The following is a 91,841-nucleotide window of genomic DNA, read 5'->3' on the forward strand; positions in this document are numbered from 1 at the left end:
TTGCTGATGATGGAATGGATCAGGTGCAGGCCTTCGCGCTTGCGGTCGGCCGGGACATAGGCGAGGCCAAGCGCGTTGGCTTTCGGCACACCGCCGGGCAGACCCGAAGCGCCGTTGACGGTCGCGCATGTCGTCCTGGCCGGAATGGCGCCGTAGAGGCCGAGCAGCAGATCTTCCTGCCCTTGCCCGACCAGGCCTCCAATGCCGAGCACCTCGCCCGTCCTGATGTCGAGATCGACGTCGCGCATCAGGCCGGCCGAAAAATTGCGAACCGAGATGGCGTTGGAAGTCGATACCGAAGCCTGCCACTGTGGAAAAAGATCGCCGGGGTCGCGGCCGACCATCAGCCGAACCAGCCCGCTGGCGTCGGTTCCTTCCAAGCTGCGATCCGCCGTGCAGGCGCCGTCCTTCAGGACGGTGACATGCTGGCACAGTGCCATGACTTCGTTCAGCCGGTGCGAAATGTAGAGAATAGCGATGCCCTCGCCGCGCAGCCTCTCCAACAATTCCGTCAGGACTTTCGTTTCGGTTGCCGAAAGCGACGAAGTGGGTTCGTCGAGAATGAGAACGCGCGGCCGGCGGTAAAGCGCCTTGGCTATCTCCACCATCTGCCGGCGGCCAAGCGACAAATGTCCGACCGGCATCGAGAGCGGTTCGTGAAGCCCGACAAGATCGCATGCTGCCCTGGCCCGCACGGCGAGTTCGGGATAGTCGAGCAAACCGAACCGGCGCGGATAGGCGCCAAGGCCGATGTTCTCGGCGATGGAGAGGCTGGCCGTCAGGCTGAGTTCCTGCTGGACGACGGCAATCCCGGCTTGTTGGGCATAGGCGGGGGTCATGCGCGACACTGGGCGCCCATCGACCTCGATCGCTCCGCCATCCGGGCGCAAGGCACCGGACAAGAGGTTGATCAGCGTCGACTTTCCGGCACCGTTCTCGCCGAGCAGCGCATGCACGCGGCCCGGCTGGAGAGCGATGGAAACGGCGCGCAGGACGGGGTTGCCGAAGAAGGACTTCGACACTCCCCGCGCGGCAAGAAGCGGAGCCGTGGCCACCAAGTTCTGCGACCTTTCAGGCTTATTGTTCAGCCAGCAGCTTCTTGAACAGTTCCTCGTCGTAGGGCGAATAGATATAGCCGTCAGCCGGAAAATCGGCCGCCCGGGCGAGGTACTGATCGATGTTGGAATTGTCGATCACCGGCAGCGGAATCTTGACGAAAGCCGGCACATCCTTGCCCTCCAGCGCTTGGACGGCGGTGTAGGCGGCGAAAGCGCCGAGCCAGTTCGGCTGCATGGTCGCCCAGCTCTTGAGGCCCTTTTCCTTCCAGAGTTCGAGGAACTGACGGGCGTTCTCGCCGGTGATCGGCACTTGTTCGCGGCCCTGCTTGTCGAGGGCGAGTACCGCGCCCGCAGACAGGGCGCCGCCGAGCGACAGAATTCCGTCGATCTCGGAATTGGCGAACAGCAGGCTGGTGACGGCTTCCTGTGCAGGCGCGACATTGTAGGGGGTGTTGGTCTCGGCAAGGACCGTCACCTCAGGATGGGCCTTGAGCGCCGCGTCGGCGCCTTTGCGCCGATCGTCGCTGACCGAAACGCCGGCCGGGCCGTTGAGGATGAGAATCTTGCCCTTGCCGCCAATGGCGTCGATCAGGAACTTGGCCGCCTGGTCGCCCCACTGAGCGGAATCGGTGTTCACCTTAGCTGTGACCTGGTCGGTGTCGACGAGGCTGTCGAAGTTGATGATTGCGATGCCCTTGTCGCAGGCGTCCGCCAGCACACGCGCCGGCGCGGTCGACGAGCCGGCAATCAGGATGATGGCGTCGACGTCGGAATCGATCATCGACTGGATCTGCTGGATCTGGACGTTGGCGTCGCCCTGAGCGTCGGTCACGACAAGCTTGTCGACAAGCCCCTGCTTCTTCAGGGTCTCGACTTCGGCTTCGATCGTGCCTTGTGTCTGCTTCATCCAGGTCGGCACGGAATAGATGTTGGCCCAGCCGATCGTGTACGGCGCCTTGCGGTCGCCCTTGATGCATTTGGCGGCCGCATTGGCCTGCGAACCGGCGCCGAGGCTCAGCAGGAGACCGAGGCAAAGGGCGCTGGCTGATGCGAAAAACGATGATTTCGTCATGATTGTTCCCTTCTGAGGTTATGCCTGGACGTGCGGGATCGGGACAAGAAGACCCGCCGGTTGCCGCATCCGGAAACCGCCCGTTTTCTCATCAGAACTTTCTGCGCCTGGCTTGTTATTGTCTGATATTTCAGACAACGTGTCTCTATATCGGACAAATGGGATGCTAGACTGAGCCTTGACATCTTTCAAGCGCCTTGAGACGAGGGCCGAATTGATTTTTGCGGAGATGCGGCCGACATGAGCGATGGCGCCACTGGTCTGATCGAAACGGAAGCCGGCGCCGGGCCGCGAAATGGCGAACGACGCCGCGGCATCGACCGCGTCATCGTGCTGCTGGAAGCGCTTTTGCGGCACCGCGCGCCGATGCGCGTCGGCGACATCGCCAGGATGATCGGCGCACCGCGTTCGACCACCTACGAAATCGTCAACAGCCTGCTCGAAGCCGAAATGCTCGAAAACGTCGGGACGGAAGGCTGCGTCTATTTCGGTCGGGCTATGCATCTGTTCGGCTGGGCCTATTCGCATCACAACGCCCACTATCGACGCATCATAGAGACGCTGGACAGGATGGCCGCGGAGACAGGCGAGACCGTGCAGTTGTGCGGCCTGCGCGGGAACAAATACATCGTTCTCGATTGCCGTGATTCTTCCGGCCCGTTCCGGATTTCAAGCGATGTCGGGGTCGAGGTGCCGATCCCGTGGACGGCGTCCGGGCGGCTCCTGCTCGGCCATATGAGCGAGCAAGAAGTGAAGGACTTCATCCCGCCTGGCGACTACAAGCTTCCAGACGGCCGCATCATTGCGCCGGCCGAATTCTTCAGCGATGTCGCTCTGGCCCGCCAGCAAGGTTTCAGCGAGACCACCGCCCTCGCCGACCGCTTCACGTGGTGCATGGCGGCGCCCATCCGCGATGGCCACGGCGCCGTCAGCAAGACCCTTTGCTTCGTATTGCCAGTCGACACACCGGAAGCGCGGCGCAGCGAATTGCTTGCCTTGCTGTGCGAACGCGCCCGCGGATTGTCGTTGGCGGGAAGCTAGGGTCAGGAATCGGCTCAGACGCCCTCGCCAAGGGAGCGCGCAAAAAATGGCCCGGCTCGAATACGGCCCGGCCAAAAAGAAGGTTTCAACCTTCAGAGGGGAACGCCGTTCAGCGGAATGGGAGGAAACCGTCGAACGGTGTTGCCTGTTTGCGCTTGTTTGGGCGGGTTGGCGACGAACAAAATTCCAAAAGCCGGCGGGATTACGAAATTCCCGTTCTGTTTGCTCTGACCTCTTCAGCCGGGTGACGCCGTTGTCTCAACCTCGTCTCACGAAGATCGGCGTAGTGCCGGCGCGCCACGTCGGGAGGCGAGCGCAGGCGACGCTTAGATCACACGACACGGCACGACGCGCCAAAGCTGCTTTCCAGCCATCCACGCGTCTTGACAAAATAATTTGTCAAGACGAAAATGAGGTATGCTTGAGCTTTGGCGGGCGGTCGCATCGGCTCGGAGTGGCGTCGTACCGCACCTGGCCCGACCCTGTGACGCCAAACCTTGAAAGGAGTCCCCATGCCAATCAAGAAAGACGAAACCGGAAAGCGTTGGGTGGAGATGGAGTTCATCACGCCCGGCACACCCGAGCAGGTATGGCGGGCAATTGCTACGGGTCCCGGCAACACTGCCTGGTTCACAAAAACCATGATCGACGAGCATGTCGGCGGCAGGCTTCATTTCGACTTTGGTCCCAATGGCGCCTCCACCGGCCAAGTGACGATTTGGGAGCCGCCGTTCCGTTTCGGCTATGTCGAACGCGAGTGGAGCGAAGGCGCGCCGCCTGTCGCAACGGAAATCACTGTGACCAGCCGGTCGGGTGATCGTTGCGTTGTTCGCATGGTCCACTCGCTGTTTGCCTCGACCGACGACTGGGACGATCAGCTGGAAGGGTTCGAGAGCGGCTGGCCTGGCTTTTTCGAGGTGCTGCGGGTTTACCTGTCGCACTTCGCCGGTAAAAAGGCCGCCAGCTTCCTCATGGCCAGCTCTGAGGCCGACCAGCTCTCGACTTGGCGGCGGCTCACCGAGGCGCTCGGTCTGGCCGGCGCAAATGTCGGCGAGGAACGGAATGGCCCGCAGCAGCCGGAGAGACTATCCGGCATAGTCGAACGCGTGCGGCAGGACGACAAGCAGCGTTTCCTCGTGCTGCGCCTGAATGCGCCTGCTCCCGGCATCGCCCTGATCGGAACCTATGCTGCCGACGGCAACACAAATGCCAGCATGGCCCTGTATCTTTACGGCGACGACGCCGAGCAGCGCGCCGCCGACGGCGAGCCCAAGTGGCGGAACTGGTTTGGCGAAACCTTCAAGCACCCGGGCTGACGGGTGCTTCTGGAACCGCCGGCCAGAAGGTCGGCCGCCTGCGCAGGCGCTCAACCATGGCGCATTCCGATTTCAAGGTCGATCGGGATGAGGCGAACGCCCGATCGCTTCTTCGGCCGCACATTTCGGCTGTCGGAACGATACTGCTGTGAAGCGGCGCCCCGATCCGCTGACAGGACGCGTCAGTCGTGGAGTTCCCTCGAGATCGCCGGGCCGACTGAAAAATCGCTGAATGTGACTTCGAAACCTTCACGTTGCGGCGAACAGCACATCATGCCGACATCGACTGTTTTCGAGGGCGGGAAGTAGGCGAGCCGCACCGGCTTCCAGCGATGGTCGGAGGCATCGAGATACTGAACGCGGATTGTCTCGGCGTGGCGGGTCAGCCGGATCCTGACGCCGTCCGGACCGGCCGGGATGCTGACCAACGACCAGTCGGAGGCATCATTGGTGACGACGACGGAAAAATAGGCGAGCCCGTCGGTGAACTCGATGCCGGCCTTGACCCAATGCGTCTCGCTCAGCCGGACCATCAAACCGGCCTGATCATAGAGCACCTTGTAGTCGCCCTTGACGGTGACCTCGGCGCTGAAATTGCCCTCGACCTGCCGGTAGAGGAAGTGGCCATTGTCACGCCAGAAGTCATAAAAAGTCTCGCGCCAGAAATCGGTTTCCTTGCCGGTCCGCACATGCACGGTGCTGTCGCCGAAAGCATGATGCGGTGGCGGGTTGAGCCAGGTCAGTTCTGCAGACAGGGATGTCATCGACTTGTTCGCCTCGCCAGTTCATGTTGCGTCATCCGCCGCTCATGCGACGAAGCGGATTTGTCTCTTGTACCCGGCTTCAACCGTTTCATTTCGGCGCTTGGTAAAGCTCGGACGCAGCCTCTCTCAGCGCGCGCCGGCTCTCCGGCCTGAAATACATCATGTGGCCGCCTTCCAGAAGCTCGACGCGGATGGGCTTTGCGCCGGGAAGCGAAGGGACCTGGCCGACAAGGTAGCGTGACGCCAGATAGGGTGTCACCAGGTCGGTGTAGCCGTTGACGATCAAAACACCGAGGCCGGGATTTAGCGCGCGCGCCTGTTGAAGGTCATCCATCACGCCGGCATAGCCCTGACGCGTCGGGCTCGTCCCGTAATCCCAATTGCCGCTGATTTCACGATTGAGAAGCCGATAGCTCAGATCGGTGCGGAATTTCAGTTCCTCCCTGACATAGCTGACAAAGGCGGAAGTGAGCGCCGGCACGCTTCGGTCGAGCACCGGATCAGGACCGCTGGGTCTTGGACTTTCCGGGGCAACGTCTGCCGTTTCGATCGTGCCGTCATAGACGCTGAGAACATTGCCCCTTGCCCGCGCAAACTCCTTGGCGAAGAGTGCGGTGGAAACGCGTGCAAAGTTTCGTTTGACGAGTTCGAGCGGCAGGCCGGTGATTTCGGCAACGCGCGGGCTCGCCAGACGCCCGCCCTGTTCGAGTCCGCTGGCAAGCGCGACGAGATAGTCGCCAAGCGCAAAGCGTTCGACATCGGCCAACCGCTCCTGCAGTTCGGAACCGGTGACGCTTTGGCTGCGCAGGCGCACCGCCGCCAGCGACGGCAGCTCAAGCGCCCAGTGAAGCGGCTGGAACTCGTCGGGCCGCACGAGCGTGAATTCGAGCGCCGGCGAGATGAGCACGATGCCGCGAGGGCTGATGCCGATATCATCCTGGAGCGTCTTGGCAAGCAGTGCCGCCCGAAACCCGCCATAGCTTTCGCCGGCAAGAAACACCGGCGACGCTGTGCGGCCCGCTTGGGCCAGATAGAGCCGGATGAAGGCGCCCATCGCGGCGGCGTCCTGGTTGACGCCCCAGAAGCTGCGTGCTTCGGTGCCGGGTGCTTCGCGGCTGTAACCGGTTCCGACGGGATCGACAAAGACCAGATCGGTCATGTCGAGCCAGGTGTTCGAGTTGTCCAAAAGCCGCTGCGGCGGTGGGAGAAAACTTCCATCGGCCGCTGTCGCCATCACGCGTGGACCGAGTGCGCCAAGATGCAGATAGGCGGAGGCTGCTCCGGGACCACCGTTGAATACGAAAGTGATCGGGCGCCGGGGATCAGGTTCCCGGCTTGGCTCGGGACGCTGCGTGTAGGCGACATGAAAGATTTCCGCGGTGACGTCGCCCTTGCCGGATAGCAACGACAGCGTGCCGGCCCTTGCCTGATAGTTGAGTGTGCGCCCCGCGATCACGATCGAATGATCGGAGACCTGGGGCGGCGGGAGCAGCGACAGAACGCCGCCCGAAGGCGACGTCCGCTCGGCCACTTGCGCGTGGCCGGCTGAAGGGCCGCTAACCAGCAGCAGCATAGCAAGGGTGATTTCTAGCAGCTTGGTACGCATGACGACTCCGCAGCGGAACGACTGGAAGCTACCACGCTGATGGCTCAGCCGAAATCACAGGACCGTGCACGCCCTCGCTGCTGGAAGAAGACCAGGGCTTTCAACGCACGATCTTCACGCACATCGGCGTGCCGATATCGATAAACCGCCCGGTGTCGGTTAGCCGGCCCGTGGCCGCGTCGCGTGCAAGAATCGAGATGCGGTCGGCGTTCTGGTTGGCCGAGAAGAGATGGCGACCTGAGGGCGTCAGCGCCAGATTGCGCGGCGTAGCGCCCCCGCACGGCGCATGGTCGACCAGCGCAAGCGTGCCAGTCTGCTGGTCGACGGAAAACACCGCGACACTGTCATGGCCGCGGTTGGAGCCGTAGAGAAAGCGGCCGTCGGGCGAGATCTGGATGTCGGCGCAATGATTGCCGTCGCGCGCCGCGGCCGGTACGGCCGGCTTCGTGTCGATCTCGGTGAGCCTGCCTGACGCTTCGTCCAGTGCAAGCGAGACGACCGTCGAATCCAGTTCGTTCATGACGAATACGAAGCGCCCGCCCGGATGCAGCGCCACGTGACGTGGCCCGGCGCCGGGCGCAAGCGCCGACTCTGCCAGTCTGGTCAGGCCGCCGTCGGGGCCGATGCGGTACGAGACAAGCCGATCGATGCCGAGATCGGCGACCATCGCCACGCCACCGGCAATCGTCTCGGTGACGCTGTGGGCATGGGGACGTTCCTGACGAGTTGCGTCGGGACCAGTTCCGCTATGAGCGACGCTCGACAACGGCGCGGTCAAGCCGCCATCGTCGCGCAGTCCGTAGACGACGAGCGAGCGATCGGGACCGCCTTCGCCCATGCCGTAATTGGCGACCAGCAGCTTCGTTCCGTCGCGCGTGACGGTGTTGTGCGCCGTGATGCTGCCAAGCGTCGGCTGCTTGTTGATGTAGGAAAGGGTGCCGGTTTGCCTGTCGAAATGGTAGGCCGAGACCACACCTTCGCGCCAGGTGAACACTTCGGAGTTGGCATAGACATGGCAGCCGTCCGGCGTCACCGACAGGAAGGTCGGATTGTCGACGTCTGCCGTCTCGGCCAGTTTCCTCGTCTCCAGCGTCTCTTCGTCGAAACTGTAGACGCTGAGCCCGACGCCGCGCGCGCCCTGAAAATAAGGCGCCTCGCGGTTGAGACTGCCGACAAAGACCAGACAGGCATTCCGCATAAATCCTCCCGCCGGCGTTGGCCGCGCTGATTCGCGCGAAATTTCGCCTGTTCACGCTTGCACCGCAATCCCATATGTGAAAAGTCTATTCACAAAAGAAGATTGTCGAGAGGTGTGACATGCAATTCGCTGTTCCACGGTTCGTCGGCACCGGTGATCGCGAAGGAGAGCTCGTGCTTTATTGCGAGCACCTGCAGACGGTGAAGTACCGCAATCCGGCCGATTTCGCCGGCAAGACGGAGAAATAGGCAATGACCGCCATTGCCGATTTGCCGCTGACCGGGCTCGTCGTCATCGACATGAGCCAGTTCCTGTCCGGGCCCTACTGCTCGCTGCGGCTGCTCGACCTCGGCGCCCGCGTCATCAAGATCGAGCGGCCGGGTGGCGGTGACCTGTCGCGCCGGCTTTATCTCAGCGACACCGAGATCGGCGGCGACTCTACAATCTTCCACGCCATCAACCGCGCCAAGGAAAGCTTTGCCATCGACCTCAAGGACGCGGCCGATCTGGCGGCGCTGCGCGGCCTGCTGGCCAAGGCCGACGTGCTGATCCAGAATTTCCGGCCCGGCGTCATCGAGCGCCTGGGCCTTGATCACGAGGCGGTGCGCAAGATCAATCCGCGCCTAGTCTATGCCTCGATCAGCGGCTATGGCGAGGAAGGCCCCTGGGTCAAGCGGCCCGGGCAGGACCTGCTGGCGCAGGCGCGTTCCGGCGTGATGTGGCTGAACGGCGACGAGGACCAGGGACCGGTGCCGTTCGGCCTGGCGATTGCCGACATGCTGGCCGGCGCTGCCGCCGCGCAAGGCATCCTTGCCGCGCTGGTGCGGCGCGGCGTGACCGGCACCGGCAGCCATGTCGAGACCAGCCTGCTCGAAGCACTGGTTGATTTTCAGTTCGAGGTGCTGACCACGCATCTCAATGACGGACGCCGCCTACCGCGACGATCGGCCTTCCGCAGCGCCCATGCCTATCTGTCGGCGCCTTACGGCGTCTATCCGGCCAAGGACGGCTATCTGGCGATCGCGATGACGCCGATCCCGAAGCTGGCCGACCTTTTGGAACTCGAACAGCTTGCGCCCTATCGCGATCAGCCGTCGACCTGGTTCACCGCCCGCGACGAGATCAAGGCGATCATTGCGCAAAAAATCGCGACGAAAACCGTCGACCAATGGCTTGCCATCCTCGAGCCCGCCGACATCTGGTGCGCCAGGGTGCTGACCTGGCCGGAAATGATGGCCAGCGAAGGCTTTCAGGTGCTCGACATGCTGCAGACAGTGACGCGCGAGGATGACGTCTCGATCCTCACCACGCGTTCGCCGCTGAGGGTCGATGGCGTCCGCGCCAAGGTCGAGCGGGCGGCACCGCGCATCGGCGAGCACAGCGCAAAGATCCGCGAGGAGTTCGGGCTGTGAGCGACGTGACGCTCAAAGGCATGACCTGGAGTCATCCGCGCGGCTACGACCCGATGGTCGCCTGTTCGGGACTGTGGAAGCAGCAGACCGGCGTCACTATTGAATGGGACAAGCGCTCGCTGCAGGATTTCGAATCGTTTCCGGTCGAGGACCTGGCCCGTGCCTACGATTTGATCGTCATCGATCATCCGCATGTCGGCCAGATCACCGCCGAGACTTGCCTGGCGCCGCTCGACGTTCCGGGCCGCGAAGCGGAACGTGCAGCACTGGCGGCGGGCAGCGTCGGCCAGTCCTATCCGAGCTACAACTGGCAAGGCCGGCAGTGGGCGTTTCCGATCGACACCGCCAGCCAGGTGCAGGCGTGGCGGCCTGATATGCTTTCCGCCGCGCCGGCGAACTGGGCCGAGGTGCTCGATCTGGCGCGGCAAGGCCGCGTGCTGCTGCCGCTTAGGCCGCCGCATTCGCTGATGGTGTTCTACACGCTTGCCGGCAATCTCGGCCGGCCCGCCGTCGAAGAGCCTGGCGACCACGTAGACCCTGACATGGGCGGCTGCGTATTCGAGATGATACGCGAGATCGCGGCGCTCATCGATCCGGCCTGCCTCGGCATGGACCCGATCGATGTCCTGGAGGAGATGGCCATCTCCGGCACGCGGATCGCCTGCGCGCCGCTGATCTACGGCTACGTTTCCTATGCCATCGCCGGATTCCGCAGCAGCCGCCTTGCCTTCGCCGACATTCCGCCTGCCGGCGACACCGGTGTAGTCGGGTCGGCGCTCGGCGGAACCGGCGTTGCCGTGTCGGCCTTTTCGAAGGCCACGCAAGAGGCCATCGACTTTGCCTACTGGATCGCCAGCGGCGAGGTGCAGCGCGGCCCCTATGCGTCGGCCGGCGGCCAGCCCGGCCATGCCGCAGCCTGGGACGATGCCGCCGTCAACGCAGCCGCCGGCAATTTCTACAAGGACACTCGCGCCACGCTCGAGCGGGCCTGGGTCAGGCCACGCCACGATGGCTACATGACCTTTCAGCAGGCGGCCTCCGATCGCATCAATCTCGGCCTGACCGAAAAGCACGATGCCGGTCGCGTCGTTGCCGATCTCAATCGCCTGTTTGTGAAGAGTTTCCGGCACCCGGCGCTGAGCTGAGGCGGAGTTCGCTAACTTCTCTACAAATTCCACAGCCGCTTCGCATTGGTGGCGAGCAGCTTTTGCCGTTCATCGATGCTGGCTCCGCCAAGCAGCGCATGCGTCGCCGCAATCCAGGTCGCAAGCCCGCCGCCAAGCGTGCAGACCGGCCAGTCGCTGCCCCACACGACGCGGTCCCAGCCAAAGCATTGGATGGTGTGCTCGACATAGGAACGCAGCGTTTCGACCGTCCAGGATCCAGCGTCGGCATAGGCGACCACACCGGAAATTTTGCCGACGACGTTCGGGCGCCGCGCGATCTCCGCCATATGCTCGCGCCAGGGATGCGCACTGCTGCCCTTGATGTCGGGCACGCCGCAATGGTCGAGCACGAACTGCACGTCCGGCGCGAGGTCGGCAAGCGCAATCGCCTTGGGGATCTGATGCGGCAGGACGACGAGGTCGAAGGTCAGTTTGGTGCCGGCAAGCCGCTTGATGTTTTCGCGAAACAGCGCGCCTTCCGAAAGTTCGTCCGGCACGACGTGGAGCACACGGCGAAAACCCTTGACGAAAGGATCGGCACGCTGGCGTTCGAGATAGGCGGCAAAGCCCGGCTCTTCCGGACGGCAGGAGGCTATTGCCCCGCGCAGCAAGCTGTCCTTCTGGTGTGACAGCGCCTTTACGTGACTGGTCTCAGCCTCGATATCAGCCGGATCGACATCGACCTCCATGTGCAACGCGCCCTCTATGCCGGCGCGGCGAGCCTGGACTGCATATTCGTCGTAGAGGAAATCGCGGTTTAGTGCCGGCACGCCTGAGAGCCAGGGATAGCGCAGCGCCGACTGGTCGATCAGGTGCAGATGGGTATCGAAGATCATCACGGCGCGCTCCTCCTTCGGCGTTTCAAAGTCATCTCACGCAGAAATTGTTCATTCAGATAATTACTTCGCCTGCTTGGCCGATGCGCCCGCAAGTTGCGACAGCTTTTCGGTCGCTGCCAGCAACAGTTCTATCGTCCTCGTAATGTCGGGCGCCTCGGGTGCGTTGACCAGAGTTACGTAGGGGATCGACAGCGCGGCGATCGCCCTGCCGTCCGAGCCAAGCACAGGTGTCGACAGGTTGAATACACCGGCGGTCTGCATCGACGCCATCATTTCATAGCCGCGTTGCCGGATCTGCTCGAGACGGGCAAAGAATTCCGGCGATTGAGGCGGCTTGTGGGTGCTGCGTAGATGTTCGGAGATCATCATCTGCCGCTCTTCCAGCGAGCGGAACGCCAGCAGCACATGGCCGGAGCCAGTGTCGAACAGGCTGACATGCGCGCCAACGCGAATCGAGATGCCCCAATAGTTCGGCGCCTCCTGCTGAGCGATCACCACCGCAGAACCGCGGTCAAAGACGACAAGCTGGTTTGCCTGCTGCGAGGTTTCGGCAAGCTCGCGCATCAGCGGCGTCGCATAGGAAACCAGCCGCCGCACCGGCGCGTGCAGATGCGCCAGGCCAAACAGCTTGAGCGTCAGCGAATAACGGTCGCCATCCGGCCGCGTGACGTAGCCGCGCCGCACCAGCCGATCCAGCATGCGGTAGAACTCGTTGGGGCTGCGGTCGAGCTTCTTGGCGATTTCCGCCTGCGTCAGGCCGCCGTCGACGCCGGCCAGCAGCTCGAGGATGTCGAGCCCCTTGTCGAGCGCCGGCGCGCGATAACGGTCCTCGTCCTCGTCCTCCGCCATAGCACTCCTCGTGGTCAGCATCCGAAAGGACACCGGCTTGGCGATTGTGTAAATTATTTGTTTGTATGTAAATAGCGGGCAAAGATCACCGCAACGCGAAGCATCGCGGAATGCACAACGACCATAGCGAAACGGGAGCCCGACATGCAGCGGATGGCAATGGTGCTCGGCCTCAAGCCGGAAAAGGTCGCCGAATATGTGCGGCTTCACGCAGCCGTCTGGCCGGAAGTGCTGGCGACGATTTCCGCCTGCAACATCAGGAACTATTCGATCTATCTCAAGGAGCCGGAGCACCTCTTGTTCAGCACTTTCGAGTACCACGGCACCGATTATGCCGCCGACATGGCCAAGATGGCCGCCGATCCCAAGACGCAGGAATGGTGGGCGCTGTGCATGCCTTGCCAGGAGCCGCTGCCGACCCGCAAGGAGGGCGAATGGTGGGCATCGATGGACGAAGTCTTCCATCATGACTGATGGCGTTTTCGACCCAGCCTCGCTCTCCCAGTCCTGGGCGAAGCCATCGAAGCCGCGGCCGATCGTAATTTTCGGCGCCGGCTCGATCGTCGGCGACGCACATTTCCCGGCCTATCGGAAAGCCGGCTTTCCGGTCGCCGGGCTTTTTGATCCCGACCACGCCAAGGCGGAAAAACTCGCGGCCGAATGGGGCGTCACCGCTTACCGGTCGATCGAGGAGGCTGCCTCAATCGACGGCGTCATCTTCGATCTGGCGACGCCGCCGGCTCATCATGCCGGCGTGCTCAGGGCGCTGCCAGACGGCGTCGTAGCGCTGATCCAGAAGCCGATGGGCAGCGATCTCACCGAGGCCACCGAGATCCTCGAAATCTGCCGCGCCAAGAAGCTGAAGGCGGCGGTGAATTTCCAGCTTCGCTTCGCGCCGATGATGCTGGCGCTGAAGGATGCGATCGCCAGGAGCTGGCTCGGCGACGTGGTCGATTTCGACGCATGGCTGGCGCTGGCAACACCCTGGCAACTGTGGGAATTCCTGCTGAAGGCGCCGCGCGTCGAGATCGCCATGCACTCGATCCATTACCTCGATCTGATCCGGCAATTGCTCGGCGATCCCAGGGGCGTTCACGCCAGGACGCTCGGTCATCCCGGCCACAAGGTTGCGCAAACCCGCACCAGCGCGATCCTCGACTATGGCGATACCCTGCGCTGTGCGCTGTCGATCAATCATGATCATAAATTTGGCCGAAAACACCAGGCCTGCGAGTTCCGCATCTGCGGCACCGAGGGCGCCGCCTACCTCAAACTCGGCCTCAATCTCGACTATCCGCGCGGCGAGCCTGACATTCTTGAAATCTATCCGAAGGGCGGCTCAGACTGGGTCACGGTGCCGCTCGTCGGCGAATGGTTTCCGGACGCCTTCGTCGGCCGCATGGCCAATGTCCAACGCCACGCATCAGGCGAAGACGCCGAGCTTGTCAGTTCCGTCGAGGACGGCTGGAGCACAATGGCGCTGGTCGAAGCTGCCTACCAATCGAGCGCGGCGCCGGCAACACCGATCGCGGCGAGGCCCTGACATGGAGCAGACTGTCTATTTCGAGGATTACCAGATCGGCTCGTCGCGCATGACCAGCGGGCGCACCATCACCGAGACCGACTTCGTCGTGCATGCCGGCCATACCGGCGATTTCTTTCCCCACCACATGGACGCCGAGTTCATGAAGACGACGCCGTTCGGCCAGCGCATCGCCCATGGCACGCTGGTCTTCTCGGTCGGCGTCGGACTGACAGCAAGCGTCATCAACCCGGTCGCCTTCTCCTATGGCTATGACAGATTGCGCTTCATCAAGCCGGTGTTCATCGGCGATACGATCAAGACCCGCACCACCATCTCGGCCAAGGGAGACGATCCGAAGCGGCCGGAGTCAGGTCGCGTCATCGAGCGCTGCGAGGTGATCAACCAGCATGGCGATGTGGTCCTGGTGGCCGACCACATCTACATCGTCGAACGCCGCGCCAAGCCCAACAGCGCTTAAGGGCTCCCAGCGATCCGGTCCGCCGCATTGATGACCGCTCCCGGCGGACGGTTCGTCAAAGGGGAAAGCGCGCCCGCGAGGGCCGCTTCGGTTACTTGCCCGTCGGGTCGACCGGGGTTTCGGAGCCTCGCCTGGGTCGGCGGATGGCTCTCACTTTGCCGCTGTTTCCACCGCCGCAAAAGAACTGATCGCCACCATCGGACTCGAGCCCCGACACGCCTGTTCCAGGCGGCATATCAAGCTTCTCCAGGACCTTTCCGGTTTCAGGATCTATCCGCCTGACGTCGCTCTCGTCACCTTCCCAAGTGCCGTGCCAGAGTTCGCCGTCGATCCAGGTGACCCCTGTGACGATACGGTTGGAATCGATTGTGCGAAGAACTGCCCCTGTCTGGGGGTCGATCTGATGGATTTTGCGACCGCGATTCTGCCCCACCCAAAGTGAGCCTTCGGCCCAGGCGAGTCCGGAGTCGCCGCCGCCACCTGGCGCCGGAATCGTGGCGAGCACGCGGCCAGTGTTGGGATCGATCTTCTGAATGCGATCTTCGGCGATCTGGAACAGGTGCTGGCCGTCGAAGGCCGTTCCTGCGTGCGCGGCGACATCGATCGCGCGCACCACCTTGCCGCTCGCAGGATCCAGGGCGTTCAGTCTGTCTCCTGACGCAAACCAGACGTGCTGACCGTCGAACGTAACCCCAGCCACCTGGTCGATATCCGCAAAGGGTCCATATTCGCGGAGGACTTCGGCTGCAGATCGTTTCATGCTTCTCCTCCAGGCTCAGATCTGTTGAATTGTCCACGACACTAGTAACCCGACAGTGAGCCGGGGAGTAACAAGATTGTCGGGAATCCCGGCACCGGCGGGGTCATCCAACGACGCGCTCGCCCGCGGCCGAACGACTGCACCTTGCCTGCTGCCGCAAGCTGCTCGAGCGAGCGCTGCACGGTGCGCGAGCTGGCTCCGAGCGCAATTGCGAGCGCCGAGCTCGACCACGACTCGCCGTCGGCGAGGAAGGCGAGCACCGCTGCATGCGGCTCGTCGGCGGGCGGCGCCAGCACCACGACATCGTGTGGGCGGCGCGGCTTAAGCGCAAAGCCTCGCTTGGTCGCGCTCACATCCGCCAGTGACCGCAACTCCACCCGAAGCCGACCGACTTCGACCCGCAACCGGGCGCGATGCGATTCATCAGCGTGCTTGCCGCCGAAGGCGCGTGCAACGAGCGTGCTCCTCGGCACGTCTGCGGGCCAGGCTTCGCCCAGCGTGCGCGCAAGCGCGAACAAGACCGGGCGTGTCGCCAGCGAGACGATCATGCCGGCGTCCCGCACGACATTGCGGCAGGCGTCGACGACGAGCGCCCCCGACGCCAGCTGCGCTTCGACCTCCTCGAGCAGGAGCGGGCGCTCCACCCCGCGCGCGATCAGGCGCGCCGCGGGCGTGTTCATCACCAGGGATGCGCCTTCAACCTCGGCCGTCAGCGCTGGAATGTCCGCCTGGCGCGCGGCGTGCTCGGCCCGCCCGAGCGCAGCGCGCGCCGCCTTGGTGCGGAGGCGGCGTATCGCAATCCCCGCAATCACCAGCTCGTGGGCGGCCCTCGACGCGGGTGGGAGCGTTGTCGGGTCGAAGCCAGCCAGCCTGCCCTCCGCCTCATCGAGGCGTCCGATCAGGAGCAGGCGCCGCGCTTCGAGATTGCGCGCATGCGCGGCATTGACGTGGTCGCCGTGTTTTTCAAGCGTCGACCGCGCGGCGTCGAGTGCCTTCGCCGGCCAGCCGAGGTCGCGCGAGACGAGCGCGATCTCGGCTTCGGCGACGACGCACCTCGCGCGTGCCACCGCCTCTCTCGGACCGAAGGCGCGCGCAGCACTTTTGAGAAGAGCCTTTGCTCGGACGAGATCGCCGAGTTGCGCCATCGCGATGCCGCGCAGCGCAAGCGCAGGCGCATCCTCACGCAGCGCGACCCGCTTCAAAGCGCCAAGAGGGTCACCCGTCGCAAGGGCGCGCGCCGCAGCGGTGATCAGCGAGTCCATCGGAATCCCGTCACATTTGTCACTCTCACCTTTCGATGTCCGGTCCTAATCTATCTCAGCACCAACAACCAGCGCGCCGTGTCGAAAAGGGATGACGTCTCGATGACACTCCACCCCGACCAGAAGATGCCGCCCGAAGGCAGCGGATCTGCCGATTTCCCAAGCGACGAAGTCGCCGCCCGTGGGGGGGGGGGGGGGGGGGGGGGGGGGGGGGGCCCCGCCCCCCCCCCCCCCCCCCCCCCCCCCCCCCCCCCCCCCCCCCCCCCCCCGCCCCCCCAACCCCCCCCCCCCCCCCCCCCCCCCCCGGGGGGGGGCCCCGGGGGGGGGGGGGGGGGGCGGCGCCCACCTTCGCAATCATGGCGCTGCTGACGGCCGTTACCGGTGATGCCGACATGATCTGCGCGGCGCAAGATGCGTCGCCGCTGAACGAAATGGCGATGATGTACTTGCTGATGAGCGCCTTCCATTCGGCGCCTTGGCTGAAGCTGGTCGCCAGCCAACGAAGCGCTGTCCGCCGGTCGTGATCCGGCGTTCGCCGGATCAAACGGCAACTGGCGCGCGACGTAGCCCGACGTGGCGATGGCGTTCGATTTTGTGCAATGCCAGTTCTGAGCCCGGCAAAAGGGGTAATTACCTAGCTGACAAACCCAACGTGAAACAGGAATATTTATGTACCTGACGGGCCGGCAGTTTAGCACGTTCTACGCAGCGAGCGGATAAAGACAACAAGGGCGCCTAGGGCGAACCCGGGATTGGTGAAGGACCACCCTCCTGTACGCGCCAGGAACTCTGCCTCTAGTGGATCTTGCGGACCAAGTGGACCCCGTTCGATATGCTCCCTCTCCGGAGCAGCTCGCCTTGCAGCCTTAAGCTTTTCAAGGCGCGCGTCCAATCGCTTAAGCCGCGCTTGCAACTCGTTGTCGGTCAAGTGTTCCATGCATCTGTCATCGCACCAACTCTGGGTTGGAGCAACACCGCTACCCAGCTGTAGGGGAATGGCATTGGATTAGGTGGCCGCCCTTTTTAGGTCTTTCATCCGGGTGAATCCATCCCGCAGGTGGAGGGTTCAGAACATAAACTACAGAGTTCCACCGGACATGTGGACCTCGCCTGCATGACGCATCATGCGGCGAAAGCTCATCGAGATATGGGCTCGCCTGATGTGCCCGATCGACTCCCAGTCGCCGATCTCGGCGGCGGCAAGCACCTCTTCCATTTCGCGGCGGAACGCAGTGAACTCCTCGACCAGGCCCAACTGCGGCATCATCTTCAGGACGACGCGCGCGACCTGAAAATACAGGCGCTCGCTGATCTCGCGCAGCGGCTGGTTGCCGGTCATCGCGGTGAGCTCGTAGAAAAAATCCATGTTGAGGCGCAGGAAAGCGCGCTGGTCGGGATTGAGCACATCGGAATCGCAGCGCGCGATGAGTGCCCTTATCCGGTCGAGGTCGTCCGCCGTGCGCGGGATCGGCGAAAGCTTGCCGACGAGGAGCGCCAGCTCCAGGCGCAAGTGATAGACCTGCTGCAATTCCTCGATGTCGACGTCGGTGACGATCGTGCCGACGCCATGGACGGATTGAACCAGACCCTCGGATTCGAGGCGCGCCAGGACACGGCGAACCGGCGTGCGGCTGATCTGGAATTCCTGGGCAAGCTCTTCCTCGGAGAGATGGCTGCCGGGCGCATAGTCGAGCAGGCAGATGCGGTCGCGCAATATCCGGTAGATACGCTCGAACCGCTCCCGCGCCGAGAGCGGGCGCGGCGGTGCGGTGGTCGCGGCCAGGGGCGCGGCATCCGTCTCAAGCGTCATCCAGCCTCCAGGACAGCGTGCAGGAACTGCCGCGTCCGCTCGTTCTTGGGGGCGCCGAACAACTCGTTTGGCGGCCCCTGCTCGCAGATCTTGCCGGCATGGAAAAAGCAGACGCGATCGGAGAATTCCTTGGCAAATCCCATCTGGTGGGTGACCATCAGCATGGTGAGGTCATGTTCCCTGCCGAGTTTTCGGATGACTTCAAGCACCTCGCCGACGAGCTCGGGGTCGAGTGCCGAGGTCACCTCGTCGAACAGCATGATCTTGGGCCGCATGGCGCAAGCGCGGGCGATGGCGACACGCTGCTGCTGGCCGCCGGAAAGCTGCGAGGGATAGTGGTCCTTCTTCTCCGACAGGCCGACCATGTCGAGCAGCTCGGCCGCACGCGCCTCGGCATCGGCGCGCTTCATGCCGAGCACGGTTATCGGGGCCTCGATGCAGTTCTGCATCGCCGTCATGTGCGGGAACAGGTTGAACGACTGGAACACCATGCCGATCTTGGCGCGGATCTTGCGGATGTGCGCGAGATCGGCGGGAACAAGCTTGCCGTTCCTCTCCATGTGGGTGAGCGGCTCGCCTTCGACCCAGATGACGCCGTCATTGATCGTCTCCAGCGTCATCAGCATGCGCAGCACCGTGGTCTTGCCGGAGCCGGACGGCCCGATGATAGAAACCTTCTCGCCGCGTGCTATGTCCAGATTGAGCCCGTCGAGAACGGTCAGCGCGCCGTAGCGTTTCGAAACATTGTCGAAGCGGACCATCGGTTGTTCCGTCATCGCATGGTCCTCCGGTTGAGCAAGCCTTCGAGGGAGCGAATGAGCGCGGCAGAAACCAGGCTCATGGCAAGGAAGAACAGGCCGACCAGCGTCATCGGCTCAGTGTAGCGGAAGGTTTCGGAGCCGATGATCTTGGCGGTCTGCATCAGCTCCAGCACGGCGATTGCGGAAAGCAATGGCGTCTCCTTGAACAAGGCAACCAGATAGTTGCCGAGCGCCGGAACGATCGGCGGGATCGCCTGCGGAATGATGATGTCGCGGAACGTCGTCCAGGCTGACAGATTGAGGGCGACCGAGGCTTCCCACTGGCCGCGATGGATGTTGTCGAAACCGGCGCGATAGACCTCGGAACAATAGGCAGCGTAGTGGATACCGATGGCAAGCACCCCGGCGGTGAAGGCGTCGAGCACGACACCGAATTTCGGAAAGACGAAATAGAGAAAGAATATCTGGATCAGCAACGGGGTCGACCGGATCAGTTCGACCAGCACCGAAATCGTCCAGCCGGTCCACGGCACGGCGATGCGGACCACCGCCAGCACCAGGCCAAGCGAGGCGGCAAGCGCAAACCCGATCAGCGTCGCCTCGATGGAAACGACGGCAGCGCTGGCGAGCACCGGCAGGATTTCAAAAGCAAATGCCCAGTCCCAGATCATGCTACCTTCCCCCGCGCCAATCCGAGCGAAGCCCGCCTTTCGAGAAGCCGCATGCCGATGGTCACGACCAGCGACATTGCCAGGTACATCAGCAGGACGAGGGTGAAGATCGGAATGGTCTTGAACGTGTTCTGGTTCATTTGCTGCGCCTTGAAGGCGAGGTCCGAGAGCGTGATCAGCGAGACCAGCGCTGTCGATTTCAAAAGCTCGATGAACAGATTGCCCCAAGGCGGGATCATGGCGACGAAAGCCTGCGGCAGGATGATCCGGCGCAGCATCTGGGGGCGGCTCATGTTCAATGCGGTAGACGCCTCCCACTGTCCGCGGGCGACGGACTGGATCGCGCCGCGCACGACTTCCGATCCGTAAGCACCAACGTTCAGGCCGAGCGCCAGGACAGCAACCAGAAATGCGTTGAGCGTGACACCGAATTGCGGCAGCACGAAAAACAGCCAAAACAATTGCACCAGCGCCGAGGTGCCGCGGAAGATCTCGACATAGACCGTGGCCAGCCATTTGAGCGGCGCCGGGCCATACATCCTTGCCAGCGCCGCCAGCACGCCCATGACGATTGCCAGCAGGCTGCCGAGGATAGCGATCTCGATCGTCAGGACCGCGCCTTGCAGCAGCCCCGGCATAAACACTTTGTAAGATTCCTGCGTTGCCAAGGCACCGATCACGACAAGCGCGACGACCAGCATGGCAACGAGCGTACGGATTCCCATGCGGATTCCCCCAGGAAAAAGGGGCGGCGCTTTCGCGCCGCCAGCAGTTGGGAACCTATTTGCCCGCGCAAAGCTCCGCGGTGGTCTTGTTGGGCAGGTAGTCCTTGCCGAAGCCGAGCGGCTCGACCAGCGCGATGTGCTCCGGCGAACCGAGGAACGTCTTCAGCTCGGCGTTGAACGCCTCCTGCAGGTCGGTATCTTCCTTGCGGAAGCCGAAGCCGCCATGGCCTTTCACCGACTTGCCGGCAACCTCACCGAACGGCTTGGTCGATTCGACGCCGTCGGCCTTCTTGGCCATGTCGGCGATCGAAAGAGCGGTTAGCGCGGCAGCGTCGGCACGGCCCGACTGGACGGCGGCGACCAGACTGGACTGGTCGGGCAAGGCAACGATCTGCCCGGTGGCGACACCAGCGTCCTTGGCATAGCCGCCCTCGACGGCGCCGGCCATCACGGCGAGCTTGAGATCCGGGTTTTCCTTGATGCTGGAAAAGTCCTTCACGCCCTTCGGATTGCCTTTTGCCACCAGCATGGCCTGACCGATGCCGTAGGACGGCTCGGAGAAATTGATCTCGGCGCAGCGCTTCGGATTGATGAACATGCCGGCGGCGATGATATCGAAGCGGCCGGCCTTGAGACCTGGGATAAGCGAGCCGAACTCGGTCAGCACGCCGTCAACCTGCGCGATACCCATCTTGGCGAGTACCGCCTTGGCAACTTCCGGCGCTTCGCCGGTCAGCTTGCCGTCAGGCGTGGCGTAACCGAACGGCGCCTCGTTGGCAAAGCCGACGCGGATATAGCCGTCCTTCTTGGCCTGTTCGAGGGTGGTTTCCGCATAAGCGGGCAGCGCTGTGAATGATGTCGCGGCAAGCGCGAGGCAGGCGGCGGCTTTCACGACCATCCGGCGCGATATCGATGATTTGAACATGCTTTTCTCCCATTGAACAACTGACTGATATTCCCGGGCGCGGCCTTCTTCGAGGTCGACACCTGCCTCTCAAGACGTATACAACTGCCCTAGACATTGTGCAAGCTAAGATATAAAAACTACAGAAATCTGGTAATAAATCGTAATGAGACCACACATTATTGCCAGTTGTGCACAATTTAAGAAAAAACCAGCGTACTGGCAGGTGGGATTTCGGTGGCGAGCGCGAGCGGTTTCGGGACTTTCACGCAAGCGGAGTATGCGCAGCGCCTGGCCGGCGTGAAGTCACGCATGGAGAAGGCCGGCTTCGACCTCATCATCTGTCAGGACCCAGCTAATATGTGCTGGCTGACCGGCTATGACGGATGGTCGTTCTATGTTCCGCAATGCGTGCTCGTCCATCTAAGGGAAGACCGGCCGATCTGGTTCGGCAGGGCGCAGGACGCCAGGAGCGCACGCCTGACCACCGGCCTGCCGGAGAAGAACATCGTGCCGTTCTCGGAACGGCTGGTGCAGCAGCCCGTCGAACACCCCTATGACGAACTCGCCCAGCTGATCCGGCCGCGTGGCTGGGGAAACGCCCGCATCGGCGTCGAGATGGACGCGCATTATTACACCGCGCGCTGCCATGCCCATCTCGTCAGCGGGCTGCCTGACGCGCACTTCGCCAACAACCACGATCTCGTCAACTGGGCGCGGCTGGTCAAATCCGAAGCCGAGCTGGTGCTGATCCGCGAGGCCGGTGCGATCTGCACACACGCCATGAAACGCGCCATAGAAAAAATGCGGCCCGGCGTGCCGCAGAACCATGTCATTGCGGAAATCTATCACGCACAGATCACGGGCGTGCCCGGAGCGGGCGGCGACTATGCCGCGATCTGTCCGCTGATGCCCGTCGGCGAGGGCACCAGCACGCCGCATCTGACCTGGTCCGACGCGCCGCTGCCGGACAGCGGCCTCGCCATTCTGGAGATCGCCGGGGTGCGGCGGCGCTATCATGCGGCGCTGACGCGGACCGTGCATTTCGGCAAGCCGCCGCAAGTCCTCGTCCACATGGCCAAGGCGATCGTCGAGGGCGTCGACGCCGGCCTTGAGAAGGCCCGCCCCGGCTACACCGCCGAAGAGGTGGAAGCCGCCTGGCAGGCAGTGTTGAGGAAGAACGGGCTGAAGAAGGAGAGCCGCGTCGGCTATCCGGTCGGGCTCGCCTACCCGCCCGATTGGGGCGAACGCACCGCAAGTCTTCGTCCCGGCGACACCACCAAGATGCAGTCCGGGATGTGCTTCCATTTGATGGCCGGCGTTTGGCTCGACGATTTCGGCATCGCCATCTCGGAATCCTTCGTCGTCACGGATCGCGGCGGCGAACGCCTCTGCGACGTGGCGCGCGAACTCATCGTCATCGACTGACGATGACGGACGGGAAGCCGGTAACTGACGAAAGACCATGCCGGCAACGAAACCGTAACCAGCACGAGGACGCCTGATGGACCGTAATCCGTTTTCCGAAGCCGAAATCGCCGGCCGCCTTGTCAGGGTCCGCACGGCCCTGGCCGAGCGCGAGCTCGACGCAGCGGTCTTTGCTTCGCCGGAGAACGTCTTTTACCTCACCGGGCTCGATCACTGGGGATATTTTGCCCCACACCTGCTGATCGTGCCGCTCGAAGGGAAACCTGTTCTGGTCACCCGCTCAATGGAAAGAGTGACGATCGAGAAACAGGTGACGGCAGCGGAATTCCGCGGCCATTCCGACAGCGAAACGGCGGCCGACCTCGCCGCGCGGCTGCTTGCGGAACTCAGCCTGTCCGGCAAGCGGATCGGCCTCGAATACTGGACGGCTGGCCTCAGCCATGGGCTTGCCGTCGCACTCCAGACGCAGGCCGATGCCAGATGGAGCGATGTTTCCGGGCTGGTCGACAGGATGCGGCGAGTGAAGAGCGCCGAGGAACAGGCACTGATGCGTCAGGCGGCACAAGTGACCGACGCCGCCGCCGGCGCCGCGATCGCCGCGATCTCGGACGGTGTCTCCGAACAGGAGGTCGCAGCCCAGTGCGTTGCGGCGATGATCCGCGCCGGCGGTCATGCTCCGGGCTTCGGCCCGTTCATCCGCCCGGCCGCGCGCCTGGGCGAAGAGCATACGACCTGGGGCGACGGGATCTACCGCAAGGGCGAGCCGGTCTTCATCGAACTGTCCGGCTGCATCTCGCGTTATCACGCGCCGCTCGGCCGGCTCGTTCGCATCGGCCATATCAGCGACGAAGACGCCGCGATGGCGGAGGTGACCGCCAGGGCGTTCGATGCCGTCGTCGAGGCGCTGCGGCCCGGGGCCAAGGCGCGCGACGTCTACGCCGCCTGGCAGACCGTCGCCGACGAGGCCGGTCTTTCCCACTATCGCCGCCATCACTGCGGCTACCTCGTCGGCGCCGGCCAGCCGCCATCATGGACCGGCGGCAATTCGGTGACCGGCTTGAGGCACGATTCCGATCTCGAAATCGAGACCGGGATGAGCTTCCACATCCTGTCGTGGCTGATGGGCACCGGCCGCGGCGATGACTTCGTCTCCAACACCGTGCTTCTGACCGATGCGGGCGCCGAAGTGCTTACCCGCACGCCGGCCGGCCCGATCGTTCGATAGGCCGCAGGCATGGCGCGCTACTCGGCATTTTCGATTTTCCGCAACGCGCTGTCTGGCCAGAAGAACTGGCAGCGCGCCTGGCGGGCAGCGGAGCCAAAACCGTCCTACGACGTGATCGTCATCGGCGGCGGTGGACACGGCCTCGCTACCGCCTTCTACCTCGCCGAGAACCACGGCATCCGCAACGTCGCGGTGCTCGAAAAGGGCTATGTCGGCGGCGGCAATGTCGGCCGCAACACCACCGTCATCCGCTCCAACTACCTGCTCGACGGCAACACCCAGTTCTACGAATTCTCGATGAAACTCTGGGAGAACATGTCGCGGGCGCTGAATTTCAACGTCATGTTCTCGCAGCGCGGCCAGCTCGTCACCGCGCATTCCGCCGACCAGCTCGACGGCTTCAGCCACCGCGCCAACATCATGCGGCTGAACGGCATCGATGCCGATATCCTCAACCGCGACGCGGTGCGCCGTCTCGTGCCCTATCTCGATTTTTCCGATACGGCCCGCTTTCCGATACATGGCGCCATCTTCCAGGGCCGGGCGGGCACGGCGCGCCACGATGCGGTCGCCTGGGGCTATGCGCGCGCCGCCGACGGCCATGGCGTCGACATTATCCAGAACTGCGAGGTGACAGGCTTCCTCCGCGACGGCGACAGGATCGTCGGCGTCGAAACGACGAAAGGCCGGATCGGCGCCGGCAAGGTCGGCCTCGCTGTTGCCGGTCATACATCCGTGCTCGGCGCCAAGGCCGGCCTGGAACTGCCGATCGAAAGCCACGTCTTGCAGGCCTTTGTCACCGAACCGCTGAAGCCGTTGGTGGACCATGTTGTCGCCTATGGCGCCGATCATTTCTACGTCAGCCAGTCGGACAAGGGCGGGCTGGTCTTCGGCGGCAATCTCGACGGCTACAATTCCTACGCCCAGCGCGGCAATCTGGGCGTCGTGCGCGAAGTGGCGGAGGCGGCGATCGCTCTGATGCCGTGCATTTCGCGCATCCGACTGCTGCGCCATTGGGGCGGCGTCATGGACATGACGCCCGATGCCAGCCCGATCATCTGTCCGACGCCGATCGAGGGGCTCTATCTCAACGGCGGCTGGTGCTATGGCGGCTTCAAGGCGACGCCGGCTTCCGGCTGGTGCTTCGCCCACACGATCGCCACCGGCAAGCCGCACCCGTTGATCGCAGCCTACGGGCTCGATCGTTTCCGCACCGGCCACACGCTCGACGAGGCTGGCGCCGGCCCCTCAGCCTGGCTGCAATAGGAGGCGGTACAAAATGCTGCGCATCGAATGCCCCTGCTGCGGCCTGCGCGACCATGACGAGTTCCGCTACGGCGGCGACGCTTCCGTCACGCGTCCGGCGCACGACGATCCCGATCCCGGGGCCTGGTACCGTTACGTCTATATCAGGACAAATCCGGCTGGCCTGCACCGCGAGTTCTGGCAGCACGTGACCGGCTGCCGCCAATGGCTGGTGGTCGAACGCGACACGCGCAACCACGCCATCGCATCCGTCGATCTCGCCAGGCAATTGTCGGCCAGGAAATCACCCGCCAGGAAACCACCGGCATGAGTTCGAACCACAAGCGGTTGTCGATGGGCGGCCGTATCGACCGCGAGCAGCCGGTCGAGTTTACCTTCGACGGCCGGAGCCTGATCGGATATCGCGGCGATACGCTCGCCTCCGCGCTGCTCGCCAACGGCGTCACGCTGGTCGGGCGCAGCTTCAAATATCATCGTCCACGCGGCATTTTTTCCGCCGGGGCCGAGGAGCCGAATGCACTGGTCACGCTTGCAACCGCAGGCAGGCGCCAGCCGAACCTGCCGGCGACGACGCTGGAACTCCAAGACGGCCTAGTCGCGGAGAGCCAGAACCGCTGGCCTTCGCTTGCCTTTGACGTGCAAAGCGTCAACGGCCTGTTGGCGCCGTTCCTTTCGGCCGGCTTCTACTACAAGACCTTCATGGGTCCGACGCGCCGCGCCTGGATGTTCTACGAGCACTTTATCCGCAAGGCGGCCGGGCTGGGCAGAGCCGGCAGCGGCCCTGATCCCGACCGCTACAACATCAATCATGCCTTTGCCGATGTCGCAATCGTCGGCGGCGGCCCGGCTGGATTGTCGGCGGCGCGTGCTGCCGCAGCGGCCGGCGCGCGGGTCGCGCTGATCGAGCAGGATTTCCTGCTCGGTGGTCAGCTTCTGGCGGAGCCGTCCGACAGCGCAGCGGCCGCATGGTTGAGACAGGCCGAGGCCGAGCTGGAGAGCTCCGAAACCGTCACTCTGATGAAGCGGACGACCGCTTTCGGCATCTATGACGGCAATGTCATCGGACTGGTCGAGCAACGCGACCCAAGCAATCCGCAACTGGCCGGCGAAGTGCTGCAGACATTCACAATGCTTCGCGCCCGCTCGATCGTTTTTGCCACTGGCGCCATCGAGCAGCCAATGGTATTCTCCAACAACGACCGACCCGGCGTCATGCTTGCGTCGGCCGCCCGGACCTATCTCAACCGTTTCGCCATCCGGCCCGGCAAAAAAATCATCGTCGCCACCACCAATGACGGCGCCTGGCGCATCGCCTTCGACTATGCCGCAGGCGGAGCAGAGGTGACGGTTGCCGATCTGCGTGCAGCGCCGCCCGCCGCACTTGCCGCAGAAGCCGCACGGCTCGGCGTGATGGTGCGGGCCGCAACGCGCATCGTCGACCTTAACGGCGGCCATGCCGTCAGGCGGGCAACGCTCAACGGACCGGACGGCCAGTCCGAGGCCGCCTGCGACCTGGTCTGCGTATCCGGCGGCTGGTCGCCAACCGTGCATCTCACTTCGCACCTGGGCGTCAAACCTCAATATCGCAATGACATTGGCGGCTTCGTGCCGGGGGCGTTTCCGGCGGACCGGTTCGGCGCCGGCTCGATGATGGGAATTTATTCGACCGCCGATGCCGTCGAGGACGGTCATCGCGCCGGCACCGCGGCAGCATGCGGCAAGTCGGCGCCGGTGCCTGCTCCGTCGAAACTCGATCTCGGCGAGACCGCCGCGGCCCCGCTTCGCGAGGCCCTGGCCGCTGGCCGTGGAAAGGCCTTCGTCGACTTCCAGATGGACGTGACGACCGGGGATATCGAGCTCGCCCATCGCGAGGGCTATCAATCGGTCGAGCACCTGAAGCGCTACACCACGCTTGGCATGGGCACCGACCAGGGCAAGACCAGCAATTTTTCGGCGCTTGCCGCGATGGCGGCCCTGCGCAACACAACCATCCCCGAGACCGGCGCCACGACCTTTCGACCGCCCTATACGCCGGTCGCCATCGGTGCGCTTGCCGGGCGCGCCATCGGCCATCATTTCAAGCCGATCCGCCGCACGCCGATGCACGACTGGCACATGGCGAACGGCGCCGAGATGCTGGAGGTCGGGCTCTGGATGCGGCCCTATTTCTACAGGCAATCCGGGCTCGACGTGAACGAAGCGTATGTCGCCGAAATGCGGAGTGTGCGCCAGGCCGCTGGCCTGATGGACATCTCCACTCTCGGCAAGATCGACGTCCAGGGCCCGGACGCCGCGATTTTTCTCGATCGCATCTACGCCAACGGCTTTGCCAAACTGCCGGTTGGCCGTGCGCGCTACGGCGTCATGCTGCGCGACGACGGCATCGTCTTCGACGACGGCACCACGACGCGGCTGGCCGAGAACCGGTTCTTCATGACCACCTCGACCGCCAAGCCCGCCGACGTGCTGTCGCGTCTTGAATTCCTGCTCGATATGGCCTGGCCGGATTTGCGCGTAGCCGTGACCTCGGTGAGCGATGAATGGGCGGCGATGTCGGTTGCGGGACCGAAAAGCCGTGCAATTCTTGCTGCGGCATTTCCCGCTCTCGATGTTTCCGACGCGGCACTTGCGCATATGGGATTGCTCGAAAGCGAATGGCAGGGCCGTGCGCTCCGCATCCTGCGTCTCAGTTATTCCGGCGAGCGCGCCTACGAAATCTATGTCGGCGCAACTGCCGGTGAACAGCTTTGGAGCCGCCTGCTCGAAGCAGGCAGGCCGCTCGACTTGAAACCTTACGGCGTCGAGGCGCTCGGCGCGCTGCGCGTCGAAAAGGGCCATGTCGCCGGACCTGAAATCGATGGGCGCACGACGCTCGACGATCTTGGCCTCGGCCGCATGGCGGGCAAGCGTACCGGCTTCGTCGGCGACGTGCTGCGACGGCGCCCCGCCTTCCAGGCGCCCGACCGCCAGCGCCTGGTCGGACTGGAATGCATCGAAGAGGGGAAACGCCTTCGCGGTGGTGCCATCCTGTTCCTGCCGGGCGAGATGCCTTACGGCCACGGGCGCGGCCGCGTGACCTCCGTCACCTTCAGCCCTGAACGCGGCCACTATGTCGGGCTGGCCTTGCTTGCCGGCGATGTCGCCAGCGAAGGAAGCGAGGTCGTGGCCGTCTATCCGATGAAAGCCGAAACGGTCCGTGCCCGCGTCGTCTCGCCGATATTCCTCGATCCGCAGGGGGAGCGACTGCATGGCTAGCCCGGATTTCAGCCTGTCCGTGGTCGATTGCCCACTCATCCAGATCGAGGGCTGGGACGGCACGCTGGCGCAATTCGAATCGAACCTTTCGGCATCACTCGGCACGAAACTTCCTGCCTCGGTCGGAGAGACGGTCCGTCACAAAGGTTTTCTCGTCATCCGCGTCGCGCCTCGCCGCTTGTGGCTGGCTCTCGACGACGGCGCGCAAGCATCTCCGCTTGCCGTCGACCCGGATCTCGGCTGTTCGGTTTCTCTCGGCGAGGGTCGCGTGCGTTTCAGAATGGCCGGGGCGGACATCGCAGGAGTGCTCTCCAGATGCATCGCCGTCGACTGGTGCGCGCCGGCGGCCGCCCCGGGCCGCGCCGTGCTGACATCCTTGCACCATGTGCCCGTGCTGTTCCTGCGCACCGGCGATACCGCGTGCGAACTCATCGTGCCGCGAAGTTTTTCGCAAAGCCTCTCGGACTGGATTTCCGGACTGGATTGCTGACGCCGCGGGTAGGGGAAGGACCAGGGCGCGAGCGCTCGTCTCAGGCGGCGCTCCACGGTCTTGCCCCTTGGATGATCTCTTGAGCACGTGCGGCAAAGCGGCCGGCGAGCGGCGACTTGCTGGCGGCATCGGCCGACGCCGCGCTGCCTGCCCGCGCCCGGTCGGCGATGCCGACGAAGATCACCGCGAAACGGAACAGCGAAAAAACCAGGTGGAAGCGTTGCAGGGGCGCAGTGGGTACGGCATGCGCGAAATAATGGTCAAGGAATTCGCGCTGGCTGGGGATGCCGAGGGCGGCATGATCGAGGCCGAGGATGCCGCCATATTCGTCTGGCGTCGAATGCCAGGTCATCGAGCAAAAGCCGAGATCGGCGAGCGGATGGCCGATCGTCGACAGCTCCCAATCGAGAATGCCGATCACCTCCGGCTTGCCGGGATGGAACAGCAGATTTCCGAGGCGGAAGTCGCCATGGGCGATCGACACGCGTCCATCATTCGTGGGCAGATGCTGCGGCAACCAGTCGGCGACCGCTTCGAGTGCCGGAATTCTGTCGCTCGGCGATTCCCTGAGCTGCCGGGTCCAGCGGCCAATCTGGCGCTCGAAATAGTTGCCGGGCGGGCCGTAATCGCCGAGACCGACCGCGTCGGGACGGACAGCATGCAGTTTGGCCATCGCTTCGGCCATGCCGAAATAGATGCCGCGTCGCTCCGCGGGGACGAGGCCAGGCAGCGAACAGTCGTGGAAAACGCGACCATCCAGCCGCTCCATCAAGTAAAAGGACGTGCCGAGCGGCTCGACACCGTCGTGATAGAGCACCGGCCGCGGCACCGGGACGTTGGTCGCTGCGAGCGCTTCAAGCACGCGGAACTCGCGGTCGACGGCATGGGCCCCGCGCAGGATCGGCCCGGCCGGCTTCTTGCGCAGCACCATGCGATGCGGACCATAGTCGACGAAGTAGGTGGGGTTGGACTGCCCGCCGCCGATCCGCCCGAGCGCCATTGCGGCATCGCCGAAGCGGTTCGCGAGAAAGCCCTTCAATGCCGCAGGATCGAAATCAGCATTCAACGGCATCTTTTCCTCCTGAGATGCCACCCCGCGTCCGCTATGCCTCGCCTTCGACGGTCCAGCGCCAGAAGCCCTTCTCCTCCTCGTTGAGGAAACGGTTCAGCACCATCTTGTGGACCTCATCGGCGCCATCGACCAACCGCGCCTGGCGCGCATAGCGGTAGATCCATTCGAGCACCGTGTCCTTCGAATAGCCTCGCGCGCCATTGATCTGGATCGCCACATCGGCCGCGTCATGCAGCACATTGGCGACCTGGACCTTGGCCATCGATACTTCCTTGCGGGCAAAGCCGCCGCGGTCCAGCTCCCACGCAGCCTTCATCACCAGGATGCGGCCGATCTCGATGCGCATGGCGAGGTCGCCGAGCTTCAGCTGGACGCTTTCGCGGTCGGCGAGGCGCTGGCCGAAACCATAGCGCTCGGCAGCGTAGGCGCGCGCGATCTCGACGCAACGCTTGGACAATCCAAGCCAGCGCATGCAGTGGGTAAGCCGCGCCGGGCCGAGCCGCACCTGCGTCACCTTCATGCCCCTGCCCTCGCCAACCAACATGTCTTCGACAGGGATTTCGAGCCCATCGAATTCGAGCTCGCAATGCCCGCCATGCTCCTCCGGGCCCATGATCTCTATGCGGCGCATGATGCGCCAGCCCGGCTGGTCCTTGTGGAACATCAGAGCCGACAGACCATGGCGCGGATCGTCCGAGGTTCGCGCGATCAGAATGAAATGGCTGGCCTCCTCGGCGCCGGTGATGAACCATTTGCGGCCGGTCACCACATATTTGTCGCCGCGCCGTTCAGCACGCGTCATGATCATCGAAGGGTCCGAGCCGCCGCCGGGGTGCGGTTCGGTCATGGCAAAGGCCGAGCGCACCTTGCCCTCGACAATCGGCTTTAGCCATTTTTCCTGCTGCGCCGGCGTGCCGAGCGCCTCGAGCACCATCATGTTGCCATCATCGGGCGCTGCCGAATTGAACACCACGGGTCCGAAGATCGACCGGTTCATCTCCTCGTAGCAGACCGCCATGTCGATCTTGCCGAGACCGGCGCCGCCGGATGCGGGCTTGAGCTGCAGGCACCACAGGCCCGCCATCCGCGCCTTGGCGCGAAGCGTCTCCAGCAGCGGCAAGGCGATATTTCCATGTGCGTCATAGGACGTCTTGTCGGCCTCGAGCGGCAGGATGTCACGCTCGACGAAGTCGGCAATGCGGACGCGGTAATCTTCGGTGCGGGCTGGAATGTCGAAGTTCATGGACTAACTTTCAGCGAAGCGAGGTGGCCGCCATCGTCTAGAAATCGAGCGAGCGCTCGTTTTCTTTATTCGCCTCTATCCCCTTTTGCAGCCGCCGTCATCCGGCGAAGCGTGGTTCCGCAACGCCCTTGATGCCAAGGCCGCTTATTGCGAACAGGCTGCCGCGCAGGACGCCATCGCCGGGGAGGCGCGGTAACGACCACCACGACTCCGATCTTCATGCCGTCCTCCTCTGTTGGCACCGTGCGGCGATAGGCGAGCCGCCTCAGAACGCGACCTTGTCGCCGCCCTTCAGTGACAGGATCTCGCGCGCCTCGTCGGGCGTCGCCACTTCCATGCCGAGGCCTTCGATGATCTTGCGGGCAAGCACCACCTGCTCGGCGTTCGATTTGGCAAGCTTACCCTTGCCGGCCCACAGACTGTCTTCGAGCCCGACGCGGATGTTGCCGCCAAGGGCTGCCGACTGCGCGGCGATGCGCAACTGGCTGGCGCCGGCACCGAGCACCGACCAGCGGAACTGGTCGCCGAACAGCCGGTCGGCGGTGCGCTTCATATGGGCGACATCTTCGGGATGGGTGCCGATGCCGCCAAGCAGACCGAACACCGACTGCACGAAGAACGGCGGCTTGACCAGCCCGCGATCGGCGAAGTGCGAGAGATTGTAGAGATGGGCGATGTCGTAGCACTCGAACTCGAAGCGCGTGCCGTTGTCGTAGCAGGTCGCAAGGATGTATTCGATGTCCTTGAACGAGTTGCGGAAGACCAGGTCACGCGTCGCTTCCAGATGCGGCTTTTCCCAGTCGAACTTGAAAGTCTCGTATTTGTCGACGAGGTGATAGAGCCCGAAATTGATCGAGCCCATGTTGAGCGAGGCGACCTCTGGCTTGAACTCGGCGGCCGGGCGCACGCGTTCCTCGACCTTCATGTAGGGACTGCCGCCGGTGGTGATGTTGATGGCGGCATTGGTGGCCTGCTTGATGCGCGGCAGGAAGCGGGCGAAGGCCGCCGGCGTCTGGTCGGGCTTGCCGGTCTCGGGGTCGCGGGCATGCAGGTGCAGGATCGCCGCACCTGCCTCCGCCGCCGCGATCGCCTCGGACGCGATCTGGTCCGGTGTGATCGGCAGATAGGGCGACATGGTCGGTGTATGGATCGCCCCTGTCACCGCACAGGTGATGATAATTTTGCCCCTGGTCTGCGTAGCACCGGGCTTGCGGCTTGTTTCCGTCATCTTCCAAACTCCTGATCCGATTTTTTCTTGTGCGCGGCCAGCGCCATCAGCCGGCGGTCGCGCCAAACCTGCCGTTCGCCGAGTTCTCCCCGCGGCAGCCGCTTGCGGCGGTCGGCCTCCACCGTCTCGAGGACTTCGCCGGCCCAGTCGACGCGGCGCAGCATCTGCGGAAAAATGTTGGCATAGATCGATTGATAGCGCTCGATATAGTCGCGTACACCGCCCGGCGCATTAAGGTCGATCGTTTCGAACGGACCCATGAACGACCAGCGCAGCGCCAGCCCGTCGCGAATCCCGATATCGACATCCTCGACGCTGGCATAGCCGTCGGCGACAAGTCGAAAAGCCTCCTCCAGCAGCGCGCCCTGCAGGCGGTTCATGATGAAGCCGTCGAGCTCGTGCTTCATCACCAGCGGCGCGTGGCCCGCATCGACGAGGAAGGCGCGGGTCCTTTCGACCGTTTCGGAAGACGTCCATGGCGCCGGCACGACTTCCGCGGCCGGGATGAGGTAGGGCGGATTGATCGGATGCACGACCAGGCAGCGGTGCCGCCCTTGCAGATGGTCGGTGAATTTCGACGGCAGCAACGCTGAGGTGGAACTGGCGATCACCGCTTGCGGAGCGGCCATTGCATCGATCTGCGAGAACACCTCGCGCTTCACGTCGAGGTTTTCGGGCGTGTTCTCCTGGATATGGACCGCATCGGCCAGCGCTTCTTCGAGCTCCGCAACGACGGCAATGCGACCAAGCACGACGTCGATTGCCTGCCCCCGCAGCAGATCATTCGCAACGAGGTCGCCGAGCACGCCGGCGATGTAATCGTGCGCACCTTCGGTCGCGGCCGGCGACTGGTCCCACATCCGCACATCGTGGCCGGCGCGGGCAAAACTGATCGCCCAGGCCCGCCCGATGAACCCGCTGCCGACAATCGCTACTTTCATCATGGTCGGGCTCCTCAAAGGGTTTCGACATTACCGTCGACGCCGAGCGACTGGCCGGAGATGTTGATCGCCGCATCGGACAACAGGAAAGCGACCATCGCGGCGACGTCATAGGGGCTGGTCATGCGGCGCAGCGAGATGTTGTGGAGATAGCGTTCCGTCATCTCCTCGTTCGACACACCGAGCTGTCTGGCCCGGTCGGCGATAACCTTGTCGATGCGTGGTCCCTCGACGATGCCGGGCAGGATGGCGTTGACCCTTATGCCGTGCGGCCCGAGTTCCTTGGCAAGGCTTTGCGTGAATCCGATGACGCCGAACTTGGCCGCCGAATAGGGGGTGCGGAAAGCGTAGCCATGGCGGCCGGCGGCGGACGCCATCGAGACGATCGAGCCGCCGCCCGCCGCCTTGATCAGCGGCACGGCACGCCTGGCGCAGAGGAACTGGCCGGTCAGGCAGATGTCGATGCAGCGCCGCCACTCCGCCGGATCGATTTCGTCGACGCCGCCGGTCGGCCCGGCGATGCCGGCATTGTTGATCAGCGCATCGAGGCCGCCGAGCTTTTCCTTCACCGTCTCGAACAGCCTGTCGACGTCGTCGTCGCGCGAGACATCGGCCTTGATCGCGGCGACCAGGGCGATCTTGTCCGGAGCGGCAGCCAGCGCCTCGTCGGAGACGTCGCAAACGACAATGCGCGCGCCGAGCCGCGACAGCGCGTCGGCAATGGCCAGGCCGATGCCGCCGGCGCCCGCCGTCACCAGCACGCGCTGCCCCTTCAGCCCGGTCAGAAAATCATCCGCCGATGTCGGCGCCCCTTTGCTCATCGTGTATCCCTTCTCATTGCAGCCGCCGTTCGCGCAGCGCCATGACAGCGCCCAGAACGACCAAGCCGTACAATATTGCCCCTGAAATTGTGACGAAAGCACTGCCCTCTGCGAGGGCGACGGACGATTCCGTAATGTGAAATTTCTGCTTCAGCTGTTGCGAAGGGTCTGTTGCGCAATTCGCCAGGCCTGCTCCACATGCCGCCGGGCCGCGGCTTTGGCGGCATCGCCGTTGCGCGACTTGATCGCGTTCATAATGTCGGTCATTTCGGCAATTGCGGCATCGCGGCGGTCCACCGAAGCGATGGTCATGGAACGCAGCTGGTTGATGCGGACGTTCAGACCCTGGACGATCTCCCAGGCGATGCGCTTGTCGGCGGCATCGAAAAGCACTTCATAGAATTTTGTCGTCGCCCGCATCACCTCGATCGGATTGGCTGAGGCCCACGCCTTGAGCAGCACATCGAATGCGCGCTCAAGCGCAGCGATCTGGTCCTCAGTCGCTGTCAGCGCGCAGGCGCGCGCCGCGATGCCCTCCATCAAAGCGCGGAGTTCATAAATCTCATCGGTGCGGCTGAGGTCTGGCCTGGCCACCGCGGGTCCGTGGCCTGGTATCATCTGAACAAGGCCCTCAGTCTCCAACTGCCGCAGAACTTCGCGCACCACCGAGCGACTGACGCCGAGCTGGTCGCAAAGCGGCCGCTCGACCAGCCGTTCGCCGGGCTGGAAGTGAAACCCCATGATCGCGTCGCGCATGCGCTCCAGCGCCAGCGTTCTCAGCGTCTTGGTGGATCGTTCGATCCTCAGTGTGTCGTCGGCCAATTCATCTACTCCCAGCATCCGCAAACAAAACAGATTCGACGATCCGTTGACAAGGGATTTGGTCTTCAATAGTATGGTATACCATAAGATGACCGTGGCGGAAGGGAGCTTTTCCGGATGCCTCGGCGAACGACCACCGAGGAGTCTATGAAGCCGACCATCCGAAAGATCGTCACCTATGTCGAGAACACGCTGATTGAAGGCGGCAAGGTGGCCCCCCGGCCGCTGCGCCTGATCGGCGTGGCGGCAGTGCTCGACAATCCTTGGGCCGGGCGCGGTTTCACTGAGGACCTTTCTCCCGAGATCCGCGCCTATGCGCCGGTTCTGGGGGAGATGCTGACCCGTGAAATCCTCGCAGTTGCGGGATCCGGCGAAGCGATCGAAGGCTACGGCAAGGCCGCAATCTGCGGCACATCAGGCGAGATCGAGCATGCCTCCGCGCTCATCCACACGCTGCATTTCGGCAACCATTATCGGCGTGCCGTCGGCGCCAAGACCTATCTTGCCTTCACCAACCTGCGTGGCGGGCCGAACACGCCGATCATGATCCCGCTCATGGACAAGAACGACGAAGGCCGACGTTCGCACTACCTGACTGTGCACTTCCAGATCGGTGACGCGCCGGCGCCAGACGAATTGGTGGTGGCGCTTGGCGCCTCGATCGGCGGACGACCGCATCATCGCATCGGCGACCGCTACCAGGATCTCAAGGAGGTCGGCGACCTGCATGGCTGAGCTGATGAAGCCTGACTGGCATCGCGGAACGGCGCCTGACGGTACCGGCTTCATCCGTGCCGGATCCGGCGCGCCGGTCCTCCTCATCCACGGCGTCGGCATGAACGCGGAGATCTGGGTCCCCCAGATCGCGCTGATGAGGGACAGATGGGATGTGATCGCGATCGACATGCTGGGACACGGCCTGTCGCCACTACCACCTGAAGACGCGAGCCTTGCCGACTATGCCGGACAGGCAATCCGGCTTCTTGATCACTTTGGCCTGGATACCGTCTCGATCGTTGGCCATTCAATGGGGGCGCTGGTCGGGCAGGAAATCGCTCTCAACGCACCCGAACGGGTCCGCCGCATGGTGTCGCTCAACGCGGTCTTTCGCCGCCCGGCGGACCTTGCGCAGGCGGTGCGCGAACGCGCCGCCGAATTGAACGGCGCGGAAAACCCGTCAGGGACGGACGCAACGATCGCGCGCTGGTTCGGCAACCCCGTCCCCGACAGCCTGGCCGAGGCGGCAAGGACAACGCGCGCGGCACTGCAAAGCGTCAACCCGGAAGGCTATGCGCGCACATATCGACTTTTCGCCCATGCCGATGCGGCGCATGGCGATCGTCTTCCCGGTCTCGCGATGCCGGCCCTGTTCATGACCGGCTCGCAGGACAGGAATTCCTCGCCTGCGATGTCGGCGGCGATGGCGCGCCTCGCGCCGCGCGGTCGCTGCGTCGTTCTGGAGGGCGAACGACATATGATGGCCGTTGCCGCGCCTGACGTGGTCACACGGCGCATTGTCGATTTTCTCGAGAGCAACGACGGCGCAAGCGCATCGGCGCGACCGGCGATGGAGACAGCCTTCGACGCGGGCGAATTCAGGCGGGCGCTCGGTTCCTTCCTGACCGGCGTTACCATCGTCACCGCGATAGGGCCGGAAGGGGAGCCTCGAGGCTTCACCGCCAATTCGTTTACATCCGTTTCGCTCGATCCGCCGCTTGTGCTGGTCTGCATCGCCAAGAAGGCGCTGGGCCATCCGGTGTTTTCGACCTCGAAGTGCTTTGCCGTCAACGTGCTCTCGGAGGAACAGCGAGCCGCGTCCGGCGTCTTCGCTTCGAAATCGCAGGACAAGTTCTCGGCTGTCGAGTGGCGCTTCGGCCCGACCGGCAGTCCACTGCTCGCTGGATCGGTGGCTACGTTTGACTGTGACATGGAGCAGTTGGTCGACGCCGGCGACCATTCGATCCTCATCGGCCGCGTTCGCGAATTCTCCCACAATTCATCGCAGCCCCTCGGCTATTGCCGTGGCGCCTATGTCTCGCCCGGTCTTAGCCAGGAAGCGCTGGCGGCCGCGCCTCCCGACATGGAGGTCGGCGCCATCCTCGAAGATGAAGGCCGCGTGCTGTTTTTCGAAACCGCCGACGGCTTTTTCGAACTGCCGGCGGGCCGAGGGCTCGGGGCACCCGGCGACACGCGAAGCCTTAGGGGATGCCTCGCCGCGAAAGCCGTCAACGCTCATCTCGGATTCCTGTTTGCGGTCTGGGACGACGCAGCAAGCCCTTCGCGAACGCATGTCTACTACCGCGGCACCGTAGACGCGCCCCACTCCAGTGATCGCCAGATCCGGCTCGTCGACATCGACAGGATTGCCGGACTGAACATCGCCGACGCTGCTGTGCGCTCGATGCTCGCCCGCTATGTTCGCGAATGTCGGGAGGATGCGTTTGGCGTCTATGTCGGCAACGCGGTCGAAGGTGAAGTCCGTCCGCTCGCCAAGCCGGCAGCCATGAACACTCCCAGTCCGGGTCAACAGATATGAAGTTCTCGCTCTTCGTCCATATGGAACGCTCGGACCCGGCAAAGCCGCATGCCGACCTCATCGATGAGCTTGAGGAACTGGTCGTGATGGCCGAGGCGGCAGGCTTCGGGACGGCCTGGATCGGCGAACACCACGGCATGGAGTTCACCATCTCGCCAAACCCATTCATCAACATCGCCTATCTCGGCGCGAGGACGAAGCGCATCCGGCTCGGCACAGGAACCGTCATCGCGCCGTTCTGGCATCCGATCAAGCTCGCCGGCGAGGCAGCCATGACCGATGTCGTCACCGGCGGCCGGCTCGACATCGGCATCGCCCGCGGCGCCTACAGCTACGAGTACCAACGCCTGTTCCCTGGGCTCGACGCCTGGGGAGCGGGCCAGCGTATGCGCGAGATCATCCCGGCCATCAAGGGCCTCTGGGACGGCGATTTCGAGATGTCCGGCGAATTCTGGTCGTTTCCCTCGACCACCTCGTCGCCCAAGCCGGTGCAAAAGCCGCACCCGCCGATCTGGGTGGCGGCGCGCGATCCGAACTCGCACGACTTCGCCGTCTCCAACGGCTGCAACGTCCAGGTGACGCCGCTCGCCTCCGGCGACGACGAAGTAACCAGCCTGATGGAGCGCTTCAACGCGGCGTGCGCGGCGCATCCTGACATGGCCCGCCCCGAGATCATGCTGCTGATGCACACATTCGTTGCCGAAGACGCCGCCGATGCGGAGCAACTGACGAGGGACCTGTCGCTGTTCTACTGCCAGTTCGGCGCGTGGTTCCAGAACAAGAAGCCGGTTCGCCAAGGCATATTGGAAGCGCTCTCCGACGACGAGATCGCAGCCATGCCGCAATATGCGCCGGACAAAATCCGACAGAACCTGGTCATCGGCGAAGCCGAAGAGGTGATCACCCGGCTTAAGGCATATGAGGCGCTCGGCTATGACCAGTACTCGATCTGGATCGACAGCGGCCTGCCGCACGAGCGCAAGAAGAAGTCGCTGCAGCTGTTCGTCGACAAGGTGATGCCGGCCTTCGGGCATGGGAGGCCGCAATGACCCTTGTGGCCTTCAGCAACTTCATAGATGGGGCGTTCGATACGCCGACAGCCACCTTCGAAAGCATCGATCCATCCACGGGAGCGCCCTGGGCGACGATGCCCGCCGCAACCGAGGCCGATGTCGATCGCGCCGTCGAGGCGGCGCACCGGACGCTGCACTCGGCCGCGTGGGCCTCGCTGACGGCGACGGCACGCGGCAAGCTGCTGGTGCGCCTCGGCGACTTGGTCGTCGCCAATGCCGGCCGCCTGGCCGAACTGGAAACGCGCGACACCGGCAAGATCATCCGCGAGACCCGCGCCCAGATCGCCTATGTCGGCGACTATTATCGCTACTATGGCGGGCTTGCCGACAAGCATGAAGGCTCGCATGTGCCGATCGACAAGGCCGATATGGACGTCACCATCCGACGCGAGCCGATCGGCGTCGTCGCTGCCGTCGTGCCGTGGAATTCGCAGCTCTTCCTTTCGGCCGTCAAGCTCGGCCCGGCGCTGGCCGCCGGCTGCACGGTCGTCCTGAAAGCCTCGGAGGACGGTCCAGCGCCGCTGCTGGCCTTCGCCGAACTCATTCATGAGGCCGGATTTCCCGCCGGAAGCGTCAACATACTGACCGGGTTCGGACACGATTGCGGCCGGCGCCTGACAAGTCATCCGCTGGTTTCACGCGTCGCCTTCACCGGCGGACCTTCGACCGCTCGCGCTATCGTCCGCAACACGGCGGAAAATCTCGCCTACACGACGCTTGAGCTGGGCGGGAAAAGCCCGGTTGTCGTTTTCGCTGACGCAGACCTGGACAGCGCGGCCAACGCGGTCGTCGCCGGGATTTTCGCGGCGTCTGGACAAAGCTGTGTCGCCGGCTCGCGGCTGCTTGTCGAGCGTTCGATAAAAGCCGAGTTCCTGGACAGGCTGAAGCGCAAGGCCGAGGCCATCAAAATTGGTGATCCGCAGGATCCCGCCACCGAAATGGGACCGCTGGCAACGCCACGCCAGCGGGAATGGATCGAGAAGATCGTTGCCGAGAGCCTCGCCAGTGGCGGGACGCTGGTCACCGGCGGAAAAAGGCCCGACGAGCATCCGCGCGGCTTCTACTACGCACCGACCATCATCGACACCGAGGATACAGGGCTGCCGTGCGTGCGTGAGGAATTGTTCGGTCCGGTGCTCAGCGTTCTCACCTTCGACACGGAAGCCGAAGCCCTGGCGCTTGCCAACGACACGCCGTTCGGCCTCGCCTCGGGCGTGTTCACCACCAATCTCGCCAAGGCGCACCGCATGGCGCGCGACATCCATGCCGGCGTCGTCTGGGTCAACACATACCGCGCGGTTTCGCCGCTCGTGCCGTTCGGCGGCTACGGTCAGTCGGGGCTCGGCCGTGAGGGCGGGCTCGACGCCATCCGCGATTACACGCGCTCGAAATCCGTCTGGATACGGATATCCGACGAGCCGATCCCGGACCCGTTCGTCATGCGATGAGGGCAGTGCCAATCGCGCAATTTCATAAAAACAAGAAACCAGACAACCAACAGAGGAGAATGACATGAAACTGATTTTGACCGGCATTTTGGCCGGACTCCTGGCAGCCACTGCCGCACACGCCGATGAGATGGTGTTCACCAGCTGGGGCGGTACCACCCAGGAGGCGCAGACCAAATCCTGGGCTGCTCCGTTCGAAGCCAGTTCCGGCATCAAGGTCCTGCAGGACGGCCCGACCGACTACGGCAAGCTGAAGGCCATGGTGGAAGGCGGCAGCGTCGCCTGGGATGTCGTCGATGTCGAAATGGATTTCGCCATCAAAGCGGCCAAGGACGGCCTGCTCGAGCCGATCGATTTCAACGTCGTGCCGAAAGCCGATCTCGATCCTCGCTTCACCACCGAGCATGCGGTCGGCAGCTTCTACTACTCCTTCGTTCTTGCCTGGAACAAAGGGGCGGTGTCGGGCGAACCGGCGGGTTGGGCCGACATGTTCGACCTGACGAAATTTCCTGGCAAACGCACTTTTTACAAATGGTCGGCGCCGGGCGTCATCGAGATTGCGCTGCTGGCCGACGGCGTGCCGGCAGACAAGCTCTATCCGCTCGACCTCGACCGGGCGTTCAAGAAACTCGACACGATCAAGTCGGAAATCGTCTGGTGGGACAGCGGCGCGCAGTCGCAGCAGCTGATCGCCTCCGGTGAGGCGGCCTTCGGGCAGCTCTGGAATGGGCGTGTCTTCGCCCTCCAGCAGGACGGCGCCGATGTCGGCGCATCCTGGAAACAGAACATGACTGCCGCTGACGTACTCGTCATCCCCAAGGGTTCGAAGAACAAGGCGAGCGCGATGAAATTCCTGGCCGCTGCGACAAGCCCGAAAAGCCAGGCCATGTTTGCTGAAGCAAGCGGCTACGCCCCCATCAACACGGCAGCCAAGGCCGAAATGCCGGCCGATGTCGTCAAGTCGCTGCCGGACGCCTATGTCGACGGGCAGATCAACCTCGACATGAACTACTGGGCTGAAAACCGCGATAAGATCGCGGAGCGCTGGTACGCCTGGCAGGCCAAATAGAAGCCGACCTCACCCATGAACCAACGGGGCGTCGCTAGGCGTCCCGCCTGAGCTGCCGGGATCATCTCCATGTCGGGCAATTTGCTTCATCGACAGCCAATCCTCCGAAGGCCAGACGGCGTCGGCGGCGCCTTGCCGGCGCTGACCCTCATCACCCTGTTCTTCGTGGTGCCGGTCGTCGCGTTGCTGTTGCGCAGCGTAACCGAACCCGTACCGGGCCTGCAGAACTACGCCACCCTGTTTGGCGACGGCACCTATGTGCGGGTCTTCCTCAACACCTTTCTGGTCGCCACCGTCGTCACTGCCGTCACCGTCATCGTGGCGTTTCCAGTCGCCTGGATGCTGGCAATCATGCCGCCTGCCCTCGGCTCGATCGTCTTCGGCATCATCATCCTGTCGATGTGGACCAATCTGCTCACCCGCACCTATGCCTGGATGGTGCTGCTTCAACGCACCGGCGTCATCAACCGGACGCTGATGGATATTGGGCTGATCAGCGAGCCGCTGCCGCTGATCAACAACCTGACCGGCGTCACCATCGGCATGGTCTATATCATGCTGCCCTTCATGATACTGCCACTGGTCGGAACCTTGCGCGCCATCGATCCGATGACGCTGCGCGCCGCCGCTCTGTGCGGTGCGAGCCCCTTCGACGCCTTCCGCCGCATTCTGCTGCCCTTGTCGCTTCCCGGAATCGCTGCAGGCGGCCTCATGGTTTTCGTCATGTCGCTCGGCTATTTCGTGACGCCGACGCTGCTCGGCGGCACCTCCAACATGATGCTCGCCGCAATGATCGCCCAGATGATCCAGTCCTTGCTCAACTGGGGGCTCGGAAGCGCGGCGGCTTTCATCCTGCTTTTGGTCACCATGGCGCTCTACGCGCTGCAGCTGCGCCTCGTCGGCGCCAAGCGCATGACAGGAGGCATCTGAGATGCTGCTCGACTACGACCGGCTCGGCTGGCTGCGCGCAGCACTGCTGGGTTTCACCGGCCTGGTTGCCGCGTTTCTGCTGCTGCCGGTGGTTTTCATCGTGCTGCTGTCGTTCGGGTCGTCGCGGTGGCTGGCTTTTCCGCCACCAAGCTGGACGCTGAAATGGTATGAGGAGCTCTTCGCCGATCCGGCCTGGCTCGAAGCGGCGCTAACCAGCGCGCGCATTGCGACCATGGCCGCGATTCTTGCCGTCGTCATCGGGCTCCTGGCTTCTTTCGCCCTGGTCCGGGGACAGTTTCGCGGGCGCAACACGCTTCGCGGCCTGCTGCTGACGCCAATGGTGCTGCCGGTCGTGGTCTTCGCCATTGCCATCTATGCATTCTTCCTGCGGATCGGGCTCGGCGGAACCACGGCAGGCTTCGTCATCGCCCACACGGTCCTGGCACTGCCCTTCGCCATCATTCCGATCACTGCGGCACTCGAAGGTTTCGACAAATCCATCGAGGATGCGGCGATCGTCTGCGGCGCAAGCCCATTCGAAGCAAAACTCCGGGTGACCTTGCCGGCGATCAAGATCGGGATCTTCTCGGCGGCGATCTTCGCCTTTCTCGCCTCATGGGACGAGGTGGTGGTCGCGATCTTCATGGCCAGCCCGACCTTGCAGACCCTGCCGGTCAAGATCTGGGGCAGCCTGCGCCAGGATCTTAGCCCGGTCATCGCTGCGGCCTCCAGCCTTCTCGTTCTTCTGACGCTGAGCCTGATGATCGTAACCGCACTCATTCGGCGGAAATTGTCGAAATGACCGAACCGTTCCTCTCCATTCGCGACCTGCGCAAGGCGTTCGGCAGCTTCGTCGCCGTGCACGATGTCACCATCGATATACCCAAGGGCGAATTCCTGACCTTTCTCGGCCCTTCCGGCTCTGGCAAGTCGACGACGCTTTACGCGATTGCCGGCTTTCAGCATCCGACATCCGGCAACGTTCTTCTCGAAGGCAGGTCGCTGCTGTCGGTGCCGTCGCACAAGCGCAACATCGGCATGGTGTTCCAGCGCTACACGCTGTTCCAGCATCTCACCGTCGCCGAGAATGTTGCCTTTCCGTTGCGCGTGCGCCGCCGGCCGGACGCCGAGGTGAACCGAAAAGTCGCCGAGATGCTGTCGCTGGTCCGGCTCGAGAGTTTCGGCGGCCGATATCCTGGCGCACTTTCCGGCGGACAGCAGCAGCGCGTGGCGCTTGCCCGGGCGCTGGCCTACGATCCGCCGATCCTCCTGATGGACGAGCCGCTCTCGGCGCTCGACAAGAAGCTGCGCGAGGAAATCCAGGCCGAGATACGGCGCATCCATCGCGAAACCGGCGTAACGATCCTGTACGTCACCCACGATCAGGACGAGGCGCTGCATCTTTCGGATCGCATCGCCCTGTTTCGGGACGGGCGCATCGAGCAGATCGGCACCGGTGAGGACCTCTATCTGAGACCTGCGAGCGAATTCGTGGCCAGCTTCATCGGAAATTCCAATTTCCTGCCGGCCGAGCATCTTGAAACCGTCAACGGCTCCGCCACGATCCGCCTGGCCGATGGCTCGGTTGTCTCTGGCGTCAGGATCGATCAGGACTTCAGCCATGGCCAGAAGACCAGGCTGATGGTGCGGCCGGAAGCGTTCCGGCTGCAACCCGGCCCGGCCACTGCCGGGCTTGCGGTCGAATTCATCGACACCGCTTTCTTCGGCGAGCGGCGACGCGTCATCGCGCGCACGGCCGCCGGCCAGGAGATCGACGTCAGGCCGACATCCGACGTGGCGCAAGCACATGAAGGCATCGCCTCGCGCAGGCAGATTTTTTTCGATCCCGCCGCCGCATTTCTGTTTCCGGCCTGACGGGCGCGCTGGCGGTCTGGAACGAATCTCAGGCAGCCGGCGCCTCGATGGTGACGCCGTATTTGGCGGCGATGGCCACGACCTTTGCCATTTCCGGCATGCCGGCGGCGGTCGCGGCGTCCATTTCCGCGAACATCTGATCAAGGCCGCAACTCGGCGCGCAGAAGACGAGCACGCGAGCCGGCTTGTCGCCGACATTGCGGATGGCATGGCGCCGGCCGCGTGGGCCGAAGAAGAAGCCGCCGGGCGCAACGCGATGGGGCGCGGAGTCGCCCTCGAATTCGATGACGAGTTCGCCGCTCAGCACATAGAAGGCTTCATCCTCACGGGCATGGGTGTGCGGTGGCGTTCCCGCGCCCGGCGGAACCACGGACTCCCAAAGCGAGAAGGACCCGGCGGTCTCGGCGCCGGTGGCTTTGTGGATATGGGTGATGCCCAGAACGTTGAGCGTCGAGCCGGCCGCCGGCGGCGAACGAACGCTTCGGCTGCGGTAACTTTGGCATCCATCGTCGACCTCCTTTGTGGTTCAGTGGCTCACCAAGAGAGATAAGCCCGTTCTCGCCCGTCGATTAGCCGGAATTATGTGGACATGCTGTCCGGATTTCAGGACAATCCGACGATGGATCCGCTCGATGGAATCGCTGCGTTCGCTCGCGTCGTGGATAGCGGCAGCTTCTCAGCGGCGGCACGGCACCTCAAATTCTCCAAATCCGCTGTTAGCGCCCATGTGCAGCGGCTCGAGGAGCGCCTGGGCATTCGCCTGCTCAACCGCACCACGCGTCGACTCTCGATGACCGAAGCGGGCGCAGCCTACTACCGACACTGCACCCGGATTCTCGCCGAAGCTGAAGCGGCGGAACAAGAAGCGAGCGCGCTGCAGCGCGAACCGCGCGGCACCCTTCGCATATCGGCGCCCGACAGCTTTGGCTGGATGCATGTGGTGCCGGCCGTCCCGGAGTTCCTCAGGCGCTATCCGGACCTTTCCGTCGACATCGCCTTGAGCCCGGCGCATGTGAGCCTGGTCGATGAGAAGCTAGATCTGGCGATCCGCATCGGCGTGCTCGAGGATTCGCCGCTTGTCGTGCGCAAGCTCGCGCCATCCCGGCTCGTCGCCTGTGCTGCACCTGCTTATCTCAAGGAGCGTGGAGCGCCGAGCGACCCGGGCGACCTTTCCAAGCACAACTGCCTCTGCACCAGCGTCCTGCCTTGGGGCGATGAATGGCGCCTTGCCGGCAAACGAGACGAGGTGCGGGTGGCCGTAGGCGGCAGCTTCCGCAGCAACAATGCGGAGATGCTGCGCGTTGCGGCGCTCGATGGCATCGGCATCGCCCTACTGCCCACTTGGGCGGTAGCGGAACCGCTGCGTACTGGCGCGCTGCGACGCGTGCTTGATGCCTGGGAGCCTCCAGCCAGCACGATTTATGCCGTCTATCCCAGCAACAGGCTCATGTCGATGAAGGTCCGTGCCTTCGTCGACCACCTTGCGCGATGCATAGGGCGTACACCGTATTGGGACGAAGGCCTTTGAGAGGAGCGCCTGTTCTAGATCGTTTCGAGGTACGGCAATCCATTTGATCCGGCCGCGCAACTTTCTCCCTGAATGCCGTCAACGACCGTCTCCCAATCGGTCAGAAAACCTGCGATCTTAATCTCAACAGGGAATTTCGGCGGTGGCTTGAAATTTCCTTGGTTTCGACCAGGTACTGAGGTTACGCCGGCCGCCAGGTGAGTTTTTTGGCTGCAAAAGCGTCGCTTGCAGGGCCATCAAACCGGCAGCCTCGCAGCGTTCAGTGGCGACGACCGCCCGGTTGCGCCGGTTCTTACTCGCGATAGCTGGAGCATCTGATGCCGACCCGCCCCTATGCCATCCTTGAAGCGCCGTCCGCACTGGGTCTGGCGACCGACGGCGTGGAGGGCTTGCCCGGTCGGCTGCTGGAACTGGGCCTCGCCGAACGCATCCATGCGCGCCGCGCCGGGCGGCTGGCCGTCCCGACGAAAGACCCGAAGCCCGACCCTGCCACCCTGACGCTGAATGCCAACGCGATCGCGGCGTGGTCGCCCAAGCTCGCCGACGCCGTGGAGGAGGTGCTGGACGCAGGCGAATTCCCGGTGGTGCTGGGCGGCGACTGTACGATCTTGCTGGGTCCGATGCTCGCGCTGCGCCGGCGCGGTCGCTACGGCCTGTGCTTCATCGACGGCCACGCCGACTTCTTCCAGCCCGAGGCCGAGCCCAACAGCGAAGGCGCGTCGATGGACCTGGCCTTCGTCACCGGCTACGGGCCGGCGCTGCTGACCGACCTGGAGGGCCGCCGCCCGTTGGTTCGTTCCGAGGACGCTGTCGCCTTCGCGTTTCGCGACCACGAGGACCAGGCCGAATTCGGCAGCCAGCCTTTGCCAGCGGAGCTCAGGGCCTACGATCTGCACGCCATCCGCCGCCTGGGCGTCGAAGCCGCCGCCCGGGCGGCCGTTGGCCAGCTGACGCGGGCGGAACTCGACGGCTTCTTCATCCATCTCGACGCCGATTGTCTCGACGATGCGATCATGCCGGCGGTCGATTTCCGCCTACCGGGCGGGCTGTCGTGGGACGAGCTGTCGGCGGCGCTCCGGATCATCCTGGCGAGCGGAAAGGCGGTTGGACTCGAAGTAACCATCTACAATCCGCGCCTCGATGAGGACGGCAGCGCCGGCCGTGGCCTTGCTGATGTCCTGGCCGCAGCCCTCGGCACAGCCGCGCCCGCTTAGTATTGAAATCAATAACAAAAAATTTGCTGACGGCGGGCAAATCCGACACCGTGACCCATTCACCTGGACCGGCCCTTTTCCCTGTTGATGAAATCAAGGATCAGGTGAGCTGCCGTTTTCGCACGGGTTTCGAGCAGGAGATGACCGGCATCGAGGATATGGGCGTCCATCCGGGGAAGCGCCTCGATCCAACTCATGGTTTCGGCGAGTTCGAAGAAGGGGTCATGGCGACCCCACACCATCAGTGCAGGCGGCTGGTAGGCTTGCAGATAGCCCTGGATCTCTGCGAAGCGACGCACATAGTTTCCATAGTCCGCCAGAAGGGCACGTTGTGCCTCGAGCCGTCCCGGCAGGCTCATCACGCGCCAGTCCTCATCCCAGTTTTCGGCAGCAATGGACTTTGCGATATCGTCGGGCAGGCCCCCGACATACTGATACCGTGTCCCTTCCCAGGTCAGATGAGCAGTGGCGGCGGCCTCATTCTCCGCGGTGGGCTTCGACCAATAGGCGATGGTGTCTGCCCATTGGCGGCCGAATCCACTGGTATGAGCGTTGGCATTCTGGATGATCAGACCCCTCACCAGCGCGGGTGCATGCATCGCGACATGAAAGCCGACTGGCGCGCCGAAATCGTGAAGGTAGATGAAGCGAGGACCGACGGAGAAGTGGTCGAGGACTTCGAGGATTGCGTTCCCCATTGCTTCGAAGGACATCGAGGCGAGGACATCGGACTCCCCGAACCCCGGAAGATCGGGAGCGATGACGAACAGGTCGTCGAGGAGCATCGGGGCCAGACGCCGGAACGTGCGCGCTGAACTGGGAAAGCCGTGCAGCAGCAATAGGGCGGGACTGGAGGGATCCCCTCCGACATCCACCGCGAGACGGCTTCCGCCCATGACACGAAGATAGTGCCGGATCATCGCAGGCCTCCTTCTTTCGCGGAGCCATTGCTCGCTTCGCCCGCCGTTCTCTCGGATTTATTCTAAATCTATGGGTTACGTCGCGCTATAGCGTGCTTGCGCAGTACGCTCGGACGGGCAAAAATCACTCCCAGTCGATTGCTTTTGAGGGACAATCTGTTTCCTCAAACACAGGCGCAGTCGGACTCTTCGGGATCCCAGCTTTCCACCTGTCTCCCAGAATGATCCCGCGCCTTACCCGCCGCCTGGATGATGGCAAGCAACCAGGCGACCGTCTCCCGTGCTCTGCAGAAGCGGGCGCTCGTTGCGGCACGTGGAGGTAGCAGCCGGGCAACGGGTGTGAAACCGACACCCGGAGGGTGGGTTCATCGGGCTCGGCAAGTCACCTTTCAGGACGAGCCGCGCGCGCCGCGCCCGATCGACGCTAGGTGTCGGTACTGCGGAACGCAGTACCGCAGTGTAGTGGTGCCTGGGTGCCGCAAAGACCAGATCGGTCGGCCCGCTCTCCACGATCGATCCCAGATACATGACGGCCACTCGCGTCGAAATCTGACGCACTACGGACAGATCATGGGCGATGAATACGTAGGTCAGGTTGAACTCCTCGCGCAGATCGGCGAGCAGATTGACGATCTGAGCCTCGATCGAAACGTCGAGCGCCGAGACCGGCTCGTCGGCCACGATCAACCTTGGCCGGAGTGCCAGCGCGCGAGCAATGCCGATACGCTGGCGCTGGCCGCCCGAGAATTCGTGGGGATAGCGCGACGCGTGCTCGGGGGACAATTCAACCCGGCGCAGAAGCTCGGCGACGCGGTCCGCCATTTCCGATGCCGTGAGGCGCTCATGGATGCGGAACGGATCGGCCAAAAGATCGCCGACGCGCCGACGCGGATTGAGCGAGGCGCTCGGATCCTGAAAGACCATCTGCATCTGTCGCCGCAACGGACGGAGCTGGCGCTGGGACGCGTCGGTAATGTCGCGGCCCTCGGCGACGCGCAAGCTTGGCGCGCGAAACCGCTTCCACGCCATCGCGCTGGCTGCCCACTACCGGCTGCTCGAGCCGGAGCATTGAGGCTCTCCGCCTGAGGGCCACCGGCCCCCGCCAGGGCAAACCTATAAATAGTGCTAGCTGTAAATGCGCCGGGCCGCTTAGTACCGTCGGCCGCAAACAAGGCTTGGGAGGGTCCGTCACTATGGTTCCTGCCGCGCCATGACGCGGAGCTTGGAACTGTGACGGCACATGCGACCACCGAAGGATTTAGCGACTACCGGGATTACCGCACCTGGTATCGCGTAATCGGAGATCTCAACTCGGGCAAGCTGCCTTTGGTCGTCGCTCACGGCGGGCCGGGTTGCACCCATGACTATGTCGATTCGTTCAAGGAGTTGGCCGATACCGGGCGGGCCGTCATCCATTACGATCAGATCGGCAACGGCAAATCGACCCATCTCCCCGACAAGGGCGGCGACTTCTGGACCGTCGATTTCTTCCTGGGCGAACTCGATGCGCTGCTCACTCACATTGGCGTAGCCGACCGTTACGCCCTGCTCGGCCAATCCTGGGGCGGCATACTCTCCGCTGAACATGCCGTGCGACGCCCCGCCGGGCTCAAGGCATTGATCCTAGCAAACTCGCTGGCCTCAATGACGCTATGGGTGGAAGGCGCGCTGCAATTGCGCGCCGGGCTGCCGGCCGATGTGCAAAATGCGCTTGACCGGCACGAGGCAGCCGGGACCACCGATCACCCGGATTATGTTGCGGCAACCAAAGCCTTCTATGACCGCCACGTCTGCCGTGTCCTTCCGACGCCGCCGGAAGTAGCCCGGACATTCGCGGCAATCGAGGAGGATCCGACGGTTTATCACACCATGAACGGACCCAATGAATTCCACGTCATCGGCACCATGCGGAACTGGACCATCGTCGAGCGCCTGCATCTGATCGAGGCGCCAACCCTGGCGTTCCGCGGATTTTACGACGAAGCGACCGAGGCCTGCGTCCAGCCCTTTCTCGATCATATTCCCGATGTCGAAGGCATGGTCTTCGCGAATTCCAGCCATATGCCGCATGTCGAGGAGAAGGACGATTGCCTCGCCGCCGTCGGACGCTTTGTGGCCAAATACGATTGAGGTCCGCGCTCCACAGCAGCCTGTCTTTGCGCAAGCTTATCGTGCCGGGCTTGGCCTTGCATTTATCCTGATGCGTTCCGTCGTTCCTTGAGCGCCTGGGCCAGGAAATCCTTGACCGGATCGAGAACCGCGTCCCGTTCGTGGGCTACCCCGGGCAGCAAATCAAAGCGCACGCGCACACCTGCTTCCTCGAAAGATCGACACAACGTCCCGAGGCGTTCCGGCCTCGTTTGTCCTGCATCGTTGGCGCCCGGCATCCAATGGGTGCTGCCCTGGATATGGGTGATTTCCCAGGTCTCCAGGTCGGCATCGCCGACGATCATCTGGACAGGCACTTTTGCCAGCGCGGCGGCATCGAAGGTGATGCCGAACTTCTCCGGCAGGTCGCGAATGCCCACCCACCAATCCCGCGCGGGATCGAGCAAGGTCACTGAGCCCGGCGCGCCGATCGAAGCCGCCCATAGCCTGTCGGGATGGAGGATGGCTAAGCGGTGGGTGAATTGCCCGCCGCCGGAAAATCCGAACATGGCGAAGCGGGTCCAGTCCTGACGGTATTTGGCGCTGACCTCCTCGATTATGGCGAGCAGCACCTGATCGTAGCGGATGTCGCCCTCGATCATGTATTTGTATCCGCTGCGGGCATCGTCGCCGAGAACGCCGATTGGAAATAGCGGGCACACAATGGCGCAGTCGTTCCAACGTCCGAATTCGGCGAACGCGTCGCGGAAGCCCAGGAACGAGGTGCGGCCAGTACCGTGGATGGCGACCAGCAGATCGACTTTGGCGCCTTCCCCCACCGCAGGCGGCACATACAGACAATAATGGAAGCGTGGGTCTGATTTCGAAGCAAAGATGGCGGTCGCGCCAAGATCGTATGTAGCGCGGCCGCGATCCGCAACGGACTCTGTGGCGATGCTCGTCAAGTTCACAACTCCTCAGACAGGTCTCGGCATTCATGGCCAGCGTATACTGGTCGGCTCGCGTCGTGAACTAAGGTCCTTCCGGGCACCCACGACGAGGACCTCACGGTGCATCGGATCAGGGCAACGTCGTTGAAGACGATCTCGCTGAGTCCCGAGAGCATCTTTTCGCGCTTGGCATCATCCAGCGTCCGCTTAGCTCGCCGACAGCCAATGAGGTAGCGAGTTGAGCCAGAGCCAAACATCACACGACTTCCTCGGCAGATTGCGACGAGGGGTGTAGCTCCGGAACGGTGAAAACCGGCACCTCGCCCTTGAAGCCTTGGAGTTCAAAGGCGCCCGCCTGGACAACCGGCATCGATGCCCCTTGCGCAAATCCGGGACCAAGCACCAGGGGGATACTCAGCTTTTTGGTCGTTGACTCGAGCCGTGCCGTGCGGTTCACCGGCGAGCCGATCGCGGTGTAATCGAAGCGCCGTTCGGAGCCGAAATTGCCTACGGAGCAGATGCCAGTCTCGATGGCGACGCCGATTTCGATAGGGGGGTGCCCGCGCGCGGTGAACGCGGCGTTTTCGCGCTTCACCCGTTCGATCAGGGCGAGCCCCGCTTCGAGCGCGCGCTCGCGATGATCTGGCTGATCAAGCGGCGCGTTCCAGAAAGCTAGCACGGCATCGCCCATGAACTTATCGATGGTGCCTTCGCGCTTGAGTATCTCATCGGTCGCAAGGCCGAGGAAGTGGTTGACCACCTTTCCGATTTCCTGGGCATCGAGTTGTTCGCTCATCGTCGTGAAGCCGCGTATGTCACTCAGCAGGATTGTGATCTCGCGCTTCTCTCCGGACAGGATCGCTTCGGTGTCCGAATTTGCGAGGCGTTGCACCACGGAGGGCGACAGAAATTGCGAAAACTGCCGGGCCAGGGTGGACCGGCGCTGCTCGCTGCGCCTGTAAAGGGCATAGCCTTCGAAGCCAGCTACGAGGATCGTCGCAAGCGCCGGCTGTAGTGGGTCATAGAGCTTACCCTGCAGGCTGTATTCGAGAGCGCCGAACGCGAAGGGCGTGGCACCCAGGAGCGCCAGAGCGAGGGCGCCAAGGATGACTCGCTGGGCGAGAACTCCCGAAAGCCCGATGAAAACGATGCCACTGAGGACCAACCACAGCCGCTCCAGCGTACGCGCTTGCGTTGGCTCTACAAGATAGCGCGCGGCAAGCATCTGGCCGATTGCATCAGCGTGTATGTCCACGCCTGGTCGCGCCGGACGCGCCGGGGTGGGCAGATACTGCGTCAATCCCACGGCTGACAGATCAACAATGGCGATCGCGTTCCGCAGCAGCGGATCGCCGCGACCCGAAAGGATATTACTGGCAGATATGCGCGGCGTATTGGTGTCGGTTTCCCAGAGGCGGATGCTGCCCTGCGGCTCGAGTGGCACAATGGTGCCGGCCATCCTGAGCGCGTCAAACCCGGCGGCATTCATCCGGGCCACATAGCCGTTCTCTCCGGCGTAGAGGCGCAGGAGTTCGAGCGCGAAGGACGGCCAGAGCTGCACGCCTTGAGCCGTATTTCGGAGCCAGAGCAGCGGCACATGGCGTAGTACGCCGTCGGGATCGGGCAGAGTGCGAATTACGCCTAGGCCTGCAGCGGCGCTCGAGAAATCAGGAAGCGAGCCTGTCAGACCGGTGAAGCCAGGAAGCGTCTCGGGTACTTGCCCAACGATCGACCAGCCGGCTTTGGGCTCTGCTTCTGATACGGTCGCCTCATTGCCTAGGCTGACGGCGAGCGCCGTTCGATTTTTCGCCAGCGCGCTGGCGAGGCGCTTGTCTCCGGCGATGCCATCAGAAGAGATGTCAGCCTCGGGCAGCACCAGCGCAAGCCCGATCACCGCGGCACCGGACTCGGCGACACCATCGACCAGATCGGCCAAAAGGCCACGGTTCCAAGGCCATCGCCCGTATGCCTTAAGGCTCGCGTCGTCTATCGAGACTATGACAACTGGATTGCTCGTCGCCTCGCGCGGGGCGAGGAACTGGTAGAAGTCATACGTACGCTCGCGCAGGCGCGATAGCGGCCCGTCGAAAGCAAAATGGCAAGCGAGCAGCAAGAGTACGACCGCAAGACCAGGTATTTTCCGCCTGGCAGCCCGCCGCCAATCAAGCGAGGGGCTCATGCCGATCGGCCGGCCTTACCGGCAATCGGGAAAGCAGTCATCATTCTCATCATCCACCCCGCTGCCTACAGGGGGCGTTGGGCTGTCAGGGAATTCCATGGCCACGCCGGGCAATGCGCCGTCGGTGGACTTGCAGGCTTTGAGCGAATTGCCGAGTGCTGACGCACAAATCGCGCTTACGTTCAGCCCCGGACCCGGTTCGCCTGGCAGGCCGGTGCCGGCTATTCGATCGATGCTGTCCAAAATCGGGAACGCGTCGATACCGCCGTAGCCGGTCAGCAGTTTGTCATTGTCCGACGTGCAGGCGTGGCCCGGGTTTGTGATCACGAGCTTGCGACCATTCATCATGCAGGTCATGCGGCCGGCGCGCAGTATGCCGACGGTCTGACCAGCAATCACAAGCACCTCAATGATGCCACCTCTGGCTCCGAGCACCATGTGTGGCGTCGCAACTTGCATGTCGCCGCCTTTCGAAACCTGGCCCCCGTAGAAACGGGCCAGGCCGCTGTTCATCCTGATGTCGATCTTTCCTGATCGGGACCCCGGATTGTAGACGAATTCATCGATCGTCAGGCTGGTGTTCGGACCAATCTTGGCGCTCGACTCGTCCCGGAACACGAGCATTCCGAGACCGGTGATATTGCTGCGCAGCTGGTCGCCGAGTTCGACGCCAGCGCCGACGTTCATCGCCTCGCCGTCATTGCGGATGATGTCGGTCTGGTAGGCCGTCATGGACCCGACCGTTTCAGCGACAGATGGTGCCGCAAAGGCAAGGCAGGCGATACAAGTGGCTATCTGACGATACAGGGTCCTCATCGCGGCCTCTTTCAGTTGAGCGTCAACGTGTAGCTCACGAGCAATTCGAATGAATTACGGTCGCCGCTGGCGATCTCGAAGTCGGTTTCGCGATAGGCGAGGTCGACACTGACCTTCTGCCATTCAGTGAGCTGAAAATCGCTTTCCGAGGCAATGCGCCAGAAGTCGCTTTCTATGTTCGTGCCGATGCCGAAGGACAAGTCGGGAGTGTCGCTGTGGCCGGCCGAGACGGCGACCTGATGAGACCATACGAACAGGTCCGGTACTTCCATCAGCACGCCGCCGTAGCGGACCTCTCCCATATAGCTGCGGCCGATTTCGCCAGCGCCGGAGGCGAAATCAGTCGAGCCGACCAGGCGCAGTCCGAGCGCCTGGCCATTGCGGAAGCGGTAGCTGCCGCCTGCCTCATAGAAGACCCTGCTATCGGCGAAGATGCCTTTCGAGCCGCTTAGATCGATGTAGCCTGCACCTGCAAAAAGCGTCGTCTCGACGGTGGGGCGCACGAGGAAGCGCCCACTTAGACCGACGCCGGTCTCGTGGATATCGCTGTCGAAGCGATCTGTAACAGCGAACGCGGAAAGCAGCAGCCGTAGCGAATCGATCCCGCTGTTGGGCAGTCCCTTGTCCAAGGTAATCGCCGCGTCGCCGTGGATAAAAGTCTCCTCATCTCCGGGAACCGAGAGGTCTTCTGTGAAAAAGCGCTCTGTCGCTGCCAGCGAGCCCGAGAGGACAAGCGCGTCAGAACTTGGCGTGCCGAGGTCCCATCGGACAAAACCTTCCGCCCGCCCATAGGGCGAGACCAAGGTGCGGTCGTCTTCGGCCCCGCCCGGCTCAAAAACGGTGGATGCGCTGAACATGCCGCCAGTCAGAGCGATTTCCCAGGTGACGCCACGTAACGCGCGCTCGCTGCGGGCGAGCAGGCGAACGGCTTCCTGCTGCTCATCCGCGGACAGGTCCCCGACCTCGAGGCCGTACTGCGCCTGCCGCCGGGCCAATTCATAGGAGCCGACATAATAATACAACCGGCTGGCCGAGAGCCGGGCGCGCGCATCGCGAGGATGTTTGATGAGATACTGCTCGATCGACGAGATCGCCTGATCGTACTGCCCTGCGTTCACGGCAACTGTGACGAATTGAGCTAGCGCTCCGTTGTCGGTCGGATTGGCAATGCGGGCCGAAAACGCATCGTCATAGGCCGGATAGAGACCTTGTGCGCCGGCCGGCAATATGCCGGTACAAAGCAGCGCCGCGGCGAAGCCGAGGATCATTGAAAACGAGGAATGCATGCCGAGAACCCACCCCAACCCGACTAGTGCAGCGGATCTAGCACGCCTGCACGAAAAAAAGCGACAGAACTGTCAGGAAACCTCCGAGTCTTCAGCAGCTGTTGCAGCTGCGCAACAAACTATCGCGTTCATTCGCATTTCGCCTACGCTGGTCGGTCAAACATCTTCTCAGCGTTGCTTGGCTTCCAGCAAGTATTCTCTACAAACGGCAACTAATCCAAATCATAATCAGCGGTGGATGCGCAGCCGACAAGATCAATATCGTTTGCGCGATTCTCCACGTATCTGGTCGCCGCACGACGCATCAGGGTCACATGGAGCTCATCCGAAGGTCTTCCGCCGCGTTGCGCAAGCGCTCGGAGAGCTGGCGGTCGATGCTTCTCAGGACGGCCTGCGCGATGTGCGGCTTAGCCTTTGTTATCTTGTTGAACGCCGACGAGGTCACTTCATAGGCAACAACGTCCTCGTCCGCGATCACGTCCGTCGAGCGCGCCTACAGCACGAGCATGGTGGCCAGTCCCAGCATCAGGCCCATGCCTACAATATCGGTCACCGTCGTGAGGAAGATCGCGGAAGCCACGGCCGGATCGGCGCCGACCCGCCGCAGGCCCAACGGGATCAGCACGCCGGAGATCCCGGACATGAGGCACGATCCGGACATGGCGAGCAGGATCACAAGCGCCAGCATGGGCGCCTGGGATGCCGACTCCGGCTGCCGTGAAGCGTAGAACCACATGGCCGCAGCCGCGACCAGACCGACGAGCAAGCCGTTGGCGATCCCGAGCGCTCCCTCCCTCAGCACCAAGTGCAGCTTCGGTCGTTTGTCCACATCCCCTAAGGCGAGGCCACGCAGCGTAATAGCCAGCGCCTGACAGCCGGTGTTTCCGCTCTGTCCGGCCAACACCGGGAGGAACGCCGCCAACGCGACGATCTTCTCGATCGTGCCTGTGAACGAGCCGACCACGAAAGCGGCTATGAAGGCCGTCAGCAGGTTGAGCTGCAGCCACGGATGACGTTTCAAGAAGGCTGAAAACAGCGGAGTGAAAGAACGCTCCTCCTTCTGGACACCCACCATCTGGCCAGGCTGGGCAGAAATCTCGATGATTTGCTGCTCGAACAGCCGCCAGCCGCGAACCTGCCCGAGCAGCCGGTTCTCCGCGTCCACCACCGGATAGACAGGGTAGTGACGGCGTACCGCCGCCTTGCAGGCTTCGCTCAAAGGCATATCGACGTGAAGGGCGAAAGGACTTGCCAGCATAATTTGATCCACCGTCGCGTCGGCCTCGCTCAGCATCAGATCGCGCAAGACCACTAGGCCAACCAGTCTATCGCCCTCGTCCGTGATATAGAGGTAAGTCAACTCGGTCGGCACCTGCGCGCGCCTGACGGCCTCGACCGCGGCGGCTACCGTGGTCCCGACAGCAACGCTGGCGGGGATCGGATCCATCAGCTCAACGATGGCCTCGGGGATCGCGAGATCCTTGCCGTCGGTATGAGATTTGATGGGCCTCCTTTGCGAGGGAAAATGCTCCGCCACCTTCCGGGCGTGCTTATCCGGTAACAACTTTAGTGCGTCGCGGATGAACTCGGGAGACTCTCGGGCTAGCAATTCAGCCGCGTCGTCAGGGGCTCGAGCACGCAGCGTGCGCACCAACTTCTGAATGTCGTTCTCTTCCCTCATCTGTTCCCCTAAACTCTAATGTTGCGCCTCTGAGCTTATAGACGGAACCGGTTCGCTCTGCCCAGGCGCACGGTGGCCTAAGCGCCCCGATCCGGAATCTTCGCCTTCTCGGGGCGCCGAGTAGACCGACCCAGACAAATCTGAGCCATTGCGTGGGTGCATATAGGCGGGCTGTAACGTCACCGTGTCGCCAAGAGAATTGACGTGTTGCCGAAACGTCACCGTCGATTCCCGAGCTCTGCGAGCACGTCGCAACTCATCAACGAAGTAAGGTCGGCAAATGGGCCGTCGCGGCCCTGCTCATTGGGGTGCGCTCAGCCCGACAGTTCGCGTGCCGGCCGCGATTCAACCTGGGAAGATGGTGAAGCCGCCATCGACGCGAATGACCTGCCCGTTGATGAAACGCGCGCGCGGACCGGCGAGGAAGGCCACCGCTTCGGCGATCTCTTCAGGCTCGGCATAGCGGTTCAGCGATTTCTTGCTCGAATCCATGCGCTCCGGATCGACGACGCGGCTCGCCTGGAACCGTGCCGTCTTGGTGGCGCCGGGGCTCACCGCATTGATGCGCACGCCATCGTCGATCAGTTCCTTGGCGAGGCAACGCGTATAATGCACGACGGCCGCCTTAAGCGTGGAGTAGACCACCTCCGGCGAGCATCCGATATGCGCTGCCGCCGAGGCAATGTTGATCACCGAGCCTGAGCCGCGCTTGACCATAGGCGGAATGAACGCCTGGCAGACCAGCATCGTGCCGATGAGATTGTTCTCGGTCAGCACCTTGATGTCTTCATAGTCGATGTCGAGCGCGTTGTTGGGACTGGGCTTTACCCCCTTGGCGCCGATGTCGCCGCCGGCGCAGTTGACCAGAACATGCACATCGCCGAGTTCCGCCTCGATCTTCCTCTTCATTTCGGCAACAGCTTGCCTGTCACCGATGTTGCCCGTAACCGCGGTTACCCGTGTCCCATGCTTTTCCAGACCCCTGGCGGATTCGCCGAGGTCTGCGAATTCGCCATATTGCGACGGCCGGGTCCAGTCGAGATCGTGGATGGCGACGTTTGCGCCAAGTTCGGCCAGGCGGTCGGCCATGACGCGACCAAGGCCGCGTCCCGAGCCGGTCACGAAGGCGGTCAGGCCGCTGAGTTCTCGGGCAGTCATGCTGATTTCTCCATTGCAATGAAATCGAACTTCTTCATGTTGGCGGCGCTGCGCCGGATCATGTCGAGCTCATACGAAACCAGCGCGCCGTCATCGTCGCGCTCCCATGGCGTCCGGTAGTCGGCGTCGTCAGCAAGGCGGTTTACGCGCGCGGCACTCAGGCAGGCCGCGAACTCGCGCGCGGATTTCGGTGCATACTCGTTCCACCAGTCGTCGGTGAGACAGCGAACGTGGCGGGCTTCCAGCGCGCCTGGCTCAAGCACGGCCGTCAGCGTGTCGTGGTGCTTGGCGAGGATGACTGCCAGTTCGGCGAAAGGCACGGCGCCGTCGCCGATCGCGCAGCGGACCAGACGATAGCCCTCATCGGTGAACTGCACGCGATAGTCCTTGAGGTGGACATGGCGGACGTGCGGTGCGATGCGCCGCGTGAAGGCAAGCGGCGCCTCGCCGACAGGGAAGGTGTTGCCGGTGTCGTAGGTGATGCCGACGCCCGGCCCACCGAGTTCGCAGAACGCGACCAGTTCGTCGCTGCCGAAGTCCTGATGGTTTTCGATGCCGAGCACCCGGCCCTCAGCCGCCGCACGCGGCCCCCATTCCGTCAAGGCAGCGCGGATCGTCGCGTCGAACTCGCTCCATTTCGGGCCCCACAGGTTGCGGTCGCCGCACAGGACGGGGGTCAGTGCGATACGGATCGTTGTCGCCTCGAGCAGGCGCGCCGCTCGAAAGGCACTGTCCAACGGACCGGCCACCAGAAGTCCGCCACTGACCACCGGGACGATGTCGAGCGCGATCAGACGCTTGCGTAGGTCGACGATTTCGGGGTCCGGCAAGTCGGTCAACCACGGCTCGTAGATCTCGAGCGTGCGTGCGCCCAGTTCCTGCGCAAGCGCCATGAAGCCTTCCAGCCCGGTCCCGTCCGGATTGTGCCGCGGCGTACCGTGTCCCTGCAGGCCGAGAGTGTAGGTCAGTCCGTATGGGTTGAGGCCGAGACGAAACATCAGCTTGGCAGTTCCGTTGAAGGATTTGGAAGCGATCGCATCAGCGCAGACCGGCATCGACGGCGATGGACTGCTTGGTGATCATGCGGCTGTCATCGGCGGCAAGGAAGAGCACGGTCCGCGCGATCTCCTCGCCCAGCAGGACGCGGCGGATGAGTTGCCGCTGCACCGTTTGGTCGATTGCGTCCTGAGTCTTGAACCACAGCTGGCGCTGCCGCTCGGTGATGACGGCGCCGGGTTCGACTGCATTGACGCGGATGTTGTCGGATCCAAACGACCGCGCCAGTGCGCGCGTCAGCGCCACAACGGCACCCTTGGCGGTGGCATAGGCCACCATCTGGTCCGCGCCGAAACGCCAGGCGATGGAAGAGAAGTTTATGATCGAGCCGAAGCCGAGTTCCTTCATATGCGGATGCACCGCCTGCGCGGCGAAGAAGTGATGCCGGAGATTGACGTCGAAGCTGCGGTCCCAATATTCGGCTGTCACCGCGTCAACGGGATGGCGCTGATCATCGGCAGCGTTGTTTACCAGAACGGCGACCGGACCGAGCTTAGCGCGCACGTCTTCTACCGATGCCTGCAGCGCATCAACGTCGGTCACATCGCAATGGAGGTACAGGGGAGTTCGCCTGCCGGCACCGCTGAGTTCACGGACCAGCGCCTCTGCGGGCCCATCCTGCACATCGAGAAAGCATACGCGGGCGCCATTCGCCACGAAAGCGCGAACCATATCGGCCCCGATCCCGGAGGCGCCGCCGGAGATCAGCACGACGCGATCGGTCAAGCTCGGGTAAGTCGCGAATTGCATGGACATCAGATCACAGAAGCGCCCTGGTTGCTGGATCGAACAGACAGGCGCGCGACATGTCGATGCCGAGCGTTATCGTCTCGCCCATGACCGGAGCGTCATCCGGCTCGAAACGGCCGGTGATCTCCAGGTCGCCCAGCCTGAGGACGGCAAGCGTCTCGGCACCGGTCGGCTCGACCAGTTCGACCGGCGCCCGCAAGGACACGACAGCAGGTTTGCGCGACTTCAGGTCCGTCGTGAAGCGGTAGATGTGTTCGGGCCGAACACCGAGCACCACGTCCTTTGGCGCACCGGCGGACAGCGGCGCGGCAAGGGCAAGAGCAGCGTCGCTGCCGTCAGCGGCGCGCACCGCGATGCTGGCTGAGCCGGTAAGCCGGGCGGGGATGAAATTCATCGTCGGCGATCCCATGAAACCGGCCACGAACATGTTGGTCGGCCGGTCATAGACCCGCTTCGGCGTGTCGAACTGCTGCACCGAGCCCTGGTTCATCACCGCAATGCGGGACGCGAGCGTCATCGCCTCGACCTGATCGTGAGTGACGTACACCGTCGTCTTGCCGACGCGATGGTGCAGCTTCTTGATTTCGGTGCGCATGTCGACGCGCAGCTTGGCGTCGAGATTGGACAGCGGCTCGTCGAACAAAAACAGTTTTGGATCGCGTACCAGCGCGCGTCCCATCGCAACGCGCTGCCGCTGTCCTCCCGACAGCTGCCCAGGCTTGCGGTTGAGCAGCTGCTCGATCTGCAGGAGTGCGGCAACCCGCTTTACAGCTTCCGCCTGCTCCGCTTTCGGCACGCCCCGGCTTTCCATGCCGAAGGTGATGTTCTGGCGCACCGTCATGGTCGGATAGAGGGCATAGGACTGGAACACCATCGCTATGTCGCGGTCCTTGGGCTGCACGGAGTTCACCAGCCGGTCGCCGATCCAGATCTCGCCCGAGGTGACGGTTTCCAGGCCGGCGATCATGGCGAGCAAGGTTGACTTGCCGCATCCCGACGGGCCGACGAGGGCGACAAACTCCCCGGTTCGCGCCTCGAGATTGATGCCGGCCAGAATCTCGAGCCCGCCATAGCTCTTGTGAAGGTCGCGGATCATCAGCGCGGACATGGGCGATGCCTCATTTGATGGCGCCCTGTGTCAGGCCGCGCACGAAGTATTTTCCACCGAACAGGTAGATCAGCAGCGGCGGCAGCGCGCCGATCAGCACGGCTGCGCTCATCACATCGTAAGCACGGGCGGTCGTGCCGCCGGCAGTAAGCGCGACCAAAGCCGCCGTAATCGGCTGCTGCTGGCCCGAGGTGAAGACGACGCCGAACAGATACTCGTTCCAGATGCCGGTGAATTGCCAGATGACGGTGACGATCAAAATCGGCGGCGACAGCGGCAGGATGATCTTGCGAAAGATCCGCCAGAAGCCGGCGCCGTCGATGCGTGCCGCCTTGATAAGGTCGTCCGGTATGCTGACGTAGAAGTTGCGGCAGAACAGGGTGGTGAACGAGACGCCCTGGACGACGTGAATCAACACCAGACCATACGTCGAATTGGTCAGGCCGAGCTTGCCGAGCAGGAACGCCCACGGCATCAGCGAGATCTGGCCGGGCATGAAGACGCCGAGCAGCATCAGGTTGAACAGAATTTCCGAGCCCTTGAAACGCCATTTCGACAGCACATAGCCGTTCATGGCGCCGAGGAGCGTGGAAATGAGCGTTGCGGGGATCGTCATCCAGAGCGAATTGAAGAAATTGCGCTTCATGCCTTCGCAGGTGCCGCTAACGCAATAAGTACCCCAAGCCTGCGCCCACGCGTCGAGGCGGAAGCTGCGCGGCAGCGAGATGAGGCCGTTGCGGGCAATTTCGGACTGCTCCCGCAACGAGTTGAAGACGACGACTAGCAGCGGTGCAAGGTAGATGATCGCGAAAAGCGTCAGCACCGCATAGACAAGGAAGCGGTTCCAGAAATATCGCCGCGTAGCCGCGGCCGCTTCGGGATCATGCCGGGCGTTGGCGGCAATTTCAGCCATTGCGGCCCTCCGCCCGCCTGCGCCCAACGATCCACAAGGAATAGGGCACCAGCACAACCGCGAGGGCCGCGAGCATCATCATCGCCGCGGCGGCACCCTCGCCGATCTGCCCACGCTGGAACATCAGGTCGTAGACATAGATCGCCGGGAAGGTAGTCGACACACCTGGCCCACCCCGCGTCAACGCCGCCACCAGGTCGAACGTCTTGATGGCGAACTGGATCTGGATGACCGCCACCGCCAGAAAAATCGGGGCGATCGTCGGCAGGATGACCTTCCGATAGGTGCGGGAAACCGACGCACCGTCGATCTGCGCTGCTTTGATGAGATCCGGATCGACCGACCGCAGGCCAGCCAGGAAAAGCGCCATTGCGAAGCCGGACGACTGCCAGATACCGGTTATGATCACCGCATAGATTGCGGTGTTGCGGTTGGCCGTCAGGGCGAAGCTGAAGTCGGTCCAGCCGAGCCCCCGCACGAAGGCCTGGATGCCGTCGACGGGATTATAGAGCCAACTCCACACTGTGCCGGTGACGATGAAGGAGACTGCCAGCGGATAGAGGAAGATGGTGCGCCAGACCGCCTCGCCGCGAACGCGCTGGTCTATCAGGATCGCAAGAACCAGCCCGATGGCCATCGAGCCGACGATATAGAAGCCGCTGAACAGAAAGAGGTTGGTGTAGGCGATGTTCCAGCGCCGGTTCGCCCAGAGCGAAGCGTAATTGTCCAGACCGACGAACCCATAGGTCGGCATCAGCGACGAACTGGAGAGCGAGAGATAGAGCGTCCAGAGCGTGAAGACGAAGACGTAGATGAAACTCGCCGCAAGCGACGGCGCCAGCACCAGAATGGGCACCATCGTGCCCAGACGCTGCCGCCACGGGGTTGCGATGGCCGCAACCGGTACGGTCAGGTCACGCGTTGACATCTTCTGCTCCGGCGAAGTCGGGGCCGGGCGACGCGCGACAAGCCATCATCGGCAGCGTCTTCACATCTGCGCTTCGGCCGCATCGGCCATGGCGCTAGCTGCGTCCTGCGCGGTCATGTCCGGCGTCGCCACGAATTCGGTGACGGTATCCATGATCGCGCCGCGCACCTTCTGCGGGATCGTCATGTTGTGCGCCATCGAACGGACAAGCGTGCCGGCATCGATCGACGCCTGCAGGTCCTTCTGCGAGAGCTGCTGGCAGGGATTGAAGCCGTTCGAAAGATCGACGTCGAGACGGGCCGGGATCGAACCCTTGGTCTGATTGAAAATCGTCTGGAACTCGGGCGACAGGATGGTGCTGGCGAGCAGTTTCTGGCCCTCGACATAGTCCGGATCCTTCTGCTGGAAGAACACGACCGAGTCGGAATTCAGGATGAAGCCCGGCTTGCCCCAATCAGTCGGCGCCTGGGCGCAGATATAGTCGGTGCCCTGCTTGAAGCCGCCGGCCGTGAGCAGGCCGAGCGTCCAGTCGCCCATGATGTGGAAGGCGGCCTCGCCGCGGCCCACCAGATGCGACATGCTATCCCAGTCGCGGCCGTTCATGCCGGGGTCCATATATTTCGTCGTCATGGTGCGGAACTGTTCGAAGGCCTTGACCATGCCGTCGCTGCGCATCGCCTCGACATCACCCTCGACGAAGGCCTTCTTGAAGAGATCGAGATCCATTCCGTAGACCACCACCTCGAAGACCGTCGAATCGGTCCAGTCGGCAGTCGAGTGCGAGATGCAGATTTTGCCCGATGCCACGACCTTGTCGCAGGCGGCGTTGAAGTCCGCCCAGGTCTTCGGCACCTCGGCCACGCCTGCTTCCTGCATGACCTTCGGCGATGCCCACAGCCAGTTGATGCGATGAATATTCATCGGCGCCGCCACCCAGCTGCCGGTCGGTTTCATCACCGGCAGCAATTCGGGAGCGACGACCTTCTCCCAATTTTCCGCTGTCGCCAGTTCGTCGAGATTGGCTGTCATGCCGGTCTCGTTCCATTCGGCGATCTCGGGTCCCTTGAGCTGCACCGCTGGAGGTGCGTTGCCGGCGATGACGTCGGCGCGGAGTTTCGCCAGCGTGTTGGCCGTGTGGCCCGCGATGGAGGTCTGCTGCCAGGTGCCACCCTTGGCGGTGAACATCTCGCCGAGCTTGGCAATGGCCTGGGCGTCCGATCCGGTCGCCCATTGATGCAACAGGTTGGTCTTGGGCTCTGCGAGCGCGGCTCCCGCAACAAAGCTGTACACCGTAGCGGCCGCGACGGCCGTCCTCAGGTATTCCATCGTTCCACTCCCATAAGTGATGTACGGTTCGTATCGACCGCTTGTGACGCAATTCGAGTTCGTCGCAGAGGAGATGCAGCATCTCCGTTCTTTCCAAGATGACATATTTGAGCTATCAGTCAACGTCCTTTGTGCTCATCATGAACAAACCTTCGCTTAGAAATTGGCTGATCGACAGGCCCTCCGCATCACCGGAGAGCCTGATCGTGCGATGCCTGCGGGAGCGCGGCGTGCTTTCTGCCTCGCAAATCGCGCACATCACCGGTTTGGCGCGGTCGACAGTTTCAACCGCGCTCAATGGCTTGAGAAAGTCCGGAATGGTGATCGAATCCTCGGCCCACCATGACGGCGCCAGGGGCATCGGCCGGCCTGCCGCGACCTTGACGCTCAATCCCTCTGCGGGCACCTGTGTCGGAATCCACCTGGGCCTCGATGAGATGCGGTGCCTCGTCGCCGACGTCTCGCATTCTGTCATTGCCGAACAAACTATCGCCATGGGCCTGGACTACCAGCCACAACAGGCGGCCGAGCTCGCCAAGTCAGCAATTGCCCAATGCTATGAAGAGAACGGTCTGCCGATGGCGGGACTCCTGGGGGTTGGGGTTTCCGTCTCGGGCCCTGTCAGCCGCGAAGGCGTGGTGCAGCGTGCGAGTATTGTTCCGACCTGGGCCGGGGTCAACATCCGCGATGTGTTCGGGCCGGTTCTCGAACAGCCGATTTTCGCCGACAACGAGAGCAACTGCTCCGCCATTGCCGAGCTGATGTGGGGCGCGGCCGTCGGCCAAGACGATTTCGTGCTGTTCAAGATCGATCTCGGCGTCGGCGGGGCCATAGTCCAGCATGGCCGGCTGGTCACCGGCATGGCCGGCGGCGCCGGCGAATTCGGGCATATCAGCATCGATCCCGGCGGCGATCTTTGCCGGTGCGGCAATCGCGGATGCCTGGAGCTTTATGCGAGTTTTGCCCGGCCGCTCGAGCAGATTTCGCGCGTCGTGCGGCGGCCGGTGACGATGGACGAGGTGATCATGATGGCTGAACAGGGCGACGTCGGCGCGCTGCGGATGATCGAGGACACCGCGGACTTCGCCGGCCGTGGCCTTGGTCTGATCGGCTCGGTGATCAATCCGCCGCTCATCATCATCGGTGGCCGCATGGCTTTGGCAGGCGACATTCTCCTGGCACCGCTGATCGCGTCATATGAACGCCACACGCTCATCAAGTCCCGCGATATCGCGCCAGCCCTGCGCACGCGGATAATCATTGGCAAGCACACGCAGAACGATGCCTTGCTCGGCGCGGTCGGCCTGGTGCTGCGCCACAACAGCCGGCTGCAATGATTTGACTTACGCCGATCGGCGCGGCCGTTGCCCCTCACTCCCACTCGATTATTTAGAGTCATCATAAGGCTTTGTTTTCACTCGTGAAAATAAAATTTGTCCCAAGAATCTACCGCCTACGGGACCGTCAAAAAACTACGCTTTTGATTTCATTGGAGAATTTTGACCAGTCGGGGCTGCTCATCTATCGCCTACTATCGGTGTTTTCGGCAGACTGCCACGCCCTCCCCCAGAACGATCTATCCCAAGAAAAGTACCGTCAGCGCGGCATTCGATTCAAGAAAGGCTTCCTCTTCGCGCCATGAGCCGACCTTGGATACCGTGATCCTCGACGATTTGTCTCACCTCGATAGCGGACGAGATCATTGTTGATTGCCGCGAGCCCGGATTACGACCGCGAAGCGGTCAGAAATCCAAATCCATATCGTGATGATGATGCTCGTGACCGGGAAGCTCCGGCGGCGGCGGGCCAGGCACTTCGGCCACCATCGCCTCCGTCATGATGAGGAGGCCTGCCACCGAGGCTGCGCCCTGGAGCGCCGTTCGCACCACCTTGGCTGGGTCGATGATGCCCTTTGACACCAGATCCCCGTACACGCCCGATTGGGCATCGTAGCCATAGGCGTTGTTCGATAGCGAGATTGAAGAGGTGCCAGATCCCGTTCCGCGCCGGACATCTGCAGTCGTGTTCTAATGCTCCAAACCTCGCGCGGTTTGAGAGGAGGCTTCTGACCGACGATGTGGCCTCTGTTCCTGTTAGACATGGTCCTTCCGCAGCCGCAGCGCTCAACACGAGCAAGCGAATCTAACAATGGGCTGTGAGAGCGTCGCCGAGGATATCAGCCTAGTGGGCTCCCGGTCGATCGAAGCCGCGGGCCGGCAATGGGCGCAGTCGCGCCATTTGTCGACTTTTGCCTTGGACACGTCGAAGGTCACGATCAGATCCCGTTCCGACCCTTATGGTCCTAGGCGCGACGAGCAGCTCTGGAGCGCTTCGCCTCGACCGTTGCTGAGCCAGCCCATGAAGCCAGGAGACCACTTCGCAACGAGGCCTTGTGCTCTGACGGATCGATGGGCTGTAGCGCGTCTTTTATTCCCATCGCGGCTGAGGAAGCGGGGCGTCAGTCAGGAAATGACCGATAGCATTGACAATGCACCAAACCCTCATCGCCTTTGGTCCGTTGGACCGATGACGCTGCCGAGGTTTCCCCATTTCTCGTCTGCGTTGTCGGTCTCTTTTTTGGCCGGGCGGGCGGCAACTCGTTCGGATTGCGGTTTAGTGGGGGAGCGTCACCTGCACCGATTAAGCGGTTCAGTGCCCTGCGTTCTGGCCCTTAGGAATGTGTCTCGTGCCGAATGCCGTTGTTGAACGGTAAAAAGGGGGCTGTTTGTGGAGGCGTTCAGTATTAGGCGCTGGGGCCGTCTGGTCCCGTCATTGCGTGCCATTGCTCGATGTGCGGGCCCGTTTGAGCGCCAAGCGACACACACACCATGGCCAGCAACGGTAAGACTGTGATACCATTGCACAAGTTGCGTCGCCGCCGGCAGACTGCCGTTTCCGCGAAGCCGGACAAGCGCAGTGCTCAGTATCGTAACTCTCAACCCGATGAACAAGTAGCCGCGGATTATGGAACTTGTCGTCGCCCTTGGCCTGATCGCCTTCAAGGTCGCGTTGCTGATTGCGATCCTGCTGCTGCTGCCTTTGCCGCTGACCTGGGTGGAACGCAAGATCGCCGGGCACATCCAGCAGCGGATGGGCCCGATGCGCGTGGGGTGGCACGGGCTGCTGCAGCCGGTGGCGGACGGCATCAAGCTCTTGACCAAAGAGGACCACATCCCGGCCGAAGCCGACCGCTTCCTGTTCAAACTGGCGCCAATCCTGGCGCTCGCCCCGCCCTTTGTGGTGTTCGTCGCGATCCCCTTCGGCGAAAGCATCTCGGTCCTCGGTCACGAGATCACACTCTACGTCTCCAACATGAATGTGGCCCTCCTTTTCGTCTTCGCGGTGATCGGGATCGAGGTCTATGGCGTCATCTTCGGCGGCTGGGCCGCGAACAGCAAATACGCGGTCCTGGGCAGCCTCAGAACCTGCGCGCAGATGATCAGCTACGAGATCCCCATGGGGTTCGCGGTCATCGGCGTGGTCATGCTGGCGCAATCCATGAGCCTGCTCGATATCGTGCGGGCACAGGCCGATGTCTGGAACATCGTCTACCAACCGGTCGGATTTTTCGTATTCTTCGTCGCCGGGCTGGCCGAAGCGCAGCGCATTCCGTTCGACCTGGCGGAGGCGGAAGGCGATCTGGGGGCCGGGTTCCATACCGAATACAGCGGCATCCGCTTTGCGTTCTTCATGGTCAGCGAATACGCCGTCATGCTGCTGGTGTCGGTCCTGTCGGTCATCCTGTTCTTCGGCGGCTGGAACGGCGTGCTGATCCCGTTGCCGCCGCTCCTCTGGTTCGCGCTCAAGGTCGCGTTCTTTCTCTATGTGTTTATGTGGTTCCGCTTCACCTTCCCGCGCTATCGATACGACCAACTGATGGCGATCGGCTGGAAAGTCTTGCTTCCACTGTCACTGGCGAACATAATAGTAACAGGTGTTGCTTTCCTTTGAGGGCCACCCCAAGCGAGGCGGCGATGTCGCGCGCACTGCACATAAGTGGAACATGGATCGGCTGGGCATTCTTCGCCGATCTAGCGGGCGCCTTGGCGCTGACCTTCGGCTACATGTTCTCCAGATCCGTGACCATGCAGTATCCTGACAAGGAAAAATGGTTGCCCTATTCGCGTTACCGCGGGCATCACTTCCTGACGCGCGACGAAGAGGGCGAGATCAAGTGCGTGGCCTGCGAACTCTGCGCGCGGATTTGTCCCTGCGACTGTATCGAAGTCATTCCCTACGAGGACGAGAAGGGCAACCGGCATCCAGCTAAATTCGAGATCGACATGGCCCGCTGCCTGTTCTGCGGGCTGTGCGAGGACGCCTGCCCGGCCGACGCGATCGCGCTTGGCCAACAGTACGAATTCTCGAGTTTTTCCTCGCGTGACCTGGTGGTCGGGCGCGACGACCTGCTCGGCAAACCGGGCAAGGCGACGACCGGCGGCGGCGTGGTCGCCGCGCGCCTGAACACCGAACAGGACGTGCTGGTCGAGACGAGCGAGCCTCAGGGATACAACTGGTGGCGGAATATCCGCCGAACGTGAACGCGCGGCAACCGTCAAGCCGGAGCACAGGAGGCTCAGATGCTTGTCCGCCAAATCTTGAAGACCAAATCTCCCGAGCTCATCTCGGTCACACCAGATCAGACGGTCGTAGAAGTCCTGCGGCTGTTTCGGGACAACAACATCGGATTCGTGGTCGTCAGCCGTTCGCCCGGGGAATGCCTGGGCACGCTGTCGGAGCGGGACTGCTGCTATGCGGTGGCTGAATACGGAATCGAGGCGCCCACAATGCGGGTCGCCGACATCATGAACCGCAGTGTGGTGACCTGTTCGACACAGGATTTGCTGCCCTTTGTGATGTCGCTCATGACCGACCGACGCACGCGCCATGTGTTGGTCATGGATGGCGACGCTTCTGTCGGCGTGGTGAGCATCGGCGACGTGGTCAAGCACCGGCTCGACGAATTGCTCCGTACCGAGCAAGCGTTGAGCGATTACATTGCCGGCACCCCTTATCACTGAGGATGCAAACCCGGGGGAGCCGATTAGGGTGAACTGCCCGGAAGCTCGGCAATGCCTTGGCCGCGATTTTCAGGGCGCGCCCCGACTCCGGTGGCGAAGGCAGCGTGCGCCTTTTGAACCTCCACCGGACAAGGGTATTCGCCCCGCCGCATAAGGCTGTTGAGACGCAGGTCTCTATAGTTTTCAGGCACGAACACGAGGCCCGGGGGAAAATGCCTGTTGACCTTGAGCTGCGCCCTCAGTTCGCCCTGGGCGGATCGCACGACCACCTGATCGCGATCCGAAAGGCAAAGCTGCGCGGCGTCCCGCGCGCTCATCTCAACATATGGGTCATCCGCCACCGTATTCAGGATCTCCGAGCGTTCGGAAAGATATCCATTGTGGAACAGGCAGTTGCCGGTGACCAACATGAGCCGGTCGGCCGCATTCGGGTTAGGCGGAGGGGCGAAGAACTCGCCAGCCGGCGGCGTCGGGTCCGCCGTGGTGAATGCTCCGTCGGCTCCAAGCCCGTCCGTCAGCCCTTGGTAGGCCGGAACCAGCCGGGCAATCTCGCGGAAGATTTCGCCTTGCATCGACGGTTGCAATGCCTGGTTGCGGAGCGCTGCGACGAAGTCGAAGATCGCTAGATTGCCCCGCGCCTCGAAGGCGGGTTCGCGGAACTTGCAGACCTTCTGGATCCGGCCCTCGTTGTTGGTGAAGGTGCCGGTTTCCTCGCCATAACCCGCCGCTGGCAGGACGACATCGGCCACGCCCACCGTATCTGTGAGGAACGTGTCCTGCACGATCAGGAGATCGGTGGCATCAAGCGCCCGCTTGACGAATCCCCGGTCGGGATAGGCCATCAGAGGGTCGCTTCCGGCGATATAAAGCGCGCCTACCCGCCCCTCGTTACAAAGCGCCAGCATGGCGTCGAGATCTGCGCCCGGCTCAGGCGGAATTTCGGCGCCCCAGGCCCGTACGAGAGCGGTGCGCGCCGCATCATCGTTGACCGGGCGCAGCCCCGGCAGCGCCGCCGACAGAACCCCCATGTCCCAGGCGCCCAACTGGTTGGCACGGTCGAAGAGGAACTGCATCGCCAGGTCCTTGCCGAGTATGCGGAGAAGCTGCAACAGGTTTCTGAGTTGCTGCAACGTCGCGCGCGCTTCGGGTGATCTCAGGAGATCGGCGCTGACAAGAACGGTGACGCTGCGGCCTTCCAGCAGCGCGGCGACCAGACGGTCCGGCCCGTTACTCTCTGCGGTCGCTTCCGGCCCACCGCTTGTCGCGCCCCTGTCGGCAAAAACGTCACGCGGCAAGGCCTGACCAGCCGCCGCCACCAGCCCGGCCACTACCGCGGCAAGGCTCGCTGCCTCACCGCCCGGCCGAACGCGAACGACCACCCGGGCATCGGCGTCCAGACGGGATGGCCGCGCCGAGAGCATGAGCAACCCGGTCTGCCGCCGCCGGGCGCTGTCTCGCAGCAGGTATTCAGTGACCGGGTTCTCGTCGGTCACGTTGCCACCGACGACAAGCACGCAGTCGTTGCCGATCACCTCCTCCAGCGGCGCGCGGGTGTAGAAGCCCGCCACCAACGGGCCGAGCGTCTCGAAGGGCGTGGACCAGCGCGACGAGCAGTCGATGTTGTTGGTCCGGAATACCGTCCGCATCAGCTTCTGGAACTGATAAAGCACCTCGTTGGGCAGGCGCGGCGATGCCAGCCCGCCCGCAGCCTTGCTCTCGACGGCCGACAGGCCTAGGCGCAGGTAGTCCCCGGCTTCGTCCCAGGAAACCGGAACCAAGGCACCATCACGACGGATCATCGGCCGCTTGATCCGGTCCTGGCTCTCTACGAAATCGAGGCCGAAGCGTCCCCGCACGCAGAGCGTTTCGCGGTTGAGCCCCTCGTCCCACTTCGAGCGGACCCGCATGAACTCGCCCTTGCGTGTGCCGACGGTCAGCTGGCAGCCCGTGCCGCAGTGCGGACAGACCGTGTCGGTCTCGACCAGATCCCAGGGCCGCGCCTTGTAGCGATAGGGGAAGCTCATCAGCGCGCCAACCGGGCAGACCTCGACGCAATTGCCGCACTGGTCGCAACTCGCGAGACTGCCCTCGAAGCCGGTGACGGCGGTATCCATGCCTTTTTCGATGGTGCCCAAGGCGACCGCTCCGACCACGTCCTCGCACATCCGGACGCAGCGCTGGCACTGGATGCAGCGGTTGACGTTCATGATGATGACGGGGCTGAGACGGATGTCCTCGGAGTGGAACACACGTTTGGCATCGCGGAATCGGCTTTCCCGGGGCCCGTATGCCATCACCATGTCCTGAAGCTCGCACTCGCCGCCCTTGTCACAGATCGGGCAGTCGAGGGGGTGGTTGGCAAGCAGCATGTCGAGCATGGAAGAGCGCGTTTCGTCGATCAGCGGCGTGTTAGTCCGCACCACCATGCCGTCGGTGACCGCGGTGGCGCAGGAAGGCTGCAGCCGCCGCTGCCCTTCGATCTCCACCAGGCACATGCGGCAGGACGCCAGCGCCGGCAGCCGCTTGAGATAGCAGAAGGTCGGGATTTCGATGCCCAAACGCTCGGCAGCCTGCAGCACCGTAGAGCCTGCCTCCACTTCCAGCGATTGTTCATCGATCGTGACGCTAACCATGACTTTCTTGCGGCCTTCTCCCTGCGCGCTCCTTAGTGAAACGAGCACCTGCCCTCCTCGATATGGGCGACGAATTCATGCTCGAAATGCGCCAGTGCCGCCCGCAGCCCCATAGCCGCGCCATCGCCCAGAGCGCAGAACGTGTTGCCGAAAATGCCCTTGCAGAGCGCCTCCAGCTGTTCCAGATCGTCCGGCACGCCCTGTCCCGCCTCGACCCGGCGCAGCACTTTCACAACCCAGTTGAGCCCTTCGCGGCACGGCGTGCACTTGCCGCAGGACTCGTGGTGGAAGAACTCGATGATCCGGGTGGCGACCTTGACCATGCAGGTCGAGTCGTCGATCACGATCACCCCGGCCGAGCCAAGCATCGAGCCGACCGCAGCCAGTGAGTCGAAGTCCATCCCGACATCCAGCCCGCGCTCCGGGATCAGCGGCGCCGAGACCCCGCCGGGGATCACCGCCTTGATCCTGCGCCCCGGCGGCGGCCCGCCCGCGCGGTCCTCGACCAGTTCACGCAGCGATATGCCCATCGGCAGTTCGTAAAGGCCCGGTTTCCGCACGTGCCCGCTGAGGCAATAAAGCTTCGGACCGGGGCTCTTGTCAGGGCCGATGCCGCGAAACCAGTCCGGCCCCCGCGCCACAATATGCGGCACGCAGACCAGCGTCTCGACATTGTTGATCACGGTCGGGCTGGCGTAGAGCCCCGCGACCGCCGGAAATGGCGGTTTCAGACGGGGCTGCGCCCGCTTGCCTTCGAGCGAGTCGAGCATCGCCGTCTCCTCGCCGCAGATATATGCGCCGGCGCCGCAATGGATGTGCACGACGAAACTGAAATCCAAGCCCAGAATCCGTGTCCCCAGATAACCCTTCGCATGGGCCTCGGCGATCGCCTGCTCCAGCCGGTGGATCGCCAGCACGTATTCCCCGCGGATGTAGACATAGGCGGTTTCCGCCCCGATCGCGTAGGCGCTGATCGCCATGCCCTCGATCAGCTGGTGCGGATCACGCTCCATGATGATCCGGTCCTTGAACGTGCCGGGCTCGCCCTCATCGGCGTTGCAGCACAGGTATTTCGGCTTGTCGGCCCGTTTTGGCACGAAGCTCCATTTCAACCCCGTCGGGAATCCGGCGCCGCCGCGACCGCGCAGGTTCGATTGCTTGACGAGGTCGATGATCTCGTCGGGCGTGTGCTCGCGCAGCGCCTTCGCCAGCGCCTGGTAGCCGCCGCCGGCCTCATAGCTCGAAAGCAGATGGCCATCCGGCACGTCCATGTTTCTGAGAAGGACCGGTTCGAACATGGCGGCTATTCACCCGGCGGTCCTGCGGCGGCGAGTTCGGCGCCAGTCGCTTGCCCTGCCGCCGCGCGCAGCCTGTCCAAGAGCGCGTCGATCCGCGCAATGTCGAGGTCGCCGTGATAGTCGTCGCCGACCTGCATCACCGGGGCCATCTCGCAAGCGCCGAGGCATTCGACGGTCCAAAGCGTGAACAGCCCGTCCGGGGTCGTGCCGCCCTTTTCGATCCCCAGCACAGTCTCCAGATGCCTCAGTAGGTCCTCGGATCGGCGCAGCATACAGGATAGGTTGTCGCAGAGTTGCAAGTGGAACAGACCCACCGGCTCGGTATGGAAGAGGGTGTAGAAGGTCGCCAATTCGTAGACCCAGACCCGCTCGACACCCAGGATGTCGGAGACCTCTTCCAACACCGGGCCGGGCAGATGACCATGTTCCTTCTGCGCGATCAGAAGCGCGGGCATGATCGCCGAGCGCTGGTCGGGATACCGCGCCGCCGCCGCTTCTATCTTTTCGCGCATGTTCATTGCGTCCAGATCCCGGCTACTTGTCTACCTCGGCCATCACCGGGTCGAGGCTGCCCAGCACGGCGATCATGTCCGCGAGGAAGCGCGCATTGCTTGCCCCGAACAGTCCCTGAAGGTTGACGAACGACGGTGCCCGCACCTTCATACGGAACGGTTTTTGCGACCCGTCGCTGATGATGTAAAAGCCGAGTTCGCCCTTTGGTGCCTCGATCGCCGAATAGACCTCGCCCTTCGGCACTTTGAAGCCATAAGCCGACAGGTCGAAATGCTGGATCAGCGCCTCCATCGAGCAGTGCACCCTGTCCTTATCCACTGGGAAAGCGATGGTCGGCATATCGATCTGGAACGGCCCCTCGGGCATCTGGTCAAGGCATTGCTCGATGATCCGGACGCTCTCGCGCATCTCCTCGACGCGGCATTGCCAGCGCGCGTAGCAATCACCCTCATCGCGGGTAATGACGTTGAAAGCCAACCGGTCGTAGATCTCATAGGGCTCGTCGCGGCGGATGTCCCAGTCGACGCCCGAGGCCCGCAGGTTCGGGCCACTCAGGCCAAGGTCGATGCCGTCCTCGGCTGAGATCACGCCGATCCCCTGCGTGCGCTTCAGGAACACCCGGTTGTTCTCGACCAGCCGTTCATAGTCGCGGATCCGGTTCGGGAAGATGTCGCAGAACTCCCTGATCTTGGGAAAGAACCCGTCGGGCAGGTCCTCGCGCACACCCCCGACCCGGCAGAAGGACGTGTGCATCCGCGCCCCGCTGATCATCTCCAATAGGTCCATGATCATTTCACGCTCGCGCATGGCGTAAACCAACGCGGTCATGGCGCCCAGGTCCATCGGCAACGCACCGGTGATCAGGAGGTGACCGGAGATCCGCGCGAGTTCGGCCATCAGCACGCGGATATATTGCGCGCGGATCGGCGCTTCGATGCCCAGGAGCTTCTCCACCGCTAGCGCGAAAGCGAGGTTGTTCGAGGGCGGGCAGAGGTAGTCGAGCCGGTCGGTTAGCGGAAAAATCTGGGTGTAAGTGAAGCTCTCGGCCAGCTTTTCGGTGCCGCGGTGGAGGTAGCCGATGTGTGGGTCCACGCGCGCGACATACTCGCCGTCCAGCTCAAGGACGAGCCGCAGCACCCCATGCGTGCTGGGATGCTGCGGGCCGAGGTTGAGAAGCACCTCCTTTGTGTCGAGCGCTTCACCTGCCGGCCTGCTCAGTTCCGTGACTTCGGTCATCTCACTTCCCGGCGTCGAACGGCCTCCCTTATGGAATGTCCTTGGTGGCGAGATCGGGCTGCGTCGGCGGCGGGCCTTCCGCGCCAAACGGGTTCAGCGTGTCCTTGTAGCCCCGGAGCGGAAAGTCCTTGCGCTGCGGAAAGCCCTCGAAGCCTTCCCACATGTAGATCCGGCGCAGGTCGGGATGGCCCTCGAACCGGATGCCATACATGTCCCAGGCCTCGCGCTCGTGCCAGTTGGCGGTCCGCCAGACCCCCGTCACCGACGGGACCCGCGGCGGATCGCCGAGGCGGCATTTGATCCGAACGCGCCATTTGTTCGGCAGCGAATAGAGGTGGTACACCACCTCGTAGCGCAGCGTTTCGGGATAATGATCGACCCCGCAGATGTCGGACAGGAAATCGAACCGCAGCGTCGGATGGCCCTTCAGGAATTGGCAAAGCTCGACGATCATGTCAGGCGGTGAGGCGAAAGCGTGAACCCCATGCGAGAAGCCAAGCTCCTCGATTTCCCCCCCGAAACGTTCCGCGATCAGGGTGCGGATGAGGGACGTCTCCACGCTCATGAGGCTGCAACCCGATCCAGAGGCGTCCCGGCCAGCGCGCGGGACCTCTTGATCTTCTCTTGGAGCAGAAGGATGCCATGCATCAGTGCTTCGGGCCGCGGCGGGCAGCCGGGCACATGCACGTCCACCGGCACGAAAGTCTCCGCCCCCTGCACCACGGCGTAAGTGTTGTAGACCCCGCCCGAGATCGCGCAGGTGCCCATGGCGATGACCCAGCGTGGCTCCGGCATCTGGTCGAAGAGCCGGCGCACGACCGGAGCGAACTTCCGCGTCACCGTGCCGGCGATGATCATCACGTCGGACTGGCGCGGCGAAGGTCGAAACACCACGCCGAAGCGGTCGAGATCGTAGCGGGCGCAGCCGGCCGAAATCATCTCTATGGCGCAGCAGGCAATCCCGAAGGTCTCGGGCCAGAGCGCCGACCGCCGGCTCCAACTGATGACGCTGTCGGCGGTGGTGAACAGCACGCTGTCGCGAATCGTTTCGCCTACTCCTCCCATTCCAGCGCTCCTTTCAGCCAGGCGTAGGCGAAGCCCACGATAAGCAGCAGCATGAAGACAAACATCTCGACATAGCCGACCAGCCCGATCTCCTTCAGCACGACCGCCCAGGGAAACAGGAACATCGCCTCGACGTCGAACACCACCAGCAGGATTGCGAGGATGAAGAACTGCACCCTGAAGCGGCCTCCGGCGGCCTCGCCGGCCGGGTCCATGCCGCACTCATAGGGCATGTTCTTCGCGGGATAGGGGTTGGACGGGCGCAGGAGCGAGGAGACGAACAGCGTCGCCACGGCCACCAGGACAATTCCGGCGACCATGAAGAGAACCGGCAGGAATTCCATTCCAGTCATGTCGCGCTGCCCTGGTCACCACCGAGGGCTTGCTCAAGCTGCGACCGACCAATCTTCAGGCCGGCGGTGCTGGCCCTCGTGCAGCGACTAGGGCATCCTTTCGTACGCTCCAGAGTATTCCCTTGGCCGGTTCATTGCAAATCCAATCGTGGTCAACCGCCGAACACGGAACTCTGGGCAAGCCTCAGAAACCACGCCGGAAACAGTCCGATGCCGATGGTGCCGGCGGCGGTCAAGGCGAGCGTGGCGCGGACGGACGGCGTCAGGGCAGGCTCGAACGCGCGCTCCGGCTCGCGCATGTAGATCACCATGACGATGCGGATGTAGAAGTAGGCGGCGACGGCGCTCAGCAGCACCGCGATCACCGCCAGCGTGACGAAACCCCGCTCGACGAGCGCCACCAGCACGTAGAACTTGGCGAAGAACCCGGCTGTCGGCGGAATGCCGGCGAGCGAGAACAGGTAGAGCAGCATCAGAAGCGCCAACCCGCGATGCGACTTGGCGAAGCCGGCGTAGTCCTCGATGACCTCGCCGGAGAAATCGCCATTCCGCATCATGATGACGATGCCGAAGATACCGAGATTCATGAAGGCGTAGATCAGCAGGTAGAGCATCACCCCGGCAATCCCGTCGGCGCCACCCGCCACCACGCCGAAGAGCGCGAAGCCCGCATGGGCGATGCTGGAATAGGCGAGCAGGCGCTTGAAATTGTCCTGCACCAGCGCCACGAAGCTGCCGAGCGCCATCGTCACCACCGCGATCACCGCGACGATGATCCAGGCGTCGGAAGCGGCGACCAGCGGGTTGAGGAACACGCGCAGGATCACCGCGAACCCCGCCGCCTTGGGGGCGACCGACATGAAGGCCGTGATTGTCGTCGGCGCGCCTTCATAGACGTCCGGCACCCACATGTGGAACGGCACCGCGCCGACCTTGAAGACCAGCCCCGCGACGATGAAGACCACCGCCAGGAGCAATCCGGGATCGAGCGGGTCGCCGGTCACCGCCGCAGCCATCCCGTCCAGCTGCGTCGTGCCGGTGATCCCGTAGATCAGCGAGACGCCGTAGAGGAAGATTCCCGTCGAGACCCCGCCGAGAACCACGTATTTCAGCGCCGCCTCGTTCGACCGCCGCTCCTTCCTGAGGAAGCCGGTGAGCACATAGGTCGAGAGCGCCATCAGTTCGAGGCCGACATAGATCGACAGAAGATCGGTTGCCGAGGCCATGATCATCATGCCCGAAAGCGCAAAGAGCAGCAGGACATAGTATTCGCTCAACGCGATCTCCTCGATCTCGGCATATTTTCGCGACAGGAGGAACGTCAGGATGGTCGAAAGGTAGAACACCATCTTGAAGAAGACCGCGAAGCGGTCGGCGATAAACATGCCCGAATAGGCCGGCCGCACCTCGCCCGCCAGTAACAGTGTCGCCAGGGTCGCAACCAGCACGGTTGCAGCGGAAGCCCAGACGAGGAAATACCCCTGTCCCTTTGGCACAAGCTGTCCCAGAATCAGCAAGATGCAGGCCCCAGTGACCACCACGATCTCGGGCAGGCTCGCTAGGATCGACTGGAAAAGCGTGGCAGCGGTCATTGGCCGCCCCCGTTAGAATGCACCTGCGTGAGCAGATGCCTCACCGAAGGCCCGATGATGTTGAGAAAAGGTTTCGGATAGAGCCCGACCCAGAGCACGAAGACCGCCAGCGGCAGGATCGCCACCAGTTCGCGGGCGTTTACGTCGCGAATCTTGAACCGCACGCCGATGCTGGCTGGACCAAGCGCGACTTTCCTGTACATGCCAAGCAGATAGGCCGCGCCCAGCAGTGCCCCCAAAACGGCGGCCGCGCCGACGGCCAGATTGGCCGCAAACGCGCCCGACAGCACCAGCAGCTCGCCCACGAACGAATTCGTTCCCGGCAGCGCCATCGACGACAGGGTGAACAGCGCAAGAAACGCGGTATAGACCGGCGCCGCCTTCATCAGCCCGCCATAATCCGCGATGCTGCGGGTATGGGTCCGCTCGTAGATCAGGCCGACGAACAGGAACAACGCGCCCGTCGTTACGCCATGATTGAACATTTGCAGGATGCCGCCCTCGAGCCCGCGGAGGTTCAACGTGAAAATACCCAGCGTCACGAAACCCATGTGGCTGATGCTGGAATAGGCCACCAGCTTCTTGAGGTCGTCCTGCGCCAGCGCGAGTAACCCGCCATAGACGATTGCGAGCGCCGAAAGCGAAAGCATTAGCGTCGAATAATACAGCGACGCCTCCGGCAGCATCGGCAGCGAGAACCGCAGGAAGCCGTAGGCGCCCATCTTCAGGAGAACGCCGGCGAGGATGATGCTACCCGCCGTCGGCGCCTGCACATGGGCGTCCGGCAGCCAGGTATGGACCGGGACCATCGGCACCTTGACTGCGAAGGCGATCAGGAAGGCAAAGAACAGCCAGGACTGAACTCGGAACGGCAAATCCTGCGCCGTCAGGGCGAGGATGTCGAAAGTCTCGCCGCCGTGGAAATAGAGCACGATGACACCGATCAGGAACAGAAGACTGCCCGCCAGCGTGTAGAGGAAGAATTTGAACGCCGCATAGACCCGGCCGTCGCCACCCCAGACGCCGATGATCACGTACATCGGGATCAGCATCGCCTCCCAGAAGACGTAGAACAGGAACAGGTCGAGCGCGCAGAACACCCCCAGCATCAGCGCCTGCATGGCCAGCAGGCTGACCATGAACTCCTTCACCTTGCGGTCGATCGCGACCCACGAGGCGAGCACGCAAATCCAGCCCAATAACGCAGTCAGGAATACAAAGAGCGCGCTGATTCCGTCGATGCCGAGCGCGTAAGTGATTCCGAGCGCGGGCACCCACGGGCGCGTCTCGGTGAACTGCATCTCGTGGGTAGTGGTGTCAAAGCCGGCCAGCATAGCGATGCAGAGAGCGAGGTCGAGGACGGCGACACCTAGCGCCGTCCACCGCACCGCATCGTCGCTGCGGAGAAACATCAGAACCGCTGCCCCGGCGGCGGGCATGAACACGATGAAGCTAAGCAGCGGGAACGCCATCGCACCCCTACCGCCACACCACAGCGAAGACGGCGATGGCTGCGATCACACCGACGATCATCGCCAGCGCGTAATGGGTCACGACGCCGGTCTGCAGCTTGCGCAGCGCACCGCCACCGCGCAGGATTGAGCGGGCGACGCCGTTCACGACGGCGTCCACACCGTTGAGATCGATCCGCAGTCCGGCCCGTGCGGTTCCGTGCAGGAAGGGCAGCACCGCGGTCTCGGACACGTCGCTCACCGCCTTCTCGTAGCGCGCCAGCGGTTTTTCGGCGAGCCACATGAAATGCCGCGCGCCTTTGCGGTAGAACCAGTCGGTGTCGATGCTGATCGTGTTCTCGGGGTCGAGCGCCCTGAGGAACAGCACGAAGCCCAATGCGGTGAACATCAGTATGCCGAGGCTCTCGGTGATATGGACGCCGGTGTAGGGTTCGAAGTCGACTGGATGGGGCAGCAGCGCGTAAAGTGGTTGGGGGAACACCCCGATCGCGATGCACAGCACCGCCGCCATTCCCATCGCAACAAGCATATTGCGGGGCGGCTCCCGCGCCTCCAGCTTCCGGTCCATGCCGAAGAACATGTAGTACGGGAGCTTGAGCCCAGTGTGCAGGAAGGTCCCAGATGATGCCATCGTCAGCGCCAGCACCACCAGCGCGCGGTGATCCTGTCCGGCGGCGGCCACCACCATCGATTTGGTCACGAAGCCCGAGAAGAACGGAAATGCCGAGATCGCGAAGGCGCCGACCATGTAGAGCGCCACGGTCAGCGGCATGGTCCCGTAGAGCCCACCGAGCTCGGTGAGCTTGCGCCGCCCGGTGACGTGGATCACCGCCCCCGCACCCATGAACAGGAGCGCCTTGTAGAGGATATGCGCGAAGGCATGGCTGGAGGCCCCGTTCACCGCCATCTCGGTACCGATGCCGACGCCCGCCACCATGTAGCCCACCTGGCTGACGATGTGATAGGCCAGGAGCCGACGGCAGTCGTTCTCCAGCACCGCGTAGATGACGCCGTAAAGCGCCATTGCCGTGCCGAGCCAAACGAGAAGCTCGGTGCCCGGAAACGCCCGGGCCAGCACATAGACGGCGGTCTTGGTGGTGAAGGCGCTCATGAACACCGCTCCGGTGACGGTCGCCTCCGGGTAGGCGTCTGTCAGCCAGGCATTGAGAGGCGGCACCGCGGCGTTGAGCATGAACCCGGCAAGGATCAGGTAGGCGGCGACGCCCATCCCCCCCTCGATCGGGCCGAAGAGCAGCGAACCTGTGGCGAGCCCGTGGAGAATGACGCCACCCAGCAGGGCGACGCCGCCGGTGATATGGACCATGAGATACCGGAACCCCGCACGGATCGCCTGCTTGCCGCGCTGGGCAAAGACCAGATAGGCAGAGGCAAACGCCATACCTTCCCAGAACAGGAACAGGGTCAGGTAGTCGCCTGCAAACACCACGCCGAGCGCGCTGCCAACATAGACGAACGCCGCCACATGCTCTCCGGCGCCCGTCAGGTGCAGCGCATAGACCATGCCGATCAGCGCCATGATGGTGAAAACGGTGGCGAAGACGATGCTCAGCCTGTCGACCTTCGCAATCAGGATTTCCTGCCCGATGAACTCCGCCGCGCCGTAGCTGCCCGGCTGCACGGTGAGCACGGCGAGGATCGCCAGCGCGGGAATCAACATCAGATAGGCCTTGCGGATTGATCCTTTCAGGAAAGGGATCGGCAGGGCGCCAAGTATGAACAGCAGGGCGGGATGGACGAAGTCAATCATAATAGTCCTCGCGCCGCATCAACCCGCCCTGATGGCCGAGGAACTTGGAGACGAAGATCAGCAGGACGCAGGACAAGAAGCCATAGACGGCCGACCAGCCCGGCAAGCGGTCCCACAGGAATTCAGCGTGTTCGCGGGGGACCAGAAAATCGGCGATGACGATCAGAACGAGCGCCAGATAAAACAGCCGGCGGCGTTGCTCCGCGTATCTCGCCTCACCAAAGAAATCGACGACACGCCTGATCATCTGACCACTCCTTCCGCCAGGGTGAGAAAATAGCCGGGGAAAATACCCATCGACACCGACAGGATCGCGGTCGCGACCAGTGGGATCGTCACCATCGGAATTTCACGGACCGTCGCCGGACTTTCCTGTGTCTCCGTCCCGAAAAAAGCGACATAGCTGACCGGCAGGAAGTAGGCGGCGTTCAGGACCGAACTCACCAAGAGCACGACCAGGAACGCAATCTCCCCCGCCTCCACCGAGCCCAGCGCCAGATACCACTTGCTGACGAAGCCCGCGGTCGGCGGCACCCCGATCATGCTGAGCGAGGCCACGAAGAACGCGCCCATCGTCCAGGGCAGCCTGCGGCCGATGCCGGCCATGTCGCTGATGTTCCGCTTGCCGGACGCGCAATAGATCGACCCGGCGCAGAAAAAGAGCGTGATCTTGGAGAACGCATGCGCCGCAATGTGGATGATCCCGCCAACCATCGCGACCGGCGACAGCAGGACCGCGCCCAGCACGATGTAGGAGAGTTGGCTGACCGTCGAATAGGCGAGCCGCGCCTTCAGGTCGTCCCGCGTCAGGGCGTAGATGGACGCCATCAGGATGGTGAACGAGACCAGATAGGCCGTTGCGATGCCGAGCCCCAGCCCGTCCACCAGCCCCGTGCCGAAGACATGGAACACCACCCGCAGCACGCAGAACACGCCCATCTTGACCACGGCCACCGCATGCAAGAGTGCGCTGACCGGTGTCGGCGCGACCATCGCGGCAGGCAGCCAGGCGTGCATCGGCATCACCGCGGCCTTGGCGAAGCCGAACAGATAGCAGAAGTAGACCACGGTCAGCAGCGCCGGCGAGGCATCGACCCCGGCCAGCAGCCCGCCTGGCACGAAGTCGAGCGACCCCGCCAGATGGTAGGTCAGCGCCAGCGCGGCGAGAAGCACGCTTTTCGACGCCCCCATCAAATAGACGAGGTACTTGCGGCTACCCGTCCATCCCTCTTCGTCCTCGTGGTGATAGACGAGCGGATAGGTAACGAGGCTGAGCACCTCGTAGAAGATCACCAGCGTGAACAGATTGGCGGCGAAGGCGCCCCCGACGGCCGCCGCGAGACTGGCGGCGAAGCAGGCGAAGAACCGGGTCTGCGCGTGCTCGTTCAAGTGGCGCATGTAGCCGATGGAATAGATCGCCGCCACGATCCACAAGAGCGACGAGACGGTGGCAAACACCATGCCGAGCGCATCGACCCGGAAAGCGAAGTCGATCCCCGGCAGAATCTCGAACAGGCGCAAATCGACCGTCCCGCCGGCCAGCACCGTGGGTGCCATCGAGGCGACAATTGCGAACATGGCGATCGCGGCCAAGGGCGAGACGAGATCGCGGAGTTTCTCGCGGTTGTTCAGAACGAGAACTGCAAGGGCCGCCAGGCCTGCGACGGCGACGGCAAGCAGCGGCCGGATCGATACCACCGGGTCCAAGCCGCTATCCTTTCATCATGGTCACGTCGTCGACCTTGAGGGTGGACTTGTTCCTCACGAGGGCGACCAGAATCCCGAGGGCGACCGCAACCTCCGCCGCGGTGATTGCGATGACGAAGATTGCGAAGATCTGCCCGCGGAAATCGTCGCCGTAACGCCCGAAAGCGATGAAATTGATGTTGACCGAGTTGAGCAGCAACTCCAGCGACATCAGCACGACCAGGATATTGCGCCTGAGCAGCACGCCCGCCGCTCCGATCACGAACAGGACCACTCCGAGCAAAATATACCACCAGAGCGGAACCATCACCCCTGCTCCTTCCGCGCCAGCACGATGGCGCCGACCAGGGCCGCCAGCAGGATCACGGAGGCGGCTTCAAACGGTAGGAGATAGTCGGCGAAAAGTGTCATGCTGAGCTGCCTGATCTGATCGCCGCCGCGCATCGCGACGGGCTCCGTGACCGAAAAGCGGTCGCTCCAGAGCACCAGTACAAGCATCTCGACCCCAAGCAGGACGAGCAGCACCAGAGCCGGCAGGTTGCCGCCCGGCAAGAACCGCTGCAATACCGCTTCGCGCACATCGATCATCATGATCACGAACAGGATCAGGACCATGATTGCGCCGACATAGACGAAGATCTGGATGACAGCGAGCAACGGTGCCTCGAGCAAGACGAAGATTGCCGAGATCTGCAGGAAACACGCCATCAGCGCCAATGCGCTGTGAACCGGATTCCGCGCCAGGACCACGGTCAGTGCCGTGATCACGGACGCCGCAGCGAACAGAAGAAAGAACGCCTGATCCATCGACGCCAACCCTCCGCCGCGATCTGTCACTCGGCGCAAGGCGGCCGGGTTTGAGATAGCTGCGCACTTCAGATGCGTCTACAAATTGTGCCCTAGTATCGAACTTTTCTCAAGATTACATGGTTTGGCGCTACGTTATGCCCAAGTCTCAGCATCTGATACGGTGTGCGATCCCGCAGCTGCCCATCCGTTACTCAGGCTGCCTAAGGAGGTTCGGCACGAGATCAGAAACCCTGAAAAAAGGACGTCGAGGCCAGACGGCGGGCCTTTGGCGAGCTTACCCCGCCCAGATGTAGTGAATAATCTCTTCGGCCTCGCGCTCGACCTCCTCGATGCGCTTCTTCACCACGTCGCCGATCGAGACGATGCCGTCGAGTTGGCCGTTCTTTACCACGGGCAGGTGGCGGAAGCGGCCTGTGGTCATGATCTCCATGACCTGGTTGATCGTGTGGTTCTCGGTGCAGAGGTTGACCTTGGCGGTCATTGCGTGACGGACACTCTGCTCCAGGGTCGCAGCCCCATACTTGTTCATGGCGCAGACGATGTCGCGCTCGGACACGATGCCGATCACCTTGCGATCACCATTGGTAACGACCAGTGCGCCGATCCTGTGTTCGGCGAGCCTGTTGATCGCCACGGCGAGCGTCTCGTTCGGGCCAATCGTCTCGACGGCTCGACCCTTGTCCTCGAGAATCGCTTTGACGTTCATGGCTTCCTCCAAGCGCTGCTACGCTCCAGCCCTCCGCCCCGCCTCCCTCTCGGTGCATTTCTGCGCCATCGTGCGCCGCGCGCCTTGATATTTCAAGTCCGACTTGAAATCTCAGGCCACAGTGCTTTCTGGCGGTAGGCCTTCATGATTGGCTTACACAAATCGCCGCCTGCTACAGGGGTCGCCCTTGCCGGCGCCGATGCTCATCGATCAGCCGAGAGCGCCGCCACGGATTTCCAAGGGAAGCCGATTCCGTCGGGCTCATGGGCGGCATGCCTGGTTCCTCTAGATGCATGCCGCTTTCGTCTATTTTCGCAAGCGCCCCTGAAACCTCAGGCGGCGTGCAGGTGCCGTTCAGCGTCCGGTGCAGCGATTTTGGCAAGCGGCGCGAGGATCGAACTTTCGCCCTTCAGAGCGATATCACTCAGCGAGATGAGGCCCCGTCATTCGCTTCTGCCGGTTGAGCACTGGAAGGTGATCGCACCCGGCGCGCCTGCGTTTGTTCAAGCGCCTGCTCCAGGCCTGGTCCTCGAAACAGAAGAATATGCCGGGCGACATCACAGCGTCGGATGCGAATCCTTTGTGGTAAAACATCCGGGTCGATCGAGTGAACGATGAAATCACTATGGCGGGCGTTACTGTGACAAGACGATCAGGATCGTCGTTGATCATGTGCGGCAGATGAACTCCCGGACCGCCGAAGATCCTACGCTAATCTACTCCAAAACAGCCGCTTCGCCGAATTTATTAGGTCTTTCCCCTACTCCCACTCAATCATCAATTAGAAGATCATCTTATTGATTTTCCTGATGAAATTATATCATCTGACTTCGCGTACCGTCAATAGTACCGTCAGATTCCTACGCTGTTGAAAAGACTGAAACAATGTGGTCGATGCCGCGGTATGCACACTTTTCACTGCATTATTTACGAGCTGCCATTCGGCGAAGTCAAAACTGGAGTTCTCAGACCATAAGGCAAGGGCGGGCTTTGCTCATGCTCGACAGCCCTAGGTCGAGTAGACAAGCGGCTGTATGGAAGATCAGAATTGGTTACTCGATTCACCCCACACTTAACGTGAGACAGCCCGACCTGGGCTCACTTGCCGCCTCGTCCACGTCTGATTATCTTTGGCCGATTTCGGACATGGACCGCGCGAGATGGCTTTGAGAGTTTCTTCCCTTGAGATGCTGGGCATACTTGGCGTAGGCGGATCGGCAGAGATCGACGCCGGCCATTACAGCGAACTTGACCTAATGGGCTTCGCCAACGCTGTGAAGGAGGGCGCTACCCTTCGGATCATCAACAGTTGTTCGGCTCAGCGCCCGCTGCAAAATGAGCTGCGGACGATGCGGCAAGAACGACTGCATGCATGTCGAGGCGCAAAACCCAACCGCACGGGAACGGCAGGACATTAGGGCCAGACGGCTTGCGGAAGACCGCTTTGCGGCTCTTTCCCTCACTGTGGTCATCGAAAGGCCGTGACCGTGTTGTCGAAGGAGGTCAGTCGGAGCGATATCTAGAATTTCAATCCTTATTATCAGTGCATAAAGATGAATTTTGGGACAGGTAGCATGCGTTGACCGCCCCAAATACCTATATTGGGCCATGATGAAGCGAGCGGGGCGCAGATGATTAAGATAAAGGGCTCAGATAAACTGACAAAGGCCCTCGACCAGGCGCAAAAGGCGCTAAAGGAGATCGACGGTGAGCTTGGAAGGGTAAGCTTCAATCCCAGTGATCCGGCTAGTATCGAGGCCGCTATTCAAAGTGTCGAATTAATGGTCGACGAGCGGTTGGGTCCCTATGCGTCCAACCCTATAGTTGCTCCCCTGATCGATAGTATGAAGGAGCAATACAGGCAGGCCATTCTGGATCGTGCGGCAGAGGCGCGGATCGAGCAGGACGACGAACACGATGGCGAGTGATCTGTTCAAGGAGATCAATAACGCACTTCTCGACCTTCAGGCATCGAATTACCAGACCTACCAACGGCCCCTGAAAACGCTCGGTCGCCTATTGGAGAACCCTGACCTAGCTGTGAGCTTTCAGTAGGTTGTCCATCCGGTCCGGACCGAGGATGCTGAGGTTGTCAAAGCTTCAGAGTCCAAGGAGGGACCGGATGAACGTCCACAAGAATGCCCGTTTGACGTCGTGGGGTCGAGAGCGTCTTGCACGAGCGGTGCTGAGCGGGCAGACGCCGGAGGCCGCCGCACGAGCCGCAGGCGTCTGCCCGCGGACGGCACGCAAGTGGGTTGCGCGGTTCGAGGCTGAAGGCATTGAGGGACTGAAGGATCGCTCGTCGCGGCCGCATCGGCTGCACCGGCCGACCCCGATGGCCGTGGTCGAACAGGTCGAGGCCTTGCGCCGGCAGCGCTTCACCGGCAAGCAGATCGCCGGTGAGCTGGGCGTATCGCCAGCCACCGTCAGCCGGGTTCTCAGGCGCCTCGGCCTCAATCGCATTCAGGCGCTCGAACCGGCAGAACCGATCCGCCGCTACGAGCGCGAGCATCCGGGCGAACTGATCCACATCGACATCAAGAAGCTCGGCCGCTTCGACAGGGTCGGCCACCGCATCACCGGCGATCGCCAGGCCGGCCGTTCGCGAGCCGCCGGCTGGGAGTTCGTCCATGTCTCAATCGACGATGCCTCCCGCGTCGGCTTCTCCCAGATCCTGCCCGACGAGAAGAAGGAGAGCGCCGTCGCCTTCCTCAAGGCCGCCGTCGCCTATTACCTCAGCCTGGGCGTAACCGTTGCGCGGGTGATGACCGACAACGGCTCATGCTATCGCTCGAAAGCCTTCCGCTATGCCTGCCGCGAGCTCGGTCTCAAGCACATCCGCACCCGGCCCTACACCCCCAAAACCAATGGCAAAGCCGAACGCTTCATCCAGACGGCGCTCCGGGAATGGGCCTATGCCCAAGCCTATCCGACCTCAGACCACCGCGCTCACCAGCTGCCGATCTGGCTGCACAGATACAACTGGCATCGTCCGCACGGCAGTCTAAAATCCAAGCCGCCCATCAGCCGCCTCGCGCTGGATCGGGACAACCTGTTGAGGCTCCACACCTAGCCCAGTCGAACGCAGAACTCACGGAAGGACTTGATCTAGATAAGTTTTTGGCCAGCCAAGAGCCGCGCCACCGCTTAGAGTGGCCGGAGGACACTGGCGAAGCGCTGGGCCTTACGCTGCTGCTTGTCCTTAGGTTCGCCGAAAAACCTGCTTTCATGGCCACTTTCGGCCACACCTACTACCACTTCGGAAGCAAGGTCAACGGGGCTCTTCAGGGCGTGACCCGGCAGCTCCTCATTCCGTTCGTGCGCGACTACAAATCGTACGTGATGGATAGGCATGGCAGGGAGGCTCGTTTGACCATTCCGGGATCGAACAAGGTATTCATTGTCCACGGCCACGACGAGGCTGCACTTCAGGGGCTCGCAAGGTTCCTTGAGAGGCTTGGTTTGGAAGCGGTGATCCTTAAGGAACAACCAAATCAAGGTCGAACGATCATCGAGAAGTATGAGGATGTCGCCACCGAAGTGGCCTTCGCTGTCGTGCTCCTTACTCCGGATGACGTTGGAACCTCCAAGGCTGGTTCAGAGCAAAACCAGCGAGCCCGGCAGAACGTGATCTTCGAACTCGGCTATTTCGCCGGGCAGCTTGGTCGTGGCAGGGTATGCCTGCTTCGAAAGGGTAATGTCGAAATCCCTTCCGACCTGTACGGCGTCCTGTACATCGACTTGGATGCGTCCGACGGATGGAAGAGCAAGCTTGTTGCGGAGTTGAAGGCTGCAAAGCTTGATTTTGACGCAAACCGTCTATGGTAGTCCCCCTTGTTGCAATCTCGGCTAGAACAGAGATCATTCCCCAAAGCATTGGCCACCTTAGGCTCCCCGTCCGGTGCATTGCGGACCACTGGGCAGGGCTGGTTGGGATATCAATGGAGGGCTCAAGGTTGCCCAAGATGTCCCTCAAGGCGCGAGTCCACTGGCGGATGGCCTCTTACGACGTGGTGATGTTGTAGAGGTTGCACATGGTTGCGAAGGTGCGTTGGATTTCAAATTTGCTAGCGACGCGTCAGCGACCGCCTATCTTGCACTTGGGGCAAACCGAGGTAGAGCGAGGAAACGGCTTGCCAGAACGTGTCGAGCGGTTTCTCGTCGCAATAGTTTAAGAGAAACGCCAACTGCCCGGCTGTGGATACTGGCCCTAAATCTCGAATTGGCTCTTTGCTGCTTAGGTGACCAACGTTGAGGCCACTCATGTAACCCTGTGCCCACGAAGAGATGACAGCCCCAATAGGGGTTTTATCAACTGGGTGCAATCTCGTGATTTGTGCGCAAGTGCCAGCTCCAAGACCCACAACAGCAGAAGGCTCCTTAGCGGATGCAGTGCCGCATTCGAGCCAGAGAAAGCCCAATATTAGCGACCACCTCATCCCCAACCCTACCACTGCGTTAACTCGTCGCACTCCGTGATGCCACACAAGGGCGCACTAGAACTCCGGCACCGGCTTGTCCCTGCAACCGAACTTGCCGCCTGTCGCCGCGTCCTTGATGTTCTCGTTATAGAAGGTGCCCTTTGACCCGGCTGCCAACAGGGCAGACACCGTGCCTTGGTCGATCTCGCAGTAGTGGTACCAAGTCTGCTTTAGCCGGATGAGCATATAGGCATGCTCCGCGTTGTAGCAGACGCGCTTGACCACACTGCTATCTAGCTCCCCCGTGCATTCGAACTTGGCGAGGTCCACCGGGCCGCGATACTTCACGATCACCGTCTCAGCCAGGGCCGACCCCTGAGCCCCGGCCAGTAGGATCAGCGCTATCGCGACCGCCCCAACATGGCCAACCGGGCCGCTCCTTAGCCTCTCCCACAACGGAATCGCCCTACCCATCCTAGTCCCCTTCCTAATTGCGTCAGCAGTTCCCCTCAACGGCAGCAGACTTTGCGGACATAGGTGTTGCCGTAAGTCATGTGTGCGTCGTCAGGAATAGCGCCCCGTGCTTTCAGTTCCGCCGCGAGGTTCTTGGCCATCACCTGATCGAAAGTCTCTTCGAGGGTGACCGCGAACCATCCGTTTGTCGCAAGATAGGCGGATAGCGGGATGGAGGCAGACCGCGCATAGGCCGAAGCATCTGCGAGGTTGTTGAAGCTTTTGACCTGTATGTGCCGCTGCTCAAATGGTCCGCTTTCATACTGGTCCACATAGACCCAAGTGTCGTGCATATGGCCAACCTGACCACTGGCTTGCACCCGATACCAGCGACCCACATTGCCAAGGATGGCGACCGGGCTCCCGTTGCGGAGATTAACGAGGGTGGCCGACTTTCCATCCGCGAGAGCCTTCAGCGGAGCCGTCCCCTTGGGGTGCCGAATGCGACCGGTGCGGGCCTGGGGAATCGCCAGTGACGAATATTCAGAAGCCGGCGGCAAGGAGGCAATGGTCGGCTGGGCCGGTACTGGCTGGGGCGATGGCTGCGGGGATGGTAACTGGCTTGCGACCGGCGGCTGGCTTGCCTCAAAGTCCAACGTAACCACCTTATATTTCGCCATCTCGCTCTTGGAAAGATAACGTATGTCGTCACTGTCATATTGCAGCGAAAGCTGAAGCAGAGCGGGGTCCACGCCCATTTCGATCATATAGGTGATGATCTCGGCGGTCATTTGCTGGACACCGGAAACGGCATCCTCGGTGCTCATCGGGATGTCGCCACTGAACGATGATTTGTGAACACCAATGGCACCGGGTTCGGCGTAGCGTAAGACGCCACCAAGGAACGCCAGAGAACAGGCAGAAGCACACTCGATAGCTCTGAACTGAACGGTGTTAAGGCCGAGCCTGCGAATAAGGCGACCAAGCTCCATTGCCTTTTGGATGTTGCCACCGGGAGACTGGAATGTGACCGCCACTGAGGCATTGGACCGTGCCAGCGTCTCGAAGACGGACAGGTCGTCCTGATAGGCGAAATCGCCTGACACGACGATGTAGCGGAGTCCGGCATCGGTTTGCCCGGCCCGGAACTGCAATCCGGCCTGGGCCGCCGTGGCTCCCAGCAGCACCGATGCAAGACACAACAGGACGCGAACGGAAAAGCTGCGAGACATGACCCCAGAACACCCCCAAAAGGCAGCCTACCGCCAGCGGACGAGACTGTCGAATCCTCGTTGCAGATTTGGTGATAGCAACCTTAAGTTCATGCCTTGATCGCGACCGGCAGGGGAACGCCGGCAATCTCTTCCGAGGCTCCGATCATCGCAATCATCGCCTGGTCGGACTTGGAGCGCGGCAACATGAGGCCGTCATGCATCGGCAGCGCCGGGATGCCCTGGCCCATGAGGATGCCCAATGCTACGATCAGGATACGGCTCTTGGTGAACATGAGCCTAAGGCCGAGCCCGGTACCGAACATCGGGGCGATGGCCGGGTGGCTCCTCTAAGGCCGCGCTAAGCCGGTCGGCGTTCCACCCCTTGCCAATGATCTCCCGGACCTCGCTAGGCAGCCTACGCACAGCCCCACGGCGGCAGAGCAGCGCGGACAGACCCATCTTGGCCGCTGCTCGCGGCAGGCCCTCCATGCCCCCGTATGGGTTGCCCTGGGGAAGAGCCGCGCCGGCCTCAAGGTAAGCCAGTTGCGGGAACATGCCGGTGAAGTCGAGGTCCGCCACCTCTTCGCCATTGATCCTGAGGAGATGCCGCCGGGTCTTCGGAAGGTTGATCCAAAAGCCGCCGTATAGCCGCCCGTGTTGGTGAACGTGTGGGGTTTGTCTGGGTGGTCGATCTGGAAGCGGCAGGTGAGGAAGACGGGCAGCGGCGGCGGGCCGCCAGCCAACTTGATGTCAGCCTTGTTGAGGAAGCCATTGATCGCCTGCATGTCAGCCCGCATGGCTCTCGTGTCGGGAGTATCGGCGTAGTCCAGGAGGAGCTTGGTGCGGCCCCTCCCGGCAGAGGCTTTGAGGATGATCTCGGCCCCCGCCTCTCTCGGCCTACCGCCCCATGGCCAAGCCTCAGGTCCACCACCATGTCACGGCATCGTGGTGTCGGCTAGATGCTGGACCGCTCCTGGCCGCGCCGCCCGCGATGCCGGATGACGAGACCCAAAGTCTCCATGCAGCCGATGAGCGTGGTGACTACCTCGCGCGGGAACCGAGGGCGGTCGTAGCGCGCCCTCCCTGCCCTGCCCCGCCCAGACGACACCGTAGGTGCCCAACTGGAAACTCCCGACCGCCGTAACTTTCGTCTGGGGCTCGTGCCAAGCGGCGACCGCAGCGGAGATTGCACGCGCGGGCTCGTTCTCATCCGGAAGAGCGATCCTGTTTGCGCACTACCTGGCGGCAAGCGTTTTGTCTGCGACGGCCCAAACGCACGGCACGCCTTGGCAACAATGCAGTCGACTATTCAATGGACGCGATCCCACCTTGTTCGGATGACCTGTTGCGCCACTTCGGTTTCTTTTCTTGATCGAGACTTTAGATCAATAATCAAGATTACCGATTGGCAAGCATCGGTCAGGGGAATGTGTTTGAATCGGTTACTCTGCCGACCAAGTTGAACGACCAGTCAGGGGCCGGGAGCGGAGTGGCTGGTTCTGGCGAGCGATCATGGGATAGCTGCCGTACCGCTCCCGACCTCGTTACGGTCGAAACGGCAGCGCTGGTCTCATCAAAAACCGCCACTAGAATAGTTGCTGATATGGCGGTTTCAGATCAATTGCGGACATTGGCAGACGCTCGCGCCCGATACGCCCTAGTCTAGTGTCCGTCCATAAACAGTAACTTTTCGAAGTATTCATTGTAGACGCCCATGTAGGTATAGGTATTTCCGACTG

86 protein-coding genes and 3 pseudogenes (1 of these 89 only partly in view) are annotated in these 91,841 nt (G+C 62.7%); 33 read left to right on the plus strand and 56 right to left on the minus strand.

Annotation, left to right across the window (positions count from 1 at the left end; translation table 11 throughout):
• Positions 1-1,058, minus strand: partial view of a sugar ABC transporter ATP-binding protein gene (locus AC0L15_RS11670; RefSeq protein ID WP_287245451.1) — the 5' portion only. Its footprint begins 451 nt before the window's first position; 1,058 of the gene's 1,509 nt are visible here — the first part of the coding sequence; the start codon lies at positions 1,056-1,058; its stop codon lies off the left edge, out of view.
• 19 nt (positions 1,059-1,077) lie between these two features.
• Positions 1,078-2,130, minus strand: a complete 1,053-nt coding sequence (locus AC0L15_RS11675) for a substrate-binding domain-containing protein (protein WP_128171883.1) — start codon at positions 2,128-2,130, stop codon at positions 1,078-1,080.
• Between the two features lie 240 nt (positions 2,131-2,370).
• On the opposite strand from AC0L15_RS11675, the gene AC0L15_RS11680 reads away from it, so the two are divergent.
• A complete protein-coding gene (locus tag AC0L15_RS11680; protein WP_287245454.1) occupies positions 2,371-3,171 on the plus strand; it encodes an IclR family transcriptional regulator in 801 nt (266 codons plus the stop codon).
• Between the two features lie 554 nt (positions 3,172-3,725).
• The gene (locus tag AC0L15_RS11685; RefSeq protein WP_287245681.1) at positions 3,726-4,487 is read left to right on the plus strand and encodes an SRPBCC family protein; all 762 of its coding nucleotides are present in this window, start codon (positions 3,726-3,728) and stop codon (positions 4,485-4,487) included.
• Positions 4,488-4,669: 182 nt separating this feature from the next.
• Here the strand turns inward: AC0L15_RS11685 and AC0L15_RS11690 are convergent, their stop codons facing one another.
• The 3 genes from AC0L15_RS11690 to AC0L15_RS11700 form a co-directional block, all read right to left on the minus strand.
• Positions 4,670-5,251 carry a DUF1349 domain-containing protein gene (locus AC0L15_RS11690; protein WP_287245458.1) on the minus strand — a complete coding sequence of 194 codons (582 nt, stop codon included), beginning with the start codon at positions 5,249-5,251 and terminating at the stop codon, positions 4,670-4,672.
• 88 nt (positions 5,252-5,339) lie between these two features.
• A complete protein-coding gene (locus tag AC0L15_RS11695; RefSeq protein ID WP_473496368.1) occupies positions 5,340-6,857 on the minus strand; it encodes a S10 family peptidase in 1,518 nt (505 codons plus the stop codon).
• Between the two features lie 100 nt (positions 6,858-6,957).
• Entirely contained in the window at positions 6,958-8,055 is a 1,098-nt protein-coding gene (locus AC0L15_RS11700; RefSeq protein ID WP_287245461.1) for a lactonase family protein, read from the minus strand.
• A 161-nt stretch (positions 8,056-8,216) separates the two neighbouring features.
• Between AC0L15_RS11700 and AC0L15_RS11705 the strand changes: the two are divergent.
• The 3 genes and pseudogenes from AC0L15_RS11705 to AC0L15_RS11715 form a co-directional block, all read left to right on the plus strand.
• Positions 8,217-8,303: pseudogene (locus tag AC0L15_RS11705) on the plus strand (amine oxidase); the annotation flags it as partial.
• A gap of 3 nt (positions 8,304-8,306) precedes the next feature.
• Complete coding sequence (locus tag AC0L15_RS11710) at positions 8,307-9,467, plus strand: CaiB/BaiF CoA transferase family protein (protein ID WP_287245464.1); 1,161 nt, start codon at positions 8,307-8,309, stop codon at positions 9,465-9,467.
• 20 nt (positions 9,468-9,487) lie between these two features.
• Positions 9,488-10,612: an extracellular solute-binding protein gene (locus tag AC0L15_RS11715; protein WP_473496381.1), complete on the plus strand. Its 1,125-nt coding sequence runs from the start codon at positions 9,488-9,490 to the stop codon at positions 10,610-10,612.
• Positions 10,613-10,632: 20 nt separating this feature from the next.
• On the opposite strand, the gene AC0L15_RS11720 is transcribed toward AC0L15_RS11715, so the two are convergent.
• On the minus strand, positions 10,633-11,469 hold the full coding sequence (locus tag AC0L15_RS11720; protein WP_287245684.1) for an amidohydrolase family protein: 837 nt from the start codon (positions 11,467-11,469) through the stop codon (positions 10,633-10,635).
• Positions 11,470-11,532: 63 nt separating this feature from the next.
• Positions 11,533-12,321 (minus strand): IclR family transcriptional regulator, encoded by a 789-nt coding sequence (locus tag AC0L15_RS11725; RefSeq protein WP_287245467.1) that lies wholly within the window; start codon positions 12,319-12,321, stop codon positions 11,533-11,535.
• A gap of 144 nt (positions 12,322-12,465) precedes the next feature.
• Between AC0L15_RS11725 and AC0L15_RS11730 the strand changes: the two genes are divergently transcribed.
• Genes AC0L15_RS11730 through AC0L15_RS11740 form a run of 3 tightly spaced genes read left to right on the plus strand, consistent with a single transcriptional unit; the run spans position 12,466 to position 14,324 of the window.
• Positions 12,466-12,795: an L-rhamnose mutarotase gene (locus AC0L15_RS11730; protein ID WP_287245470.1), complete on the plus strand. Its 330-nt coding sequence runs from the start codon at positions 12,466-12,468 to the stop codon at positions 12,793-12,795.
• Positions 12,788-13,864, plus strand: coding sequence for a Gfo/Idh/MocA family protein (locus tag AC0L15_RS11735; protein ID WP_287245473.1), 1,077 nt, complete (start codon positions 12,788-12,790; stop codon positions 13,862-13,864). The genes AC0L15_RS11730 and AC0L15_RS11735 overlap by 8 nt, the downstream gene beginning before the upstream one ends.
• Position 13,865: 1 nt before the next feature.
• A complete protein-coding gene (locus AC0L15_RS11740; protein ID WP_287245476.1) occupies positions 13,866-14,324 on the plus strand; it encodes a MaoC/PaaZ C-terminal domain-containing protein in 459 nt (152 codons plus the stop codon).
• Between the two features lie 91 nt (positions 14,325-14,415).
• Here the strand turns inward: AC0L15_RS11740 and AC0L15_RS11745 are convergent, their stop codons facing one another.
• From AC0L15_RS11745 to AC0L15_RS11755, 3 genes are read right to left on the minus strand one after another with little or no spacing between them, the layout of a single operon-like run.
• The gene (locus tag AC0L15_RS11745; RefSeq protein WP_287245479.1) at positions 14,416-15,084 is read right to left on the minus strand and encodes a Vgb family protein; all 669 of its coding nucleotides are present in this window, start codon (positions 15,082-15,084) and stop codon (positions 14,416-14,418) included.
• 41 nt (positions 15,085-15,125) lie between these two features.
• Positions 15,126-16,346: a helix-turn-helix domain-containing protein gene (locus AC0L15_RS11750; RefSeq protein ID WP_287245481.1), complete on the minus strand. Its 1,221-nt coding sequence runs from the start codon at positions 16,344-16,346 to the stop codon at positions 15,126-15,128.
• A 50-nt stretch (positions 16,347-16,396) separates the two neighbouring features.
• Positions 16,397-16,756, minus strand: a complete 360-nt coding sequence (locus AC0L15_RS11755; protein WP_473496369.1) for a hypothetical protein — start codon at positions 16,754-16,756, stop codon at positions 16,397-16,399.
• Here AC0L15_RS11755 and AC0L15_RS11760 point away from each other — a divergent pair.
• Positions 16,682-16,870, plus strand: a pseudogene (locus tag AC0L15_RS11760) (hypothetical protein); the annotation flags it as partial. The gene AC0L15_RS11755 and the pseudogene AC0L15_RS11760 sit on opposite strands and share 75 nt — an antisense overlap.
• A 554-nt stretch (positions 16,871-17,424) precedes the next feature.
• Here the strand turns inward: AC0L15_RS11760 and AC0L15_RS11765 are convergent.
• The 5 genes from AC0L15_RS11765 to ehuB are packed head-to-tail and all read right to left on the minus strand — an operon-like array spanning position 17,425 to position 21,238.
• Positions 17,425-18,156, minus strand: a complete 732-nt coding sequence (locus AC0L15_RS11765; RefSeq protein WP_287245484.1) for a GntR family transcriptional regulator — start codon at positions 18,154-18,156, stop codon at positions 17,425-17,427.
• Positions 18,153-18,932: an ectoine/hydroxyectoine ABC transporter ATP-binding protein EhuA gene (gene ehuA / locus AC0L15_RS11770; protein ID WP_027152502.1), complete on the minus strand. Its 780-nt coding sequence runs from the start codon at positions 18,930-18,932 to the stop codon at positions 18,153-18,155. Before ehuA ends, AC0L15_RS11765 begins: the two co-directional genes overlap by 4 nt.
• Entirely contained in the window at positions 18,929-19,588 is a 660-nt protein-coding gene (gene ehuD, locus AC0L15_RS11775) for an ectoine/hydroxyectoine ABC transporter permease subunit EhuD (RefSeq protein WP_287245487.1), read from the minus strand. The genes ehuA and ehuD overlap by 4 nt, the downstream gene beginning before the upstream one ends.
• Positions 19,585-20,313 carry an ectoine/hydroxyectoine ABC transporter permease subunit EhuC gene (gene ehuC, locus AC0L15_RS11780; RefSeq protein ID WP_287245490.1) on the minus strand — a complete coding sequence of 243 codons (729 nt, stop codon included), beginning with the start codon at positions 20,311-20,313 and terminating at the stop codon, positions 19,585-19,587. The genes ehuD and ehuC overlap by 4 nt, the downstream gene beginning before the upstream one ends.
• Positions 20,314-20,368: 55 nt before the next feature.
• Positions 20,369-21,238 carry an ectoine/hydroxyectoine ABC transporter substrate-binding protein EhuB gene (ehuB, locus tag AC0L15_RS11785; protein ID WP_287245493.1) on the minus strand — a complete coding sequence of 290 codons (870 nt, stop codon included), beginning with the start codon at positions 21,236-21,238 and terminating at the stop codon, positions 20,369-20,371.
• A 216-nt stretch (positions 21,239-21,454) separates the two neighbouring features.
• Between ehuB and AC0L15_RS11790 the strand changes: the two genes are divergently transcribed.
• The 6 genes from AC0L15_RS11790 to AC0L15_RS11815 all read left to right on the plus strand — a co-directional run bounded on the left by AC0L15_RS11790 (position 21,455) and on the right by AC0L15_RS11815 (position 28,881).
• A complete protein-coding gene (locus AC0L15_RS11790) occupies positions 21,455-22,645 on the plus strand; it encodes a M24 family metallopeptidase (RefSeq protein WP_287245496.1) in 1,191 nt (396 codons plus the stop codon).
• A gap of 76 nt (positions 22,646-22,721) precedes the next feature.
• Positions 22,722-23,870, plus strand: a complete 1,149-nt coding sequence (locus AC0L15_RS11795; RefSeq protein ID WP_287245499.1) for a M24 family metallopeptidase — start codon at positions 22,722-22,724, stop codon at positions 23,868-23,870.
• 9 nt (positions 23,871-23,879) lie between these two features.
• Positions 23,880-25,136 (plus strand): sarcosine oxidase subunit beta family protein, encoded by a 1,257-nt coding sequence (locus AC0L15_RS11800; RefSeq protein WP_287245501.1) that lies wholly within the window; start codon positions 23,880-23,882, stop codon positions 25,134-25,136.
• A gap of 13 nt (positions 25,137-25,149) precedes the next feature.
• Positions 25,150-25,446 carry a sarcosine oxidase subunit delta gene (locus AC0L15_RS11805; RefSeq protein ID WP_287245503.1) on the plus strand — a complete coding sequence of 99 codons (297 nt, stop codon included), beginning with the start codon at positions 25,150-25,152 and terminating at the stop codon, positions 25,444-25,446.
• Positions 25,443-28,391, plus strand: coding sequence for a sarcosine oxidase subunit alpha family protein (locus AC0L15_RS11810; RefSeq protein ID WP_287245506.1), 2,949 nt, complete (start codon positions 25,443-25,445; stop codon positions 28,389-28,391). The genes AC0L15_RS11805 and AC0L15_RS11810 overlap by 4 nt, the downstream gene beginning before the upstream one ends.
• A complete protein-coding gene (locus AC0L15_RS11815) occupies positions 28,384-28,881 on the plus strand; it encodes an aminomethyltransferase family protein (RefSeq protein WP_287245508.1) in 498 nt (165 codons plus the stop codon). The genes AC0L15_RS11810 and AC0L15_RS11815 overlap by 8 nt, the downstream gene beginning before the upstream one ends.
• Positions 28,882-28,921: 40 nt before the next feature.
• On the opposite strand, the gene AC0L15_RS11820 is transcribed toward AC0L15_RS11815, so the two are convergent.
• From AC0L15_RS11820 to AC0L15_RS11845, 6 genes are all read right to left on the minus strand, one after another.
• Positions 28,922-29,953: a phosphotransferase family protein gene (locus tag AC0L15_RS11820; RefSeq protein ID WP_287245511.1), complete on the minus strand. Its 1,032-nt coding sequence runs from the start codon at positions 29,951-29,953 to the stop codon at positions 28,922-28,924.
• Positions 29,954-29,984: 31 nt separating this feature from the next.
• Positions 29,985-31,196 (minus strand): acyl-CoA dehydrogenase family protein, encoded by a 1,212-nt coding sequence (locus AC0L15_RS11825; protein ID WP_287245514.1) that lies wholly within the window; start codon positions 31,194-31,196, stop codon positions 29,985-29,987.
• Positions 31,197-31,461: 265 nt separating this feature from the next.
• Positions 31,462-32,424, minus strand: a complete 963-nt coding sequence (gene kce / locus AC0L15_RS11830; RefSeq protein ID WP_128171861.1) for a 3,5-dioxohexanoate:acetyl-CoA acetone transferase — start codon at positions 32,422-32,424, stop codon at positions 31,462-31,464.
• On the minus strand, positions 32,421-33,368 hold the full coding sequence (locus tag AC0L15_RS11835) for a 3-hydroxyacyl-CoA dehydrogenase (protein WP_287245517.1): 948 nt from the start codon (positions 33,366-33,368) through the stop codon (positions 32,421-32,423). The genes kce and AC0L15_RS11835 overlap by 4 nt, the downstream gene beginning before the upstream one ends.
• An 11-nt stretch (positions 33,369-33,379) precedes the next feature.
• On the minus strand, positions 33,380-34,186 hold the full coding sequence (locus AC0L15_RS11840) for an SDR family oxidoreductase (RefSeq protein WP_473496370.1): 807 nt from the start codon (positions 34,184-34,186) through the stop codon (positions 33,380-33,382).
• Positions 34,187-34,336: 150 nt separating this feature from the next.
• A complete protein-coding gene (locus AC0L15_RS11845) occupies positions 34,337-35,008 on the minus strand; it encodes a GntR family transcriptional regulator (RefSeq protein WP_287063127.1) in 672 nt (223 codons plus the stop codon).
• A 147-nt stretch (positions 35,009-35,155) separates the two neighbouring features.
• Between AC0L15_RS11845 and AC0L15_RS11850 the strand changes: the two genes are divergently transcribed.
• The 8 genes from AC0L15_RS11850 to AC0L15_RS11885 all read left to right on the plus strand — a co-directional run bounded on the left by AC0L15_RS11850 (position 35,156) and on the right by AC0L15_RS11885 (position 43,939).
• Positions 35,156-35,743, plus strand: coding sequence for an amino acid synthesis family protein (locus AC0L15_RS11850; protein WP_287063129.1), 588 nt, complete (start codon positions 35,156-35,158; stop codon positions 35,741-35,743).
• Positions 35,736-37,544, plus strand: coding sequence for an alpha/beta fold hydrolase (locus tag AC0L15_RS11855; protein WP_287063131.1), 1,809 nt, complete (start codon positions 35,736-35,738; stop codon positions 37,542-37,544). The genes AC0L15_RS11850 and AC0L15_RS11855 overlap by 8 nt, the downstream gene beginning before the upstream one ends.
• Positions 37,541-38,593 (plus strand): LLM class flavin-dependent oxidoreductase, encoded by a 1,053-nt coding sequence (locus AC0L15_RS11860; protein ID WP_287245520.1) that lies wholly within the window; start codon positions 37,541-37,543, stop codon positions 38,591-38,593. Before AC0L15_RS11855 ends, AC0L15_RS11860 begins: the two co-directional genes overlap by 4 nt.
• The gene (locus tag AC0L15_RS11865) at positions 38,590-40,065 is read left to right on the plus strand and encodes an aldehyde dehydrogenase (protein WP_287063135.1); all 1,476 of its coding nucleotides are present in this window, start codon (positions 38,590-38,592) and stop codon (positions 40,063-40,065) included. Before AC0L15_RS11860 ends, AC0L15_RS11865 begins: the two co-directional genes overlap by 4 nt.
• A 64-nt stretch (positions 40,066-40,129) precedes the next feature.
• The gene (locus tag AC0L15_RS11870; protein ID WP_027152481.1) at positions 40,130-41,134 is read left to right on the plus strand and encodes a polyamine ABC transporter substrate-binding protein; all 1,005 of its coding nucleotides are present in this window, start codon (positions 40,130-40,132) and stop codon (positions 41,132-41,134) included.
• A 69-nt stretch (positions 41,135-41,203) separates the two neighbouring features.
• Entirely contained in the window at positions 41,204-42,064 is an 861-nt protein-coding gene (locus AC0L15_RS11875; protein ID WP_287063140.1) for an ABC transporter permease, read from the plus strand.
• Position 42,065: 1 nt separating this feature from the next.
• On the plus strand, positions 42,066-42,866 hold the full coding sequence (locus tag AC0L15_RS11880) for an ABC transporter permease (protein WP_091597346.1): 801 nt from the start codon (positions 42,066-42,068) through the stop codon (positions 42,864-42,866).
• Positions 42,863-43,939 carry an ABC transporter ATP-binding protein gene (locus AC0L15_RS11885; protein WP_287245523.1) on the plus strand — a complete coding sequence of 359 codons (1,077 nt, stop codon included), beginning with the start codon at positions 42,863-42,865 and terminating at the stop codon, positions 43,937-43,939. Before AC0L15_RS11880 ends, AC0L15_RS11885 begins: the two co-directional genes overlap by 4 nt.
• 28 nt (positions 43,940-43,967) lie before the next feature.
• Here AC0L15_RS11885 and AC0L15_RS11890 read toward each other — a convergent pair whose 3' ends face one another.
• The gene (locus tag AC0L15_RS11890) at positions 43,968-44,378 is read right to left on the minus strand and encodes a cupin domain-containing protein (protein ID WP_353813009.1); all 411 of its coding nucleotides are present in this window, start codon (positions 44,376-44,378) and stop codon (positions 43,968-43,970) included.
• A 180-nt stretch (positions 44,379-44,558) separates the two neighbouring features.
• On the opposite strand from AC0L15_RS11890, the gene AC0L15_RS11895 reads away from it, so the two are divergent.
• Entirely contained in the window at positions 44,559-45,467 is a 909-nt protein-coding gene (locus AC0L15_RS11895; RefSeq protein ID WP_473496371.1) for a LysR family transcriptional regulator, read from the plus strand.
• A gap of 317 nt (positions 45,468-45,784) precedes the next feature.
• On the plus strand, positions 45,785-46,681 hold the full coding sequence (locus tag AC0L15_RS11900) for an arginase family protein (RefSeq protein WP_287236822.1): 897 nt from the start codon (positions 45,785-45,787) through the stop codon (positions 46,679-46,681).
• A 59-nt stretch (positions 46,682-46,740) separates the two neighbouring features.
• Here the strand turns inward: AC0L15_RS11900 and AC0L15_RS11905 are convergent, their stop codons facing one another.
• Positions 46,741-47,601 (minus strand): alpha/beta fold hydrolase, encoded by an 861-nt coding sequence (locus tag AC0L15_RS11905; RefSeq protein ID WP_287063150.1) that lies wholly within the window; start codon positions 47,599-47,601, stop codon positions 46,741-46,743.
• 234 nt (positions 47,602-47,835) lie between these two features.
• Positions 47,836-48,600: an ABC transporter ATP-binding protein gene (locus AC0L15_RS11910; RefSeq protein ID WP_287245528.1), complete on the minus strand. Its 765-nt coding sequence runs from the start codon at positions 48,598-48,600 to the stop codon at positions 47,836-47,838.
• Positions 48,601-48,831: 231 nt separating this feature from the next.
• Between AC0L15_RS11910 and AC0L15_RS11915 the strand changes: the two genes are divergently transcribed.
• Positions 48,832-49,731 carry a proline iminopeptidase-family hydrolase gene (locus AC0L15_RS11915; RefSeq protein ID WP_287245530.1) on the plus strand — a complete coding sequence of 300 codons (900 nt, stop codon included), beginning with the start codon at positions 48,832-48,834 and terminating at the stop codon, positions 49,729-49,731.
• A gap of 62 nt (positions 49,732-49,793) precedes the next feature.
• On the opposite strand, the gene AC0L15_RS11920 is transcribed toward AC0L15_RS11915, so the two are convergent.
• From AC0L15_RS11920 to AC0L15_RS11980, 13 genes are all read right to left on the minus strand, one after another.
• Positions 49,794-50,654 (minus strand): alpha/beta hydrolase family protein, encoded by an 861-nt coding sequence (locus tag AC0L15_RS11920; RefSeq protein ID WP_287063155.1) that lies wholly within the window; start codon positions 50,652-50,654, stop codon positions 49,794-49,796.
• A 241-nt stretch (positions 50,655-50,895) separates the two neighbouring features.
• Positions 50,896-52,818 (minus strand): CHASE2 domain-containing protein, encoded by a 1,923-nt coding sequence (locus AC0L15_RS11925; RefSeq protein ID WP_287063157.1) that lies wholly within the window; start codon positions 52,816-52,818, stop codon positions 50,896-50,898.
• A gap of 15 nt (positions 52,819-52,833) precedes the next feature.
• Positions 52,834-53,550, minus strand: a complete 717-nt coding sequence (locus AC0L15_RS11930) for a FecR domain-containing protein (RefSeq protein ID WP_473496372.1) — start codon at positions 53,548-53,550, stop codon at positions 52,834-52,836.
• Positions 53,551-53,645: 95 nt separating this feature from the next.
• Positions 53,646-54,920 carry a tetratricopeptide repeat protein gene (locus tag AC0L15_RS11935; protein ID WP_287245533.1) on the minus strand — a complete coding sequence of 425 codons (1,275 nt, stop codon included), beginning with the start codon at positions 54,918-54,920 and terminating at the stop codon, positions 53,646-53,648.
• A gap of 310 nt (positions 54,921-55,230) precedes the next feature.
• A complete protein-coding gene (locus AC0L15_RS11940) occupies positions 55,231-55,398 on the minus strand; it encodes a hypothetical protein (protein WP_287245535.1) in 168 nt (55 codons plus the stop codon).
• A gap of 15 nt (positions 55,399-55,413) precedes the next feature.
• Positions 55,414-56,601: a magnesium transporter gene (locus tag AC0L15_RS11945; RefSeq protein ID WP_023800409.1), complete on the minus strand. Its 1,188-nt coding sequence runs from the start codon at positions 56,599-56,601 to the stop codon at positions 55,414-55,416.
• 345 nt (positions 56,602-56,946) lie between these two features.
• Positions 56,947-57,759 carry an SDR family NAD(P)-dependent oxidoreductase gene (locus tag AC0L15_RS11950; RefSeq protein WP_023800408.1) on the minus strand — a complete coding sequence of 271 codons (813 nt, stop codon included), beginning with the start codon at positions 57,757-57,759 and terminating at the stop codon, positions 56,947-56,949.
• Positions 57,756-58,757: a sugar phosphate isomerase/epimerase family protein gene (locus AC0L15_RS11955; protein WP_287245539.1), complete on the minus strand. Its 1,002-nt coding sequence runs from the start codon at positions 58,755-58,757 to the stop codon at positions 57,756-57,758. The genes AC0L15_RS11950 and AC0L15_RS11955 overlap by 4 nt, the downstream gene beginning before the upstream one ends.
• A gap of 40 nt (positions 58,758-58,797) precedes the next feature.
• Positions 58,798-59,565 carry an SDR family NAD(P)-dependent oxidoreductase gene (locus AC0L15_RS11960; protein WP_023800406.1) on the minus strand — a complete coding sequence of 256 codons (768 nt, stop codon included), beginning with the start codon at positions 59,563-59,565 and terminating at the stop codon, positions 58,798-58,800.
• A gap of 10 nt (positions 59,566-59,575) precedes the next feature.
• Positions 59,576-60,673: an ABC transporter ATP-binding protein gene (locus AC0L15_RS11965; protein WP_287245541.1), complete on the minus strand. Its 1,098-nt coding sequence runs from the start codon at positions 60,671-60,673 to the stop codon at positions 59,576-59,578.
• A 10-nt stretch (positions 60,674-60,683) separates the two neighbouring features.
• Positions 60,684-61,586, minus strand: coding sequence for a carbohydrate ABC transporter permease (locus AC0L15_RS11970; RefSeq protein ID WP_287245544.1), 903 nt, complete (start codon positions 61,584-61,586; stop codon positions 60,684-60,686).
• Positions 61,579-62,514, minus strand: coding sequence for a carbohydrate ABC transporter permease (locus tag AC0L15_RS11975; protein WP_287245547.1), 936 nt, complete (start codon positions 62,512-62,514; stop codon positions 61,579-61,581). The genes AC0L15_RS11970 and AC0L15_RS11975 overlap by 8 nt, the downstream gene beginning before the upstream one ends.
• Before the next feature lie 60 nt (positions 62,515-62,574).
• Positions 62,575-63,840, minus strand: coding sequence for an ABC transporter substrate-binding protein (locus AC0L15_RS11980; protein ID WP_287245549.1), 1,266 nt, complete (start codon positions 63,838-63,840; stop codon positions 62,575-62,577).
• 140 nt (positions 63,841-63,980) lie between these two features.
• Between AC0L15_RS11980 and AC0L15_RS11985 the strand changes: the two genes are divergently transcribed.
• Entirely contained in the window at positions 63,981-65,177 is a 1,197-nt protein-coding gene (locus AC0L15_RS11985) for an ROK family transcriptional regulator (RefSeq protein ID WP_287245552.1), read from the plus strand.
• 405 nt (positions 65,178-65,582) lie between these two features.
• Here AC0L15_RS11985 and groEL read toward each other — a convergent pair.
• Positions 65,583-65,810: pseudogene (gene groEL / locus AC0L15_RS11990) on the minus strand (chaperonin GroEL); the annotation flags it as partial.
• Between the two features lie 994 nt (positions 65,811-66,804).
• Between groEL and nuoH the strand changes: the two are divergent.
• Genes nuoH through AC0L15_RS12005 form a run of 3 tightly spaced genes read left to right on the plus strand, consistent with a single transcriptional unit; the run spans position 66,805 to position 68,861 of the window.
• Positions 66,805-67,791, plus strand: a complete 987-nt coding sequence (gene nuoH, locus AC0L15_RS11995) for an NADH-quinone oxidoreductase subunit NuoH (RefSeq protein WP_023800393.1) — start codon at positions 66,805-66,807, stop codon at positions 67,789-67,791.
• Positions 67,792-67,814: 23 nt separating this feature from the next.
• A complete protein-coding gene (locus AC0L15_RS12000) occupies positions 67,815-68,381 on the plus strand; it encodes an NADH-quinone oxidoreductase subunit I (RefSeq protein ID WP_023800392.1) in 567 nt (188 codons plus the stop codon).
• Between the two features lie 39 nt (positions 68,382-68,420).
• The gene (locus AC0L15_RS12005; protein WP_023800391.1) at positions 68,421-68,861 is read left to right on the plus strand and encodes a CBS domain-containing protein; all 441 of its coding nucleotides are present in this window, start codon (positions 68,421-68,423) and stop codon (positions 68,859-68,861) included.
• Between the two features lie 23 nt (positions 68,862-68,884).
• Here the strand turns inward: AC0L15_RS12005 and nuoG are convergent, their stop codons facing one another.
• From nuoG to AC0L15_RS12080, 15 genes are all read right to left on the minus strand, one after another.
• Positions 68,885-71,494 carry an NADH-quinone oxidoreductase subunit NuoG gene (nuoG, locus tag AC0L15_RS12010; protein ID WP_473496373.1) on the minus strand — a complete coding sequence of 870 codons (2,610 nt, stop codon included), beginning with the start codon at positions 71,492-71,494 and terminating at the stop codon, positions 68,885-68,887.
• Positions 71,495-71,526: 32 nt separating this feature from the next.
• Positions 71,527-72,792, minus strand: coding sequence for an NADH-quinone oxidoreductase subunit NuoF (nuoF, locus tag AC0L15_RS12015; protein ID WP_287245555.1), 1,266 nt, complete (start codon positions 72,790-72,792; stop codon positions 71,527-71,529).
• A gap of 5 nt (positions 72,793-72,797) precedes the next feature.
• A complete protein-coding gene (locus tag AC0L15_RS12020) occupies positions 72,798-73,310 on the minus strand; it encodes an NADH-quinone oxidoreductase subunit NuoE (protein ID WP_287245558.1) in 513 nt (170 codons plus the stop codon).
• A gap of 16 nt (positions 73,311-73,326) precedes the next feature.
• Entirely contained in the window at positions 73,327-74,541 is a 1,215-nt protein-coding gene (gene nuoD, locus AC0L15_RS12025; RefSeq protein WP_027152450.1) for an NADH dehydrogenase (quinone) subunit D, read from the minus strand.
• A 28-nt stretch (positions 74,542-74,569) separates the two neighbouring features.
• Positions 74,570-75,106, minus strand: coding sequence for an NADH-quinone oxidoreductase subunit C (locus tag AC0L15_RS12030; RefSeq protein WP_287245560.1), 537 nt, complete (start codon positions 75,104-75,106; stop codon positions 74,570-74,572).
• Positions 75,103-75,606 carry a NuoB/complex I 20 kDa subunit family protein gene (locus AC0L15_RS12035; protein ID WP_027152448.1) on the minus strand — a complete coding sequence of 168 codons (504 nt, stop codon included), beginning with the start codon at positions 75,604-75,606 and terminating at the stop codon, positions 75,103-75,105. Before AC0L15_RS12035 ends, AC0L15_RS12030 begins: the two co-directional genes overlap by 4 nt.
• A complete protein-coding gene (locus AC0L15_RS12040) occupies positions 75,594-75,959 on the minus strand; it encodes an NADH-quinone oxidoreductase subunit A (protein WP_023800384.1) in 366 nt (121 codons plus the stop codon). The genes AC0L15_RS12035 and AC0L15_RS12040 overlap by 13 nt, the downstream gene beginning before the upstream one ends.
• 152 nt (positions 75,960-76,111) lie before the next feature.
• Positions 76,112-77,551 (minus strand): NADH-quinone oxidoreductase subunit N, encoded by a 1,440-nt coding sequence (locus tag AC0L15_RS12045; protein WP_023800383.1) that lies wholly within the window; start codon positions 77,549-77,551, stop codon positions 76,112-76,114.
• Positions 77,548-79,023, minus strand: coding sequence for an NADH-quinone oxidoreductase subunit M (locus tag AC0L15_RS12050; protein WP_287245563.1), 1,476 nt, complete (start codon positions 79,021-79,023; stop codon positions 77,548-77,550). The genes AC0L15_RS12045 and AC0L15_RS12050 overlap by 4 nt, the downstream gene beginning before the upstream one ends.
• A gap of 7 nt (positions 79,024-79,030) precedes the next feature.
• Entirely contained in the window at positions 79,031-80,791 is a 1,761-nt protein-coding gene (locus AC0L15_RS12055) for a Na(+)/H(+) antiporter subunit D (RefSeq protein ID WP_287245566.1), read from the minus strand.
• Entirely contained in the window at positions 80,784-81,038 is a 255-nt protein-coding gene (locus tag AC0L15_RS12060) for a hypothetical protein (protein ID WP_023800380.1), read from the minus strand. Before AC0L15_RS12060 ends, AC0L15_RS12055 begins: the two co-directional genes overlap by 8 nt.
• Positions 81,035-82,498: a monovalent cation/H+ antiporter subunit D family protein gene (locus AC0L15_RS12065; protein ID WP_287245568.1), complete on the minus strand. Its 1,464-nt coding sequence runs from the start codon at positions 82,496-82,498 to the stop codon at positions 81,035-81,037. Before AC0L15_RS12065 ends, AC0L15_RS12060 begins: the two co-directional genes overlap by 4 nt.
• 4 nt (positions 82,499-82,502) lie before the next feature.
• A complete protein-coding gene (nuoK, locus tag AC0L15_RS12070) occupies positions 82,503-82,805 on the minus strand; it encodes an NADH-quinone oxidoreductase subunit NuoK (RefSeq protein ID WP_287245571.1) in 303 nt (100 codons plus the stop codon).
• Entirely contained in the window at positions 82,805-83,305 is a 501-nt protein-coding gene (locus tag AC0L15_RS12075; protein ID WP_473496374.1) for an NADH-quinone oxidoreductase subunit J, read from the minus strand. Before AC0L15_RS12075 ends, nuoK begins: the two co-directional genes overlap by 1 nt.
• A gap of 277 nt (positions 83,306-83,582) precedes the next feature.
• Positions 83,583-84,014, minus strand: coding sequence for a CBS domain-containing protein (locus AC0L15_RS12080; protein WP_236387766.1), 432 nt, complete (start codon positions 84,012-84,014; stop codon positions 83,583-83,585).
• Between the two features lie 1,631 nt (positions 84,015-85,645).
• On the opposite strand from AC0L15_RS12080, the gene AC0L15_RS12085 reads away from it, so the two are divergent.
• The 3 genes from AC0L15_RS12085 to AC0L15_RS12095 all read left to right on the plus strand — a co-directional run bounded on the left by AC0L15_RS12085 (position 85,646) and on the right by AC0L15_RS12095 (position 87,842).
• Positions 85,646-85,942 (plus strand): hypothetical protein, encoded by a 297-nt coding sequence (locus AC0L15_RS12085; RefSeq protein WP_473496375.1) that lies wholly within the window; start codon positions 85,646-85,648, stop codon positions 85,940-85,942.
• Between the two features lie 194 nt (positions 85,943-86,136).
• Complete coding sequence (locus AC0L15_RS12090) at positions 86,137-87,087, plus strand: IS481 family transposase (protein ID WP_473496376.1); 951 nt, start codon at positions 86,137-86,139, stop codon at positions 87,085-87,087.
• A 47-nt stretch (positions 87,088-87,134) separates the two neighbouring features.
• On the plus strand, positions 87,135-87,842 hold the full coding sequence (locus tag AC0L15_RS12095; protein ID WP_473496377.1) for a TIR domain-containing protein: 708 nt from the start codon (positions 87,135-87,137) through the stop codon (positions 87,840-87,842).
• A gap of 668 nt (positions 87,843-88,510) precedes the next feature.
• Here AC0L15_RS12095 and AC0L15_RS12100 read toward each other — a convergent pair.
• From AC0L15_RS12100 to AC0L15_RS12110, 3 genes are all read right to left on the minus strand, one after another.
• The gene (locus AC0L15_RS12100) at positions 88,511-88,909 is read right to left on the minus strand and encodes a KTSC domain-containing protein (protein ID WP_473496378.1); all 399 of its coding nucleotides are present in this window, start codon (positions 88,907-88,909) and stop codon (positions 88,511-88,513) included.
• Positions 88,910-88,944: 35 nt separating this feature from the next.
• Positions 88,945-90,120: a COG3904 family protein gene (locus tag AC0L15_RS12105; RefSeq protein ID WP_473496379.1), complete on the minus strand. Its 1,176-nt coding sequence runs from the start codon at positions 90,118-90,120 to the stop codon at positions 88,945-88,947.
• 89 nt (positions 90,121-90,209) lie between these two features.
• Positions 90,210-90,425 carry a hypothetical protein gene (locus AC0L15_RS12110; RefSeq protein ID WP_473496380.1) on the minus strand — a complete coding sequence of 72 codons (216 nt, stop codon included), beginning with the start codon at positions 90,423-90,425 and terminating at the stop codon, positions 90,210-90,212.
• Positions 90,426-91,841 lie beyond the last annotated feature (1,416 nt).

Source organism: Mesorhizobium sp. WSM4846, assembly GCF_055811415.1.

What these genes read in the sequence shown, in the direction of transcription:
- AC0L15_RS11870 (WP_027152481.1), top strand. Translation starts at nt 40,130, where the DNA reads ATGAAACTGATTTTGACCGGCATTTTGGCCGGACTCCTGGCAGCCACT.
- AC0L15_RS11675 (WP_128171883.1), bottom strand. Translation starts at nt 2,130, where the DNA reads ATGACGAAATCATCGTTTTTCGCATCAGCCAGCGCCCTTTGCCTCGGT.
- AC0L15_RS11935 (WP_287245533.1), bottom strand. Translation starts at nt 54,920, where the DNA reads ATGCATTCCTCGTTTTCAATGATCCTCGGCTTCGCCGCGGCGCTGCTT.
- AC0L15_RS11730 (WP_287245470.1), top strand. Translation starts at nt 12,466, where the DNA reads ATGCAGCGGATGGCAATGGTGCTCGGCCTCAAGCCGGAAAAGGTCGCC.
- ehuB (WP_287245493.1), bottom strand. Translation starts at nt 21,238, where the DNA reads ATGTTCAAATCATCGATATCGCGCCGGATGGTCGTGAAAGCCGCCGCC.
- AC0L15_RS11880 (WP_091597346.1), top strand. Translation starts at nt 42,066, where the DNA reads ATGCTGCTCGACTACGACCGGCTCGGCTGGCTGCGCGCAGCACTGCTG.
- AC0L15_RS11795 (WP_287245499.1), top strand. Translation starts at nt 22,722, where the DNA reads ATGGACCGTAATCCGTTTTCCGAAGCCGAAATCGCCGGCCGCCTTGTC.
- AC0L15_RS11875 (WP_287063140.1), top strand. Translation starts at nt 41,204, where the DNA reads ATGTCGGGCAATTTGCTTCATCGACAGCCAATCCTCCGAAGGCCAGAC.
- ehuD (WP_287245487.1), bottom strand. Translation starts at nt 19,588, where the DNA reads ATGATCTGGGACTGGGCATTTGCTTTTGAAATCCTGCCGGTGCTCGCC.
- ehuC (WP_287245490.1), bottom strand. Translation starts at nt 20,313, where the DNA reads ATGGGAATCCGTACGCTCGTTGCCATGCTGGTCGTCGCGCTTGTCGTG.
- AC0L15_RS12040 (WP_023800384.1), bottom strand. Translation starts at nt 75,959, where the DNA reads ATGACTGGAATGGAATTCCTGCCGGTTCTCTTCATGGTCGCCGGAATT.
- AC0L15_RS12045 (WP_023800383.1), bottom strand. Translation starts at nt 77,551, where the DNA reads ATGACCGCTGCCACGCTTTTCCAGTCGATCCTAGCGAGCCTGCCCGAG.
- AC0L15_RS11740 (WP_287245476.1), top strand. Translation starts at nt 13,866, where the DNA reads ATGGAGCAGACTGTCTATTTCGAGGATTACCAGATCGGCTCGTCGCGC.
- AC0L15_RS11955 (WP_287245539.1), bottom strand. Translation starts at nt 58,757, where the DNA reads ATGTTTCGTCTCGGCCTCAACCCATACGGACTGACCTACACTCTCGGC.
- AC0L15_RS11970 (WP_287245544.1), bottom strand. Translation starts at nt 61,586, where the DNA reads ATGGCTGAAATTGCCGCCAACGCCCGGCATGATCCCGAAGCGGCCGCG.
- AC0L15_RS11815 (WP_287245508.1), top strand. Translation starts at nt 28,384, where the DNA reads ATGGCTAGCCCGGATTTCAGCCTGTCCGTGGTCGATTGCCCACTCATC.
- AC0L15_RS12035 (WP_027152448.1), bottom strand. Translation starts at nt 75,606, where the DNA reads ATGGGAGGAGTAGGCGAAACGATTCGCGACAGCGTGCTGTTCACCACC.
- AC0L15_RS12005 (WP_023800391.1), top strand. Translation starts at nt 68,421, where the DNA reads ATGCTTGTCCGCCAAATCTTGAAGACCAAATCTCCCGAGCTCATCTCG.
- kce (WP_128171861.1), bottom strand. Translation starts at nt 32,424, where the DNA reads ATGACGGAAACAAGCCGCAAGCCCGGTGCTACGCAGACCAGGGGCAAA.
- AC0L15_RS11850 (WP_287063129.1), top strand. Translation starts at nt 35,156, where the DNA reads ATGAAGCCGACCATCCGAAAGATCGTCACCTATGTCGAGAACACGCTG.
- AC0L15_RS11690 (WP_287245458.1), bottom strand. Translation starts at nt 5,251, where the DNA reads ATGACATCCCTGTCTGCAGAACTGACCTGGCTCAACCCGCCACCGCAT.
- AC0L15_RS12055 (WP_287245566.1), bottom strand. Translation starts at nt 80,791, where the DNA reads ATGATTGACTTCGTCCATCCCGCCCTGCTGTTCATACTTGGCGCCCTG.
- AC0L15_RS11865 (WP_287063135.1), top strand. Translation starts at nt 38,590, where the DNA reads ATGACCCTTGTGGCCTTCAGCAACTTCATAGATGGGGCGTTCGATACG.
- AC0L15_RS11680 (WP_287245454.1), top strand. Translation starts at nt 2,371, where the DNA reads ATGAGCGATGGCGCCACTGGTCTGATCGAAACGGAAGCCGGCGCCGGG.
- AC0L15_RS12020 (WP_287245558.1), bottom strand. Translation starts at nt 73,310, where the DNA reads ATGAACATGCGCGAAAAGATAGAAGCGGCGGCGGCGCGGTATCCCGAC.
- AC0L15_RS12075 (WP_473496374.1), bottom strand. Translation starts at nt 83,305, where the DNA reads ATGGATCAGGCGTTCTTTCTTCTGTTCGCTGCGGCGTCCGTGATCACG.
- AC0L15_RS12090 (WP_473496376.1), top strand. Translation starts at nt 86,137, where the DNA reads ATGAACGTCCACAAGAATGCCCGTTTGACGTCGTGGGGTCGAGAGCGT.
- nuoK (WP_287245571.1), bottom strand. Translation starts at nt 82,805, where the DNA reads ATGGTTCCGCTCTGGTGGTATATTTTGCTCGGAGTGGTCCTGTTCGTG.
- AC0L15_RS11800 (WP_287245501.1), top strand. Translation starts at nt 23,880, where the DNA reads ATGGCGCGCTACTCGGCATTTTCGATTTTCCGCAACGCGCTGTCTGGC.
- AC0L15_RS11710 (WP_287245464.1), top strand. Translation starts at nt 8,307, where the DNA reads ATGACCGCCATTGCCGATTTGCCGCTGACCGGGCTCGTCGTCATCGAC.
- AC0L15_RS11905 (WP_287063150.1), bottom strand. Translation starts at nt 47,601, where the DNA reads ATGATCCGGCACTATCTTCGTGTCATGGGCGGAAGCCGTCTCGCGGTG.
- AC0L15_RS11975 (WP_287245547.1), bottom strand. Translation starts at nt 62,514, where the DNA reads ATGTCAACGCGTGACCTGACCGTACCGGTTGCGGCCATCGCAACCCCG.
- AC0L15_RS11980 (WP_287245549.1), bottom strand. Translation starts at nt 63,840, where the DNA reads ATGGAATACCTGAGGACGGCCGTCGCGGCCGCTACGGTGTACAGCTTT.
- AC0L15_RS11810 (WP_287245506.1), top strand. Translation starts at nt 25,443, where the DNA reads ATGAGTTCGAACCACAAGCGGTTGTCGATGGGCGGCCGTATCGACCGC.
- AC0L15_RS11720 (WP_287245684.1), bottom strand. Translation starts at nt 11,469, where the DNA reads ATGATCTTCGATACCCATCTGCACCTGATCGACCAGTCGGCGCTGCGC.
- AC0L15_RS11750 (WP_287245481.1), bottom strand. Translation starts at nt 16,346, where the DNA reads ATGGACTCGCTGATCACCGCTGCGGCGCGCGCCCTTGCGACGGGTGAC.
- AC0L15_RS11885 (WP_287245523.1), top strand. Translation starts at nt 42,863, where the DNA reads ATGACCGAACCGTTCCTCTCCATTCGCGACCTGCGCAAGGCGTTCGGC.
- AC0L15_RS11985 (WP_287245552.1), top strand. Translation starts at nt 63,981, where the DNA reads ATGAACAAACCTTCGCTTAGAAATTGGCTGATCGACAGGCCCTCCGCA.
- AC0L15_RS11925 (WP_287063157.1), bottom strand. Translation starts at nt 52,818, where the DNA reads ATGAGCCCCTCGCTTGATTGGCGGCGGGCTGCCAGGCGGAAAATACCT.
- AC0L15_RS12030 (WP_287245560.1), bottom strand. Translation starts at nt 75,106, where the DNA reads ATGAGCGTGGAGACGTCCCTCATCCGCACCCTGATCGCGGAACGTTTC.
- AC0L15_RS11725 (WP_287245467.1), bottom strand. Translation starts at nt 12,321, where the DNA reads ATGGCGGAGGACGAGGACGAGGACCGTTATCGCGCGCCGGCGCTCGAC.
- AC0L15_RS12060 (WP_023800380.1), bottom strand. Translation starts at nt 81,038, where the DNA reads ATGATCAGGCGTGTCGTCGATTTCTTTGGTGAGGCGAGATACGCGGAG.
- AC0L15_RS11965 (WP_287245541.1), bottom strand. Translation starts at nt 60,673, where the DNA reads ATGTCCGCGCTGATGATCCGCGACCTTCACAAGAGCTATGGCGGGCTC.
- AC0L15_RS11960 (WP_023800406.1), bottom strand. Translation starts at nt 59,565, where the DNA reads ATGCAATTCGCGACTTACCCGAGCTTGACCGATCGCGTCGTGCTGATC.
- AC0L15_RS11765 (WP_287245484.1), bottom strand. Translation starts at nt 18,156, where the DNA reads ATGACGCTTGAGACGGATGCCGCGCCCCTGGCCGCGACCACCGCACCG.
- nuoG (WP_473496373.1), bottom strand. Translation starts at nt 71,494, where the DNA reads ATGGTTAGCGTCACGATCGATGAACAATCGCTGGAAGTGGAGGCAGGC.
- nuoD (WP_027152450.1), bottom strand. Translation starts at nt 74,541, where the DNA reads ATGACCGAAGTCACGGAACTGAGCAGGCCGGCAGGTGAAGCGCTCGAC.
- AC0L15_RS12080 (WP_236387766.1), bottom strand. Translation starts at nt 84,014, where the DNA reads ATGAACGTCAAAGCGATTCTCGAGGACAAGGGTCGAGCCGTCGAGACG.
- AC0L15_RS11835 (WP_287245517.1), bottom strand. Translation starts at nt 33,368, where the DNA reads ATGATGAAAGTAGCGATTGTCGGCAGCGGGTTCATCGGGCGGGCCTGG.
- ehuA (WP_027152502.1), bottom strand. Translation starts at nt 18,932, where the DNA reads ATGACGGAACAACCGATGGTCCGCTTCGACAATGTTTCGAAACGCTAC.
- AC0L15_RS11685 (WP_287245681.1), top strand. Translation starts at nt 3,726, where the DNA reads ATGGAGTTCATCACGCCCGGCACACCCGAGCAGGTATGGCGGGCAATT.
- AC0L15_RS12100 (WP_473496378.1), bottom strand. Translation starts at nt 88,909, where the DNA reads ATGGGTAGGGCGATTCCGTTGTGGGAGAGGCTAAGGAGCGGCCCGGTT.
- AC0L15_RS12000 (WP_023800392.1), top strand. Translation starts at nt 67,815, where the DNA reads ATGTCGCGCGCACTGCACATAAGTGGAACATGGATCGGCTGGGCATTC.
- AC0L15_RS11820 (WP_287245511.1), bottom strand. Translation starts at nt 29,953, where the DNA reads ATGCCGTTGAATGCTGATTTCGATCCTGCGGCATTGAAGGGCTTTCTC.
- AC0L15_RS11825 (WP_287245514.1), bottom strand. Translation starts at nt 31,196, where the DNA reads ATGAACTTCGACATTCCAGCCCGCACCGAAGATTACCGCGTCCGCATT.
- AC0L15_RS11860 (WP_287245520.1), top strand. Translation starts at nt 37,541, where the DNA reads ATGAAGTTCTCGCTCTTCGTCCATATGGAACGCTCGGACCCGGCAAAG.
- AC0L15_RS12085 (WP_473496375.1), top strand. Translation starts at nt 85,646, where the DNA reads ATGATTAAGATAAAGGGCTCAGATAAACTGACAAAGGCCCTCGACCAG.
- AC0L15_RS12050 (WP_287245563.1), bottom strand. Translation starts at nt 79,023, where the DNA reads ATGGCGTTCCCGCTGCTTAGCTTCATCGTGTTCATGCCCGCCGCCGGG.
- AC0L15_RS11930 (WP_473496372.1), bottom strand. Translation starts at nt 53,550, where the DNA reads ATGACGGCCTACCAGACCGACATCATCCGCAATGACGGCGAGGCGATG.
- AC0L15_RS11900 (WP_287236822.1), top strand. Translation starts at nt 45,785, where the DNA reads ATGCCGACCCGCCCCTATGCCATCCTTGAAGCGCCGTCCGCACTGGGT.
- AC0L15_RS11695 (WP_473496368.1), bottom strand. Translation starts at nt 6,857, where the DNA reads ATGCGTACCAAGCTGCTAGAAATCACCCTTGCTATGCTGCTGCTGGTT.
- nuoF (WP_287245555.1), bottom strand. Translation starts at nt 72,792, where the DNA reads ATGTTCGAACCGGTCCTTCTCAGAAACATGGACGTGCCGGATGGCCAT.
- nuoH (WP_023800393.1), top strand. Translation starts at nt 66,805, where the DNA reads ATGGAACTTGTCGTCGCCCTTGGCCTGATCGCCTTCAAGGTCGCGTTG.
- AC0L15_RS11715 (WP_473496381.1), top strand. Translation starts at nt 9,488, where the DNA reads ATGACCTGGAGTCATCCGCGCGGCTACGACCCGATGGTCGCCTGTTCG.
- AC0L15_RS11745 (WP_287245479.1), bottom strand. Translation starts at nt 15,084, where the DNA reads ATGAAACGATCTGCAGCCGAAGTCCTCCGCGAATATGGACCCTTTGCG.
- AC0L15_RS11840 (WP_473496370.1), bottom strand. Translation starts at nt 34,186, where the DNA reads ATGAGCAAAGGGGCGCCGACATCGGCGGATGATTTTCTGACCGGGCTG.
- AC0L15_RS11805 (WP_287245503.1), top strand. Translation starts at nt 25,150, where the DNA reads ATGCTGCGCATCGAATGCCCCTGCTGCGGCCTGCGCGACCATGACGAG.
- AC0L15_RS11895 (WP_473496371.1), top strand. Translation starts at nt 44,559, where the DNA reads ATGGATCCGCTCGATGGAATCGCTGCGTTCGCTCGCGTCGTGGATAGC.
- AC0L15_RS11950 (WP_023800408.1), bottom strand. Translation starts at nt 57,759, where the DNA reads ATGACTGCCCGAGAACTCAGCGGCCTGACCGCCTTCGTGACCGGCTCG.
- AC0L15_RS11855 (WP_287063131.1), top strand. Translation starts at nt 35,736, where the DNA reads ATGGCTGAGCTGATGAAGCCTGACTGGCATCGCGGAACGGCGCCTGAC.
- AC0L15_RS12105 (WP_473496379.1), bottom strand. Translation starts at nt 90,120, where the DNA reads ATGTCTCGCAGCTTTTCCGTTCGCGTCCTGTTGTGTCTTGCATCGGTG.
- AC0L15_RS11735 (WP_287245473.1), top strand. Translation starts at nt 12,788, where the DNA reads ATGACTGATGGCGTTTTCGACCCAGCCTCGCTCTCCCAGTCCTGGGCG.
- AC0L15_RS11945 (WP_023800409.1), bottom strand. Translation starts at nt 56,601, where the DNA reads ATGAGGGAAGAGAACGACATTCAGAAGTTGGTGCGCACGCTGCGTGCT.
- AC0L15_RS12110 (WP_473496380.1), bottom strand. Translation starts at nt 90,425, where the DNA reads ATGTTCGGTACCGGGCTCGGCCTTAGGCTCATGTTCACCAAGAGCCGT.
- AC0L15_RS11700 (WP_287245461.1), bottom strand. Translation starts at nt 8,055, where the DNA reads ATGCGGAATGCCTGTCTGGTCTTTGTCGGCAGTCTCAACCGCGAGGCG.